We start from the raw sequence: 112,641 nt of genomic DNA, 5'->3' as shown, positions 1-112,641 counted from the left end.
GCGATCGGCGAGACGGGCCTCGACTACTACCGTCTCGAAGGCCGCACGATCGCCGACATGGAATGGCAGCGCGAACGCTTTCGCACGCACATCCGCGCGGCGACCGCGACGATGAAGCCGCTGATCGTTCATACGCGCTCGTCGTCGGAAGACACGCTGCGGATCATGGCCGAGGAGCGCGCGCACGTGCCGGGCGGCGTGATGCACTGCTTCACCGAGCCGTGGCCGGTCGCCGAGCAGGCGCTCGCGCAGAACTTCCATATTTCGCTGTCGGGGATCGTCACGTTCAAGAACGCGACCGACGTGCAGGACGTCGCGCGGCGTGTGCCGCTCGAGCGGCTGCTGATCGAAACCGATTCGCCGTACCTTGCGCCGGTGCCGTATCGCGGCAAGCCGAATGAACCTGCGTACGTGAGCCATGTCGGACGCTTTATCGCCGCGGAACGCGGGATCGCCGTCGAGGCGCTCGCCGAAGCGACGACGCAGAATTTTTTCCGGCTGTTCAGGATCGCCCGTTGAGCACGCGCGACCCGGCCGACAACCCAGGGAAGGAGCCCACAACAATGACGAAGTCGACCACATACCTGCCCAAACGCGCACTCGCCGCCGCCGTCCTCGCCGCGAGCGGCCTGATGGCCGCTGCCGGCGCGCATGCCGAGTCGCTCGATGCGATCGTCAAGGCCGTCAAGTTCGACGACATCGCCGACATCGGCAAGCAGCTGAAGGCCGGCAAGCTCGATCCGAACACGCTCGCGCCGAACGGCGACCCGCTGCTCGTGATCGCCGCGCGCGAAAAGTCCGACAAGGTCGCGGCCGCGCTCGCGGCTACGCCGAACGTCGATCTCGAGAAGGAGGACAAGGCCGGCGAGAACGCGCTGATGCTCGCCTCGCTGAACGGCGACGCCGGGCTCGTCAAGCTGCTGATCGACAAGGGCGCGGAAGTCAGCAAGAAGGGCTGGGCGCCGCTGCACTACGCGGCGACCAACGGCCACGACGACGTGGTGAAGATCCTGCTCGACCACGACGCGTACATCGACACCGCGTCGCCGAACGGCACCACGCCGCTGATGATGGCCGCGCGCGGCAACCACGCGTCGACGGTCAACCTGCTGCTCGACCAGGGCGCCGATCCGCAGGTGAAGAACCAGCTCGGCATCACCGCGCTCGAGTTCGCGAAGCACTACAACGCGCCGGATGCGATCGAGATCCTGAGCAAGCGGACGGTGCGCGTCGGCGCGTCTGCGCCGGCAGATGCCCAAAAGAGTGCAAAATGACGGTTTTCGGCGCGGCGGCCGGTTGCCGCCGCACCGATCGTCGCAGTAAGCGGCCTCGCGCCGCATTGACATAAGGAACACCATGTTGCGGGCTATGTTTTGTGCCGCGGCGTTCGCCGTGCCGTTGTCGGCGGCGGCTTTCACGGGCGCGGATCTCGACCGGCTGTGCGCGAAGACCGACGTCAAGTCGCGGGCGTCGTGCGCGGCCTATATCGAAGGCGCGGCCGATGGCGTCTACAACACGATCGACGCGATCGGCGGCACGACGGGGCCGCGCGTCGGCCAGTATTTCTGCCTGCCGCCCGACATCCGGGCGCAGCAAATGACCGACGCGGTGCGTAAGTACATCGCCGAGAACCCGAAGTTGGCCGACTACAACGCGAGCACCGCGGTGTCGCTCGGACTCGGCAAGGCGTTCCCGTGCAGGGGCGGCAACTGATTTGACGCCGCGTCCGGGCGCGCACGCCGCCCGGACCTCGCCGACGCATCCAGGACGACGCCATTACGGGTCATAACCGAAGCATCCCGGACGCCGATGATTTCAATCGAGGAAGTGCAGCGCATCGCCGATGCGCCCTTGCATTCGTGGCTCGGCACATTCTGCGTGTCGGCGCTCGTCGTGCTCGTTTTCGTGATCGTGCATCGCATCGGCGCGCGCATCGTGCATCGCATCGCGCGGCCGTATCCGCTGCTGAGCGTGATCCTGCGCTACATCGACAAGCCGTCGCTCGTCACGCTCGTGCTGCTCGCGCTCGAGTTCGTATGGCTGCAGGCGAACGACGCGATGTCGTTCGTCGGCGGGATGCGCTCCGCGGCCGCGGTCGGCACCATCGTTTCGCTCACGTGGCTGCTGGTGCGACTCGCGGCCGGCGTCGGCGACGCGATCATCCAGGCCCATCCGATGGATACGGCCGACAATCTCCACGCGCGGCGCATCCATACGCAGGCCAAGGTGCTGGTTCGGACCGTCATGGTGCTGATCGTGATCATCGGCACGGGCGGTGCGTTGATGACGTTTCCGAACGTGCGCCAGGTGGGCGCGAGCCTGCTCGCGTCGGCCGGCGTGGCCGGCCTCGTCGCCGGTATCGCCGCGCGGCCGGTGCTCGGCAATCTGATCGCCGGGCTGCAGATCGCGCTGACCCAGCCGATCCGGCTCGACGACGTCGTCGTGATCCAGGGCGAATGGGGCCGTATCGAGGAAATCACCGGGTCGTTCGTGTCGGTGCGGCTGTGGGACCAGCGGCGGCTCGTCGTGCCGCTACAGTGGATCATCGAAAATCCGTTCACGAACTGGACCCGCAGCAGCTCCGAGATCATCGGCACGGTGTACCTGTCGGTCGACTACCGCACGCCGCTCGCGCCGCTGCGCGAGGAGCTCGCGCGGCTCGTCCATGCCGCGCCCGAATGGGACGGCCGCGTGCAGGTGCTGCAGGTGACCGACGCGAGCGAGCGCACGATGCAGTTGCGTGCGCTGGTGAGCGCGGCCGATTCGTCCACGTGCTGGGACTTGCGGTGCCGCGTGCGCGAGGGCCTGATCGCGTATTTGCAGGCGAACTATCCGCAGTGCCTGCCGCGCGACCGGATGGAGCTGTATCCGCATGAGGCGGCGCCGGAGGGCCCGCGTCCCGAACGGCCGCACACGCGGTCTGCCGCCGCCAGCACCGCGGCCAACACGGCGGCCGACCCGCAGGTCGCCGAAGGCCGCTGATCGCGTGCCGCGATTGGTGGCCGCTTCCTGCCCATGACCGCGCTCAAGACACTCGCCATCGCCAACTACCGCTCGCTGCGCGAGCTGATCGTGCCGCTCGCGGCGCTCACCGTCGTCACCGGGCCGAACGGCAGCGGCAAGTCGAGCGTCTATCGCGCGCTGCGGCTGCTGGCGGACACCGCACAGGGGCGCGTGATCCCGTCGCTCGCCCGCGAAGGCGGGCTGCCGTCGACGCTCTGGGCCGGCCCCGAGCGCTTTTCGCGCGCGATGCTCGCGGGCGACACGCCGGTGACCGGCACGGTGCGCAACCGGCCCGTGAGCCTGAAGCTCGGCTTTGCGTGCGCCGACTTCGGCTATGCGATCGACCTCGGGCTGCCGGTGCCGAGCAGCTCGCAATTCACGCTCGATCCCGTCGTGAAGCGCGAATGTATCTGGGGCGGCGCGCTGCTGCGGCCGTCGACGCTGCTGGTCGAACGACAGGGCGCACAGATCCGCACGCGCACCGCGTCGGGCGACTGGCGCACGGTGCCGCAGCCGGTGGCGAGCTTCGACAGCATGATGACCGAATTCGCGGATCCGGTCGGCGCGCCGGAGATGATCGCGGTGCGCGAGCGCATCCGTTCGTGGCGCTTCTACGACCATTTCCGGACCGATGCCCGGGCGCCGGCGCGGCAGTCGCACATCGGCACGCACACGCCGGTGCTCGCGGACGACGGCGCCGATCTCGCGGCGGCGCTGCAGACGATCCGCGAGATCGGCGATGCCGCCGCTCTCGATGCGACGATCGACGACGCGTTTCCGGGCGCGTCGATCGACATCGACAATCCGGGCGGGCGCGGCCGCTTCGACGTGCTGATGCGTCAGTCGGGGCTGCTGCGACCGCTGGCGGCGGCCGAACTGTCGGATGGCACGCTGCGTTATCTGCTGCTCGCGGCCGCGCTGCTGACGCCGCGCCCGCCCGCGCTGATGGTACTGAACGAGCCGGAGACGAGCCTGCATCCCGATCTGCTGCCGGCGCTGGGCCGCCTGATCGCGCAGGCCGCGCGGCGTTCGCAGGTGCTGGTCGTGTCGCACGCGGCGCGGCTGATCGCGACGCTCGAGCGCGAGGCCGGTTGCGAGTCGCTGGTGCTCGACAAGCAGCTCGGCGCGACGGTGCTCGTCGATGCGGACGCGCGCGATCTGCCGCCGTGGAAGTGGCCGGCGCGCTGACGGGCACGCGCGGCGGCGCGCGGTCGAAGCGGCGCGGCGAATGTATCCGCGCTGTAACAAGCCCCATAAAGTGAAAGACGCGGCACCGCGGTGCGGCGCGATCGCGAATAATGACGGGATATCGGTGTCGACGGCCATGCTGGCCCGCTTTGCGTCGGACGATCGGTCGGCACCGCGTTCGCCGGCCCGCCGAGCACAGGAGACGTGGACTATGAGAATTGCGCAGATCGCCCCGCTGACCGAATCCGTGCCGCCGAAGCTCTACGGCGGCACGGAGCGCGTCGTGTCCTACATTACGGAAGCGCTCGTCGACCTCGGCCATGACGTGACGCTGTTCGCCAGCGGCGATTCGACGACCCAGGCCAAGCTGGAGCCGGTGTGGCCGCGCGCGCTGCGGCTCGATTCGTCGATCCGCGACCGCGTCGCGCCGCACATGCTGCTGATGGAGACGGTCGCGCGGCGCGCGAAGGATTTCGACGTGCTCCATTTCCACATGGACTACTACTCGTTTTCGGTGTTCAACCGGCAGGACACGCCGTTCGTCACGACGCTGCACGGCCGGCTCGACTTACCCGAGCAGCAGCCGGTGTTCGACACGTTCGACACCGCGCCGGTGATCTCGATCTCGAATTCGCAGCGTCAGCCGCTGCCGCAGGCGAAGTGGCTGACGACCGTCTACCACGGGCTGCCCGACACGCTGTATCTGCCGCAGCCGGTCGAGCCGCGTTACCTCGCGTTCCTCGGCCGCATTTCGCCCGAGAAGCGCGTCGATACGGCGATCCGCATCGCCCAGCAGTGCGGGCTGCCGATCCGCATCGCCGCGAAGATCGACGCGGCCGACCAGGAATACTTCGAGCGCGAGATCGAGCCGCTGTTTGCGCTGCCGCACGTCGAGTACATCGGCGAGATCGCCGATCATCAAAAGGCCGAGTTCCTGTCGGGCGCGCATGCGCTGCTGTTTCCGATCGACTGGCCGGAGCCGTTCGGGCTGGTGATGATCGAGGCGATGTCGTGCGGCACGCCGGTGATCGCGTTCAATCGCGGCGCCGTGCCGGAAGTGGTGGACGAGGGCGTGTCCGGTTTCATCGTCGAGGACGAGATCAGCGCGGTGGCCGCCGTCAATCGGCTGCACCTGCTGCCGCGCACCCGCGTGCGCCAGCGCTTCGAGGAGCGCTTCACGTCGCGCCGGATGGCGCAGCAGTACGTCGACGTCTACCAGTCGCTGATACGCGCGCAGAAGCGGTCGCGCTTCAAGGTCATCGACTCGACGACCTGACCGACCCGACGCGCCCATGAAAAAACGGCGATGTCCGCACTGGACATCGCCGTTTGCACATCGCCCGCGCGCGGGCGGGGACGCCGCAGCGTCAGATCTTCAGCTTCGTGACCTTCGTGCCGTTGATCGACACGTCGCCCATCAGGCCGGCGTTGGTCAGCACGACGACCTGCACTGGTGCGGTGGCCGTCGTCGTGTCGATCGCGCCGTTCGCGCCCATCTTCACGAGCGCGACCGATGCGCCGGCGCCGGCGGCCCAGCCGTCCGAGCCGCGGAATTCGTCGAGCGCCTGTTGCGTCATGAACAGGAACACGACGGACTTCGATTGCGCGCCGGCCTGCAGGCCGACCGACAGCGACGACGTGTTGTAGTAGCCGACCGTCGCGCCGCCGACGCGCAGCGCGCCGTTGCCGGTCTGGCCGCCGACGATGAAGCCGGCCTGGATCACGTCGGGGAACACCAGCACGCCGCGCGACTTCGCGACGAGTTCACGCGAGCCCTTGACCGTGGAATACAGGCGCGACAGCGTTGCGTCGACGCTCGCGTCGATCGCCTGGCGCTTCGACGCGTTGGTCGCGGCGTTGTCCGGCTTGTCGGGCGTGGTGGTGCAACCGGTCAGCGCGAGGCTGCCGACGATGAGCGCAGCGGCGGCTTTCGCCACGAGATTCCGTTTTTGCATCGTTCTTCTCCATCAGATGATGTTCGGAGTGAGTCTCGCTCACGGAGCGGATCACGTCGGACGTTATATCACAGGGGATTACAACCCCTTTTCATCGTGGAGAGAAAAAGCGTCAAATCGTGTCGGTTTGTCGCGGTGCGCCAACGGGGGCCGATGCGCCCGCGTGGGCGTCGGCGGCGAGCCACCGACGCCGCCGACGGCCTCAATGCGTGACGGGCGGTGCAGGCGGGGCGGGCGGTTTGATCGGCGGGCGTCGCAACGCGCGGCGCAGCAGCGCGATCACGACGCCGCACGCGAACAGGAACGCCGCCGGCACGACCCAGTAGCCGACGAACGCGTGCCACAGATACGCGGCGAGCGTGTTGCGGCGCAGCACATATTCGTCGCGGGCCGCCTGCTGGCGTGGTGCGTTGGCGGCCAGCACGTCGGCGGGGCAGCCGGCCGCGCGCGCGGCGTCAGCGTCGCCGTGGCACTTGGCGGCGGCCCCGGCTGCCTGCTGCGCGTCGGTGAGCTGCCAGGTGGTCAGCGCGAGTTGCAGATCGGCGTTGTTGTACGCCATTTCCTCGCGGATCTCGCGCACCGCGACGATCGCCACGGGCACGGCCCAGAATACGATCACGATCAGCCAGCGGCGGAACCAGCGGTGTTGTCTCCATGCCATCCATGCCTCCGTTTGACGCGGCTTATGCGTCCGTGTCGAGGGCGGCCCGATGGCGCTTCTTGTACTTGGATGGGCCGCGTTGCAGCCATCATAGAAGAAATCGCGGCGAATTGCCGCACCATGTGGCGGCGTTCGAACGGCGCGATGCGGCCCAGGCGACGCGGTAGCGCAGGGAGGAGCACCGGACACAACGGGGCCGGTGTGCGGGCCGGCGCGTCGAGGCAGGCTGCGCGATCGCGCCGGTCGATGCACGCGCAACGAAACGCACCGGAAATGAAAAATGCCGCGCCCGCCGAAGCGGTGCGCGGCATTCGCGCGGGAGCGCCGGGACTCAGTTGGCCGGCTGATTGCTCAGGCAGCTCTTCATGAACGTCTTGCGGTCGTCGCCCTTCTTGTCGGCGGCCTGGGTGTTGCAGGCCTTCATCTTTTCCTGCTGCGACATCTTCTTCGCGGGCTTGGCCGACAGGCAGTCCTTCATGAACGCCTTGCGTTCGTCGCCCGTCTTGCCGGCGGCCTGCGTGTTACAGGCCTTCATCTTGTCCTGCTGGCTGTTCGCCGCGAAAGCGGGGGAAGCCAGCATGCCGCCGAGAAGGACTGCGGCTACGAGCGATTGGATTTTCATTTCGACACTCCCATGGGGTGAATTGCGTTCTATATCGACGCCGTCACGAAGCGCGCCGCAGCGGCAACAGGGCCGCATCGCGCCGCGCGCTCCGATTATGGCAAATCAATGTGAAAACACCAAAACGGCCTTCCTATAACGCGGCGGCCGACTCGATCGTTGACGGCACGCGTGCGCCGATCATCGGGACAAACCATGACGCGCGGCGGCCGCGTCGAGGGTGCGCGCGCCGAACTTGGCGGCGGGCCGGCCGCAAGCCATTACAATCGCGGCCATGAACACTTCGAACATTGCATCTCCTTCGTCCGCGCCGGCGTTGCCGCGCATCGCCGTACTCGCGACCGGCGGCACGATCGCCGGCGCCGCGCCGGACGCCGCCAGCACGGCCGGCTATCAGGCCGGCGCGCTCGGCGTCAACTTCCTGCTCGACGCGGTGCCGGCGCTGGCATCGGTCGCGCGCGTCGACGCCGAGCAGGTCGCGAGCATCGACAGCAAGGACCTCGCCCTGCCGCTGTGGAATACGCTCGCGGCGCGCATCGACGCGCTGATGGCCGACCCGGCGATCGACGGCATCGTGATCACGCACGGCACCGACACGCTCGAGGAAACCGCGTACGCGCTCCATCTCGTCGTGACCGGCGACAAACCGGTCGTGCTGACCGCCGCGATGCGGCCGGCTACCGCGCTGTCGTCCGACGGCCCGCTGAACCTGCTGAACGCGGTGACGGTCGCCGCGCATCCGGCCGCGCGCGGGCAGGGCGTGCTGCTCGCCTTCAACAATCGCATCCATGCCGCGCGCGACGTCGTGAAGACGAGCACCTACGCGGTCGACGCATTCCATTCGCCGGAGCTCGGTGCGCTCGGCTGGGTGCAGGACGGTCGCGTCGAGTTCGCGCGCCGCGCGACGCGCAGCCGCGACGCGCAACTGATGATCGCGGCCGCGTGGCCGGCGGTCGAAGTCGTCGCGAGCTATGCGGGCGCGACGCGCACGGCGGTCGACGCGCTGGTCGCGGCCGGCGTGCGCGGCCTGGTCGTCGCGGGCACCGGCAACGGCTCGATCCATGCGACGCTGCAGGCGGCGCTCGCCGATGCGGCGAACGCGGGCGTTGCCGTGGTGCGTGCGTCGCGCGTCGGCTCGGGCCACGTGATGCGCAACGGCGCCGCCAACGACGATGCGCTCGGCTTCGTGAGCGCCGGGTCGCTGAATCCGTTCAAGGCGCGCGTGCTGCTGATGCTCGCACTCGCGAACGGCATCGACGGGCGCGACGCATTGCAGCGCGTGTTCGATACGCTGTGACGGCCGGCCGCTGATAGGGCGGCGCGTGTCGCGTGCAATGAAAAACGCAGGCCGACGGCCTGCGTTTTTTATGTCGGTGTCGCGCCGGACGCTCAGGACTGCGGCGGGATCACCAGCTTCTGGCCCGGATAGATCCGATCCGGACTCGACAGCATCGGCTTGTTCGCCTCGAAGATCACCGGGTACTTGTTCGCGTCGCCGTACACTTCCTTCGCGATCGCGGACAGCGTATCGCCCGGCTTCACGTCGTGGTACTGAACTTCCGGATCGTCCGGCTGGAGATCGTCGTCGTTGACGCCGGCGACGCCCTGCACGTTGCCGGCCGCGACCTTGACCTTCGCCTTCGTGTCGAGGTCGGGCACGCTGCCCGACAGCGTGACGGTGCGCGATGCGCCGTCGAACGCGACCGTCAGGTTCGACGTGTCGAGACCTTGCGTGTTGATGTAGTGCTTGATCGCATCGGCCGCGGTCTGGTTCGCGGCATTCGGATTTTCCGCCGCTTGCGCGTCGGCATGACCCAGCAGTTTTTCACCCGCCTCTTTGATAAACGAAAGAAGACCCATCGCTGCACTCCCTAGGTGTTGAAACGAAATGCGCCGTGAAGTGGCGAAAAAAACACCGCGCTGCACGCGCTCACCGGAGTGGCGCGCGGCGCGGCGGATTTCTCGAAAGGCGTGGCGAAAGTGTAGGCGTTCATCGCGGCGATTGCATGAAAAATCGCACGCCCGAACGTAAAGAAATGTAATACGCGAAATCCGACAGGCGGACACCCGACGACGACGTCTGACCGACCAAGGCTTCCCCGGCGTCGCCGGGTGCCGCTGCGGACCCCACCACGTCGCTCTCAGCCCAGAGCGGCGTTTTTCGCCCCGTCGCGCACGCATATCGCCATGCGCGGCAGGGCGCCCCAACGTGATGCGCGTGCAGTCGCGCATCGATGCGACCGGCCGTGGCCGGGCCGCGTGTATGTCGCACGCGTTCGCTGTGTGATTCGCGTTATGCGATGCGCGATCAGCAATCAGCATTACGCACGCCGCATTACGCGTCCGGCTGTTGCCCAATCTCGAAGTTCGACATGAACTCGAGGGCGCGCACGAGCGCCGAGTGATCCCATGCGCGCCCGCCGTGCGACGCGCACACGCTGAACAGCTGCTGCGCGCTGGCCGTGTGCGGCAACGCGAGGCCGAGCTTGCGGGCGCCGTCGAGCGCGAGGTTGAGATCCTTCTGGTGCAGCTCGATGCGAAAGCCCGGCTCGAACGTGCGCTTCGTCATCCGCGCGCCGTGCACTTCGAGGATGCGCGACGCGGCGAAGCCGCCCATCAGCGCCTGGCGCACGCGTTCCGGATCGGCGCCGGAGCGCGCGGCGAACAGCAGCGCCTCGCCGACCGCTTCGATGTTCAGCGCGACGATGATCTGGTTCGCGACCTTGCAGGTCTGCCCCGCGCCGTTGTCGCCGACGAGCGTGATGTTCCTGCCCATCTTCTCGAACAGCGGTTTCGCGCGCTCGAACGCCTGCTCGGGGCCGCCGACCATGATCGTCAGCGTCGCTTCGCGCGCGCCGACTTCGCCACCGGACACCGGCGCGTCGAGGTAGTCGCAGCCGAGCGCGTTGATCTGCTTCGCGAAGGCCTGCGTGTCGAGCGGCGAGATCGAGCTCATGTCGATCACCAGCTTGCCGGCCGAGAGGCCGTTCGCGACGCCGTCGTCGGCGAACAGCACGTTGCGCACGTCGGGCGTGTCGGGGACCATCGAGATGATGACGTCCGCGTGGCGCGCGACTTCGGTCGAATTCCCGACGACCTTCGCGCGCGCGCGCAGATCGTCGGGAATCGGGAACGCGCCGTTGACGACGAGCTGATGATCGCCGTCGAGCAGGTTGCGCGCCATGTGCGCGCCCATGATGCCGAGGCCGATGAAACCGATGTGTGCCATATGAATGTCTCCTTGCTGGGGCGGAACGGAACGGCGGGCGTCAGGCTGCGCGGCGCGCCGCGCGCGGTGCGCGGCCGGCGACGTGTTGCAGCCAGCCGAGCCCTTCCGTCGTGGTGGTGCGGGGTTTGTATTCGCAGCCGACGTAGCCGTCGTAATCGAGCCGGTCGAGCAGCGCGAACAGGAACGCGTAGTTGATCTCGCCCGTGCCCGGTTCGTTGCGGCCCGGGTTGTCGGCGAGCTGGACGTGGCCGATCGACGCGAGGTTGCGTTCGATCGTCGCGGCCAGTTCGCCTTCCATGCGCTGCATGTGATAGATGTCGTACTGCAGGAACAGGTTGTCGGAGCCGACCGCGCGGATCACGTCGAGCCCTTCGGACGAGCGGTTCAGCGCGAAGCCCGGGATGTCGAAGCGGTTGCACGGCTCGACGAGCAGGCGGATGCCTTCGCGCCGGAGCGCATCGGCCGCGAAGCGCAGGTTGTCGACCATCGTGACGAACGTCTGGTCGCGTGCCGTGCTGGCCGACGGAATGCCGACCAGGCAGTTCAGCTGCGGCACCTTCAGCGCCTTCGCATATTCGATCGCGCGGCCGACGCCGTCCTGGAATTCGCCGACGCGATCGGGCAGGCACGCGATCCCGCGCTCGCCCTGATCCCAGTTGCCGGCGGGCAGGTTGTGCAGCACGACGCGCAGCCCGTGCGCGTCGAGCCGCTCGGCCAGTTCCTCCTTCGCGTACGGGTACGGGAACAGGAATTCGACGGCGTCGAAGCCGGCATCCGCGGCGGCGGCGAAGCGATCGAGGAACGGCACTTCGTTGAACAGCATGGTCAGGTTTGCAGCGAACTTCGGCATGAGCTAAGCCTCTTTGGTCGGTCGGTGAGCGGATTGCCTGCGGGTCAGTCGAGCATCGAGATCGCGGTCGGCGCGTGCTCGGCCTTCTCGGCGAGGTCCTCGAACTCGTTGATCGCATCGATTTCGGCGCCCATCGAGATGTTGGTCACGCGCTCGAGGATCACCTCGACGATCACCGGCACGCTGAACTCGTTCGCGAGCGCTTGCGCCTGCTTCAGCGCCGGCGCGATCTGTTCCGGCTTGAACACGCGCAGCGCCTTGCAGCCGAGCCCTTCGGCCACCGCGACGTGATCGACGCCATAGCCGTTCAGCTCCGGCGCATTCACGTTGTCGAACGCGAGCTGCACGCAGTAGTCCATGTCGAATGCGCGCTGCGCCTGACGGATCAGCCCCAGATACGAGTTGTTCACGACGACGTGCACGTACGGCAGCTTGAACTGCGCGCCGGCGGCGAGCTCTTCGATCATGAACTGGAAGTCGTAGTCGCCGGACAGCGCGACGATCGGACGGCTCGGGTCGGCCGCGCGCACGCCGAGCGCGGCCGGAATCGTCCAGCCGAGCGGCCCGGCCTGGCCGCAGTTGATCCAGTTGCGCGCCTTGAACACGTGCAGGAACTGCGCGGCGGCGATCTGCGACAGGCCGATCGTGCTCACGTAGCAGGTATCGCGGCCGAACACCTTGTTCATCTCCTCGTACACGCGCTGCGGCTTGACCGGCACGTCGTCGAAGTGCGTCTTGCGCTGCAGCGAGCGCTTGCGCGCCTGGCAGTCCGACACCCACGCGCTGCGGTCCTTCAGCTTGCCGGCCGCCTTCCATTCCTGCGCGACGGCGACGAACAGCTCGAGCGCGGCCTTCGCATCGGACACGATGCCGAGATCGGGGCCGAACACGCGGCCGATCTGCGTCGGCTCGATGTCGACGTGCACGAACCTGCGGCCCTTCGTGTAGACCTCGACGCTGCCCGTGTGGCGATTCGCCCAGCGGTTGCCGATGCCGAGCACGAAGTCCGCCGCGAGCATCGTCGCGTTGCCGTAGCGGTGCGACGTCTGCAGGCCGACCATGCCGGCCATCAGCGGGTGGTCGTCGGCAATCGCGCCCCACGACATCAGCGTCGGGATCACCGGCACGCCGACCGTTTCGGCGAAACGGACCAGCAGGTCTTCCGCGGCCGCGTTGATCACGCCGCCGCCCGACACGATCAGCGGCCGGTCGGCGTCGTTGAGCATCGCGAGCGCGCGCTCGATCTGCGCGCGGGTCGCCGCGGGCTTGTACACCGGCAGCGGCTCGTAGGTGTCGATGTCGAATTCGATCTCGGCGAGCTGGACGTCGATCGGCAGGTCCACCAGCACCGGGCCCGGACGCCCCGAGCGCATCAGGTGGAAGGCCTGCTGGAACACGCGCGGCACCAGCGCCGGCTCGCGCACGGTGACGGCCCATTTGGTGACGGGCTTGGCGATCGATTCGATGTCGACGGCCTGGAAGTCTTCCTTGTACAGCCGCGCGCGCGGCGCCTGGCCGGTGATCGCGAGGATCGGAATCGAATCGGCCGACGCGGAGTACAGGCCGGTGATCATGTCGGTGCCGGCCGGGCCCGACGTGCCGATGCACACGCCGATATTGCCGGCTGCGGCGCGCGTATAGCCTTCGGCCATGTGCGACGCGCCCTCGACGTGGCGCGCCAGCACGTGGCTGATGCCGCCCGACTTGCGCAGCGCCGAGTAGAACGGGTTGATCGCGGCGCCCGGCACGCCGAACGCGGTCTGGATGCCTTCTTTCTCGAGCACCAGTACGGCGGCGTCGACGGCTCTCATCTTGGCCATGCATGTCTCCTTGAATGTACGGATCTGGCGAATCGGTCTGTTGGAGGCACTTTAGGGATGCAGGAAAGGTTTGATAAGATCAGCCGGAGTCGCTTATTTCGAAACTAAAAGTATGGAATCGCGGCCGGACGGGGCTTCCCGGCGGCTTCTCGGCCGCTTCCGGCCGTGTCGCAGCCGCGATGGAGACGAAAAATGGATCGTTTCAAGCAGATCGAGACGTTCGTGCGCGTGGCCGACGCCGGCAGCCTGGCCGCGGCCGCGCTGGAGGAAGGCGTGTCGCCGGTGGTGCTCGGGCGGCGCATCGACGCGCTCGAACGGCGCCTCGGCGTGAAGCTGATGTACCGCTCGACGCGGCGGCTGGTGGTCAGCGAGGAGGGCGCCGCGTTTCTCGAGCGCTGCCGCGGGCTGCTGTCCGAATGGGACCAGGCGGAGAACGAGCTGGCGGCGGGGCGGCGCGCGGTCAGCGGGCACCTGATCGTGTCGGCGCCGGCCGCGTTCGGCCGCAAGCACGTGGCGCCGCACGCGCCCGGCTTCCTCGCCGACAAGCCCGACATGCAGCTGTCGTTCAACCTGACCGATCGCGTGGTCGATCTCGTGCGCGAAGGCTACGACCTGTCGATCCGGATCGGCGGCTCGGTGGATCCGAACTTCGTCGCGGTGAAGCTCGCGTCGAACCGGCGTGTGGTGTGCGGCACGCCCGCGTATTTCCGCAAGCACGGCCGGCCGAAGTCGCTCGACGATCTGCTGCGGCACAACTGCCTCGCGTTCAACCTGCAGGGCGGCCAGAACCGCGGCTGGTACTTCCAGCGCCACGGCAAGATCGTGACGATGCGCGTGACCGGCAATCTCGACTGCAACGACGGCGAGCTGCTGCATCGCTGGGTCGCGGAGAGTCTCGGGCTCGGCTGGCGCTCGACCTGGGAAATCGCCGCGCAGCTCGAAACGGGCGAACTGGAAACGGTGCTCGACGAATACGCGCTGCCCGACTACGACATCCTCGCCGTCTATCCGCAGCAACGCTACGTGCCGGCGCGCGTGCGCTACTTCATCGACTACCTGCGCGACGCCTACGCGCGCCCCGGCTACTGGAGCAGCCCGCCGTGAGTGCCGCCGCGCCGTCGTCTCCGGAGCGAGCGAAGGCCCGCGCCGGCAGTCCGGACGATTCAAGTCGTTGAAAACACGGCCGAATCTGCCGGGAAAAGCTGGGTCGGTGTTGCATGCGGCCCGTATCCGGGTTAGAATCTTCGGCTTCTCACTTGCCACACCGGTTCAGACGCCCGGGTGGCTTCAATCCACAAGGAGTGTGTAATGCGTCATTACGAAATCGTATTCATCGTGCACCCGGATCAGAGCGAGCAAGTGCCCGCGATGATCGAGCGTTACAAGACCACGATCACGACGCACGGCGGCCAGATCCACCGTGTCGAAGACTGGGGCCGTCGCCAGCTGGCCTACATGATCGAGAAACTCGCGAAGGCTCACTACGTCTGCATGAACATCGAGTGCGACCAGACGACGCTCGACGAACTCGAACACGCGTTCAAGTTCAACGACGCCGTGCTGCGCCACCTCATCGTCAAGATGAAGAAGGCCGAAACCGGCCCGTCGCCGATGATGAAGGAAGTTCAGCGCGAAGAAGCCAAGAAGGCGGCTGCAGCTCAGCCGACCGAAGCGCAGGCTTAAGTTCGTCACTCATTAAGCCATCAAGGAGCGCGCCCCTCACGTGAACAGGTTGCAATTGACGGCGAGCGTCGTCGAACGCGCACCGGTGCGATATACGCCGGCAGGTGTTCCGATCGCAAGCGCCACGTTGCATCACCGCACGGAGGTCGTCGAAGCAGGCATTCCCCGTCAGGTCGACATGACGATCGAAGCGGTGGCGGCCGGTGAGGCGAGCGGCAAGCTGGAAAGTCGTGAAATGGGCGTCGAGACGCTGTTCACGGGCTTCCTGGCAAAAAAGAGCCGCAACGCGAGAACCTTGGTGTTTCACATCACTGCATTGCAGGACATAGGAAAGGACTGAAATCATGGCCCGCCCGACTGGTAAGAAATTCGACAAGCGTCGTCAGCAACAAAACCCGCTCTTCAAGCGCAAGAAGTTCTGCCGCTTCACGGCTGCAGGCGTCGATCAGATCGACTACAAGGACACGGAAACGCTGAAGGACTTCATCGGCGAAAACGGCAAGATCACGCCGGCTCGTCTGACGGGTACGAAGGCGCACTATCAGCGTCAGCTGGATACGGCAATCAAGCGTGCGCGTTTCCTCGCGCTGCTGCCGTACACCGATCAGCACAAGGCGTAATCAGGCGACGCAATAAGGAGAATTCGAATGCAAATCATTCTGTTGGAAAAAGTCGCCAATCTGGGCAACCTCGGCGATATCGTCAAGGTCAAGGACGGTTACGCTCGCAACTTCCTGATCCCGAACCGCAAGGCTCGCCGTGCAACGAAGGAAGCGATCGCCGAATTCGAAGTTCGCCGCGCCGAACTCGAAAAGATCGCCGCTGAAAAGCTGGCGGCATCGCAGGCAGTCGGCGAGAAGCTGAACGGCCAAGCGTTCGAAGTCACGCAGAAGTCGGGCGTCGACGGCCGTCTGTTCGGCTCGGTCACGAACGGCGACGTCGCGGAACTGCTGAAGAAGGCAGGTTTCGAAGTCGAGAAGCTGCAAGTTCGCATGCCGGAAGGCCCGCTGAAGATGATCGGCGAGCACGTCGTTCAAGTCGCGCTGCATACGGACGTCGTCGTCGACGTCACGATCAACGTGATCGGCGACCACGCATAAGCGTACGCAAGCTTGCCGGGCGGCTTCCGCCGTCCGGACAAGGGCAGGCGCCCGGGCAACCGGGGCCTGCCTTTTTTTTTGCCGATTGCCGGCAACCCGTAGCGCCGCTGCGATCTATTCGCGATAATCCCAACCCATGAACGCGCCGCAAGATCCCCAAATCGAATCGCTGAAAGTCCCGCCGCATTCGGTGGAAGCCGAGCAATCGGTGCTCGGCGGCCTGTTGCTCGACAACGCGGCATGGGACCGGATCGCCGACTTCCTGTCGCAGGGCGACTTCTATCGCTACGACCACCGGATCATCTACGAGCACATCGGCCGGCTGATCGCGGCCACGCGCCCGGCCGACGTCGTGACCGTATACGAAGCGCTGACCACGTCCGGCAAGGCCGAAGACGTCGGCGGGCTCGCCTACCTGAACGCACTCGCGCAGAACACGCCGAGCGCCGCGAACATCCGGCGCTACGCGGAAATCGTGCGCGACCGCGCGGTGCTGCGCCGGCTTGTGTCGGTCGCCGACGAAATCTCGGCCGACGCATTCAATCCGCAGGGCAAGGAAGTCCGCCAGCTGCTCGACGAGGCCGAGTCGAAGGTGTTCTCGATCGCCGAAGAGGGCGCGCGCGGCAATCAGGGCTTTCTCGAGATCGGCCCGCTGCTCACGCAGGTCGTCGAGCGGATCGACACGCTGTATCACACCGCGAACCCGAGCGACGTCACCGGCACGCCGACGGGCTTCGTCGACCTCGACCGGATGACGTCCGGGATGCACGGCGGCGAGCTGATCATCGTCGCGGGGCGCCCGTCGATGGGCAAGACCGCGTTCTCGATGAACATCGGCGAATACGTCGCGGTCGAATACGGCTTGCCGGTCGCGGTGTTCTCGATGGAAATGCCGGGCACCCAGCTCGTGATGCGGATGCTCGGCTCGATCGGCCGGCTCGACCAGCACCGGATGCGTACCGGCCGGCTGACCGACGAGGACTGGCCGAAGCTCACCCACGCGGTGCAGAAGATGAGTGAGGCGCAGCTTTTCATCGACGAGACGGGCGGCCTGAACCCGATGGAATTGCGCTCGCGCGCGCGGCGTCTCGCGCGCCAGTGCGGCAAGCTCGGGCTGATCATCGTCGACTACCTGCAGCTGATGTCGGGTTCGTCGCAGGGCGAAAACCGCGCGACCGAAATCTCGGAAATCTCGCGGTCGCTGAAGAGCCTCGCCAAGGAACTCGACGTGCCGGTGATCGCGCTGTCGCAGCTGAACCGCGGTCTCGAACAGCGGCCGAACAAGCGCCCGGTGATGTCGGATTTGCGCGAATCGGGTGCAATCGAACAGGATGCGGACGTGATCCTGTTCATTTACCGCGACGAGGTCTACAATCCGGACAGCCCGGACAAAGGCACGGCCGAGATCATCATCGGCAAGCAGCGTAACGGTCCGATCGGCCCTGTTCGGCTCACGTTCCTGGGCCAATACACGAAGTTCGACAACTTTGCGGGAGCGCAGAACTTCTACGGCGAGTGACGCCGCTTGTAAAGTCCTAAATCGCCAAACGTTGTATCCAATCCCGGCGCGTGCATGTGCACGCGTCGCGTCGCAACCGAAAACGGTACAATGTCGCCCGTTTTCGTGACAGTAGTTTGACAATCTCTCAGGAATCCCATGTTCGGTCGATTCATGCCCACCGAGGGCAAGTTCTTTGAACTCTTCAACGCGCACGCGAAGCACATCGTTTCCGGTGGCCGCGAACTCGAACTGCTGATCGACAATCTCGCCGACGCCGAGATTCACAAGCAAAACGTGCAGACCGCCGAGAAGGCCGCTGACAAGCTCACGCACGAAGCGATCGATCTGCTGCACAAGACCTTCATCACGCCGCTCGATCGCGACGAGATCCACAAGCTGATCACGACGATGGACGACATCCTCGACCTGATGGAAGACGTCGCGACGGCCGTGTCGCTGTACGACGTGCAGTCCGTCACCTCCGAGGCGAGCCAGCTCGCGCACATCGTCACGCAATCGGCGCAACACGTGCAACAGGCCGTCGGGCTGCTGTCCGACATGAAGCAGTCGGCGCAGATCCTCAAGCAGTGCGAGGAAATCGACCGCTGGGAGTCGGAGGCCGATCGCGTGCTGCGCTCGGCGATGTCGAAGCTGTTCCGCGAGGAAGACGACGTGAAGACGCTCATCAAGCTGAAGGCGATCTACGAGCTGCTCGAAGAGATCACCGACAAGTGCGAGGACGTCGCGAACATCATCGAAGGCATCGTGCTGGAAAACGCCTGAGCGGATCACGATGCATTCGATACAACTCGCCCTATGGATGGTCGCGACGCTGGTGCTCGTCGCGCTCGTATTCGACTTCATGAACGGCTTCCACGACGCGGCGAACTCGATCGCCACCGTCGTGTCCACCGGGGTGCTGAAGCCGCAACAGGCCGTGGTGTTCGCGGCCGCGTTCAACGTCATCGCCTATTTCATCTTCCACCTGAAGGTCGCGCAGACGGTCGGCAAAGGCACGATCGACCCGGAAATCGTCGACCACTACGTCGTGTTCGGTGCGCTGGTCGGCGCGATCGGCTGGAACGTGATCACCTGGTACTACGGGATTCCGTCGAGCTCGTCGCACGCGCTGATCGGCGGCCTCGTCGGCTCGGCGCTCGCGAAGTCCGGCTGGAGCGCGCTGAACATCGACGGCCTGATGAAGACCGTCGCGTTCATCTTCATCTCGCCGCTGCTCGGCTTCATCCTCGGCTCGCTGTTCATGCTCGGCGTGTCGTGGCTGTACTTCCGTACCGCGCCAAGCAAGGTCGACCGCCGCTTCCGGCGGCTCCAGTTGCTGTCGGCCGGCCTCTACAGCCTCGGCCACGGCGGTAACGACGCCCAGAAGACGATCGGCATCATCTGGATGCTGCTGATCGCGACCGGCTATGCGTCGGCGACGTCGGATGCGCCGCCCGTGTGGGTGATCGGCGCATGCTATCTGTCGATGGGTCTCGGCACGCTGTTCGGCGGCTGGCGCATCGTGCGCACGATGGGCCAGAAGATCACGAAGCTCAAGCCGGTCGGCGGCTTCTGCGCGGAGAGCGGCGGGGCGATCACGCTGTTCATCGCGTCGTTCCTCGGCATTCCGGTATCGACCACGCATACGATCACCGGCGCGATCGTCGGTGTCGGCGCGACGCAGAAGCTGTCGGCCGTGCGCTGGGGTGTGGCCGGCAACATCGTATGGGCCTGGGTGCTGACGATCCCGGCGTCCGCGCTGATCGCGGCCGCCGGATGGTGGGTCGGGCACCAGATCTTCTGATCGCGACGCCGCCCGGGTCGCATAAGAACCATGCGCCGCTAACCGAAAGGTTGCGGCGCATTTTCTTTTGCGGTGTACGGAATGCGGCGCTGCGCCGCAATGACTCAGTAGCTGCCGTTCGCGAAGCGGGCGATCGGATCGTCGGCGGTGCTGGTGCGCGGGCTGACCGGCGCCGATTGCGTCGATGCGCGCAGCACCTGCACCGGCTCGGCGCTGCCCGGCGAGCTCGGGGCAGGCATCGCGGACGGCGGTTCCGCATCGAACGCGGCCGCCTGCGCGGCCGTCAGCGCCGTCGTCGGGATCTGCGTGCCGACTTCTTCGGATGGGCCGGCCGGCGGCAAAACCGGCGTCATGGCCATCGTGTCGCCGCCCGCGGAGGAGACCGGCGCCGACATGCGCGGCGCCGGTTCGTACGGAGCGGCTGCGGCGGCCGTCGTCGTCGATACGGCCGGCACAGCAGCCTGCGCCGTCGCACGGGCCGGCGACGAAGCATAGGCAGGCCGCCGCACTGCCGCGGCCGCGACGACCGGCGCGGTGGCCGCAGCCGGCGCATCGCGCCGTGCATCGTAGATCGGGGCATCGAACGGCGTCGGCGTGCCGCGCGGCGGGGCGACGCGGCGAATGCCGTCGAAGCGCTTCGCCCAGTACGGGTTGGTCAGGTAGTCGAGCCGCACGGTGCCGCCCGTCGACGGCGCATTGACGAAGCGCAGCTTGCCGACGTAGATGCCGACGTGCGAGTGCGGCCGGCCGGTGGTGTTGAAGAAGATCAGGTCGCCCGGCGCGATCTGGTCGGGGTCGATGGACGCGCCGCGGCTGCTCATGTCGGCGGTCGTGCGCGGCAGGTTCACGTCGGCCGCGCGGCCCAGCACGTAGCGCACGAGGCCGCTGCAGTCGAAGCCGCTGGTCGGCGTGTTGCCGCCCCAGCGGTACGGAACGCCGACGAGGCTCATCGCCTGGATCGAGATTTCTTCCTGGCCGACGCTGTGATCGACGAAGTTCGGGAAATTGGCCGGAGCGGGGAACGCGCGCGGTGTCGTGATCTTCATGCCCGCGCTGCGCGATGCGGACTGCGGCGGCACGCTGGAGCAGGCCGCGAGCAGTGAGACGACGGCGACGGGAACCCAGATTCGAAGCATGACAAGGTGACGAGCGCGCTGCGCGCGAATCGTATGACGACAGACACACCCGATGGTAGACGGTCCCACGGGCCTCACGCAACCATTCGTGAGAATTTACTTGAAGTTTCGCGCGTAAGTCACGCGTTTCGCGACGCAGGCGCGCGAATGCTTTCGACCCTGAAATAAAAACGGCGCTCCGAACCGGAGCGCCGCAGCAGGTCGAGCCCGGCAGAACGTCGGGCGTATCGCGTTACAGGATGTCCGACGCGTAGTCGGCGAGCCGCGAGCGTTCGCCGCGCGCGAGCGTCACGTGGCCGCTGTGGCCCCAGCCCTTGAAGCGGTCGACGACGTAGGTCAGGCCCGAGCTGCCTTCGGTGAGGTAGGGCGTGTCGATCTGCGCGATGTTGCCGAGGCACACGATCTTCGTGCCGGGGCCCGCGCGCGTCACGAGCGTCTTCATTTGCTTCGGCGTCAGGTTCTGCGCTTCGTCGATGATCAGGTACTTGTCGACGAAGGTGCGCCCGCGCATGAAGTTCATGCTCTTCACCTTCAAGCGCGAACGGATCAGCTCCTGCGTGGCCGCACGGCCCCATTCGCCGGCCGCGTCGTCGGTCTTCTGCAGCACTTCGAGGTTGTCGTCGAATGCGCCCATCCACGGCTGCATCTTCTCTTCCTCGGTACCGGGCAGGAAACCGATGTCCTCGCCGACGGGCACCGTCGCGCGCGTCACGATGATCTCGTTGTAGCGCTTGTCGTCGAGCACCTGCGCGAGGCCGGCCGCGAGCGCGACGAGCGTCTTGCCGGTGCCGGCCTGGCCGAGCAGCGTGACGAAGTCGATCTCGGGATTCATCAACAGGTTCAGCGCAAAGTTCTGCTCGCGGTTGCGCGCGGTGATGCCCCACACGTTGTTCTTGTGATGGCTGTAGTCGCGCAGCGTCTGCAATAGCGCCGTCTTGCCGTTCAGCTCCCGCACGATCGCGTGGAACGTCGGCTCGCCGTTCTGCGGCTCGAGATAGACGAACTCGTTGACGAGCATCGACGCGACGAGCGGGCCCGTCACGCGGTAGTAGGTGGTGCCCGTCTTCGTGTCCTGCCAGCTCTCCATCCCCTTCGCGTGCTTGGTCCAGAAGTCCTGCGGCAACTCGCGCACGCCGTTATAGAGGAGATCCTTGTCCTCGAGTACCTGGTCGTTGAAGTAGTCTTCCGCGGGCAGGCCGAGCGCATGCGCCTTGATCCGCATGTTGATGTCTTTCGACACCAGCACGACCTGACGGTCCGGCCGGTCGCGCTGCAGCGCGCGCACGACGCCGAGGATCTGGTTGTCCGCCTTGCCCGCCGGCAGCCCTTCGACCGGAGCGATGTCGGCCAGCCTGGTCTGGAAGTACAGGCGGCCGAGCGCCTCGCGGCTGCCGAGTCGCGACAACGGAATGCCAGCCGAGATCGGGCCGCCGTCGGCGACCAGCGCGTCGAGCGTGCGGCTGACCTGGCGCGCGTTGCGCGCGACTTCGGACATCCCCTTCTTGTGGTTGTCGAGTTCCTCGAGCGTCATCATCGGCAGATAGACGTCGTGTTCCTCGAAACGGAACAGGCTGCTCGGGTCGTGCATCAGCACGTTGGTGTCGAGCACGAACAGCTTCTGCTGTTCGACCTCGGCCGGCTTGCGGCTGCGCGACTTCGGCGCCGCGCCGGCATCGCGCGCGGGCGCGGCGGCCGGTTTGCCGGCGGCCGGCTTGTCGTCGCGTGCGACGACCGGAGCGGGGGAGGCCGGTGCGGCGGGTTCGGCGGGCGGCTGGAGCGGCTGCAACAGCGCCGCGGTCTGTTTGGTCCTGCGACCGCGTGCGGGCGCGCTCGCGGTTTCCTGCGCCGGCGCCGCGACGGCGCGCAGCGGCGCGGCCGTATTCGCGGCTTCGGTCATCGGTTGGGCCACGCTGGCCGGGCCGTAGTCACCGGCTGTGGATGCGTCCCCTTCGGCGGATTTCTTCGCGGCTTTCGCGGGCCGCGCTTTCGCCTTGTATTCGTCGGGCGGCAGCAGGCTGCCGAGCTTGCTGGGGGGGGTAGGCAAAGGCATGGTGTCCCTCGGGAGGAATCGTGTCGCATGAAGTGCGCCGCTGATCGCATCCTGCGTGACGTAGACGCATGCAGTTTGCGCGCGGTGGCGCACAGGAATTTCGTCTAGCCGGTTCGCCTAAGTGTCGATCAACTCCTTCACGGGGTGACGGCCGGACCGAGGCCCGGCGCGCAATCCATAAAAAAAGCCGCTGCCCCGTCGACAGGGACATGCGGCTCGGCTGATACCGTCGTGATGCGCGTCAGATGCCGGAAAGCGTCGCAACGGACACCGGCGCAGCTACGAGAAATATGGGGCGAACTGGCATTCATTGCGGCCCAATATAACGCGCCTCAAAGCGCTTGTACAGCACTTAGCACGTCGTCCACGTGACCGGGTACCTTGATGCCGCGCCATGCCTGGCGAAGCACGCCGTCGGCGTCGATCAGGAACGTCGAGCGCTCGATGCCGCGTACTTCCTTGCCATACATTTTCTTCATCTTGATGACATCGAACAGCGTGCACAGCGCTTCGTCGGCATCCGAAATCAGCGGGAACGGCAGCTCGAGTTTCGCCTTGAAGTTGTCATGCGAGCGCAGGCTGTCGCGCGACACGCCGATCACTTCCGCGCCGGCCTTCGTGAACTTCGGATAGAGATCGCGGAACTGCAGGCCTTCGGTCGTGCAGCCCGGCGTGTTGTCTTTCGGATAGAAATACAGGACGAGCTTGCGGCCCTTGAGGCCGGACAGCGAAATGTCGCCGCCCGTCGCGGGTGCGGTGAAATCGGGAACTTGACGGTCAACTTCGACGGACACGTGTTTCTCCTGTTGTTATGGAAAGGCGCCGCTCGGGCGGCGCGTTCGGCGGGGTGTCGCGGCGGCAAGCCGAAACGGCAGGTCGAAGCGGCAGGCCGAAACGACAGCGCCGGCTGGGCCGGCGCGCGCGAACTCAGTCGGGCTGGACGATCAGTTCGCCGGAGCGGCCGGGGATCTCACCCCACGCGACAGGGTACGATGGCAGCGAGTCGCGGTCCAGCGTTGCGTGGTAATCGCCCATCGTCGCAAACGTGTGGCCCTGCGCACGCCAGCCGGCGAGCAGTTGCTCGAACACCGGCGCGAGTTTCTGGCCTTCGAGTTCCGCATGCAGCGTGAACACCTGATCGTGCGGATTGGTTTCGGTGAACTTCAGCAGATGCGCGGCGACGTTGTGCGTGTCGATGCCGTCGATGCCGAGCACCTCGTCGAGCGTCGGCAGCGTGGTGGGCATCTGCACGTGCGACAGCGTGCGGCCGCCCACCACCGGCAGATACGGCGAATGGCCGCGACCATCGGACGCATAGTGCATCCCCCATGCGTCGATCTGCTCGAATGCCGCGTCGTTCATCTGCCAGCCGGCCGCGCCGTGCGTGACGGGCGGCGCACCGAAGATGTCGACGAAGCGCGCGTGGCTCTTCTGCATTTCACGCGTGGTCCAGTGGCGATCGCGCACGCGCACGTTGTCTTGCCAATACACGTGATCCCACGTATGGATCCCGCACTCGAAGCCGGCCTCGTGGATCGCGCGCATGTCGGCGATCGCACGGCGGCCGATGTCGGGGCCCGGCAGCAGCACGCCGTACATCAGCTGCTTCACGCCGTAGTGCTCGACCACCGACGTACGCGACACCTTCTGCAGGAAGCCCGGCCGGAACACGCGCCGCAGCGCCCAGCCCGTATGATCGGGGCCGAGGCTGAACAGGAAGGTTGCGCGCGCACTGAAGCGGTCGAAGATGCGCGCGAGATTCGGCACGCCTTCGCGCGTGCCGCGCAGCGTGTCGACGTCGATCTTGAGGACGATGCGAGCCAAGCGTGCGTCCCGTCAGTGCTGCTGCTCGACCAGCGCGCGCGCGTCGGCGACATGGCCGCGATACGCTTCGAAGATCTTGCGCAGCGCGTCGTCGAACGTCGATTGCGGCGCCCACGCGAGCTCCTGCATCGTGTTGTCGATCTTCGGCACGCGGTTCTGCACGTCCTGGTAGCCGTTGCCGTAGTACGCGCCCGAGGTCGTCTCGACGAGCTTCACCTGCTTGGCCGAATCGGCGTACTCGGGGAATTCCGCCGCCAGTTCGAGCATCTTGTGCGCGAGCTCGCGAACCGAGAAGTTGTTGTGCGGATTGCCGATGTTGTAGATCTTGCCCGACGCGACGCCGCCCTTGTTCTCGATGATCTTCATCAGCGCGCTGATGCCGTCGTCGATGTCGGTGAACGCGCGCTTTTGCGAGCCGCCGTCGACGAGGCTGATGTTCTCGCCGCGCACGATGTGGCCGAGGAACTGCGTGACCACGCGCGAGCTGCCTTCCTTCGGCGTGTAGATTGAGTCGAGGCCCGGGCCGATCCAGTTGAACGGACGGAACAGCGTGAAGTTCAGGCCTTCCATCCCGTAGCCCCAGATCACGCGGTCCATCAGCTGCTTCGAGCACGCGTAGATCCAGCGCGGCTTGTTGATCGGGCCGTAGGTGAGCGCCGATGCGTCCGGATCGAACTGCTCGTCCGAGCACATGCCGTAGACCTCGGAGGTCGACGGAAACACGAGGTGCTTGCCGTACTTGACGGCCGAACGCACGATCGGCAGGTTCGCCTCGAAGTCGAGCTCGAACACGCGCAGCGGCTGCTTCACGTAGGTGGCGGGCGTCGCGATCGCGACCAGCGGCAGGATCACGTCGCACTTCTTCACGTGATACTCGACCCACTCCTTGTTGATCGTGATGTCGCCTTCGAAGAAATGCATCCGTTCGTGGTTGACGAGGTCGCCCAGCCGGTCGGTCTGCATGTCCATGCCGAACACTTCCCAATCGGTGGTTTCAAGAATGCGCTTCGACAGGTGATGGCCGATGAAGCCGTTCACACCCAGGATCAGGACTTTTTTTGCTTTCATGAATGACGGGAAGAATGAATGAACTGCGCGAATTCGGCCGGCGTCACGACGGTTTCGCTGCCGTCGCGCTGCTGCCACAGCTCGAGAATGGATAGGGCGCGGCTGTCGCCGCAGACGCCGAATAGCGCATTATCGCTTACGTGCAGGCCGGCGGGCAAATTCGCCGCGGCCGTCGCGGCGGCGCTGCCGGGCGCCGCGAGGCGCGCGCGCGCGATCACGAAGCGCGTGCCGCCGACGTCGGTGAACGCGCCCGGATAAGGCGGCGCGACGGCGCGCACGAGGTTGTAGACCTGCGCGGCCGGCTTCGACCAGTCGATGCGGCCGTCCTCCGGCTTGCGTCCGCCGTAGTAGCTGCCGCTCGCGAGATCGTTCGGCAGGTGCGGCGCGTCGCCGGCCAGCAGCGCGGGCAGCACGCGCCAGAGCGTCTGCTCGGCGGCGACCGTGACCTTGTCGAACACCTGCGCGGCCGTGTCGTCGGGCAGGATCGGCACGGCCGTCTGGCCGAGGATCGCGCCGGCGTCGGGCTTCGCGGCCATCTCGTGCAGCGTCGCGCCGGTTTCCGTTTCGCCGTTCAGCACGGCCCAGTTGGTCGGCACGCGGCCGCGGTATTTCGGCAGCAGCGAACCGTGCATGTTGTACGCGCCGCGCGGCGCGATCGCGAGCAGGTCCACCGGCAGCATGTGGCGGTAGTAGAACGAGAAGATGAAATCGGGGCGCGCATCCGACACCGCGCGACGCAGCGCGGGGTCGGATGGATCGGCCGGCGTGACGACCGGGATGCCGTGTTCGGCGGCGACGGACGCGACGCTGCCGAACCAGATGTTCTCGCTCGGGTTGTCTTCGTGCGTGACGACGAGTGCGACGTCGACGCCGCGCGCCAGCAGCACCTGCAGGCAGCGCACGCCGACGTTGTGATACGCGAACACGACGGCGCGCGGCTTCATCGTGCGGCTCCCGTACGGTGGGCGGCGGCCGGCACCGCGGGCACGCCGTCGTGCTGTTCGAGCACGGCCTGGACCAGATAGCGCGGCCGCGCGCGCACCTGCTGGTAGATGCGGCCGATGTATTCGCCGAGCAGGCCGAGCGCGAACAGGATCACGCCGAGCAGGAAGAACGTGATCGCGAACAGCGTGAACACGCCTTGCACTTCCGCGCCGACGATGAAGCGGCGCACCAGCAGCAGCACGAACAGCGCCGCGGAGCCGAGCGACAGGATCACGCCGATGAACGACAGCCACTGCAGCGGCACGACCGAGAAGCCGGTGACGAGATCGAAGTTCAGCCGGATCAGGCTGTACAGCGAGTATTTCGACTGGCCCGCGAAGCGCTCCTCGTGCGCGACCTCGATTTCGGTCGGGTTCTGCGCGAACGTATAGGCGAGCGCCGGGATGAACGTGTTGACTTCGCCGCACACGTTGATGGTGTCGATGATGCGGCGGCTATACGCGCGCAGCATGCAGCCCTGGTCGGTCATCTTGATCCGCGTGATGCGCTCGCGCAGCCGGTTCATCACCCGCGACGCCTTGCGCCGCCACAGGCTGTCCTGGCGCTGCTTGCGGATCGAGCCGACGTAGTCGTAGCCCTCGCGCATCTTCGTGATCAGCTTGCCGATTTCCTCGGGTGGATTCTGCAGGTCGGCGTCGAGCGTGATCACGATGTCGCCGCGCGACTGCGCGAAGCCCGCGAGGATCGCCATGTGCTGGCCGTAGTTGCCGTTGAGCAGCACGACGCGCGTCGTGTCGGGACGCACGTGGAACTGGTCGGCCAGCATCGCGGCCGAGCGGTCGCGGCTGCCGTCGTTGATCAGGATCACTTCGTACGACGTGCCGAGTGCGTCGAGTGCCGGGTAGAGCCGCGCGAACAGCGCGTCCAGGCCGTCTTCCTCGTTGTACACGGGGATGATGACCGATACCTCCGGGGTCGCGGCGCCCGGATGCCCGGCGCGTGCTTCAAGGTGATTCATGTACGCTTACTTTCCGTATTGTTCGCAAATCTGATTGATGGCGTCGGCCACGCGACGCACGTCGTCTTCCGTCATCTGCGTGAACAGCGGCAGCGTGACGGTCGAGGCGCCGTACCGTTCGGCGTGGGGGAACATGCCCTCCTTGAAGCCGCGCGCACGATACAGCGTGAAAAGATGGATGGCCGGATAGTGGACGCCGGTGCCGATGCCGCGCTCCTTCATCTGCGCCATGAAATCGGCGCGCGAGAGCGACAGCCGCTCGAGCGGCAGCGTGACCTGGAACATGTGCCAGTTGCTGTTCTCGAAGTCGGCGACCGGCAGGCCGAGCCCGAGCTTCACGGCCGCACCGCCGTCGAGCGCGGCGAAATACGCGCGCGCGAGCGCCCGGCGCTGCGCGGTGAAGCGCTCGAGGTGCGGCAGCTGGCCGAGGCCGACGCGCGCGGCGACGTCGGTCAGGTTGTACTTGCCGCCGAGCACGTCGCAGTCCATGCCGTCGAAGCCGGTGCGCGTGATGCCCTGCAGCCGGTACTTCTGCGCGAGCGCCGCCTCGTCCTCATCGTTCAGCACGAGTGCGCCGCCTTCGATCGTCGTCAGGTTCTTGTTCGCGTGGAAGCTGAACGACACGATGTCGCCGATCGCGCCGATGCGCTGGCCTTTCCACGTCGAGCCGAGCGCCTGCGCGGCGTCTTCGATCACGCGCAGGTCGTGCGCGCGGGCGATCGCGTACAGGCGGTCCATGTCGACCGGCAGGCCGGACAGGTAGACCGGGATGATCGCCTTCGTGCGCGGTGTGATCGCCTGTTCGAGCTTGTCGAGGTCGATGTTGCGCGTGACCGGATCGATGTCGGCGAACACGGGCGTCGCGCCGGTTTCGATAATCACGTTGCTGGTCGACACCCACGTGGCGGGCGTGGTGATCACCTCGTCGCCGGGGCCGACGCCCGCGATGCGCAGGCCGATCTCCAGCGTGCAGGTGCCGGAGTTGAACGCGCGCACCGGACGGCCGCCGCAGTACTCGGACAGCGCGGCCTCGAACTTCTGGTTCTGCGGGCCGGTGGTGATCCAGCCCGAGCGCAGCACTTCGACGACGCCCTGAATGGTTTCCTCGTCGATTTCGGGGCGGGTGAACGGCAGGAACGGAGCGGTAGTCTGGCTCATGAACGCGTTGGCCTGTAATGGCGTGTAATAAAGGGGTCGGGCGATCCGGTCCGAAACCGGCATTAAACACCGGTTGGCGGATTCGTACCGTGATTTTTTGTAGGCGGGCGCTTAATGCCCATAGGGCACCAACGCCCGCCGCGCACGGTCAGCTGCGCGCGAGCACGAGCACGCCGATCAGGATGATGCCGATGCCGACGAGCCGCTGGACCGACAGCACTTCGCCGAACAGATACCACGCGGCGAACGCGTTGACGACGTAGCCGAGCGACAGCATCGGGTACGCGATCGACACGTCGACCCGCGACAGCCCGACGATCCATACGACCACGCTGAGCACATAGCAGCCGAGGCCGCCGATGATCGGCAACTGGGTCGCGATCTTCAGCCCGACGGGGATGATGTTCGCACGGCTGAATTCGAAGTGTCCAACGGCGTTGACGCCGGCTTTCAGCAACAGCTGGGCGCATGCATTGAGCATCACGCCGGTGATGATGCAGACGAACGAAACGGGATTCATGTGACGGACGTCCTTACGATTGCGGTTTCTCGACGATCACGCGGCGGTTGTCGCGCGCGATCACGCGCATCGGCACGCCTTGCCGGGCGAGCGCGTCGTACTGGTCGGGCGGCATGATCGCGAGCGCGTGGGTTTCCTGTTTCCAGCGTTCGATCCACTGGCCGACGGTCGGGATCCATTTGTCCGGTTCGACCGAAATGCCGAAGCCGAGCTCGTCCTTGCGCTGGACCATGATCGTCGTGTGGCCGACGTAGAACGGGAACGTGTGATCGAGCATCTCGATCGAGTAGAACGGCGTGTCCGGCGGCAGCTTCGCGAGTTCGGCACGCACGGCCGGCGCGAGCAGCGCGCCAGAGCTGTAGCGGCCGAACTCGTCGTGACCGGTGCCGCCGATCGTGCCGAACGCGAGCCACGCGGCGCCGAACGCGGTGATCGCGGCGGCCACGCCGGCGCGCCGGTTCAGCCACGCGGCGGCGAGCGTCAGCGCGGCGGCCACCGCGAGGCCCGCGTACAGCCACATCTGGAAGGCGCGGTACAGTGCGTTCGGCGTGCGTGCGTCGCCCTGGTACGCGAGCGCGATGATCCCGAACGCCGCGGCGACCAGGAACACGAGGTAGCCGAGCAGGTGCCGGCGGAACCGCTCGGCGCTCATCAGCGGCAGGTAGGCGCCGATGATCAGCGCGAGCGACGGTGCGATCGGCAGCACGTACGAGATCAGCTTCGAATGCGAGGCGCTGAAGAACAGGAAGATGAACGCGCTCCAGACCAGCAGCACGAGCATCGGCGAGAAGCCGTTCGGCTGGCGCGGCATGCGCAGCGCGTGGCGGATGCTCTGCCAGGCGACCGACAGCCACGGCAGGAACCCGACGAGCAGTACCGGCACGAAGTAATAGAACGGGCCCGGCCGGTTCTGCTCGGGCGTCAGGTAGCGGCGAAACTGCTGGACGACGAAGAAGAAATTGAAGAACTCGGGGTTGCGCTGTTGGACCAGCAGGAACCACGGCGTGACGATCGCGAAGAAGATCACGAGGCCGCTTACCAGGTACAGCCGCTTCCACAGCGCCCAGTCGCGGGCGATCAGCGTATACAGCACCAGCACCGCGCCGGGCAGGATCAGGCCGACGAGCCCCTTGGACAGCACCGCGAACGCCATCGCGGCCCAGCAGACCCACATCCAGCCGCGCACCGAGCCGGCGCGCAGGCCCGGCCGCTGCGCGAGCAGCAGCGCGCACAGCGACAGCGCCATCCAGAACGCGAGCCCCATGTCGAGCGCGTTGAAGTGGCCCATCAGGTTCCAGTACGGCGAGCAGGCGAGCACGACGGCCGCGAGCAGGCCCGACAGCGGATTGAACAGGCGCGCGCCGGTGTAGCCGACCAGCAGCACGCCCGCGAAGCTGGCGAGGCCGGTGTAGAGGCGCGCCTGCCATTCGCCGATGCCGAACCACGCGAACGTCAGCGCGTTCAGCCAGGTCTGCAGCGGCGGCTTCTCGAAATATTTGTAGCCGTTGTAGCGCGGCGTGATCCAGTCGCCGGTGACGAACATTTCGCGCGCCATCTCCGCGTAGCGGCCCTCGTCGCTCGGGATCAGGTGGCGCAGCCCGAGCGGCGCGAACCAGACGATCGCGAGCGCGACAAGCAGGAGGACGAGCGTGATGCGATTGAGCGGTAGCCTTGCGGGCGTATCGTTCATGGGTTTTCAGCCTGTTGGTTGTTGTAGGGACCGCCGGACGGGTGGCGCCGGCGGCGGGCCGCCCGCCGGTCGGTCGGCCCGGCGGGCGAGCGGGGATCGACCCGACGCGCCGGCCCGTGTTTTACCGCATTGACGATTAACGTTCAATTAAGAGCGCGGCGGCGACTTTACGGCCCTCGGCCATCAGGATGTTGTAGGTGCGGCAGGCGGCCTGGAAATCCATCGTCTCCACGCCGATCCGCTCGGCCGTGAGCGCGGCCACCAGGCGCGGGTGCGGAAAGCGCAGCCGGGCGCCGCTGCCGAAGATCACCAGCTCGGGCGCGGGCTCGAGCAGCATCGCGAAATGCTCGGGCGCGAGTGCGTCGAACGACGCCACGGGCCAGTCGCGCACCGGTGCGCCGGGCAATACGATGACGCTGCCCTCGTGGCGTTGGAGGTTGACGTCGACATAATCGGGGCCGTAGCCGGTGACGGTGTTGAGCGCGCCGCTCGTGTCCTGGTGCAGTTTCAAATCGGTGTTCCGCGGTTCCGTGGAGGGAAGGTCTGGCGCGGGCCGCACGGGCCCGCGCGGCCGATTTCGCGCGGCGCGCATGCGGGACGCCCGACGGCGCGGGCCCGCAGCGGCCATGGTGCATTGCGAAAGTCGGCCAAAATCCGCTAAATTATAACTTTTTGGTCGCCCCCGGGCGCCACTTGCGTCGAGCGTCGCCACAAGCTGCGTCCGGCCGCCCGCTTTTTCCCAGTCTAGACAGCGCGCACAGACCGGCCGCTTTCCAGTTTTGATCCCGTCCCCTCGGCCGCAAGGCCAACCCAGGAACCGTGTCGTCGTGAAACCGATTCAGAAGTCGAACAAGCTGCTCAACGTCTGCTACGACATCCGTGGCCCGGTGCTCGAGCACGCGAAGCGCCTCGAGGAAGAAGGCCACCGTATCATCAAGCTGAACATCGGCAACCTCGCGCCGTTCGGTTTCGACGCGCCGGACGAGATCATCCAGGACATGATCCGCAACCTTCCCGCGTCGTCGGGCTATTCGGATTCGAAGGGCGTGTTCTCGGCGCGCAAGGCCGTGATGCACTACACGCAGCAAAAGGGCGTGGTCGGCGTGGGCCTCGACGACATCTACATCGGCAACGGCGCATCCGAGCTGATCGTGATGGCGACCCAGGCGTTGCTGAACGACGGCGACGAGGTGCTGCTGCCGGCGCCCGACTACCCGCTGTGGACGGCCGCCGTGAGCCTGTCGGGCGGCACGCCCGTGCACTACGTGTGCGACGAGCAGAACGCGTGGATGCCCGACCCCGACGACATCCGCCGCAAGATCACGCCGAACACCAAGGCGCTCGTCGTGATCAACCCGAACAACCCGACCGGCGCGCTGTATTCCGACGAATTGCTGCTCGAGCTGCTCGAGATCGCGCGTCAGCACGGGCTGATCGTGTTCGCCGACGAGGTCTACGACAAGATCGTCTACGACGGCCTCGAACACACGGCGCTCGGCTCGCTGTCGGAGGACGTGATCACCGTCACGTTCAACAGCCTGTCGAAAAGCTATCGCTCGTGCGGCTACCGCGCGGGCTGGATGTCCGTGTCGGGCCTCGGCGGCGACAACCGCCGGCGCGCGAACGACTATCTGGAGGGGCTCGGCATCCTGTCGTCGATGCGGCTGTGCGCGAACGTGCCGGGGCAGTTCGCGATCCAGACCGCGCTCGGCGGCTACCAGAGCATCAACGAGCTGATCGTGCCGAGCGGGCGCCTGTACAAGCAGCGCGAACTCGCGTACGACATGCTCACGTCGATTCCGGGCGTGACCTGCGTGAAGCCGCAGGCCGCGCTGTACATGTTCCCGCGGCTCGATCCGAAGCTGTATCCGATTCAGAACGATCAGCAGTTCATCCTCGACTTGTTGCTCGAGGAGCGCGTGCTGCTCGTGCAGGGGACGGGCTTCAATTGGGCGCAGCCGGATCACTTCCGCGTGGTTTTCCTGCCGAACCTCGACGATCTGGCCGATTCGATCAGCCGGATCGCGCGCTTCCTCGACGGCTACCGCAAGCGCCATTCGGTCTGAGCGGGCCGGGTTTTCGCGCATTCATTCATTCTTACTAGCGAATCACAAGCAGCATGGAACCGATCAAAGTTGGCCTGTTGGGCTTCGGCACCGTCGGTAGCGGCACCTTCACGGTGCTGCACCGCAATCAGGAAGAAATCAAACGGCGCGCGGGGCGCGGCATCGAGATCGCGCGCATTGCGGTGCGCAACCCCGCCAAGGCGCAGGCCGCGCTCGGCGCTGACGCCGGCGTCGTCGAGGTCACCGACGACTTCAACGCGGTCGTCGACGATCCGTCGATCTCGATCATCGCCGAGATGATCGGCGGCACCGGCATCGCGCGCGAGCTCGTGCTGCGCGCGATCGCCAACGGCAAGCACGTCGTGACCGCCAACAAGGCGCTGCTCGCGGTGCACGGCACCGAGATCTTCGAGGCCGCGCGCGAAAAGGGCGTGATGGTCGCGTTCGAGGCGGCCGTCGCGGGCGGCATCCCGATCATCAAGGCGCTGCGCGAAGGCCTGACCGCCAACCGCATCCAGTACATCGCCGGCATCATCAACGGCACGACCAACTACATCCTGTCGGAGATGCGCGACCGCGGCCTCGATTTCGCGACCGCGCTGAAGGCTGCGCAGGCGCTCGGCTACGCGGAAGCCGATCCGACCTTCGACATCGAAGGCGTCGACGCCGCGCACAAGGCGACCATCATGAGCGCGATCGCGTTCGGCGTGCCGGTCCAGTTCGACCGCGCTTACGTCGAAGGCATCAGCAAGCTCGACGCGACCGACATCCGCTATGCGGAAGAGCTCGGCTACCGGATCAAGCTGCTCGGCATCGCGCGCCGCGCCGAAGACGGCATCGAGCTGCGCGTGCATCCGACGCTGATTCCCGAGAAGCGCCTGCTCGCGAACGTCGAAGGCGCGATGAACGCGGTCGTCGTGCACGGCGACGCGGTCGGCACGACGCTCTACTACGGCAAGGGCGCCGGCGCGGAGCCGACCGCCTCGGCCGTCGTCGCGGATCTCGTCGACGTCACGCGCCTGCATACGGCCGACCCGGAACACCGCGTGCCGCATCTCGCATTCCAGCCCGACAGCCTGTCGAACACGCCGATCCTGCCGATCGACGAAGTGACGAGCGGCTACTACCTGCGCCTGCGCGTGGCCGACGAGACGGGCGTGCTCGCCGACATCACGCGCATCCTGGCCGACGCCGGCATCTCGATCGACGCGCTGCTGCAGAAGGAGTCGGAGCAGGTCGACGACGCGAACGGCGAAACCGACATCATCCTGATCACGCACGAAACGCGCGAAAAGCACGTGAACGCGGCGATCGCGCGAATCGAAAGCCTCTCGACGGTGGTGTCGAAGGTGACGAAGCTGCGCATGGAAGCGCTGAACTGAGGACGCGGAACGACATGAACTACATCTCCACGCGCGGCGCCGGCATCGGCGAGCGCCACACGTTTTCCGACATCCTGCTCGGCGGCCTCGCGAAGGACGGCGGGCTGTACCTGCCGAGCGAGTATCCGCAGGTGTCGGCAGACGAGCTCGCGCGCTGGCGCACGCTGCCGTATGCGGATCTCGCGTTCGAGATCCTCACGAAATTCTGCGACGACGTGCCCGCCGACGACCTGCGTGCGATCACGCGCCGCACCTACACGGCCGCCGTCTACAGCAACACGCGCCACGGCGAGAACGCGTCCGACATCACGCCGCTGAAGCCGCTCGGCACCGAGCAGGGCACGGCGCTGTCGCTGCTCGAGCTGTCGAACGGCCCGACGCTCGCATTCAAGGACATGGCGATGCAGCTGCTCGGCAACCTGTTCGAGTACACGCTCGCGAAGCACGGCGAGGCGCTGAACATTCTCGGCGCGACGTCGGGCGATACGGGCAGCGCGGCCGAATACGCGATGCGCGGCAAGGCCGGCGTGCGCGTGTTCATGCTGTCGCCGCACCGCAAGATGAGCGCGTTCCAGACCGCGCAGATGTTCAGCCTGCAGGATCCGAACATCTTCAACCTCGCGGTCGAGGGCGTGTTCGACGACTGCCAGGACATCGTGAAGGCCGTGTCGAACGATCACGCGTTCAAGGCCCGGCACAAGATCGGCACGGTCAACTCGATCAACTGGGCGCGCGTCGTCGCGCAGGTCGTCTATTACTTCAAGGGCTATTTTGCGGCCACCCGGTCCAACGACGAGCGCGTCTCGTTCACGGTGCCGTCGGGCAACTTCGGCAACGTCTGCGCCGGCCACATCGCGCGCATGATGGGTCTGCCGATCGCGAAGCTGGTCGTCGCGACCAACGAGAACGACGTGCTCGACGAGTTCTTCCGCACCGGCGTCTACCGCGTGCGCAGCGCGCAGAACACCTATCACACGAGCAGCCCGAGCATGGACATCTCGAAGGCGTCGAACTTCGAGCGCTTCGTGTTCGACCTGCTCGGTCGCGATCCGGCGCGCGTGATGCAGCTGTTCCGCGACGTCGACGAGAAGGGCGGCTTCGATCTCGCGGCGAGCGGCGATTTCGCGCGCGTCGCGCAGTTCGGCTTCGTGTCCGGCCGCAGCAGCCATGCGGACCGCATCGCGACGATCCGCGACGTGTTCGCCCGTTACGACACGATGATCGACACCCATACGGCCGACGGCGTGAAGGTCGCGCGCGAGCACCTCGACGCCGGCGTGCCGATGGTCGTGCTCGAGACGGCGCAGCCGATCAAGTTCGGCGAGACGATCCGCGAAGCGCTCGAGCGCGAGGCCGAACGGCCGGCCGCGTTCGACGGGCTCGAAGCGCTGCCGCAGCGCTTCGACGTCGTGAAGGCCGACGCGCAGCAGGTGAAGGACTTCATCGCCGCGCACACGGACGCGTAACGCGGCGCCGGGCCGCCCGCGCGGGCGGCCGGCGGCGCACTACGGCCGGAATGTCGATTCGTCGCACGGATCGGGATTCCGGCCGTTTTACTTGGCTGCGGCATTCGCGCGATGGGCGCGGGCGCCGGCTGCCGTTTGCCGTCGTCAGCCGGCGCGAAGCCGTGCGTGCGCGCGCCTGCCGGTCGCGGCAATCGCCGTGTGCGCATGTCGGCCATACCGCGCGCGGCTGCAGCAGCGTCGCTACAATGGCGTATTGAATTCCAACGATCTCCGCTTCCATCGATGTCGAACCCGAATCCCGCGGCGCCGCGCGCGCCGATGCTGTCGACCGCCGAGGCGCTCGCCGCGCTGCTCGATGCCGCGAAGCCGCTGCCCGGCGTCGAAACCGTCGCGACGCTCGACGCGCTCGGTCGCGTGCTGGCGGCCGACGTGATCTCGCCGCTCGACGTGCCGCCGATGCATACGAGCGCGATGGACGGCTATGCGGTGCGCGTCGCCGATCTGCTGCATGGCGAGCGCCGCTTGCCGGTGTCGCAGCGGATCCCGGCCGGCCATCCGGCCGCGCCGCTCGTGGCCGGCACGGCCGCGCGCATCTTCACCGGCGCGACGGTGCCGGCCGGCGCCGATGCCGTCGTGATGCAGGAGCAGACGTCGGCCGACGGCGACGCGGTCGAGATCCTGCACACGCCGAAGGCCGGCGAATGGATCACCGCGCAGGGCGCGGACATCCGCCAGGGCTCGGTGATCCTGCCGGCCGGCACGCGGCTCACGCCGCAGGCGCTCGGGCTCGCCGCATCGGTCGGCTGCGCGCAGTTGCCGGTGGTTCGCCGGATTCGCGTCGCGGTGTTCTTCACCGGCGACGAACTGACGATACCCGGCGAGCCGCTGAAGCCCGGCGCGATCTACAACTCCAACCGCTTCACGCTGCGCGGGCTGCTGGAGCGGCTCGGCTGCCACGTGACGGACTACGGGATCGTGCCCGACTCGCTGGCCGCAACCCGCGACACGCTGCGCGAGGCCGCGCGCGATCACGACGTGATCCTGACGAGCGGCGGCGTATCGGTCGGCGACGAGGATCACGTGAAGCCCGCCGTCGAAGCGGAGGGGCGGCTCGCGCTGTGGCAGATCGCGATGAAGCCCGGCAAGCCGCTCGCGTTCGGCGCGGTGCGCCGCGGCGACGCATGCGCGGACGCGCATTTCATCGGGCTGCCGGGCAACCCCGTGTCGAGCTTCGTCACGTTCCTGCTGTTCGTCCGGCCGTTCCTGCTGCGCCTGTCGGGCGTACGTGACGTCGCGCCGCGCGCGCTGTCGTTGCGCGCCGACTTCTCGCAGCACAAGGGCGACCGGCGCAACGAATTCCTGCGTGCGCGCGTGAACGCGGCCGGCGGCCTCGATCTGTTCCCGAACCAGAGCTCGGCGGTGCTGACCTCGACGGTCTGGGGCGACGGCCTGATCGACAATCCGCCGCAGCACGCCATCAGCGCGGGCGAGACCGTGCGTTTCATTCCGTTTTCCGAACTGCTGTCGTAAGCGACGGTTTTCCGACCTATGAAGATTCAGCTGAAATTCTTTGCAAGCGTGCGCGAGGCACTGGGCGTGTGCGACGAGCAGGCCGACGTGCCCGACGGCGTGACGACCGTCGGCGACGTGCGCGCGTGGCTGCGCCTGCGCGGCGGCGCGTGGGCCGAGACGCTCGCCGAAGGGCGTGCGTTGCGGATGGCCTGCAATCACGAGATGACCGACCCGGAAACGCGGCTCACCGACGGGTGTGAAGTCGCGTTTTTTCCGCCGGTGACCGGCGGTTGACCGAGCACATGGCCGGCGTCGGCGCTGCCGTGCACGCGCCGGCCGACAGGAACAGACGATGCCGACAGTACGAATCCAGACCGCCGATTTCGACCTGAATGCCGAGGTCGCGGCATTGCGCGCGCGCAATCCGCGGATCGGCGCCGTCGCGTGCTTCGTCGGCACGGTGCGCGACCTGAACGAAGGCGATGCGGTCGCCGCGCTGGAGCTCGAGCACTATCCGGGCATGACCGAGAAGGCGCTCGAGAAGATCGCCGCCGAAGCCGGCCGGCGCTGGCCGGGAATCGACGTCGCGATCGTGCATCGGGTCGGCCGGCTGCTGCCGCTCGACCAGATCGTGATGGTCGCGACCGTCGCGGCGCACCGCGGCGATGCGTTCGCGTCGTGCGAATTCGTGATGGATTACCTGAAGACCGAGGCGCCGTTCTGGAAGAAGGAAACGACGCCGGACGGCGAGCGCTGGGTCGATGCGCGCAGCACCGACGACGCGGCGCTCGCGCGCTGGGGAATCGAGTCGGGCAACCGGCCGCGCTGAGCGGCGCGTACGAGCCCCGCGGCGATTCGCCGCAGCCGCGCGCGCGGCGCGCGCATCGGCATGGCGGGCATCAGGCGTCGGGGCCGGCCTCGGGCTCGACGCCGCGCCCGATGATCTTCGCCGGGAACGGCTCGCCGCGCGCGCGCGACGGCAGCGCGTGCCCATCGTCGTCCGCGTCGCGGCGGCGCGGCGCGATCGCATCGAGCAGCGCCTGCTGCTCGGCCGGAATCCGATAATCCCACCCGAAGCGGCTCAGCTGCAGGCTCTGCGCGATTCTGAGCGCCGGCTCCATGAAGCGCACGGCCGCCGCCGGCGTGTAGCGCGCTTCGACCGTCTTCAGGAACAGCGACAGCCAGCGGCTGAAGTGCGCGGGCTCGATCCCGTCGAGCGGCTGATGCGCCTGCTGCACGTTGCCGCGATAGCCCCTGGTGCCGAGCACGAGGCTCGACCAGAAGCTGACCATTTTGGGCAGATGCGCGTCCCAGCGCCCGTCCAGCTTGGCATCGAACACCGGCCCGAGCAGCGGATCGGCGCGCACGCGATCGTAGAACGCGTACACGAGGTCGCGGATGTTGGCTTCGGTCGGTTCGGCGTCGCGGATGCGGGCCGGCGCGGTATCGGACGAGGCGGGCAGGGAGGTCATGACGAAAAAGGGCCGGGAAAGTCGGGGCGTTGGCGGTGCGGCTGCGCGCTTCAGGCGCAGGACGCGCGCACGATTTTGACGCAAAATAGCGTCGACCAAGGTCGGAAAAATGCGTGGATGTAATGCATCTTATTGCGCGCCGGCCATTCCGGCAACCGTATCGCGTCGCGCGATCGCGCCCGCCGCCCGGCGAGCGTTCCGATTGATGCAGCGTGCATAATCGGGCCCGATCGACATTTTTGCGTACCGCTCATGAGACTCACCGACTACACCGACTACGCGCTGCGCGTGATGCTGTACCTTGCCGTGCGCGGCGACGGGCTCGCGACGATCCAGGAGATCTCGGATGCCTACGGCGTCTCGAAGAATCATTTGATGAAGGTCGTCCAGCAGCTCGGCGAGCTCGGCTGGGTCGATACGGTGCGCGGGCGCAATGGCGGCTTGCGGCTGTTTCCCGCGTCGCTGAAGCTCACGATCGGCCAGGTCGTGCGCGCCACCGAGAACGATTTCGCGCTGGTCGGCTGCTTTGCGCCGGACGGCGGCGAATCGCGCGGCTGCGTGATCCAGCCGCAGTGTCAGCTCAAGGGCGTGCTGGCGGCCGCGCGCGACGCGTTCTTCGCCGAGCTCGACCGCCATACGATCGGCGAGCTGTCCGTGCCCGCGTCGCCGCTCGTCGCACTGCTCGGGATTCGCCCGGCCGCGCCCGCGCGCGGCGACGCAGCGCCGGACGACGCACCGGCCGCCGCCGCCTTGCCGACCAAGGCCGATTGACGTCTGCCGCGCCTGCCGCCGGGCGCCTCTGACGCCCGTGCGGGCCGCCTCCCGCCGCCCGGCAACTGTTGAGTTGAATCAACCGGATTTTCGCTTGAAACCCGTATAACGATCCTCATCTTGGTGTTAATCGAAAATTGGAGGCTTCACCCAAATGAGAATCGACAAGCTAACCACCAAGTTCCAGGAAGCGCTCGCGGACGCCCAGAGCCTCGCCGCCGGCCGCGACAATCAATACATCGAACCCGTGCACGTGCTGGCGGCGCTGGTCGCGCAGCAGGACGGCTCGGCGCGTTCGCTGATGTCGCGGGCGGGCGTACACGTGCAGGCGCTGCAAGGCGCGCTCAACGAAGCAATCGCGCGTCTGCCGCAGGTGACAGGCACTGGCGGCGACATCCAGATCGGCCGTGAACTGGCCGGGCTGCTGAACCAGGCCGACAAGGAAGCGCAGAAGCTGAACGACACGTTCATCGCGAGCGAGATGTTCCTGCTCGCCGTCTCCGACGACAAGGGCGAAGCCGGCAAGCTCGCGCGCCAGCACGGCCTCACGCGCAAGGCGCTCGAAGCCGCGATCGCCGCGGTGCGCGGCGGCTCGCAGGTGCACAGCCAGGACGCGGAAAGCCAGCGCGAGGCGCTGAAGAAATACACGGTCGACCTGACCGAGCGCGCGCGTGCCGGCAAGCTCGATCCGGTGATCGGCCGCGACGACGAAATCCGCCGCTCGATCCAGATCCTGCAGCGCCGCACCAAGAACAACCCGGTGCTGATCGGCGAGCCGGGCGTCGGCAAGACCGCGATCGTCGAAGGACTCGCGCAACGGATCGTCAACGGCGAAGTGCCGGAGACGCTGAAGGGCAAGCGCGTGCTGTCGCTCGACATGGCCGCGCTGCTCGCCGGCGCGAAGTATCGCGGCGAGTTCGAAGAGCGCCTGAAGTCCGTGCTCAACGACATCGCGAAGGACGAAGGCCAGACGATCGTGTTCATCGACGAGATCCACACGATGGTCGGCGCGGGCAAGGCCGAAGGCGCGATGGATGCGGGCAACATGCTGAAGCCGGCGCTGTCGCGCGGCGAGCTGCACTGCATCGGCGCGACCACGCTCGACGAATACCGCAAGTACATCGAGAAGGACGCCGCGCTCGAACGCCGCTTCCAGAAGGTGCTGGTCGACGAGCCGAGCGTCGAGGCGACCATCGCGATCCTGCGCGGGCTGCAGGAAAAGTACGAACTGCACCACGGCGTCGACATCACCGACCCGGCGATCGTCGCGGCGGCCGAGCTGTCGCATCGGTACATCACCGACCGGTTCCTGCCGGACAAGGCGATCGACCTGATCGACGAGGCCGCGTCGAAGATCAAGATGGAAATCGATTCGAAGCCCGAAGAGATGGACAAGCTCGATCGCCGGCTGATCCAGCTGAAGATCGAACGCGAGGCCGTGAAGAAGGAGCAGGACGAGGCGTCGCAAAAGCGCCTGCAGCTGATCGAGGAGGAGATCGAGCGGCTCGGTCGCGAATACGCGGACCTCGAGGAAATCTGGACCGCCGAGAAGGCAGCGGTGCAGGGCGGCGCGCAGCTCAAGGAAGAGATCGAGAAGGTGCGCGCCGACATCGTGCGTCTGCAGCGTGAAGGCAAGCTGGAGAAGGTCGCCGAACTGCAGTACGGCAGGCTGCCGCAGCTCGAGTCGCAACTGAAGCAGGTCACGCAGGCCGAAGCGCAGGAGCAGCACGCGCCGACGCGTCCGCGTCTGCTGCGCACGCAGGTCGGCGCTGAAGAAATCGCGGAGGTCGTGTCGCGTGCCACCGGGATTCCGGTGTCGCGGATGATGCAGGGCGAACGCGAGAAGCTGCTGCACATCGAGGAAAAGCTGCACGAGCGCGTGGTCGGCCAGGACGAGGCGATCAGCGCGGTGGCCGATGCGATCCGCCGCTCGCGCGCGGGGCTCGCCGATCCGAACCGTCCGTACGGCTCGTTCCTGTTCCTCGGGCCGACCGGCGTGGGCAAGACCGAGCTGTGCAAGGCGCTGGCGTCGTTCCTGTTCGACTCGGAAGAGCACCTGATCCGGATCGACATGAGCGAGTTCATGGAGAAGCACAGCGTCGCCCGCCTGATCGGCGCGCCGCCGGGCTATGTCGGCTACGAGGAAGGCGGCTACCTGACGGAAGCCGTGCGCCGCAAGCCGTACAGCGTGATCCTGCTCGACGAGATCGAGAAGGCGCATCCGGACGTGTTCAACGTGCTGCTGCAGGTGCTCGACGACGGCCGCATGACCGACGGGCAGGGCCGCACGGTCGACTTCAAGAACACGGTGATCGTGATGACGTCGAACCTCGGCTCGCAGGTGATCCAGTCGCTGACCGGCTCGCCGCAGGAAGAGATCAAGGACGCGGTGTGGATCGAGGTGAAGCAGCACTTCCGCCCCGAGTTCCTGAACCGGATCGACGACGTCGTCGTGTTCCATGCGCTCGATCGCAGCAACATCGAATCGATCGCGAAGATCCAGCTCGCCCGCCTGCACGACCGGCTCGCGAAGCTCGACATGGCGCTCGACGTGTCGCCGGCGGCGCTCGAGCAGATCGGCAAGGTCGGCTACGACCCGCTGTTCGGCGCGCGGCCGCTGAAGCGCGCGATCCAGCAGGAGATCGAGAACCCGGTCGCGAAGCTGATCCTCGCGGGCCGCTTCGGTCCGAAGGACGTGATCCCGGTCGACGTCAGCGACGGCCAGTTCGTGTTCGATCGCGTCGTGCACTGAGCGGCATCGGCCGCCCGCACGCCCGGCTCGCGCCGGGCGCGCAAAAACGAACGCCCCGCTTCGTGCGGGGCGTTTGCATATGGGCCGGCGCAACCGCCGCCGGACCGTCGGGCCGTGCGCTGCGCGCTCAGCCTTGCTTGTTGCCGCCGAACATGCCGGCGAGCTGCGTGAGCGTGCCCAGCACGTTCGACGTGTCGATCTGGCCGCCGGCCGGCACTTCGCCGTTCGGCGTCGCGCCGTTGACCACGTGCGGCAGCACCTGCGCGAGAATCGACGAGGCCTGCGACGGGTCGATGCCGACCTTGCTCGCGAGCGAGCCGACGACGTCGGAGCCGAGCACGTTCTGCAGCGTGTCGGCCGAGATCGGCTGGTTTTCGCCGGTGCCGACCCACGAGCCGATCACTTCGCCCGCGCCGCCGGCCTTGAACTTCTCGATCAGCCCGTTCAGGCCGCCCGGCTGGTTGTTGATGAATTCGAGCGCGGTCGCGATGAGCGCGCTTTGCGAGTTGCCGCCGGCCTGGCCGCCGATCAGACCGCCGACGATGTCGAGGAGACCCATGATTCTTCACCTTCACTGAAAAGGGCGCCGTACGACGGCGCCCGTTGAACGAATGCCGCGCGCACGCGGCGTATGTCAGGCGCCCGACGCCGCGGCGGCGGAGGCGGCCTTGTCCTTCTTGCTCTTCTTCTTCGAACCCTTGGTCGCTTTCGCGGACGACGCTGCGGCCGGGGCGCTCGCGCCTGCATCGGCCGACGCCGCTGCTGCTGCTGCCGCCTTGTCCTTCTTCGACGCACGCTTGCTCTTCGCCGGCTTGGCCGCCGCGTCGGACGCGCTGGCGGCAGGCGCGGTCGCGGTCGCCGGCGTGCCGGTGGTCGCGCTCGGCGACGTCGTGGCCGACGGGGCCGGAGCCGGAGCCGCCGACGGCGTCGCGGCCGGCTTCGACAGCTTCACGCCCTTCGGCGGCGTCGACGAGCCGCCGATCGTCAGACCGTTCTCCTCGAGATGGCCGACCGATTTCGTGCCGAGCCCCTTCACGCGGTTCGCGAGATCGTCCGCATCCTTGAACGGGCCGTTCTTCGTGCGTTCGTCGATGATCGCCTTCGACTTCACGGGCCCGAGGCCCTTCACCGCTTCGAGCGCCGCCTGGTCGGCGGTGTTGACCTCGACGGCAGCGGCCAGACCGGCGGCAAGCGACAACGACAGCGCGACGAACAGCATCAGCAGCTTCTTCAGCATGGCAGGCTCCCTGATTCGGACGGACGGATGGATGGCGGTAGCAATCGACGGCGACGCGACACCCGCCGCGTGCCGCCGTTAAGCATAGGTCAAATGCGTGCCCTTTTTGAGACAGGCTTCCCGCATCTTGCTGAAGGCTTGCGCCGGTGTAAAGACGCAAAGCCGCGCGGCACGGCGCTTTTGACCATTCTTGACGGTGTGCGCGGGTGTGGGCGGGTGTGTGAGGCAGCGCGTGACGACGATCGGGCCTGGCCGTTCGATCGTGCTTGACTTAGAGTGAACTCTAACTCCTAACCTTGTTCCTGCCATGTCGAAAACCGTTTCCAGATCCACCGCCGCCGGCCCGCTGACGATCGGGCAAGTCGCCGAACTGACCGGCGTGTCGACGCACACGCTGCGCTATTACGAGCAGGCCGGGCTGTTGCGCGCGATTTCACGCACGGCCGCCGGGCACCGGCTCTATGCGCCGGCCGACCTGGACTGGCTCGCGTTCGTGATGCGCCTGAAGGCGACCGGCATGCCGATCGCGCAGATGCAGCAGTTCGCGGCGCTGCGGGCCGAAGGCGAGTCGACCTTCGGCGCGCGGCGGCGCTTGCTCAGTGCGCATCGCGATGCGGTGCGCGCGCACATCGCCGAGTTGCAGGCGAGCCTCGACGCGATCGGCGACAAGATCGCGTACTACGAGCAGCAGGAGCGCGAGACGGAACGACGGGCAAATCCTACTCACTTACCCTCGGAACAGGACGGACACCATGGAACGACTCGTTGACGATCGCTTTGCGCGCGGCTGGAACAAGCTGAAGGAAATCGACGGCGAAGTGGGCGAGCGCGTCATCGCGGCGCTCGCGCCGATCGCACCGGACTTCGGACGGCTGTTGGTCGAATTCGGCTTCGGCGACATCTACAGCCGGCCGCAACTCGACCTGAAGGCGCGCGAGATCGCGACGATCGCCGCGCTGGCCGCGCTCGGCAATGCGCAGCCGCAATTGAAGGTACACATCGAGGCCGCGCTGAACGTCGGCTGCACGCGCGACGAGATCGTCGAGGTGTTCATGCAGATGGCCGTCTATGCGGGCTTTCCGGCAGCATTGAACGCACTGTTCGCCGCGCACGAGGTGTTCACGCGGCGCGTCGACGCGGCCGGCGCCGACGCCCGCACGGAAGCGGCCGTGGCGCACTGCGGGTGAAGCGAAGCGCGCGTCGGCGGGCGAACGCGCCGACGGATCAGATCCGGTGCGGCGCGACGATCCGGTGCTTGGCGATGCGCCGGTACAGCGTCGCGCGCGAGATGCCGAGCGCGCGCGCGGCGGCGTCGGGCCGCCAGCGATGGGCGGTGAGCGCCGCGACGATGCGGCCGCGCTCGTCGTCCGGCGGCACGCCCGCGCCGTGCCGGGCACCGAGCTGCGCGGCGAGGTCGGCCGGCAAGTCGCGCCGCGTCACGCGCGCGCCGTCGCATACCGCGCACGCGTAGCGCAGCACGTTGCGCAGCTGGCGCACGTTGCCGGGCCACGGGTAGGCGGCGAGCTCTTCGGCAAGCGTCGCGTCGAGCGTCAGCACGTGGCCGGTGGCCTGCGCCTCCTCGGCGAACACCGCGGCGATCACGTCGCGCACGTCCGCGCGCTCGCGCAGCGGCGGCAGCGCGAACGTCGCGCCGCTCAGCCGGTAGTACAGATCCTCGCGGAACGTGCCGTCGGCGACCATGCGGGCGAGATCGCGGTGCGTCGCGCAGATCACGTCGAGATCGACGCGCACCGGCGTGTCGCTGCCGAGCGGCACGACCTCGCCGTCCGCGAGCACGCGCAGCAGGCGCGTCTGCAACGCGAGCGGCATGTCGCCGATTTCGTCGAGGAACAGCGTGCCGCCGTCGGCGAGCGCGATCTTGCCGCGCGCGCCGTGCTTGCGCGCGCCGGTGAACGCGCCGGCCGCATAGCCGAACAGTTCGCTCTCGATCAGCGCCTCCGGCAGCGCGCCGCAGTTGACCGCCACGAACGGCCGCGCGCGCCGCGCGCCGGCGTCATGCACTGCGCGCGCAAACACTTCCTTGCCCGCGCCCGTCTCGCCGAGCACGAGGATCGGCAGCCGCTTGCTCGCCACGCGCAGCGCGAGTTCGGCCTGCTGCGCGACGCGCGCGTCGCTGCTGTTCAGGAACGGCGTGAGCGCGCCGACGTGACGCTGCTCGGCGCCCGGGCGGCGCGCCGTCTTGTCGGTCTCGCGGTTCGCGCGCCGCAGCGGCGCCCGCAGCCGTGCATAGAGCGGCGCGCCGGTGGCGCGCAGCCGCAGCGCAACGATCGCATCGAGGCGCGCGGCGTCGCGCAGCGGCATCTCGGTCGCATCGAAGATCTCGTCGATATGGCGCGGCTCGTTCAGCGCCGGCAGCGCGTCGCGCGCGTGCCGGTTCGCGGCGATGATGTTGCCGCATTCGTCGAACGCGATCAGCCATTCGGGTTGCGCCTCGACGTAATGACGGTTCGGATGACCGAACAGAATCCAGTGCTGCGCGGTGCTGTGCACGAAGTAGCCGTCCTCGATCAGCGCCGCGCTCTGCCGCACGAGCTGGTACACGAGGCGCTGACTGTCGCGGCTGTCCGGCGACTGCACGGCCGATGCGTCGAGCACGCCGATCAGCTCGCCGCCCGGCGAGAAGATCGGCGCGGCGCTGCAGGTCAGCGTGGTGAACGCGGCGCGGAAGTGGTCGGTCTTGTGCACGGTGATCGGCGCGAGATCGGTCAGCACGCTCGCGACGCCGCAGGTGCCTTCCTCGCTTTCCGACCAGCAGGTGCCGATGTGCAGCCCCGCATGACGAAAATCGTTGCGGCGGTCGCGCTCGATCCGGTAGTCGATCGTCACGCCGTGCGCGTCCGTCAGCATCACGCAATAGTCTGCAACGCGAATCATGTCGTGCAGGCGCGTGAGGCACTGGCCCGACGCGCGCAGGAACGCCTCTTCCTTGTCGCGCACCTCGCGCAGCTCGGCCGCGGTGAGCACGCGCGGGCCGATTGACGACGCGGGATCGAGCGCGTAGCGCTCGAGCGAGCGCTGCCACGACGACACCAGACGCGCGGATTCGGCCGGCGCGGGCAGGCGTCCGGCGAGCGCGCCAAGGACGCGATCGGCGTGCTGGGCCTGGGGGACGGCATAGGGCATGGTCGGCTCCGGTTCCATACGGCAGGGAATTCGACCTTCTTGTAGCACATCCGCTTGCGCGGATCACATTGCATCGCAGCACGCGGCACGCGTGAGACGTTCGTCTCAGCGCGATCTCGGCCGTCTCGCGCCGTTGAGACGCGCGGGCGGGCCGGCCGCGACGTTCGGCCGGCGCGCGCCGTGCCGCGACACGCATGGCTCGGCGGCCGAACCGCGCGATGGGCGACGTCGCCGCGGCAGCCACCCGTGCGACTCGGCCGCGTGAGACGCACGGGGCGTTTCGTGCGGCGGCGAGCCGTCGCGCCGGCCTGCGTCACCGCCCGGCAGCGGTGCCGAGCCTGTATCCGCGCGGGTTTCGCGGTCGTGGTGCGCACGATGGCACGCCGCTTGCAGATGTGATCGGCAAGCCCGGCGCGTTCGCGTCGGCGACGACGATCCGCTGCCCTCGATGACGGCGGACGAGACATGCAGGGCCGCTGCGCGAGCGCCGGCCCAATGGATGGAGACAAGCCCGTGACGACGCCCGTGACCGTCGGCGTGATCGCGAACCCCGCATCGGGGCGCGACATTCGCCGTCTGACGACGCATGCATCCGTGTTCCCGACCGCGGAGAAGGCCAACATGGTCGTGCGCCTGCTCGCCGGCCTCGGCGCGATGGGCGTCGAGCGCGTGCTGACCTTGCGCGACAAGACGGGCATCGCGACGCTGCTGATGCGTGCGCTCGATACGCACCGCGCGGTCGCGCCGCACGAGCGCTGGCCCGAGGTCGAATTCGTCGATCTGCCGATCACCGACAGCGTCGCCGACACGCAGGCGGGCGCCGCCTACATGCACCGGATGGAAGTGTCGCTGATCGTCGTGCTCGGCGGCGACGGCACCCATCGCGCGGTCGCCGCGCACTGCGGCGCGACGCCGCTCGTCGCGCTGTCCACCGGCACCAACAACGCCTTTCCCGAACATCGCGAGGCAACCGTCGCGGGCGTCGCGGCCGGGCTCGCCGCGACCGGCGCGGTGCCGGCCGAGATCGCGTTCGTGCGCAACAAGCGGCTCGTCGTGCGCTGCATCGCCGGGGCCAACGCGGGGCGCGAGGAGATCGCGCTGGTCGACGTGTGCGCGGCGCGACAGCGCTTCATCGGCGCGCGTGCGGTCACCGGGCCGGCCGACATCGAGACGCTCTACCTGACCTTCGCGGAGCCGGACGGCATCGGCCTGTCCGCGCTCGGCGGCGCATGGGCGCCGCTCGAGCGCAGCGCGCCGCACGGGCTCGCGATGCGCTTTGCCGTCGACGGGCGGACGGACGGCACGCCGCTCGTCGCGCCGATCGCACCGGGGCGCGTCGATCGCGTCGTGATGCGCAGCTGCGAGCGGCTGGAGCCCGGTGCATGGCAGACCATCCCGTTCGAGCGCGGCACGCTCGCATTCGACGGCGAGCGCGAGATCGAGGTCGCGCGCGGCGAGCGCTACGAGATCGCGCTCGACTGGCACGGGCCGCTGACCGTCGACGTCGGCCGCACGCTGCGCTACGCGTCGTCACGACAGGTGCTGCGCGAAGCCGGCGCGTGGCGCGATTGAAGGTGCGTGTACCGGCAAGCCATTTCGATATCCATAACGACGAACACGGAGACATCGCCATGACAACCCCTCTGGAAGGCCAGGTCGCGATCGTGACCGGCGGTGCGCGCGGCATCGGCCGCGGCATCGCGCTGACGCTCGCGGCGGCGGGCGCCGACATCCTGCTGGCCGATCTGCTCGACGACGCGCTCGACTCGACCGCGCGCGAAGTGCGCGCGCTCGGCCGCCGGGCGGTGCTCGCGAAGGTCGACGTCACGCAGGCCGCGCAGGTCGACGCGATGGTCGCGCAGGCGCTCGCCGAGCTGGGCGGGCTCGACATCATGGTGAATTGCGCGGGCGTGATCAGCATTCATCCGGTCGAGGCGCTGAGCGAGCGCGACTGGGATTTCGTGATGGACGTGAACGCGAAGGGCACGTTCCTCGGCTGCCGCGCGGCGCTTCCGCATCTGAAGGCGCAGGGGCATGGGCGGATCATCAACGTCGCATCGATCGCCGGCAAGGAGGGCTTCCCGAATCTCGCCCACTACAGCGCATCGAAGTTCGCGGTGGTCGGTTTCACCAACGCACTGGCGAAGGAACTCGCGCGCGACGGCGTGACCGTCAACGCGATCTGTCCGGGCATCGTGCGCACCTACATGTGGGACCGGCTGTCCGACGAATGGAAGACCGATGGCGAATCGGTCGAGCAATCGTGGCAGCGGCATCAGCTCACGCTGATCCCGCAGGGCCGCGCGCAGACGCCCGAAGACATGGGCCGCCTCGCGCTGTTCTTCGCGACGATGGACAACGTGACCGGCCAGGCCGTGAACGTCGACGGCGGCTTCACGTTCCATTGACCACGCACGCCGAGCAATCCGTCGCCGCGGCGCGGCTGCGGCGGCATTCGCAGTCAGACCTACTCAGGAGACACACATGACCGTTTCGACCCAGCTCAGCAGGGACACGCTGCTGGACGCCTACCGGCTGATGCGCACCATCCGCGAATTCGAGGAGCGCCTGCACGTCGAGTTCGCGACCGGCGAAATCCCCGGCTTCGTTCACCTGTATGCGGGCGAGGAGGCGTCCGCGGTCGGCACGATGCTGCACCTCGGCCTCGAGGACTACGTCGCCACCACGCATCGCGGCCACGGCCACTGCATCGCCAAAGGCGTCGACGTGCACGGGATGATGGCCGAGATCTACGGCAAGAAGACGGGCGTCTGTCACGGCAAGGGCGGCTCGATGCACATCGCCGACCTCGCGATGGGGATGCTCGGCGCCAACGGGATCGTCGGCGCGGGCGGCCCGCTCGTCTGCGGCGCGGCGCTCGCGGCGAAGCACAAGAAGACCGGCGGCGTCGGCGTGTGCTTCTTCGGCGACGGCGCATCGAACCAGGGCGTGATCTTCGAATCGATGAACCTCGCGTCGGTGTGGCGGCTGCCGGCGATCTTCGTCGCCGAGAACAACGGCTATGCGGAAGCGACGTCGGCGAGCTGGTCGGTCGCGACCGACAACATCGCCGACCGCGCGAACGGCTTCGGGATGCCGGGCGTGATCGTCGACGGCTTCGACTTCTTCGCGGTGCACGAAGCGCTCGGCGAAGCGGTCGCACGCGCGCGCAACGGCGGCGGCCCGACGCTCGTCGAGGTGAAGTTCACGCGCTACTTCGGCCACTTCGAGGGCGACGCGCAGACTTACCGCGCGCCGGGAGAAGTGCAGAAGCTGCGCGACGAGAAGGACTGCCTGAAGCACTTCGAAACGCGCGTGGTGCGCGCCGAAGTGCTGACCACCGACGAACTGCGCGCGGTCGATGCGCAGGTGAAGGCGCTGATCGACGACGCGGTCGCGCAGGCGAAGGCCGCGCCGCTGCCCGATGCGGCGGACCTGCTCGCCGACGTGTACGTGTCGTATCCGTGAGCGCGGCCTGACCGAGCAACTGCCGGCCGACACGGCGAACCGAATATTCCAGGAGACAGACATGGCAAGGAAGATCACTTATTCGCAGGCGATCAACGAGGCGCTCGCGCAGGAAATGGCGCGCGACGACAGCGTGATCGTGATGGGCGAGGACAATGCAGGCGGCGCGGGCGCGCCCGGCGAGGACGACGCGTGGGGCGGCGTGCTCGGCGTGACGAAGGGGCTGTTCCACAAGTTTCCGGGCCGCGTGCTCGATACGCCGCTGTCGGAAGGCGGCTACATCGGCGCGGCCGTCGGCGCGGCCGCGTGCGGGATGCGGCCCGTCGCGGAGCTGATGTTCATCGACTTCATGGGCGTGTGCTTCGACCAGATCTTCAATCAGGCCGCCAAATTCCGCTACATGTTCGGCGGCAAGGCCGTCACGCCGGTGGTGATCCGCGCGATGTACGGCGCCGGCCTGCGGGCGGCGGCGCAGCATTCGCAGATGCTCACGTCGCTGTTCACGCATATCCCGGGGCTGAAGGTGGTGTGCCCGTCGACGCCGTACGACGCGAAGGGCCTGCTGATCCAGTCGATCCGCGACAACGACCCGGTGATCTTCCTCGAGCACAAGCTGCTCTACACGCGGGAAGGCGAGGTGCCCGAGGAATCGTATGCGATCCCGTTCGGCGAGGCCAGCATCGTGCGCGAAGGCGACGACGCGACGATCGTCACCTACGGCCGCATGGTCCATCTCGCCACCGACGCGGCCGCGAAGCTCGCGAAGGACGGCATTCACGTCGACGTGATCGACCTGCGCACGACGTCGCCGCTCGACGAGGAAACGATCCTCGAGAGCGCGGAGCGCACCGGGCGCGTGGTGGTCGTCGACGAGGCGAACCCGCGCTGCTCGATCGCCACCGACATCGCGGCGCTCGTCGCGCAGCGCGCGTTCCGCTCGCTGCAGGCGCCGATCGAGCTGGTGACCGCGCCGCACACGCCCACGCCGTTCGCCGGCGTGCTGGAAGACTTGTACATCCCGTCCGCCGATGCGATCGCGCAGGCGGTACTGAAGACGAGGAGCTGACACGATGTCGATTCACATGATCACGATGCCCAAGTGGGGGCTGTCGATGGAGCAGGGGCAGGTCAATGGCTGGCTGAAGTCGATCGGCGAGCGCGTGACGAAGGGCGACGAAGTGCTCGACGTGGAGACCGACAAGATTTCGTCGGGCGTCGAGTGCGCGTTCGACGGCACGCTGCGCCGGCAAGTCGCGCAGGAAGGCGAGACGCTGCCGGTCGGCGCGCTGCTCGGCGTGGTCGCCGCAGCTGATGCGAGCGACGCCGACATCGACGCGGCGATCGCCGAATTCCAGCGCGATTTCGTGCCGAGCGCGGCCGCCGACGACGCGGCCGGCCCGCAGCCCGAGAAGGCGCAGATCGGCGGGCGCACGCTGCGGTTCCTGAAGCTCGGCGACGGCTCGGGCACGCCGGCCGTGCTGATTCACGGCTTCGGCGGCGATCTGAACAACTGGCTGTTCAATCACGCGGAACTCGCCGCGCATCGGCCGGTGTGGGCGCTCGACCTGCCGGGGCACGGCGAGTCCGGCAAGGCGGTCGAGACCGGCAGCCTCGACGAGCTGGCCGACGCGGTGCTCGCGCTGCTCGATGCGCAGCAGATCGAGCGCGCGCACCTGATCGGCCATTCGATGGGCGGCGCGGTGGCGATGGCGGCGGCCGAGCGCGCGCCGCAACGCGTGGCGTCGCTGACGCTGATCGCGAGCGCCGGGCTCGGCGCCGACATCAACCGCGATTACATCGACGGCTTCGTCGCGGGCAACAGCCGCAACACGCTGAAGCCGCATCTCGGCGCGCTGTTCGCGGATCACGCGCTGGTGACGCGGCAACTGGTCGAGGATCTCGTCAAGTACAAGCGGCTCGAAGGCGTGCAGGCGGCGCTCGAGAAGATCGCGAACGCGGCGTTCGACGGCGCGGCCCAGCGGCGCGTGTTCCGCGATCGCGTCGCGTCGCTCGCGCCGCGCACGCTGGTGATCTGGGGCGAGCACGACCAGGTGATTCCCGCGCAGCACGCGCAGGGCTTGCCGGACGGCGTGCGCGCCGAGGTGATCGCCGGCAGCGGCCACATGGTGCAGATGGAGGCGGCTGCCGACGTGAACCGCCTGATCGTCGCGTTTCTCGGAGACTGACGATGGCCGCCGCGCTCGAACGACCCAGCCTCACCGCGCTCGGCCAGCCGGGCGCGCGCAGCCGCGACAAGCTCGCGCGCATTCCGGTGCGCGTCGAGCCCGCGGCGGGCGCGGCGCTGCCGAAGCCGTCGTGGCTGCGGGCGCGGCCTATGTCGAGCGGGGCGGTCGCCGACATGGCGGCCGTGCTGCGCGATCATCGGCTGCATTCCGTCTGCGAGGAGGCGATGTGTCCGAACATCGGCGAATGCTTCGCGCAGCGCACCGCGACCTTCATGATCATGGGCGGGCTGTGCACGCGGCGCTGCCCGTTCTGCGACGTCGCGCACGGCCGTCCCGAGCCGCTCGATCCCGACGAGCCCGCGCGGCTCGCCGCGGCGGCGGCCGCGCTCGGGCTGCGCTACGTCGTGATCACGTCGGTCGATCGGGACGACCTGCGCGATGGCGGCGCCGCGCATTTCGCCGCCTGCATCGCGGCGGTGCGCGCACGCGTGCCGGGCATCGGCGTCGAGGTGCTGACGCCCGATTTTCGCGGCCGCGTCGCGCGTGCGCTCGACGCGTTGTCGTCGGCATGGCCGGACGTGTTCAATCACAACATCGAGACGGTGCCGTCGCTGTATCGGGCCGCGCGGCCCGGCGCCGATTATCGCGGCTCGCTCGAACTGCTCGCGCAGGCGAAGGCCGCGCGGCCGGCACTCGTGACGAAATCGGGCTTGATGCTCGGGCTCGGCGAGCGCGACGACGAGGTGCGCGCCACGCTGCACGACCTGCGCGCGCACGAGGTCGACGTGCTGACGCTCGGCCAGTATCTGGCGCCGTCCGTGCATCATCTGCCGGTGCGGCGCTACGTGAGCCCCGACGCGTTCGACGCGTGGCGCGACGAGGCGCTGGCGCTGGGGTTTCGCGAAGTCGTCGCAGGCCCGCTCGTGCGCTCGTCGTATCACGCGGCCGACGTGCTGAAGCCCGCGTGAGCCGCCAGCCGCGCGTCAGGCGCCAGCCTGCGCGCGGCTCACGCGGCGCAGATAGACCGCGAGGCCGGCGCCGGCGAGCATCAGGCTGAGCGTGTTCGCGAACCAGAAGCCGCGCGCACCGGTCAGCCAGGCCGGCGTGATGCCGCCGACGTCGAAGCCGAGCAGATAGCCGCCGCCGAGCCCGACGCCCCACAGCGCGATCGCGTAGATCACGGTCGGCACGACCGCGACCTTGTACGCGCGCAGCACGAACGCGGAGGTGACCTGCAGCGCGTCGAAGAAGTGGTAGCAGGTGACGATCGCGACGAGCGGCAGCGCCGCGGCGGCGACGGCCGGATCGGGCGTGTACGCGCCGACGATGAGCGGACGCAGCACGAACACCAGCACGCCGTAGGTGGCCGCGACCGCGCACGCGAGCATCACGCTGTGGCGGCCGAGCAGGCGCGCCTCGTCGTGGCGGCCGGCGCCGAGCGCACGCGCGACCAGCGTCGACGCGGCGACGCCGATCGACAGCGGCGTCATGTACAGCACGCCGCCGATATTGCCGGCGATCTGGTGGCCGGCGAGGGAGGTCGTGCCGAACTGCGCGATGAAGAGCGCCATGCAGGTGTACGACGTGACCTCGATCAGGTACGACAGCCCCATCGGCACGCCGAGCTGCAGGATCGCCTTCTGGCGTGCCCACACGGGCCAGCAAAAGCGCGAGAAGATCGCGAGCGGCGCGAACACGTCGAGCTTCGCGAGCAGCGTGAAGCCGATCGCCGCGAGCGCCCAGTTGATCAGCGTGCTCGCGAGCCCGCAGCCGGGGCCGCCGAGCGCCGGCACGCCGAAGCCGCCGAACACGAACCAGACGTTGAGCGGAAACTTCAGCAGCAGCGCGCCGATCTGCAGGATCATCGCGAGGCGCGGCTTGCCGGCCGCGTTGGTGAGCGCGTTGTAGATGCGGAACACGAGGCTCGCCGGCAGGCCGTACGACAGGATGCGCAGGTATTCGACCGTGCGGTCGTGCAGCGTGGGCGGCGCGTGCGCCGCTTGCAGCAGCGCGTCGGGAAAGTGCAGCAGCAGGAAGCCGGGCACCGCGAGCAGCAGCGCGAGCCACAGCGCCTGCCGGACTTCCTCGCCGATCTCGGCATAGCGCCGTGCGCCGTACAGCTGCCCGGTGATCGGCTGCAGCGCCGACAGGATCCCGGTGAGCCCGATGTAGACCGACACGTAGATCGACGAGCCGAGTCCGAGCGCGGCGAGATCGGTGGCCGAATAGCGGCCGACCATCGCGGTGTCGATCACGCTGAACGCGATGATCGCGAGCTGGCCGACCAACACCGGCCATGCGAGGCCGACGATCCGGCGGATGTCGGCGAGCATCGTCACTCGACCGCGCGGTGGCGCGGGCCACGGCGCTTGACGGGCGTCTTCGGCCGCTCGATGCGCTCGTAGAGCCGGAAGCGCTCGTCGCGGTCGGCGACGCGGCGGCCTTCCCACACGAGACGCCAGACGTATTGCGACATCGCGCTCGGCTCGCCGAAGTCCGCGCGGTCCTGGCGCAGGATCACGTCGCATTCGCCGGAGAATTCGAAGTGCATGTCGCCGAAATACGCGAACGTCGCGAGCTGCGCGTCGCCGAGCCGCACGGGCGAGATGCATTCATAGTCTTTCGGCAGGTGCGACGCGATCTGTCGCGCGACATCGCTGTAGGTGCGGCCATAGTTGACGATCGGCAGCCACAGCGTCATCAGCAGCGCCCACATCAGCGTGGTGCCGGCGCCCGACAGCACGACGCTGCGCCACAGCACCTTCGGCTGACGCGACACGCGCCAGCGCGCGAGCACGAACCAGCACACGGTGACCACCACCGCGCAGATGAACGACAGGATCTTGAAATGCGGCTCGTAGCCAGGCACGAGGCGCGCGAGGTTGCGCGCGAGCGGGTGCGGGAAGCCGGTCAGCGACGCCAGCCACACGAGCCAGACGAACGTGCCGAGGATGGTGAAGCTCAATACCGCGAACCAGTCGAACGCGTTGATCGCGCCGCGCTTGAGCGTCGGCAGCGCGAAGGTCGCGAGCACCGCGAGCGGCGGCAGCAGCAGCATGTACATCCGGTTCGACTGCTGGCTCTGCAGGATCACGAGCGCGACCAGCGGCACCACCACCGACAGCGGAATCGCGATATGCGCGCGGCGGCGCATGCCGGCCCAGCTCCACCACGCCCAGATCGCGAGCGGCCACGCGGGCCACGTGAACAGCGGCAGGTTCTTCGCCGCGTAGCCGAGCACCGCGGTCGGCGGGCCCGAAAAGCGCATCAGGCTGCCATGGATCCACTGGTTGAAGAACCACGCGGCGTCGTCGGGCGTCGCGTTGAAGGCGGCGAGCGGCCACAGCGCGAAGATCGCGGCCGCGAGCGGGACGCCGACCAGCGGCAGGCGCAGGTTGCGCATCTCCGGCGTGACGAGCCACAGCACGGCCGTGCCGGCCAGCAACGCGGCCACCAGCACCGGATTGCCCGACAAGGCGACCAGCCCGACCGCGGCGCCCCACCACAGCGCGCCTTGCATCGGCTTGTCGATGCCGCGCACGATGCCGTACACGAACATCGCGATCCACGCGAACTGCGCGAGCTGCGGCGTGGTTTCATGGCCGCGCTCGGCGAGGCCGAAGCAGGCGACGAGAATCAGCAGCGCGCCGTCGGCGAGCGTGCGGCCGTAGTCGCGCGGCTCCGGCTCGCCGCCGAATGCGTACTTGAACGGTTGCACCTCGGCGCGTCGGCCGAGCAGGTAGGCCGCGTACCAGACGAACGCGCAGGCGATGCAGAACAGCACGCCCGTATCGACGCGCGACGCGTTGCTCGCGTCGACCCACGGCGCGAGCGCGCGGATCGACAGCGCGCCGAGCCAGTAGCCGAGCGGCCCGTCGGTCGTGATGAACTTGCCGACCAGATTGGGTAGCAGCCAGTCGTGCCAGCCGCCGGTCGCCATCGTCCACATCACGCCGAAGCCCGCGGCGTCCTCGTTCTTCCACGGGTCGCGGCCGAACAGGCCAAACGCCGCATAGACGAGGCACAGCGTGAGCAGCAGCCAGCGCGGCAGCGCGCGCGTGGCGGAGGCGGTGAGACGAACGACAGGCTTCATGCAGATCAGCGATTTGATTTGTTATGGGCAGGCGGCCGGCACGATCGTGCGCGGGCGGGCCGGATTCGAGCATCCGGCATTGTAGACGCGACGGCCGGTGCGCGTCAGACGATTGCCGCGCTGGGTGCCGGCGCGTGTGCTGTCCCGGCGAGCGGCGACAAAAAAGGGCAGCCTGGGCTGCCCTTTTGTGCGGTACCGGTGCGTTGCAACCACCGGATCGGTGCGAAGCTTACTTCGCGACCTTGCCGCTGGCGCGTGCGCCGAACTTGTTCTTGAACTTCTCGACACGACCTGCCGTGTCCATGATCTTCTGCTGGCCGGTGTAGAACGAGTGCGATTCCGACGACACTTCGATCTTGGCGAGCGGGTAGGTCTTGCCTTCGTGGTCGATGGTTTCACGCGTCTGGATCGTCGAGCGCGTGATGAACTTGAAGCCGTTCGACATGTCTTGGAAGACGACTTCGCGGTAGTCCGGGTGAATGCCAGGTTTCATGATGTTCCTTGGTGAGAGCGGTAGCCAACCCGCCGCTTGCCGTACCGGACCGCACGCATTCGTGCGATTCGGCCGCCGTCAAGCCCGGCGCGAGCCACTTGCCTAAGGTCGAAAAACGGCGATTATGCCAGAAAATCAGACGGTTGACGATTAATTTTCATCATGCGTCGAGCGCGCCCGTGCCGGCCGGATCCTGCCGATAGTAGCGGGCGAGCAGCCGGTACAGCTCCGGAAATTCGGACTCGAACGCCTGCGGCCGCACGAACAGCGCCTCGCTGCACACCGCGAAGAATTCCGACGGGTGATCGGCCGCATACGGATCGATCAGCGAGTCGCGCTCGAAGCGCGCCCACGCGCGCTCCGGCACCGCATCGACGCGCGCGCAGAACTGGTCGTAGGCGTGCTCGAACACGTCGGCCCACGCCTGCGCATCGAGGTGCGGCGCGTGCCAGCGGCGAAACAGCGGCGGGTAGCCGTCGGCCGCGCCCGTCAGCATGTCGATCTTGTGCGCGAATTCGTGGATCACCACGTTGTACGCGTCGCGGCCGTCGGTCATCTGCGCGTCTTCCCACGACAGGATCACCGGGCCGCCTTCCCAGGCCTCGCCGCTCGCGTCCTGCTCGACCTCGTGCACCACGCCGTTCTCGTCCTCCACCGTCTTGCGGATCACGAATTCGCCCGGATACACGACGATGCCGACCCAGCCGTCGTACAGCGACAAGTCGAGATTCAGCACCGGCAGGCAGGCCTGCGCCGCGATCGCGACGATCATCCGGTCGGTCAGCTCGAGCCCGTGCGCGGTCGAAAACGACTTGCGCGCGATGAACAGGCTCGTCAGCTCGCGCAGCCGGCGCTGGTCGTCCGGCGCAAGCGCGCCGAGGAAGGGCAGGCGCGCGACCGTGTCGTCCCACAGCGCATCGGGGATCGGGTGGCTGCGCAGCGCGCGATCGCGGCGGCGGTCGTCGAACCAGCGGGTCAGTTTCGAGAGCATGGAGGCGGCGCGGGAAAATCCAAAGCCTGTCTTTTAACTCAATCGATCTCTTTTTGCCATGCCGCGAACAGGCCGCCGACGAGCGCGACGCCCGCGAGGTAATAGAAACCGTCGAGCGACGCGAGGAACGACGCCTGTTGCGCGACCATCCGCGCGATCGATGCGATCGCGAGCGCGTGCGCGTCGCTGAGCGCGTGGCCGGCGGCCGCGTAGCCGCGCGTGAGCGTGTCGACGCTCTGCTGGAACAGCGGGTCGAACACGTTCGCGCGCTCGACGAGCCGCGTCTGGTGCACGGCCAGCCGGTGCTGCTCGACGATGATCACCGACGACGTCGCGAACGAGATCGTCAACTGGCGCACGATGTTCTTCAGCCGGTAGCCGTGCGTGTACTCGTCGATCGCGAAGATCCGGAACGTCAGGTTCGCGACCGGCAGCACGATGAACAGCAGCAGCAATCCGCGCAGCAGCAGCGGGACGACCAGCGCGGCGTCGCCGACCTGCGGCGTCATCCGCGTCATCCACAGTGCGGCGACGATCGCGATCGCGAACCCCGGCACCACGAACCATTTCTTGTGCGTGACGCGCTTCGCATGCCGCAGGTACGCGAACAGCGCGGTGGCCGAGATCAGCGACATCGTGCCGACCAGCCGCCCGGCGTTCTCGACCGGATAGCCGAGCCCGCGTTCGAGCAGCCGGGAGGTCAGGTAGCTGAAGCCGGTCGACTCGTAGTAATAGAACATGTACAGCAGCAGCCCGACCTGGAAAGTGCGCTCGCGCAGCGCATGCAGCCGCACGAGCGGCGCCGGATGGTGCCACTGGTGATACGCGAACCATGCGAGCGCGCCGATGCCCGCGAACGTCAGCAGCATCAGCGTCGGCGAGCCGCTGTAGAGCTGGTAATGCACCTGCTGCAACACGATCTGCAATGCGCCTTGCGCCAGCGCGAACACGACGTAGGGCCAGAAATGCCCGGGGCCGCGCTCGTCGTCGAGCGTCCTGCCCGAGTCGGGCAGCGTGACGAACGCGAGCGCCGCGAACGCGATGCCGAACGGCGCCGTGCAGGCGAACAGCGCACGCCACGTCGAATGCGCGACGAGCAGCCCGCCGACGATCGGCGCAAGCGCGCTGCCCAGCAGGATCATGATCAGGAACGCGCGCGTGGCGGGCGCGCGCTCCTGCGGCTTGAAGCTGCCCTGGATCAGGATCCGGCACGCGCCCATCATCGGGCCGATGAAATAGCCCTGGAAGCCGCGGGCGAACGCGAGTTCGAGCGACGTGTCGGCGAGCGCGGCGGCGATGGCACCCAGCGAGAACATCAGCATGCTGCCCGCCACGTAGCGGCGATGCCCGAGCCGGTCGACCCACCATTGCTGCTGCAGAATGCCGAGCACGGCCGTCACCGCATACGCGCTCGACGACCACACGAGTTCGTCCGGCGACGCATTGATGCCGCCGGCGATGTAGCTCGCGAAGAACGAGAACGCCGCGTTGTCGAAGTAGTCGATGCCGGTGACGAGCGCGAGCGCCCACGGGAGCAGGTCCGCGCGCAGGTTCGCGCGGCTCCACAGCGGCGAGCGACCGGGCGCGACGTTCATTCGCGGTCCTTGCGCGCGCGTCGCGCGCCGGCTTCGGCGCGCCGCTGCGCCATCAGCGCATCGGGGTTTTCGCCGGCCAGGCGTCGTTCGATGTAGTCGAGGTCGTGCTGCAACTCCTTGCGCAGCGCGACGGCTTCCTTCAGCTCGCGCTGCACGGCCGCGATCCGCTGGTCGAGCGTGCCGATCTGCGCGGCGAGCCCGGTGCGAATGTCGCGCAACGAGGCGTCCGAATAGCGGCGCCGGCCATCGTCCGTCTGCTCCAGCGGGCGCTTCAACATCTCGGTGATGCCGTGCAGCGAGAAGCCGAGCGCGCGCAGCCGCAGGATGCGCGCGAAGCGTTCGAGCGCGGCTTCGTCGTACAGCCGGTAGCGGCCGCCGCTGCGCGACGGCGTGACGAGCCCGCGTTCCTCGTAGTACTTCAGCGTGCGCGGCGTGACGCCGAGGCGCGCTGCGGCGTCGCTGACGGTCAGCAGTGGCGTGGGGGCTTCGTTCGACATCGGATGTTCGGGCTTGAGTGGAGACGATGGTTCGTATTATAGATAAACCTGTACGTTCACGTATAGGTTGGCGCGAAAAAACGGCCGCCGTGCGAGATGCAGGGCGGCCGTTCGGCGCGGGGGCGGGCGGTCAGCCGCCGCGGCGCATCAGGTCGAAGAACTCGGAATTGCTCTTCGTCTGGCGGATCTTGTCGAGCAGGAATTCCATTGCCTCGACTTCGTCCATGTCGTGGATGAACTTGCGCAGCACCCAGATCTTTTGCAGGATTTCCGGCTTGATCAGCATTTCTTCGCGGCGCGTACCCGACTTGTTCAGGTTGATCGACGGATAGACGCGCTTTTCGGCGAGACGGCGCTCGAGGTGCACTTCCATGTTGCCGGTGCCCTTGAATTCTTCGTAGATCACGTCGTCCATGCGGCTGCCGGTTTCGATCAGCGCGGTGCCGATGATGGTCAGCGAGCCGCCTTCCTCGATGTTGCGCGCCGCGCCGAAGAAGCGCTTCGGACGCTGCAGCGCGTTCGCGTCGACACCGCCGGTGAGCACCTTGCCCGATGCCGGGATCACGGTGTTGTATGCGCGCGCGAGGCGCGTGATCGAGTCGAGCAGAATCACGACGTCGTGCTTCATTTCGACGAGGCGCTTGGCCTTCTCGATCACCATTTCGGCAACCTGAACGTGACGCGTGGCCGGTTCGTCGAACGTCGATGCGATCACTTCGCCGGCGACCGAGCGCTGCATTTCGGTCACTTCTTCCGGGCGTTCGTCGATCAGCAGCACGAACAGGATGACGTCGGGGTGGTTCTGCTTGATCGCGTGTGCGATGTGCTGGAGCATCACGGTCTTGCCCGACTTCGGCGATGCGACCAGCAGGCCGCGCTGGCCCTTGCCGATCGGCGCGATCATGTCGATGATGCGGCCCGTGACGTTCTCTTCGCCGCGCATTTCACGCTCGAGCGACAGCGGCTTGTTCGGGTGCAGCGGCGTGAGGTTCTCGAACATGATCTTGTGTTTCGAGGCCTCGGGCGGCTGCCCGTTGACTTTGTCGACCTTCACCAGCGCGAAGTAGCGCTCGCCGTCCTTCGGCGTGCGGACTTCACCTTCGATGGTGTCGCCGGTATGCAGGTTGAAGCGGCGGATCTGCGACGGGCTGATATAGATGTCGTCGGTGCTCGCGAGGTACGACATTTCCGGCGAACGCAGGAAGCCGAAGCCGTCGGGCAGCACTTCGAGCGTACCGTCGCCGAAGATCGTCTCTCCCGTCTTGGCGCGCTTTTTGAGAATGGCGAACATCAACTCCTGCTTGCGCAGGCGGTTCGCGTTTTCGATCTCCAGGCCATTGGCCATTTCGATCAGTTCGGACACGTGCAGAGACTTGAGCTCGGATAAATGCATACGGAGAACCCGCCAGGGAGGAGATGCGACGAAAAGAAATAAGGGAGGAGGGCGAGCGGAGGCGCTCTGAGACTTAATGCGTCTTGTAGACGTTTTTTGATTCTAGCATATGCCGATTCGCGCTTGAGCGGCCGATCGGCGGTGTGACGGCGGGCGTGTTGTCGGTTGACAACACGCCCGCGGACTTGCCGGTATTACAGGTGGCTGTCCAGGAATGCGGTGAGCTGCGACTTCGACAGCGCGCCGACCTTCTGCGCGGCGGCCGCGCCGTTCTTGAACAGGATCAGCGTCGGGATGCCGCGCACGCCGAACTTCGCGGGCGTTGCCTGGTTGTCGTCGACGTTGATCTTCGCGATCTGCAGCTTGTCGCCGTAATCCTTCGCGACTTCGTCGAGGATCGGGGCGATCATCTTGCACGGGCCGCACCATTCGGCCCAGAAGTCGACCAGCACGGGCTTGTCGGATTTGACGACGTCCTGTTCGAACGATGCGTCGCTGATGTGTTTGATCTGTTCGCTCATTGGGTCAATACCTCTTTCGGTTCGGGGACTGCCTGCTCGGCGCGTTGGGCGCTCCGGCCGCCTCGCGGCTGCCGGCCGCTGCGGCAGGTCACTCGGCTCTCCCGAAGGAAGGGCTTAAGCGCTGCATGGCGCGGCTCGCGGGTCGTTCGGGCGTCATATTAGCCTAAATTGCTATCTGCTGCGGGCAGCGATAGTAGCCGCTACGCGAGTAGGGGTACGACGCGCCGTTCGACCGTTGCTCAGCCAACGTGGAGGCCGGTTGGCGAATTGCAAGAGCAGTGCGGAGGCGGCCGCAATTCACGCCGTTCGCATGTGTGCCATTGCGCGTCCGAATGCACTGTCGCGAACAAACGGTCGCATTCGGCCGGAAGCGGTGATAGAATATGCCGTGACGGGCCTCCTCGCATGGTGGGGCGGTGAACCTGGTCAGGTCGGGAACGAAGCAGCCACAATCGTTTTCCGCCAGTGCCGAGGGTCGGGCTCGTCACCTTTCCTCTCGCCCCGTTCGTCGGGCGTTTTTGTTTCTGCGGCAATCTCCGTTTTTCTCCACGTGTTTCCCGTCGTCGGTACCGTTTGGCGTGTCGGCGCGACGCGGCGTTACTGATACAATTTCTCGATGACCTATCAAGTTCTCGCACGCAAGTGGCGTCCGAAGGATTTCGCTTCGCTCGTCGGCCAGGAGCACGTCGTCAGGGCGCTCACGCACGCGCTCGACGGCGGGCGTCTCCATCACGCCTATCTGTTTACCGGGACCCGCGGCGTCGGCAAGACGACGCTGTCGCGGATCTTCGCGAAGGCGCTCAACTGTGAAACCGGCGTCACGTCGCAGCCGTGCGGCGTATGCCGCGCGTGCCGCGAGATCGACGAAGGCCGCTTCGTCGACTACGTCGAGATGGACGCCGCGAGCAACCGCGGCGTCGACGAGATGGCCGCGCTGCTCGAGCGCGCGGTGTACGCGCCGGTCGATGCGCGCTTCAAGGTCTACATGATCGACGAAGTGCACATGCTGACGAATCACGCGTTCAACGCGATGCTCAAGACGCTCGAGGAGCCGCCGCCGCACGTCAAGTTCATTCTCGCGACGACCGATCCGCAGAAGATTCCCGTCACCGTGCTGTCGCGCTGCCTGCAGTTCAATCTGAAGCAGATGCCGGCCGGCCACATCGTGTCGCACCTCGAGCGGATTCTCGGCGAAGAGCAGATTTCGTTCGAGCAACAGGCGCTACGCCTGCTTGCGCGCGCGGCGCAGGGCAGCATGCGCGATGCGCTGTCGCTGACCGACCAGGCGATCGCGTATTCGGCGAACGAAGTGACCGAATCGGCGGTGTCGGGCATGCTCGGCGCGCTCGATCAGACCTACATGGTGCGTCTGCTCGATGCGCTCGCGGCCGGCGACGGCCCCGAAATCCTCGCGATCGCCGACGAGATGTCGCTGCGCAGCCTGTCCTTTTCGACGGCGCTGCAGGATCTCGCGAGCCTGCTGCATCGGATTGCATGGGCGCAGTTCGCGCCGGGCTCGGTGCTCGACGAATGGCCGGAGGCGGCCGACCTGCGCCGGTTCGCGCAGACGCTGAGCCCCGAGAAGGTTCAGCTGTTCTATCAGATCGCAACGGTCGGGCGCGCGGAGCTCGGCTTGGCGCCCGACGAATATGCGGGCTTCACGATGACGCTGCTGCGGATGCTCGCGTTCGAGCCGGCTGTCGGCTCGGGCAGCGCGCCCGGTGGTGAGCCCGCCGTGCCGCGTGGGGTGCCGGCGGCTGCGCCGCGCGCGGCTGCTGCTGCTGCCGCTGCGACGCCGCGTGCTGCGGTATCGGGCGGGGCAGGCGAAGCGGCACGTCCGCAGGCCGCCGCGCCGGTTGTGCCTGCGGCGCGTTCGGCGTCGGCTCAATCCACCGCGCCGGCCAAATCTTCGGCACCGAATCAATCTTCGGCGCCGAGCCAATCTTCGGGATCGAGCCAATCCACGGCATCGGACCAATCCACGGCATCGAACCGATCCGCGGCATCGGCACAATCCGCGGCACCGGCCCAATCCGTGACACCGGACCAATCCACGGCACCGGCACAATCGGCGGCACCGGCACAATCGGCGGCGCCGACCCAATCACAGGCGCCGGCCGAAACCCCGGCACCGGCCCAATCCGCCGACGCAGCCGCTACACCCGCCGCGAACCCTGCTGCTGCGCAAGCACCGGTAGTGGCGACGCCCGAAGCACCGGTCGCTGCTTCCGCTCAAGCCGCGTCGGCAGCGCGCGCCGCACCGGCAAACGATGCACGTCCGTCGGCGCCGTCAGAACCTGACGCGCCCGCTGTCGCATCGCGCAGCGCCGCCCCCGCACCGTCCACCGCGCCGGCCGAGCCTGCGCCGGCCGAGTCGGCGCCGCGTGCCTCCGCCCGCGGCGGCGCGGCCGCCGCGCTCGACGTGTTGCGCAACGCGGGCATGCGCGTGTCGTCCGAACGCTCGCGGCCCGGCGCCGCGCCGAAGGCAGCCGCCGCACAACCGGCGGCCGAAAAGCCCGCGCCGTCGCGTCCGGCCGTCGTGGTGCCCAGTCCACGTGCCGCCGCCCGCGCGCCGCAGCCTGCCGATGCGCGCCAGGCGCCGCCGCCGTGGGAAGACATTCCGCCCGACGAATACGTGCCGCTGAGCGCCGACGAGATGTTCGGCGCCGCGGCCGACGACGGCTTCGTGCCGGTATTCGACAGCGGCCCGGACGACCTGCGCATCGCGCCGAAGCCGGCGGAAGCGCGGCCGTCGGCGCCGGTCGACGCGCGCCCGCTGCCGCCCGCCATCGCGCTCGATGCGATCGGCTTCGACGGCGAATGGCCGGCGCTTGCCGCACGGCTGCCGCTGAAGGGCGTCGCGTATCAGCTCGCGTTCAACAGCGAGCTGACGGCCGTCGATGCGACCACGTTGAAGTTGTCGGTGCCGGTGCCGCAGTATGCGGACGCTGCCCAGGTCACGAAGCTGAAGGCCGCGCTCGCCGATGCGCTCGGCAAGCCCGTGGAGGTTCTGGTCGAGGTCGGTCCGGCACGGCGCACCGCGGCGGCGCTCGATGCGGCCGCGCGCGCGGCGCGCCAGCGCGAGGCCGAGCAGGAGATCCACGGCGATCCGTTCGTCCAGCAGCTGATGCGCGAGTTCGGCGCGCGTATCGTCGACGGCTCGGTGCGCCCGCTTGCGGATGCCGCGCCGGACGGCGCGTCGCCGACCTTGCATTGAACTGCATCGAACCGCATTGAACGATAAGCACCGCGACAGGCACAATCACGCCCGCACACATTGACCGGCACGCGCCGCGTGCCGGTTTTCACACGATCAAGAAGGAGTATTCCCATGTTGAAAGGCAACCTCGCCGGACTGATGAAGCAAGCGCAGCAAATGCAGGAAAACATGAAGAAGATGCAGGAGCAGCTTGCGCAGATCGAAGTCGAAGGGCAGTCGGGCGCCGGCCTCGTCAAGGTGACGATGACCTGCCGCAACGAAGTGCGTCGCGTCGCGATCGATCCGAGCCTGCTCGCGGACGACAAGGACATGCTCGAGGATCTGGTCGCCGCCGCGTTCAACGATGCGGTGCGCAAGGCCGAAGCGACGTCGCAGGAAAAGATGAGCGGCATGACGTCGGGCCTGCCGCTGCCCCCGGGCTTCAAGCTGCCGTTCTGAGCGCAGCGTCCATTCAGCCCGCTCAGCTCTCTGCCGCCGCATGAAACAGCCGTCCGCCCTGTCCTCGCTCGTCGAAGCGCTGCGCGCGCTGCCCGGCGTCGGGCCGAAGTCCGCGCAGCGCATCGCGTATCACCTGATGCAGCACGATCGGGAGGGCGCCGAGCGGCTCGGCCGGTCGCTGCTGTTCGCGACCGAGCACCTGCAGCACTGCGAGAAGTGCAACACGTTCACCGAGGCGCAGATCTGCGAGGTGTGCAGCGACGACGAGCGTGATCCGACGCTGCTGTGCGTCGTCGAGACGCCTGCCGACCAGATCATGCTCGAGCAGACGATGACGTACCGCGGGCTGTACTTCGTACTGATGGGGCGACTGAGCCCGCTCGACGGGATCGGCCCGAAAGAAATCCACTTCGACCGCCTCGTGCGGCGCGCGTCCGACGGCGTCGTCAAGGAGGTCGTGCTCGCGACCAACTTCACGAACGAAGGCGAAGCGACCGCCCATTACCTCGGCCAGACGCTGAAGGCGCGCGGGCTCGCGGTCACGCGCCTCGCACGCGGCGTGCCGGTGGGCGGCGAGCTCGAATACGTCGACGCGGGCACCATCGCCCGCGCGATGCTCGACCGCCGCACGATGTAGGCCGGACGCCGCCGCCCGGCGGCGTCGTTCCTCATGCCAGGGAGACACATGAGCACCACCCAGGGCCCGCTCGCGGGCGTCAAAGTGCTCGAATTCGGGACGCTGATCGCGGGGCCGTTCGCGTCGCGCCTCTTTGCCGAATTCGGCGCTGAAGTCATCAAGATCGAGGATCCGAACGGCGGCGATCCGCTGCGCAAGTGGCGCAAGCTGTACCCGGAACAGGGCGGCACGTCGCTGTGGTGGTCGGTCCAGGCGCGCAACAAGAAATCGGTCACGCTGAACCTGAAATCCGAAGCCGGCAACGCGATCGCGCGGCAGCTCGCGCGCGAGGCCGACATCGTGATCGAGAACTTCCGCCCCGGCCTGCTCGAGAAGCTGGGCCTCGGCTACGACGTGCTGTCGGCCGAGAACCGCGGCCTCGTGATGGTGCGCCTGTCCGGCTACGGGCAGACCGGCCCGTACCGCGACCGGCCCGGCTTCGGCGCGATCGCCGAGTCGATGGGCGGCTTGCGCCACATCACCGGCTATCCGGACATGCCGCCGCCGCGCATCGGTATCTCGATCGGCGACTCGATCGCGGCGCTGCACGGCGTGATCGGCGCAATGATGGCGCTTCACCATCGCAACGTGAACGGCGGCGCGGGGCAGGTCGTCGACGTCGCGCTGTACGAAGCGGTGTTCAACATGATGGAAAGCGTGGTGCCCGAGTACGGCGTATACGGCATGGTGCGCGAGCGCACCGGCGCGTCGCTGCCCGGCATCGTGCCGTCGAACACCTATGCGTGCCGCGACGGCAGCATCGTGATCGGCGGCAACAGCGATCCGATCTTCAAGCGGCTGATGAAGGCGATCGGGCGCGACGACCTCGCCGACGATCCCTCGCTCGCCAGCAACGACGGGCGCGTGCCGCGCACGCAGGAAATCGACGATGCGATCGCCGCGTGGCTCGCGCCGCGCACGATCGACGACGCGCTCGCCGTGCTCAATGCGGCGGACGTGCCGGCCGGGCGCATCTACAGCGCGGCCGACATGTTCACCGATCCGCAGTTCATCGCGCGGCAGATGATCCAGCGCTTCAAGCTGCCCGACGGCACCGAGATTCCGCTGCCGAACGTCACGCCGAAGCTGTCGGACACGCCGGGCGAGACGCGCTGGCTCGGTCCCGAACTGGGCGAGCATACGGACGAGGTGCTGCGCGGTCTCGGCTACGACGCGCAGGCGATCGCCGCGCTGCGCGAGGCGGGCGCGATCTGAGCGGCGCGTGAGCGTGGTTCGGGCCTCGGCCGCGCCGCTTGCGGACCGCGTGCGTTCGCAGCGCGCGGCCCGACCGGGAACGGTGACGGGAGTCCGCCGAGCGATGCACGAAACGTCCGGCGGATCGGCATTTTCCCGAGTGCGGCGAACGCCGCCGCGCGATGCGGCGGCGCACCGTAACGGCGCTGCCCGCGCCGGGCCGGTCGGCGCCGGACTGTCGCTCTCGCGCCATCTTTCCTCGGTTACAATCGCCGGATGCGAATCCTACTCAGCAACGACGACGGCTATCTCGCCCCCGGTCTCGCCGCGCTCAGCGACGCGCTGCAGCCGCTGGCCGACGTCACGGTCATCGCGCCCGAGCAGAATTGCAGCGGCGCATCGAATTCCCTGACGCTGTCGCGGCCGCTGTCGGTGCAGCGCGCAGCCAATACGGGTTTCTTCTACGTGAACGGCACGCCGACCGACTCAGTGCACGTCGCGTTGACCGGGATGGCCGACGCGCGGCCCGACCTCGTCGTCTCGGGGATCAACAACGGCCAGAACATGGGCGAAGACACGCTCTACTCGGGGACGGTCGCGGCCGCGACCGAAGGCATCATGTTCGGCGTGCCGGCCATCGCGTTCTCGCTGGCCGACAAGGGCTGGGCGCATCTGGCGGACGCGGCGCGCGTCGCCGCCGAAATCGTCGCGCACTATCTCGCGCACCCGCTGCCCGGGCAGCCGCTGCTGAACGTCAATATTCCGAACCTGCCGTACGACGCGCTGAAGGGCTGGCAGGTCACGCGCCTCGGCAAGCGCCACCCGTCGCAGCCTGTTATTCGCCAGACCGATCCGCGCGGCGAACCGGTCTACTGGATCGGCGCGGCCGGTGCGGCGCTCGACGCCAGCGAGGGCACCGATTTCCACGCGATTGCAAACGGTTTCGTATCGATCACGCCGCTGCAACTCGACCTCACGCACACCCAAATGCTGCCCGCGACGCGCGACTGGGCGCGCGCGGCAGGGCGGGCTTCATGAGCGGCGAGCGCGCGAAGCGGTTTCCGCTCGCGCTCGAAGATCTCAAGCGAGCGCCACGCAAATCCGACGGTCGGGCCGGCGAACGCCATGCGGCAATCGCGGCGCCGAAGGCCGCCGACAAGCCGGCCGCCGTGCCGAAGCCGGTCGCGCTGAAGCCCGGCGTCGCGCGCATGCCGCCCGGCACGGCCGCCGCGAAGCCGGCCACCGCGCTGAAGCCGACCGTGCCGAAGCCCGCGATGCCCAAGCCGATCGCCGCGAACGCCGCACCGGCCGGCGCGTTCGCGCTCACGTCGGAACGCGTGCGCGAGCGCATGGTCGAACGCCTGCGCGCGAACGGCGTGACCGATCCGCGCGTGCTGGACGCGATGGCGGCGGTGCCGCGCCATCTGTTCGTGGACGCGGGCCTCGCGACGCAGGCCTACGAAGATTCCGCGTTGCCGATCGGCCATCAGCAAACCATTTCCAAGCCGTCGGTGGTCGCGCGCATGATCGAGCTCGCGATGGCCGGCCGCACGCTCGAGCGCGTCCTCGAGATCGGCACCGGTTGCGGCTATCAGGCCGCCGTGCTGAGCCACGTGGCGCGCGACGTGTATTCGATTGAACGCATCAAGCCGCTCTACGAGCGCGCCAAGCTGAACCTGCGGCCGCTGCGCGTGCCGAACATCCGTCTGCACTACGGCGACGGGCGGGTCGGGCTGCCATCCGCGGCGCCGTTCGACGCGATCGTGATCGCGGCGGCCGGGCTCGACGTGCCGCAGGCGCTGCTCGAGCAGCTCGCGATCGGCGGCCGGCTCGTCGCGCCGGTCGGCGCGCAGAGCGGGCAGCCCCAGGTGCTCACGCTGATCGAGCGCGTCGCGCACGCGCAGTGGCGGGAGTCGCGGCTTGATCGCGTTTTCTTTGTCCCTTTAAAATCCGGAGTGATTTGAAACCGATGAGTATGTTGCGCGTGATGCAAAACAACCGAACCAGGGAACCGCTCACGTTCGCGCAGCGCGCGATCTGTGTGGCCGCGTTCTCCACGCTGCTGGCCGCCTGTGCGACGCGGCTCGACAACGCGCCCGTCGTCGACCGCTCCGGTTCGCTCGGCACGACCGCCGCCACGCAGCCGGCGGTGCCGCTCGGTCCGCCGCCGCCCGGCTTCTATCGCGTGAAACCCGGCGATACGCTGTACCGGATTGCGCTCGAGAACGGGCAGAACTATCGCGACATCGCCGCGTGGAACAACCTCGCGAACCCGAACCAGATCGAAGTCGACCAGTTGCTGCGCGTCGCCCCGCCAGGCGGCGCAGCGACGGCCGGCGCGCCGGTCGCCGCACCGATCGGCGGCGCGGCCGTGACGACCGCGCCGCTGAGCAGCGGCCCGGCGACGCCGGCAGCCGGTTCGTCGTCGGCGAGCACGCCGCCGTCGGCCCCGGCAGCCAGCGATGGCGCGGCAGCGCCGAGCGGTCCCGTCACGTTTGCGTGGCCGGTGCGCGGCCCGGTGCTGAACGGTTTCGACGACGCGAAGAACAAGGGCGTCAATATCGGCGGCACCGCGGGCGAGGCGGTGAAGGCGGCGGCCGACGGCCGCGTCGTCTACTCGGGCAATGGCCTGCGCGGCTACGGCAACCTCATTATCATCAAGCACGACGCGACTTACCTCACGGCGTATGCACACAATCGCGCTTTGATGGTAAAAGAGGGGGACGCGGTGACGAAGGGGCAGAAGATCGCCGAGATGGGTAACAGCGATGCCGACCGCGTGATGCTGCATTTCGAGGTTCGCCGGCAGGGTAAGCCTGTCGATCCGCTGAAGTATTTGCCGCCTCAATAACCGAGACGACCATGCCGAAATCGAAGCGCCACGAGCCGCAAGCCGAGTCTGAGAAGATCAGTCGTGCCACGCAAGCATCGGTGAAGCGAGCTGGCGCTTCGACGGACGACGAAGAAGACGTCGCGGAAACCGAAACCGGTCTCGACACGCGCGAGGTCGAAGCCGACGGCGACGACGAACGCGAAGGCCGCGCGGAAGCCGCCCCCGACGTCGACGATTTCCGCGCATTGCTGCAGGCCGAACTCACGGCCGACACGATCCAGCACTATCTGAACCGTATCAGCGTCAAGCCGCTGCTGACCGTCGAGGAGGAGCAGCGCTATTCGCGTCTCGCGAAAGCGGGCGAATTCGACGCGCGGCAGGTGATGATCGAGCGCAACCTGCGTCTCGTCGTCAGCATCGCAAAGGGCTATCTGAACCGCGGCGTGCCGCTGCTCGACCTGATCGAGGAGGGCAATCTCGGTCTGATGCACGCGATCGAGAAATTCGACCCGACGCGCGGCTTTCGCTTCTCGACCTACGCGACATGGTGGATTCGCCAGAGCATCGAGCGAGCGATCATGAATCAGGCGCGTACCGTGCGCCTGCCTGTGCACGTGATCCGCGAGCTGAACCAGGTGCTGCGCGCGAAGCGCCACCTCGAAAAGAACTCGATGTCGACGGGCGACGCGGCCGAACGCCGCGAAGCCAGCATCGACGACATCGCCTACCTCACCGGCAAGACCGCCGAGGAAGTCACCGACATTCTCGCGCTGAACGAGCACACCGCGTCGCTCGACGCGCCGCTCGATCTCGATCCCGCGAGCAGCCTGCTCGATCTGCTGCCGGACGACCAGAGCCAGTCGCCCGATGCCGAAGTGCAGCACCGCGAGCTCGAGACGCTCACGCGCGCGTGGCTGTCGCGGCTGTCCGACAAGCACCGGCACGTGATCGAACGCCGCTTCGGGCTGAATCACATCGAACCGGCCACGCTCGAGGAACTGGCCGACGAGATGGGGCTCACGCGCGAGCGCGTGCGGCAGATCCAGCAGGAAGCGCTGGTGCGCCTGAAGCGGTTCTTTGCCTCCAACGGCGTGCGCAAGGACGCCGTTCTGTAATCGATGACTCCGATTCTCGTTTTTGACATCGAGACCATTCCCGATGTCGACGGCATTCGCCGTCTGGAAGACCTGCCCGCGACGCTCGACGATGCGGCGGTGGCCGAGCATGCGTTCGCCGCCCGCCGTGAGAAGACCGGCAGCGATTTCTTGCCGCATCACTTGCAGCGCATCGCGGCGATCTCCTGCGTGTTCCGCGACAACAACGGCTTTCGCGTGCGCTCGCTCGGCACGCCGCAGGACAACGAAGCCGCGCTGGTCCAGTCGTTCTACCGCGTGATCGAGAAATACACGCCGCAACTCGTGTCGTGGAACGGCGGCGGCTTCGATCTGCCGGTGTTGCACTACCGTGCGCTCGTGCACGGCATCCCGGCGACCCGCTATTGGGATCTCGGCGAGGACGACCGAGAGTTCAAGTGGAACAACTACATCTCGCGCTATCACTCGCGGCACACCGATCTGATGGATGTGCTCGCGATGTACCAGGCGCGCGCCAATGCGCCGCTCGACGCGCTGGCGAAGCTGTGCGGCTTTCCGGGCAAGCTCGGAATGGACGGCAGCCAGGTGTGGCCGGCATTTCGGGATGGCCGGATCGACGAGATCCGCAACTACTGCGAAACCGACGTCGTCAACACGTATCTGCTGTACTGCCGCTTCCAGCTGATGCGCGGCGGGCTCACGCCGAACGAATACGCGGATGAAATCCTGCTCGTGAAGAACGCGCTCGCGCAGGAACCCGCGGCGCACTGGGCCGAATACCTGGCCGGCTTCGACGCCTGAGCACGGGCCGCCGACCGCGCGGCCGCACCGCGTTTGCCCTCAATCGAGTTCGAGCACGACCGGCTGATGATCCGACGCGCGCACGTCGCCGTCGATCTCGCAGCGCGTGATGCGCGGCAGCAGCGTCTCGGTCACGAACACGAAATCGCACGCGAGCGGCCCGTCCGACCATTGCACCGTGTCGTAGACGCCGGCCGTCGGCGGCGGCGTGCGGCCGGGATGGCGCGCGACCCACGCGTCGACGAACGACGGCGCATCGGCGATTGGCTCCAGCATGCGCCGGTACGCGTCGCTGTCGAACGCGCTGTTGAAGTCGCCGCAGACGATCGCGTCGCGCGGCTGCGCCGTCGCGCTGAACGGTCCCGTCGCGTTTTCGGCCGGCGCCGGGTGGTCGGCGTGCGCGCAGGCCTCGCGGTGGCGGGCGCGTAACGCATCGACCTGCGCGAGCCGCTGGCGCGCCGAATAGAACTCGAGGTGCGTCGTCACCACGCGCACGGGGGCCGACGGCGTCAGCAATTCGACCTCGAGCGCGACGCGCGGCATCGACGGCGCACCGGCGTCTGCCGGCCACGGCAGCAATTGCCGCAACACGCGGCCGACCGGCAGGCGCGTCGCGATTGCGTTGCCGAATTGCCGGCGCGGCGCGCCGGGCTCGAGCGCGGGCAGGTCGGCGCCGATCGCATCGACGATCGTATAGCCGGGCAGCAGCGCGGCGAGCTCCGCGAACTGGTCCGGTCCGGGCCCGCCGGGCAGTGCGCCGAAGCCACGCGTGACCTCCTGCAGACACAGCACGTCAAAGTCGCCGAGCCGGCGAGCGGCCGCGACGATGCGCGGCAGATCGACGACGCCGTCGGCATCGCGTCCCCATTGAATGTTCCAGTCGATCAATCGCATGGTCGAGCTCCGAGTTCGATGGCGGCCGGCAGCGCCCGCGCCGCCCGCGGGCCGGGTCGTGTCCGTTGCGCCGGCGCCCGCGCCCGCGCCCGCGCGACGAAAGCGGGCGACGCGGGCTTTCGTCGTCTACAATCTCGCCTTCTTCAACGTTTTGTCAGGAAAAGCTGGTGTCCGAAGCCGTCCCCACTTCTACGCGCAAATCGAAAAATGCGCCCGTCCCGCCCGGGCCTGCCCCGGTGCTCGAGATCGAATCGCTCGACATGGAAGCGCGCGGTGTCGGCCGCACGGCGACCGAGGATGGCACGCCCGGCAAGGTGATCTTCGTCGAAGGCGCGCTGCCCGGCGAGCGCGTGACCTATTCGAGCTATCGCCGCAAGCCGAGCTACGAGCAGGCGACCGTCGTCGACATTCTGCGCCCGAGCGTGATGCGCACGAAGCCGAAATGCGAATTTTTCGGCACCTGCGGCGGCTGTTCGATGCAGCACCTCGACATGCGCGCGCAGGTGGCGATCAAGCAGCGCGTGCTCGAGGACAACCTGTGGCATCTGTCGAAGCTGCGCGCCGAGGCGATGTACGCGCCGATCCACGGCCCGTCGTGGGGCTATCGCTACCGCGCGCGCCTGACCGTGCGCAACGTCGCGAAGAAGGGCGGCGTCCTGGTGGGCTTCCACGAAAAGAAGAGCAGCTACGTTGCCGACATGACGAGCTGCGAAGTGCTGCCGCCGCACGTGTCGGCGATGCTGGTGCCGCTGCGCCGGCTGGTCGAGGGCCTGTCGATCCGCGATCGGATGCCGCAGATCGAGCTGGCGGTCGGCTCGCAGGTGACCGCGCTGGTGTTGCGCGTCCTGGAGCCGATCAATGCCGACGACGAAGCGCTGCTGCGCGCGTTCGCGGACGAGCACAACGTGCAGTTCTGGCTGCAGCCGAAGGGCCCCGACACGGTCGCGCCGTTCTATCCGCTCGACGTGGCGCTCGACTACACGCTGCCGGAGTTCGGCATCCGCATGCCGTTCAAGCCGACCGACTTCACGCAGGTCAACCATCAGATCAATCGCGTGCTGGTCGGGCGTGCGCTGCGTCTGCTCGCGCCGTCGCGCGACGATCGCGTGCTCGACCTGTTCTGCGGGATCGGCAACTTCACGCTGCCGCTGGCGCGCCTGGCGCGCGAGGTGATGGGCATCGAGGGCAGCGAAACGCTGACGACGCGCGCGCTCGCGAATGCGCGCGAGAACGGCGTCGACGGCCATACGACGTTCGCGTGCCGGAACCTGTTCGAAGTGACGGGCGACGATCTGCGCGCGCTCGGCGCGTTCGACAAGTTCCTGATCGACCCGCCGCGCGAAGGCGCGCTCGCGGTGTCCAAGGCGCTCGCCGAGATCGCGCAGAGCGGTGAAGGCCCGCTGCCGAAGCGGATCGTCTACGTGTCGTGCAACCCGTCGACGCTCGCGCGCGACGCCGGGCTGCTCGTCCACGAGGCCGGTTATCGGCTCAAGGGCGCCGGCGTGGTGAACATGTTCCCGAATACGTCGCACGTCGAATCGATCGCGCTGTTCGAGCGCGCTTGAGCCGCGGTCGCGGACGAAAAAAAACCGGCCTGCGGGCCGGTTTTTTTATGGGTGAGCCGAACGTCAGTTGCGGTTGCCGCCGAAGATGCCGAGCAGCGCGAGCAGGTTCGTGAACACGTTGTACAGGTCGAGGTAGATCGCGAGCGTGGCCGAGATGTAGTTCGTCTCGCCGCCGTTGACGACGCGCTGGACGTCGAACAGCATGTACGCGGAGAAGATCGCGATCGCGAGGACCGACACGGTCAGCATCAGCGCCGGCAATTGCAGGAAGATGTTCGCGACCGACGCCAGCAGGATCACGATGACGCCCATGAACAGCCATTTGCCGAGCCCGGAGAAGTCGCGCTTGCTGACCGTTGCGACCGTCGCCATCGCGGCGAAGATGATGCCGGTGCCGCCGAACGCCAGCATGATCAGCGACGGGCCGTTCGAAAAGCCGAGGATGAAGCTGAGCAGGCGCGACAGCATCAGCCCCATGAAGAACGTGAAGCCGAGCAGCACGAATACGCCGGCGGCGCTGTTCTTGGTGCGCTCGATCGCGAACATGAAGCCGAACGCGATCGCGAAGAACGCGAGCAGGCTCATCATCGGGCTGGTGGCGGCGAACAGCGAGAAGCCCGTCGCGACGCCGACCCACGCGCCGAGGACGGTCGGGATCATCGACAGCGCGAGCAGCCAGTACGTGTTCCGCAGCACGCGGTTGCGAACCTCCGCGGTGCTGACGGTGCCGCCGCGGCCGAAATTGTACGGATAGTCGTTCATGGTTTCTCCTAACATTGAACGCACGGGCGTTCGGGGCCGGTTCGGCGCGCGCGGTGTGCGGCGCAGCAAACCGGAGCAGCTATGGCTAAGATACGTTCCGCGCCGCTTGGTTTCAATGGCCGGGCAGCGCAAAAACACAGGGATTCCGAACCTTTCGCCGGTGTAAGGGTTCAATCGCAATGATACACGGGATCGTGCTACAATAGCGGATTCATTTGAACCTGTAACTTCTTAATTTTTTGGAGTTTTTATGGCAATCGAGCGCACCCTGTCGATCATCAAGCCGGATGCGGTGGCAAAGAACGTGATCGGCCAGATCTACAGCCGTTTCGAAGGCGCCGGCCTGAAGATCGTCGCATCGCGCATGGCGCACCTGTCGCGTGCCGACGCAGAGAAGTTCTACGCAGTTCACGCAGCACGTCCGTTCTTCAAGGACCTCGTCGACTTCATGATCTCGGGCCCGGTGATGATCCAGGTTCTGGAAGGCGAAGGCGCGATCCTGAAGAACCGCGACCTGATGGGCGCGACGGATCCGAAGAAGGCGGAAAAGGGCACGATCCGCGCCGACTTCGCCGACAGCATCGACGCGAACGCCGTGCACGGCTCGGACGCTGCTGAAACGGCAGCGGTCGAAATCGCGTTCTTCTTCCCGGAAATGAACGTCTACTCGCGTTAAGCGCTGGCTGGCAACGGTCAGGCAGGATTCGGCGCACGCGGCAAGGCAGCACATCATGACGAGCGAAACTTCCGTCAATCTTCTCGACTTCGATGCCGAGGGTCTTGTCGCGTACTGCGGCAGCCTCGGCGAGAAGCCGTTCCGCGCCAAGCAGTTGCAGCGCTGGATCCATCAGTACAACGCCGGCGATTTCGACGGCATGACCGACCTCGCGAAGTCCCTGAGAGAAAAGCTCAAGGGCCGCGCGACGATCGGCATGCCCGAGATCGCCAGCGATCACGTTTCCGCCGACGGCACGCGCAAGTGGCTGATCGACGTCGGGAACGGCAACGCGGTCGAAACCGTGTTCATCCCGGAAGAGACGCGCGGCACGCTGTGCGTGTCGTCGCAGGCCGGGTGTGCGGTCAATTGCCGCTTCTGCTCGACGGGCAAGCAGGGCTTCTCGCGCAACCTGTCGACGGCCGAAATCATCGGCCAGCTGCGGATGGCCGAATTTGCGCTGCGTGCGTCGCTGGGCCGCGCGCCCGGACCGAACGGCAAGGCGGAACGGGTCGTCACGAACGTCGTGATGATGGGCATGGGCGAACCGCTGTTGAACTACAACGCGGTCGTGCCCGCGATGCGGCTGATGCTCGACGACAACGCCTATGGGCTGTCGCGCCGCCGCGTCACGTTGTCGACGTCCGGCGTGGTGCCGATGATGGACCGCCTCGGTGCCGAATTGCCGGTCGCGCTCGCCGTGTCGCTGCACGCGCCGAACGACGCGCTGCGCGACGAGCTGGTGCCGCTCAACAAGAAGCATCCGCTGCGCGAACTGATGGCGGCGTGCCAGCGCTATCTGAAAGTCGCGCCGCGCGATTTCATCACTTTCGAATACTGCATGCTCGACGGTGTCAACGACACCGAAGCGCATGCGCGCGAATTGCTGGCCGTCACGCGTGACGTGCCGTGCAAATTCAATCTGATCCCGTTCAATCCGTTCCCGGAATCGGGCCTCATCCGCTCGAAGCCGGAGCAGATCAAGCGTTTTGCGCAGGTTCTGATCGACGCGGGTGTCGTCACGACCGTGCGCAAGACGCGCGGCGACGACATCGACGCCGCGTGCGGGCAGTTGGCCGGCGCCGTGAAGGATCGCACGCGCCTCGCCGAACGGACGGGCACAGCAGCAAAGATCATCGAAGTTCGGGCGGTTTGACGGGGCCGCGCAAATGCGGATGCCCGAACTTTTTGGCGGTACAACACGCGAATAGCGATCGGTCGCGGCGCCTTGGCGCCGCGCATGGTATGGACGGTAGCGGGTGCCGGCCGGCAGGGGCCGGCGGCGCCCCAGTGAAGAAGAATCGACGCGAGGACAAGGATGAGTGAGCCGCAGCCGACAAACGGCGCAGAGACGAATGCCGCGAAGCCGGCACCGGCGGGGCTGGAAACGCTGGCGGCCGTGGGCAGCCGGCTGGCGCAGCTACGGGAGGCGAAGGGCTGGACGGTCGACGACGTGTCGGCGCGGCTCAAGGTCGCTCCGCAGAAGCTGCGCGCGCTCGAGGCGGGCGACATCAGTCATCTGCCCGGCGTGACGTTCGCGCTCGGGGTCGTGCGCAGCTACGCGAAGATGCTCGGCGTCGATCCGGAGCCGTTCGCGCAGGCGCTGCGCCGCGAGCGCGGCGTGCCGGAAGTCGACCTGTCGATGCCCGCGTCGAGCGGCACGGATCTGCCGCGTGGCCGCGTGTCGATCCCGCTCGGCAGCTCGTCCGGTCATCATCCGTGGCTGTGGGGCACCGCGATCGTCGTCGTGGCGGTGATCGCCGTGCTCATGTGGCACACTGGCGGCGATTCGGCGAGTTGGCTCGCCCGCTTCAAGGGCGCCGCCGCCGAGCATGCGCCGGCGGCGAGTGCAGTGGCGGCATCGGCCGCATCGGCCGCGGAAGAGCCCGCGGCGGGCAGTGCGTCGACGGCAGCAGGCAACGAGGTTGTGGCTGCTTCGGCCGTAGTCGCGCAGGCGTCGGCGTCGGCGCCGGTCGCGGCGTCCGTGGCTGCCCCGGCGGCTGCGGCCCCAGCATCGCCCGCATCGCAGCCGGCCGCCGCGAGCGCGGCAAGCACGGCAAATGCGGCCGAGCCAGCGAGCGTCGCGGTTGCCGCGGGCCAGTCGGTGGTCGAGCTGAAGGTCAAGCAGGACTGCTGGTTCAGCGTGCGCGACAAGAACGGCAAGGAGCTGTTCTCGGCGCTGGTGCGGGCCGGCGAGACGAAGCAGGTCGCAGGCGACGGCCCGTTCAAGGTCACGATCGGCAACAAGGCCGGTCTCGATGCGGTCGCGTTCGACGGAAAACCCGTCGATCCGGCAAAATATTCGGCAGCGCGGGGTAACGTGGCGCGGTTCACGTTGCCCTGACGCCAAGCGCCGTGACGAAGGCCCGTGCTGCACGGGCCGCGAGGGCACGGCGCTTTTTCAATTCATGCGCCGTCGCGGCGCATTCCGCGTAAATGGATCTATCGATGCAATCCGAAGCTCAATCCCCACGCAGCAGTCAGATTTGTTCAACCGAGCCGGTGTTCGGCGGCCACCAGCCGCGTCGCGTGTCGCATGCGGTGGATGTTCGTTGGGGCGGGCAGCTCGTGACGATCGGCGGCAATGCGCCGGTGCGCGTGCAGTCGATGACGAATACCGACACGGCCGATGCGATCGGCACCGCCATCCAGATCAAGGATCTCGCGAACGCCGGTTCCGAACTGGTGCGCATCACGGTGAACACGCCTGAGGCGGCCGCCGCGGTGCCGGCCATCCGCGAGCAGCTCGACCGCATGGGCGTGACGGTGCCGCTCGTCGGCGACTTCCACTACAACGGCCATCTGCTGCTGCGCGACTATCCGGGCTGCGCGGAGGCGCTGTCAAAGTACCGGATCAACCCGGGCAACGTCGGCCAGGGCGCGAAGCGCGACACGCAGTTCGCGCAGATGATCGAAGCCGCGGCGAAGTACGACAAGCCGGTGCGGATCGGCGTGAACTGGGGCAGCCTCGATCAGGACCTGCTCGCGCGGATGATGGACGAGAACGCCGCGCGTTCGCAGCCGTGGGACGCGCAGAGCGTGATGTACGAGGCGCTGATCCAGTCGGCGATCGGCTCGGCCGAGCGCGCTGTCGAGCTGGGCCTCGGCCGCGACCGCATCGTGCTGTCGTGCAAGGTCAGCGGCGTGCAGGACCTGATCGCCGTGTACCGCGAACTCGGCCGCCGTTGCGGCTTCGCGCTGCACTTGGGCCTGACCGAGGCCGGCATGGGCTCGAAGGGCATCGTCGCGTCGACTGCGGCGCTGGGCGTGCTGCTGCAGGAAGGCATCGGCGACACGATCCGCATCTCGCTGACGCCGGAGCCGGGCGCACCGCGCACGGGCGAGGTGATCGTCGGCCAGGAAATCCTGCAGACGATGGGCCTGCGCTCGTTCGCGCCGATGGTGATCGCCTGCCCGGGTTGCGGCCGCACGACGAGCACGCTGTTCCAGGAGCTCGCGATGCAGATCCAGACCTACCTGCGCGAGCAGATGCCGGTGTGGCGCAAGGAGTATCCGGGGGTCGAGAAGATGAACGTCGCGGTGATGGGCTGCATCGTCAACGGCCCGGGCGAGTCGAAGCACGCGAACATCGGCATCAGCCTGCCGGGCTCGGGCGAGAACCCGGCCGCACCCGTCTTCATCGACGGCGAGAAGGTCAAGACGCTGCGCGGCGAGCGGATCGCCGAGGAATTCCAGCAGATCGTCAGCGACTACGTCGCACGCAATTACGGCCGCAGCGCGGCCTGAACCATTCGTCCATACACACGAACGATGACTGAACAGAAACGCAAGATCGAGAAGCTCGCGGGCGTCAAGGGCATGAACGACATCCTTCCGCAGGATGCCGGCCTGTGGGAGTTCTTCGAAGCTACCGTGAAATCGCTGCTGCGCGCGTACGGCTATCAGAACATCCGCACGCCGATCGTCGAACACACGCAGCTGTTCACGCGCGGCATCGGCGAAGTCACGGACATCGTCGAGAAGGAGATGTACAGCTTCACCGACGCGCTCAACGGCGAAAACCTGACGATGCGCCCGGAGAACACTGCGGCCGTCGTGCGCGCGGCGATCGAGCACAACATGCTGTACGACGGCCCGAAGCGCCTGTGGTACATCGGCCCGATGTTCCGTCACGAGCGTCCGCAGCGCGGCCGTTATCGCCAGTTCCACCAGGTCGGCGTCGAGGCGCTCGGCTTCGCGGGCCCGGACGCGGACGCCGAGATCATCATGATGTGCCAGCGCCTGTGGGACGACCTCGGGTTGACGGGCATCAAACTCGAGATCAATTCGCTCGGCCTGGCCGAAGAGCGCGCCGCGCACCGCGTCGAGCTGATCAAGTACCTCGAGCAGCACGTCGACGTGCTGGACGAGGATGCGAAGCGCCGTCTGTACACGAACCCGCTGCGCGTGCTCGACACGAAGAATCCGGCGCTGCAGGAAATCGCCCAGAACGCGCCGAAGCTGATCGACTTCCTCGGCGACGAATCGCGCGCGCACTTCGAGGGGCTGCAGCGCCTGCTGCTCGCGAACAACATTCCGTTCAAGATCAATCCGCGGCTGGTGCGCGGCCTCGACTACTACAATCTGACCGTGTTCGAATGGGTGACCCACAAGCTCGGCGCGCAAGGCACGGTCGCGGCGGGCGGCCGCTACGATCCGCTGATCGAGCAGCTGGGCGGCAAGCCGACCGCCGCATGCGGCTGGGCGATGGGCATCGAGCGCATTCTCGAGCTGCTGAAGGAAGAGGACCTCGCGCCCGAGCAGGAAGGCGTCGACGTGTACGTCGTGCACCAGGGCGAGGCGGCGCGCGAACAGGCGTTCATCGCGGCCGAGCGTCTGCGCGACACGGGCCTCGACGTGATCTTCCACTGCAGCGCCGACGGCGCGCCGGCGAGCTTCAAGTCGCAGATGAAGCGGGCCGACGCGAGCGGCGCCGCGTTCGCGGTGATCTTCGGCGAAGAAGAGGTGGCGAACGGCACGGCGGGCGTGAAAGCGCTGCGCGGCGCCGGCCAGGAAGGGGAAAAGAACGTTCAGCAGACCGTACCGGTCGAAGGCTTGACCGAATTCCTAATCAATGCGATGGTTGCATCCGCCGAAGACGGCGACGACTGATCGCGCTGGCATTCGCTCGACAAGAAAAGCCCGAAAAGGAAGGAATCGCTCGCCGATGAGTTATCACGACGAACAAGAATCGATTGAAAGTCTGAAAGCGTGGTGGGCCCGCTGGGGCAATCTCACGACGTGGATCGTGCTCGCGGCGCTGGTCGTCGCGGCCGGTTTCAACGGCTGGAATTACTGGCAGCGCCGCCAGGCCGCCGAGGCGTCCGGCCTGTACGAGCAGGTGCAGAAGGCCGCTGCGGCGAACGACAAGGCCACGATGGCCCGCGCGGCCGCCGACATGGAAGACAAGTTCGGCAGCACGGCCTATGCACAAATGACCGCGCTCGCGGCTGCGAAGACGCTGTACGCGAGCGGCGATGCGGCCGGCGCGAAGGCGCAGCTGCAATGGGCCGCCGATCACGCCAAGGACGACGAGTACAAGCAGATCGCGAAGCTGCGGCTTGCGTCGCTGCTGCTCGACGAGAAGGCGTACGACGCGGGTCTCGCGCTGCTGTCGGGCACCCCGGTCGATGCATTCAAGGGCCTCGTGGCCGATCGCCGCGGCGATCTGCTGGCCGCGCAAGGCAAGACCGACGATGCGCGCGCCGCGTACAAGCTCGCGCTCGACGGCCTGTCGAAGGACGACCAGTCGGCGCGCCAGCTCGTGCAGTTCAAGCTGGACGCGCTCGGCGGCTGATGTCGGCCCCCTCAACCTCTTAACTCTGCTTCGCTAACCGATGAATTTGCTGAAACGTTACGCTGTGCCCGTAGCCTGCGCGGCGGCTGTCCTGGCATTGGCGGCCTGCTCGTCGTCGAAGGACGCGCGCCGCGTGCCGACGCCCCTCACCGAGTTCAAGCCCGTCCTCGACGTGCAACAGGTCTGGAAGGCGAGCGTCGGCAAGGGCGGACGCTACCTGTTCTCGCCGGTGGCCGTGGGCGACGCCGTCTACGCGGCGGGCGAGAACGGTTCGGTCGAGAAGATCGACGCGAAGACGGGCCAGACGGTGTGGCGCGGGAAGGTCGGTTCGGACCTGTCGGCCGGTGTCGGCAGCGACGGCAACCTGACCGCGGTCGGCGCGCTGAAGGGCGGCGTGTTCGTGCTCGGCCCCGACGGCAAGCTGCTGTGGAAGACCACCGTGCAGGGCGAGGTCTTCTCGCCGCCGCTGGTCGGCAACGGCCTCGTGATCGTGCGCACGATCGACGGCCAGGTGATCGCGTTCAACGCGCAGACCGGCGAGCAGAAGTGGAATTACCGCAACCGCGCGGTGCCGCTGAACCTGCGCGTGTCGGCCGGCATGACGTTCGCCGGCGATGCGGCCGTGCTGGCCGGCTTCCCCGGCGGCGGCCTGGTTGCGCTGAACCTGCAGACGGGCGAGCCGTTCTGGCAGACGCCCGTGTCGTTCCCGAAGGGGGTGACCGAGGTCGAGCGCATCAACGACGTCAGCGGTCCGCCGACGCTCGTGGGCGCGCAGGCATGCGCGGTCACGTTCCAGGGGCAGATCGGCTGCTTCGACGCGAACTCGGGCCGTCCGGTGTGGGAAAAGCCGTTCTCGAGCCGCAGCGGTCTCGCGCAGGACGATTCGGTCGTGGCCGCCGGCGACGACTGGTCGGTCGTGACCGCGTACGACGCGGCGAGCGGCAACCCGCTCTGGCGTAACGACAAGCTGAAGAGCCGCGACGTCGGCGTACCTTACCTGCTCGGCCATGCGGTCGTGATGGGCGACTACAAGGGCTTCGTGCACTTCCTGTCGCGCGAGGACGGTAGCTTCATCGCGCGGATGAAGACCGACGGCAGCGCGATCACCGCGGCGCCGGTGCTTGCCGGCAACACGCTGGTCGTGCAGACCCAGGACGGCGGCCTGTACGGGTTCCGCCCGCGCTGATACGCACGCAGCAAGCGCGAAGCGCGGCGTGGCGGAACGAGTTCCGCATGCCGCGAACGCGCGACATGAACGCGGCCGGTGTCCCCGGCCGCGCAGTATTTGAAAGGCAGTTCGTAGCGAAAGACGACGGCGCGCACCGCGCGCCCGGCGCGCGCATCCGGCGCGGCGCGAATTCGTGATATTTTCATTCAGCGCAGCCGCCCGCAGCAGCGGGCCTCCCGCTGCTGCGCACTACCGTAGAAAACACAGATGAAACCGGTCATTGCCCTCGTTGGGCGCCCCAATGTGGGGAAATCCACGCTGTTCAACCGGCTCACGCGCTCGCGCGATGCGCTCGTCGCCGACTTGCCGGGCCTCACGCGCGATCGCCATTACGGCGAAGGGCGAGTCGGTGAGCGGCCGTACCTGGTCGTCGACACCGGCGGCTTCGAACCCGTCGCGAAGGACGGCATCCTGCACGAGATGGCGCGCCAGACGCGTCAGGCGGTCGAGGAAGCCGACGTCGTCGTGTTCATCGTGGACGGGCGCAACGGCCTCGCGCCGCAGGACAAGTCGATCGCCGACTATCTGCGCAAGACCGGGCGGCCGATCTTCCTGGTCGTCAACAAGGCCGAAGGGATGAAGTACACGGCGGTCGCGACGGACTTCTACGAGCTCGGGCTCGGCGATCCGCGCGCGATCTCGGCCGCACACGGCGACGGCGTGACCGACATGATCAACGAGGCGCTGGAAGTCGCGTATGCGGGCCAGCCGGAGGAAGCGGACGACAACGATCCGTCGCGCGGCATCAAGATCGCGATCGTCGGCCGGCCGAACGTCGGCAAGTCGACGCTCGTGAACGCGCTGATCGGCGAGGATCGCGTGATCGCGTTCGACATGCCGGGCACGACGCGCGATTCGATCTACGTCGACTTCGAGCGCAACGGCAAGAAGTACACGCTGATCGATACCGCCGGGCTGCGGCGTCGCGGCAAGGTGTTCGAGGCGATCGAGAAGTTCTCGGTCGTGAAGACGCTGCAGTCGATCTCCGACGCGAACGTCGTCATTCTGCTGCTCGACGCGCAGCAGGACATTTCCGACCAGGATGCGCACATCGCGGGCTTCGTGGTCGAGCAGGGCCGCGCGCTCGTGATCGGCGTCAACAAGTGGGACGGCCTCGACGATCACGCGCGCGATCGCGCCAAAGCGGATTTGACCCGCAAGCTGAAATTCCTCGATTTCGCGAAATCGCACTACATTTCGGCCGCGAAGAAGACCGGCATCGGCGCGCTGATGCGCTCGGTCGACGACGCCTATGCCGCGGCGATGGCGAAGCTGCCGACGCCGAAGCTCACGCGCGCGCTGATCGAGGCCGTCGAGTTCCAGCAGCCGCGCCGTCGCGGCCCGGTGCGCCCGAAGCTGCGCTACGCGCACCAGGGAGGCCAGAATCCGCCGCTGATCGTGATCCACGGCAACGCGCTCGATGCGGTGACCGAGACATACAAGCGATATCTGGAAAACAGATTCCGCGAAACTTTCTCCCTGACCGGGACTCCATTGCGCATAGAGTTCCGCTCGTCGAACAATCCGTACGCGGACAAGGGCTGAACGAGCCTGCCGGGTACGCCCGGCAACGACCTGGCCGCATGGCCAGTGGCCGGGCGGGGCAGGCAAAATCAGCTATAGTGTAGCGATTGGCGCCGGATCTCTTTTTCTTCGTCGCCAATCCAGATCAACCTGCAAAAAAAGATGGAGTACGCCATGAGCAACAAAGGGCAATTGTTACAAGACCCGTTTTTGAACGCACTGCGTAAAGAGCACGTTCCTGTTTCGATCTATCTCGTCAACGGGATCAAGCTCCAAGGGAACATCGAATCCTTCGACCAGTACGTCGTGTTGCTCCGTAACACCGTGACCCAGATGGTCTACAAGCACGCCATTTCGACGGTCGTGCCGGCGCGCCCGGTGAATTTCCACCCGGACGCGGAAGCTTCGTCCTAACCTATCGCAGCGGCCGGCATCCGGTCGCCGCGAGCGACCGATGCCAGCCGCCTTATCTTGACACCCGACAATTTGATCAACGCAGCGCTCGTCGGCATCGACTTCGGCAAGACCGATTTCGAAGCCAGTCTCGAAGAACTCAGTCTTCTTGCCTCCAGCGCGGGAGCCCGTCCCGCCGTCACCCTCACCGGTCGTCGTGCCAGCCCTGATGCCAAGATGTTCATCGGCAGCGGCAAAGCCGAAGAATTGCGGCTCGCGTGCGACGCGCACAACGTCGAAATCGTCATCTTCAACCACGCACTCGCGCCCGCCCAGCAACGCAATCTGGAGCAGGCGCTGAACCGCCGCGTGGTCGATCGCACGAGCCTGATCCTCGATATCTTCGCGCAGCGCGCCCGCAGCCACGAAGGCAAGCTGCAGGTCGAGCTCGCGCAGCTGCAATATCTGTCGACCCGGCTGATTCGCGCGTGGACTCACCTGGAGCGGCAAAAAGGCGGTATCGGCCTGCGCGGCCCCGGCGAAACGCAGCTCGAAACCGACCGCCGGCTGATCGGCGAGCGGATCAAAATGCTGAAGGCGCGTCTCGACCGGCTGCGCCGGCAGCACAGCACGCAGCGTCGTCAGCGCGCGCGCAGCGGCACCATGTCGGTGTCGCTGGTCGGCTATACGAACGCGGGCAAGTCGACGCTGTTCAATGCGCTGACGAAGGCGCAGGCCTATGCGGCCGACCAGTTGTTTGCGACGCTCGATACGACGTCGCGACGCGTGTATCTGGGCGACGAGGTCGGCCAGATCGTCGTGTCCGATACGGTCGGCTTCATCCGCGAGTTGCCTCACCAACTGGTTGCCGCGTTTCGCGCGACCCTCGAGGAAACGATTCATGCGGATCTGCTGCTGCACGTGGTGGACGCGTCGAGCGCCGTGCGGCTCGAACAGATCGAGCAGGTCAACGACGTGCTGCACGAGATCGGCGCGGACACCGTGCGGCAGGTGCTGGTGTTCAACAAGATCGACGCCGTGCCCGAACTGGCCGCCCGCGGCGACGCGGTCGAGCGGGACGAGTATGGTAATATTTCGCGCGTCTTTTTGAGCGCGCGCACCGGTCAGGGTCTCGACGCGTTGCGTGCCGCCATCGCCGAGATCGCCTCCGCGGAACACCTTTCCGGCGCGACGTCAGCCGACGGCGCGCTCGACGGCGCGCCCGCTGAACCACACGAAGGCCACACGATTTCCGAACACGGGCGCTAACCGGTCCCGGCCGGTTCGCCGGCGTCTAATCTGGTGAACAAACTCTGGTGAACGAATACAACGAGCGGAGTACCTGGCGGCGGATGCGCGCCTTGCTGTCGATCAACGATCCCCGCTGGGGACGCGGCGACGGCAAAGGCAACGACGGATCCCGTCCGCGTGCCAACGAATCGAAACGTCCGCCCGGCGGCGACGGTGACGGTCCGCCCGATCTCGACGAGATGTGGCGCAACTTCAACCGGCGTCTGAGCGGCCTGTTCGGCGGCAAGGGCGGCAACGGCTTCCGGCCCGACAACGGCCGGGCTGCGCGCGTCGGCGTCGGCATCGTGATCGGCGTGCTGATCGCGGTCTATGCGGGCAGCGGGCTGTTCGTCGTGCAGGACGGCCAGACCGGCGTCGTGCTCCAGCTCGGCAAGCTGGCCGGCACGGTCGGCGAGGGCGTCCACTGGCGTGCGCCGTATCCGTTCTCGTCGCACGAAATCGTCGATACGACGCAAGTGCGCTCGATCGAGATCGGCCGCAACAACGTCGTGCGTCTCGCGAACGTCAAGGAAGCCGCGATGCTGACGCGCGATGCGGATATCGTCGACGTGCGTTTCGTCGTCCAGTACCGCGTGCGTTCGGCCACCGATTACCTGTTCCGCAGCGTCGATCCCGAGCGCAGCGTGTCGCAGGCCGCCCAGGCCGCAGTGCGCGCGATCGTCGGCACGCGCAGCGCGGCAGACATCCTGAACCAGGACCGCGATGCGCTGCGCAGCCAGCTGTCCGCCGCGATCCAGCGCGATCTCGACCGCTACCAGTCCGGGCTCGAGGTCACGGCCGTCACGATGCAAAGCGTCGCGGCGCCGGAACAGACGCAGGCCGCGTATGCCGAGGTCGCGAAGGCGCGCGACGAGCGCGAGGCCGCCAAGCGCGCCGCGCAAGCCTATACGAACGACCTGTTGCCGAAGGCGCAGGGCGATGCCGCGAAACTCGTCGACGATGCGAAGGCCTATGCCGACCGTGTCGTGACGCAGGCCGAAGGCGACGCCGACCGGTTCAAGCAGGTTTATGCGCAGTATTCGAAGGCGCCGGCCGTGATCCGCGAGCGGATGTACCTCGAAACGATGCAGGAAATCTACTCGAAGGCGACCAAGGTATTCGTCGGCAACAAGGCGGGCAGCAGCGTCGTGTACCTTCCGCTCGACAAGCTCGTCGAGCAGGGCCGGCAAAATGCCGCGAACGCCGCAGGTGCATCGAACGCGGCAGCCGGCGCAGCCGCGCCGGACACGGCGTCGGCTCCGGCCGCCGTCGCGTCGGGCGCACCGGCGAGCGGCGCTTCGGCCGCTGCCGCGCCCGCCGCGGGCAGCGACGTGCTGCGCTCGCGAGAGGCGTTCCGCAGCCGCGCGCGCGAAGACGATCTGAAGTAACGGGAGCGCAGAACATGAATCGAATCATTGCGCTCGTCGTCGCAATCGTGATCGCCGCGTTCGCGGCTTCGTCGACGGTGCTGAGCGTGGACCCGCGCCATGCGGCCGTGCTGTCCGGCCGCGACGGCGGGCAGCCGCAGCTCGCCGGCCCCGGCATCCACTTCAAGCTGCCGCCGCCGCTGCAGACGGCGACGCTGATCGACACGCGCCTGCAATCGCTCGAGTCGACGGACCCGCTGCAACTGGCCACCGAAGACAAGCACGATCTGCTCGTTGCGTATGCGCTCAAGTATCGGATCGACGATCCGATGAAGTATTTCACGGCCACCGGCGGCGACCCGACGGCCGCCACCGAACGCCTCGCCGATGCGCTGAAGGGCGCGCTCGGCGACGCCTTCGCGAAGCGCGCGCTCGACGACGCGCTCGGCGGCCAGCGCGACATCGCGAACGCGGCGCGCGACGCGGTGCGGGCAAAGGCGGCGGGCTTCGGCGTGGACGTGGTCGACGTCCAGCTGACGCGCGTCGACTTGCCGGCCGCGCAGACGGACGCCGTCTATCAGCGGATGATCGCGGCGTTGCGCGACCAGGCCGCGCGCGTGCGCGCCGAAGGCGCGGCGGATGTCGAGCAGATCAAGGCCGACGCCGAGCGCGATCAGCAGGCGGTGCTCGCGAACGCATACAAGTCGGCGCAGACGATCAAGGGCGAGGGCGATGCGAAGGCCGCGTCGATCGCCGCGGACGCGTTCGGCCGCGATCCGCAGTTCTATCAGTTTTACGCGAGCCTGCAGGCTTACCGGAACACGTTCAAGCGCAACGACGTCATCGTCGTCGATCCCGACAGCGAGTTCTTCCGCTTCATGCGCAGCCCGACGGGCGGTGCCGCCGCGCCGGCGCCCGCTCCCCGCAAACACTGACTTTTTGGGGTGCCGCGACGAGCGGCGCCGTCGCTCGCATGGATCTGGCTGGCTCGTTGTTGCTCGCGGTAGCACTGATGCTGATTATCGAGGGAGCGTTCCCTTTCGTGTTTCCCGTCGCATGGCGCGACACGTTTCGTAGAATAGCGGAGCGGCCGCCGCATCATATCCGGATCGGCGGGCTCATCGTGATGGCGCTCGGGCTCGTCCTGCTGCTGTTCGCCACCTGAACCGGACGGCGCACCGGCCGTTCGTTCCGCCCGATTTCGATTTCCCATTTCCGATTCATCTCGCGGCGCGCAAAGTCGCGCTGTTTCCCGTCGTAGGACCGTACCGATGTCGACCTGGTTACTTCCCGAGAATATCGCCGACGTACTGCCGTCGGAAGCGCGCAAGATCGAGGAGCTGCGCCGCAGGCTGCTCGACCGCTTCCGTTCTTACGGCTACGAAATGGTGATGCCGCCGCTGCTCGAGTACCTCGAGTCGCTGCTGACGAGCGGCGGCGCCGACCTGCGGCTGCGCACCTTCAAGCTGGTCGATCAGCTGTCGGGCCGCACGCTCGGTCTGCGCGCCGACATCACGCCGCAGGTCGCGCGGATCGACGCGCACCTGCTGAACCGCCAGGGCGTCACGCGCCTCTGCTACGCCGGCCACGTGATGCACACGCGCCCGCGCGGTCTGCACGCGACGCGCGAGCAGATCCAGATCGGCGCCGAAATCTACGGGCATGCGGGGCTGGAAGCCGACCTGGAGATCCAGCAGCTGATGCTCGACGCGCTGCATCTCGCGGGGCTGTCGCGGATTCGTCTGGACCTTTGCCATGCGGGCGTGCTCGCGGCGCTGCTCGCGCGCGATGCGCAGGCCGCCGCGCGCGGCGAAGCGCTGTACGACGCGCTGTCGGGCAAGGATGTGCCGCTGCTGCATGAGCTGACCGACGATCTCGGCGCCGACACGCGCGCGGCGTTGCGCGCGCTGCCGCACCTGTACGGCGACGCGAGCGTGCTCGACGAGGCGCGGGCGCGGCTGCCCGTGCTGCCGGAAATCACGCGCGCGCTGGACGATCTCGCGCAGCTCGCGGCGAGCGCGAAGGGCGTCGAAGTCGCCGTCGATCTCGCCGATCTGCGCGGCTATGCGTACCACAGCGGCGCAATGTTTACCGCTTACATCGACGGCGTGCCCAACGCGATCGCGCGCGGCGGCCGCTACGACCACGTGGGTCAGGCATACGGCCGGGCGCGCCCGGCGACGGGTTTCTCGCTCGACCTGCGCGAGCTCGCGCGGATTTCCCCGGTCGAGGCGCGCGGCACCGCGATTCTCGCGCCCTGGGCGCAGGACGATGCACTCAGCGCGGCCGTCGCCGCGCTGCGCGATGCGGGCGAGGTCGTGATCCAGGCACTGCCCGGTCACGACCACGTGCTCGACGAGTTCGCATGCGACCGTTCGCTCGTCGAACGTGCGGGCGCATGGGTGGTCGAGCCCCGTTAAACAGGCGTTCGCGGGCCGTCGTTCGGCGTGCATATCGTTGAAGCGAAACGGAAAAATTCGGAATCGCCCGCGAACATAGGTAGAATACGTTTTTAACCAGCTAACGAATCAACATGTCTGCCAGCGCAGTGAACGTGACTCCCGGGCGCAACGTCGTCGTCGTGGGAACGCAATGGGGTGATGAAGGCAAGGGCAAGATCGTCGACTGGCTGACGGACCACGCTCAGGGCGTCGTGCGTTTCCAGGGCGGTCACAACGCCGGCCACACCCTCATCATCGGCGGCAAGAAGACCATCTTGCGCCTCATTCCGTCGGGCATCATGCGTGAAGGCGTTGCCTGCTTCATCGGCAACGGCGTCGTGCTGTCCCCCGAGGCACTGTTCAAGGAAATCGGCGAGCTGGAAGAGGCCGGCGTCAACGTGCGCGACCGCCTGTTCATCTCCGAAGCGACCACGCTGATTCTGCCGTACCACATCGCGATCGACCAGGCGCGCGAAGCGCGCAAGGGCGCGGGCAAGATCGGCACGACGGGCCGCGGTATCGGCCCGGCGTACGAAGACAAGGTCGGCCGCCGCGCGCTGCGCGTGCAGGATCTGTTCGATCCGAAGACCTTCGCCGACCGTCTGCGCGAAAACCTCGATTTCCACAACTTCGTGCTGACCCAGTACCTGGGCGGCGCAGCAGTCGATTTCCAGGCCACGCTCGACACGATGCTTGGCTACGCCGATCGTCTGAAGCCGATGGTGGCCGACGTGTCGCGCCGTCTGTACGACGCGAACAACGCCGGTCAGAACCTGCTGTTCGAAGGCGCGCAGGGCACGCTGCTCGACATCGACCACGGCACCTATCCTTTCGTCACGTCGAGCAACTGCGTCGCGGGCGCGGCATCGGCCGGCGCCGGTGTCGGTCCGCAAAAGCTGAACTACATCCTCGGCATCACGAAGGCGTACTGCACGCGCGTCGGCTCGGGCCCGTTCCCGAGCGAGCTGTACGACGCCGACAACCCGCAGCGCCAGGATCAGGTCGGCATCACGCTCGCTAACGTCGGCAAGGAATTTGGTTCGGTCACCGGCCGTCCCCGCCGCACCGGCTGGCTCGACGCGGCGGCGCTGCGCCGCTCGATCCAGATCAACGGCGTGTCGGGCCTGTGCATGACGAAGCTCGACGTGCTCGACGGTCTCGACGAAGTGAAGCTGTGCGTCGGCTACAAGATCGACGGCAAGGACGCGGACATCCTGCCGCGCGGCGCAGCCGACGTCGCACGCTGCGAGCCGGTGTACGAAACGTTCGCCGGCTGGAAGGAAAGCACCGTCGGCATCAAGACGTGGGATGCGCTGCCGGCCAACGCGCGCGCCTACTTGAGCCGCGTGCAGGAAGTGGCCGGCGTGCCGGTCGACATGATTTCGACGGGGCCGGACCGCGACGAAACGATCCTGCTCCGTCATCCGTTCAAGGTGTAATTCGCAGATGACGCAGCAAATGACGATGACGGCGGCAGACTTGATGACCGATCCGCGCAACGACGACAAGAACCTCTGGGTAGGCTGGGACGAGTACCACCGCCTGATCGAGCTGCTGGCGCTCAAGGTTCACGAATCGGGCTGGAAGTTCGACCAGATCCTGTGCCTCGCGCGCGGCGGTCTGCGCGTGGGCGACCAGCTGTCGCGCATCTATGACGTGCCGCTCGCGATCCTCGCGACGAGTTCGTATCGGGAAGCTGCCGGCACCGAGCAGGGCGAGCTCGACATCGCGCAGTACATCACGATGACACGCGGCCATCTCGCGGGCAACGTGCTGCTGGTCGACGATCTCGTCGATTCCGGCGTGACGCTCGCGCGTGTGCAGGAGCATCTGAAGGAGCGCTATCCGGCCGTGACGGCCGTGCGCTCGGCCGTGCTCTGGTACAAGGGTTGCTCGAAGGTCAAGCCCGACTATCACACGCAGTACCTGCCGACGAATCCGTGGATTCATCAGCCGTTCGAGGAGTGGGACACCGTTCGTCCGCACAACCTCGAGGCATGGATCAAACGCGGTCGCGCGCAGCGCGACGGTTCGGGCGCGTAAGCGTCCGGTCGTCCGACCGACAGCCTTGCACGGCGCCGCTTGCGGCGCCGTTTTTTTGTTCGCGATTCGCCCCGCACGATCGGCACGATCGGCACCGCGGCCACGGCAGCCGGACGCCGCCGGTAGGCAGATGGCGCGGCCGCGGCTATGATGGCAGCCCTGCCACAGCTTGCGCAGGAATGCATGCGCGGCGTGACTCACGTGGTTTCAGGGCAACAAGGCAGGACGGTGTTTCAGAGGGGCGCGAGTAGAATAGCGCTCGTTTCGTCCGACCCGGACCGATTATCAAGCTTCATATGAACGACACGACCCAGGCGACCGACGCAGCCCACGCGCATTCGACGCACCAACACTCGATGCAGGCGCTCGCGATAGCGGCTATCGGCGTCGTGTTCGGCGACATCGGCACGAGCCCGCTGTATTCGCTGAAGGAGGCGTTCAGCCCCGCCCACGGCATTCCGCTGACCGAGAGCTCGATCCTCGGCGTGATCTCATTGTTGTTCTGGGCGATCGTGCTCGTGGTCGGCATCAAGTACCTGCTGTTCGTGATGCGCGCCGACAACAACGGGGAAGGCGGCGTGCTCGCGCTGATGGCGCTGTCGCTGCGGCCGCTCGACTCGAAGACGCGAGTGGCCGGCGCGCTGATGGCGCTCGGGATCTTCGGCGCATGCATGTTCTACGGCGATGCCGTGATCACACCGGCGATCTCGGTGATGTCGGCGGTCGAAGGGCTCGAGATCGCGACGCCGCATCTGTCCCACCTCGTGTTGCCGATCACGATCGTGATCCTGATCGCGCTGTTCTGGATCCAGCGCCACGGCACCGCGATGGTCGGCAAGCTGTTCGGGCCGATCATGGTGCTGTGGTTCGTCGCGATCGCGGCGCTGGGCGTCTATCACATCTCGCGCGTGCCGGGCATCGTCGCGGCGATCAACCCGTATTACGCGGCGTCGTTCATGGCCGACCATCTGCTCCAGGCATACGTGGTGCTGGGTTCGGTCGTGCTGGTGCTGACCGGCGCCGAAGCGCTGTACGCCGACATGGGCCACTTCGGTGCAAAACCGATTCGCCTGGCCGCGTACGGGCTCGTGATGCCGTCGCTGGTGCTCAACTACTTCGGCCAGGGCGCGCTGCTGATGCAGAACCCGAAGGCCATCGAGAATCCGTTCTTCCTGATGGCGCCGGAGTGGGCGCTGCTGCCGCTCGTCGTGCTGTCGACGGTCGCGACCGTCATCGCATCGCAGGCCGTGATCTCGGGTGCGTATTCGCTGACGTCGCAGGCGATCCAGCTCGGCTACGTGCCGCGCATGAAGGTGCTGCATACGTCCGAGCTGGCGATCGGTCAGATCTACGTGCCGGTCGTCAACTGGCTGCTGCTGGCGGTGATCCTCTGCATCGTGATCGGCTTCAAGAGCTCAGACAATCTCGCGGCCGCGTACGGGATCGCGGTGACGGCGACGATGGTGATCACCACCGTGCTCGCGGCCGTCGTGATGGTACGGGTGTGGAACTGGAACCGGCTGCTGGTCGGCGCGATCATCGCCGTGTTCCTCGCGGTCGACCTCGGCTTTTTCGGCGCGAACCTGCTGAAGGTCGCGCAGGGCGGCTGGCTCCCGCTCGGCATTGGCGCGCTGCTGTTCTTCCTGCTGATGACCTGGTACAAGGGCCGCCACATCGTCAAGGAGCGCACGGCTGCCGACGGCATTCCGCTCGAGCCGTTCCTGCAGGGGCTGCTCGCGCACCCGCCGCATCGTGTGTCGGGCACCGCCATCTACCTGACGGGCAACGACAAGCTCGTGCCGGTCAGCCTGCTGCACAACCTGAAGCACAACAAGGTGCTGCACGAGCGGACCATTTTCCTCACGTTCGTCACGCGCGATATTCCGTACGTGCGCGACGACAAGCGCCTCAGCTCGCGCGATGCGGGCGGCGGCCTCTATATCGTCAAGGCCGAGTACGGCTTCAACGAGACGCCGGACGTGAAGGCCGTGCTCGAGGAATTCGGCCGCACGCACGACATGACGTTCGAGCTGATGGACACGTCGTTCTTCCTCGCGCGCGAGACGGTCGTGCCGACGCATCTGCCCGGCATGTCGATCTGGCGCGAGCGCGTGTTCGCGTGGATGCACCAGAACGCGGCGAAGCCGACCGACTTCTTCTCGATTCCGGCGAACCGCGTCGTCGAGCTCGGCACCAAGATCGAGATCTAACCGGCGGCGCGTGCTGCGCTTTCGGCAATCGTGCCGTTCAGTTGAAAAACTGAACGGCATTTTTGTTTTGGCGAAGGCGCGGGGCGGCGCGTTGCGTTTTGAGCCGATGATGGCTGGGCCGCGTGGTCGTCAGGCTCGACGCCGAGCGCATCCAATCGACGACATCCGCTTCCTCCCGTTCAGCACGAGCTGACCTGTTCCACGCTGCGCGGCGTCCCGCAGCGGCTTCGCCGACATCTCGAATCGCTCATCAATGTAAAACGGCCCGATCGCAGATGCGATCGGGCCGTCGAGTATGCGGCCGGTAGGGCGGAAGGCGTCGTGATCGAGCCGAGCGGCACGACGCCGCAACGGCGGTCGTTGCGCTCGCCCGCGGGCGAGCGCGCGCTCAGCGCTTCAGCTTCGCGAACGCCGCAGCCATCGCGCCGGCCGGCTCCGGCTCGCGCGAGCGTTGCGGGCGGGCCGCGCCGCGGCCGGCGCTGCCGCGGTCCTGGCCGCCGCGCGGCGCGCCGCCGCCGGGGGCGGCAGCTTCGTCGTCCAGGCGCATCGTCAGTGCGATGCGCTGGCGCTTCACGTCGACGTCGAGCACCTTGACCTTGACGACCTGACCGGCCTTCACGACTTCGTGCGGGTCCTTGATGAATTTCGTCGACATCGCGGACACGTGGACGAGGCCGTCCTGATGCACGCCGATGTCCACGAACGCACCGAACGCGGCGACGTTGGTCACGACACCTTCGAGCAGCATGCCGGGCATCAGGTCGGACACCTTCTCGACGCCGTCGCGGAACGTGGCGGTCTTGAATTCGGGCCGTGGATCGCGCCCCGGCTTTTCCAGCTCGGACAGAATGTCGCGCACGGTCGGCAAGCCGAAGCGCTCGTCGACGAATTCAGCCGGCGACAGGCCCGACAGCGCGTCGCGACTGCCCAGCACGTCGTCGATGCGCTTGTTGATCTTCGCGAGAATCCGCTCGACGACCGGGTAGGCCTCCGGGTGCACCGACGAGCGATCGAGCGGATTCTCGCCGCCGTTGATGCGCAGGAAGCCGGCTGCCTGTTCGAAGGTCTTGTCGCCGAGACGCGGCACCTTGCGCAGGTGGTCGCGCGACGGGAACGGGCCGTTCGCGTCGCGGAAGTCGACGATGTTGCGGGCGAGCGTCGCATTCAGGCCCGACACGCGCGCGAGCAGCGCGACCGACGCGGTATTCGCGTCGACGCCGACCGCGTTCACGCAGTCCTCGACCACCGCGTCGAGCGAGCGGGCCAGTTCGCGCTGGTTCACGTCGTGCTGGTACTGGCCGACGCCGATCGCCTTCGGCTCGATCTTCACGAGTTCGGCGAGCGGGTCCTGCAGGCGCCGCGCGATCGACACGGCGCCGCGCAGCGACACGTCGAGGTCCGGGAATTCCTTTGCGGCCAGCTCGGACGCCGAGTACACCGACGCACCGGCCTCCGATACGACGATCTTCTGCAAGCGCAATTCCGGATGCTTGGCGATCAGTTCGCTCGCGAGCTTGTCGGTTTCGCGCGAAGCGGTGCCGTTGCCGATGCTGATCAGCTCCGCTTGCGTCTGCGCGGCGATGCGCGCGAGCTTCGCGAGCGAGCCGTCCCAGTCGCGGCGCGGCTCGTGCGGGTAGATCGTGTCGGTTGCGAGCAGCTTGCCGGTGCGATCGACGACGGCGACCTTCACGCCCGTGCGCAGACCGGGGTCGAGGCCGATCACGGCCTTCGGGCCGGCCGGCGCGGCGAGCAGCAGATCCTTCAGGTTGCGCGCGAACACGCGGATCGCCTCGGCTTCGGCCGTCTCGCGCAGTTGCGTGAGCAGCTCGTTCTCGATATGCGGCTGCACCTTGACGCGCCAGCACCAGCGGCATACGTCGGACAGCCATTTGTCGGCCGGCCGGTTCTGGTTCGCGATGCCGAAATGGCGCGCGATCATCGCTTCGCCCGGGTGCGGAACCTGCGCATCGAGTTCGTCGCCGAGGCCGAGCTTCACGGTCAGCACGCCGGCGTTGCGGCCGCGGAACAGTGCGAGCGCGCGGTGCGACGGCACGGTGCGGAGCGTTTCCGAGTAGTCGTAGTAGTCGCGGAACTTCTCGCCTTCCTCGTTTTCCTTGCCCTCGACGACGGCCGACGACACGACGCCCTGGCTATGCAGGTAATCGCGCAGCTTGCCGAGCAGCTCGGCCGTTTCGCCGAATTGCTCGGACAGGATGTCGCGTGCGCCGTCGAGCGCCGCCTTGACGTCGGCGACGCCCTTGTCGGCGTCGACGTATGCGGCGGCTTCCGTCTGCGGATCGAGCAGCGGGTTCGCGAGCAGCGCGTGCGCGAGCGGCTCGAGGCCAGCTTCGCGGGCGATCTGCGCGCGCGTGCGGCGCTTCGGCTTGTACGGCAGATAGAGATCTTCGAGCACCTGCTTGCTGTCGGCCGCGTCGATCGCGGCGCGCAGCTCGTCGGTCAGCTTGCCCTGTTCGTCGATGCTCGCCAGGATCGTCGCGCGGCGATCCTCGAGCTCGCGCAGATACAGCAGGCGTTCCTCGAGCTGGCGCAGTTGCGTGTCGTCCAGATTGCCCGTCACTTCCTTGCGGTACCGGGCAATGAACGGAACGGTCGAGCCTTCGTCGAGGAGTTGCACCGCCGCCGCGACCTGGCGCGGCTGGACGGACAGTTCGGTGGCGATGCGCTGTACGATCTTGAGTGCTACGGTTTCCGTCATGTCGTGGATGATCTGCCTGGCTGAAATCGCGGCGCGGGCCGGCAGGCCGTGCTGGCGGCCTGCAACACGGGCCCGCCGGACCGATGCCGCGGGTGAGTGAAGCGGGGCATTTTGCCATAAATGGCGGAGCGTCCAGCCGGGCGGTGATAGAATTTGACCCATGTCCCGCAGCTTTCCTACGACGTTGCCAACTTCCCGCATTTCTCTCGTCGCGCTCGGCGCAGCGCTGGCCGCCGCTTTGTCCGGCGGGTCTGCCGCCGCGTATGCGCAGGCGTCGGGCGCAGCCGCGCCGGATCTCGCAGCCGCCGCGCCCGTCGCCGCTTCCGCCACGCAGGATTTCGACGCCCGTCAAAAAGTGCTCAATCAGCGCTCCGCAGAAAACGATTATCGTTATGCGGTGGCGGAGCACGATTGCTACAGCAAGTTCTTCGTCAATCACTGTCTCGGCAATGCGCGCGACCGGATGCGCGAGGAGCGGGCGAGCATCCGCCAGGAGCAGCTCGCGCTCGACGACGAGCAGCGCGCGGTACGGGCGCAGCAGCGCGACCAGCAGCAGGCGCTGAAGCAGGCGCAGAACGCGGCTGAGGCGCCGCAGCGCGCGGCGACCGACGCGGCGAACGCGGCCGCGTTCCGCGACAAGCAGGAGCAGAATGCACTGAAGCAGGCGCAGCGCGGTGCGGAGGCGCCGCAGCATGCGGCGAGCAAGCAGGCATACGACCAGAAGCAGGCGGATTTCCAGCGCAAGCTCGACCAGGCGCATCAGCAGGCCGCGCAGAAGGCGCAGGAGCGCGCGGACAACGCGACGCGCTATGAGCAGAAGCAGCGCGAAGCCGCCGAGCACAAGGCCGATGTCGCGCGGCGTCAGCAGGAAGCGGCCGAGAAGGCCAAGCAGAAGCAACAGCTGGGGCAGTAACGTGTTGGATTGAACCGGAGTCAGTCTCGTGCGTGCCGGCACGCCAGCCGGCGCGCTGCTTCGATGAGGAGGCGCATATGCAAAACCGTCCCACGGAACAGCAGCAGGAATTGCACAACCGTTTGGCTGCACTGCAGGAGCAGCATCGGCAGCTCGCTCGGGAGATCGAGCTGAAGGAAGGACACTCCGACATCGACGACGTCACGTTGCACCGCCTGAAGAAGGAAAAGCTGGCGGCCAAGGACAAAATCATTTTGCTGCAATCGCAGCTGGAACCGGATAAGCGCGCCTGAGCGCGGCCTGGCAAGCGCCGGCGCCGCCCGGGCGCTGGACACAGGAACGCTTGCCTTGAACTCACCGCTTGAAGCCAATCCCGATGCCCGGCGTGACACGTCGTCCGCCGGGCGCGCCCGCGCGCCCGCAGGCACGTTCGAGCTGAGCCGCAAGCGCGTCGACGAGCTCGATACGATCTTCGGCGCCGACGGGCTGCTCGCGCGCGCGCTCGACGGCTATCATCCGCGCCAGTCCCAGATCGAGATGGCGCGGGCGGTGGCGTCGGCGATGGAGGCGTCCGCGCGTCGGATGCCCGATCCGGAAATCTTCGAAACCCGCAAGCGGCCGGCGCGCCGCCTCGGCGAAGGCGCCGCTGACAAGGCAGCGCAAGCCGGCGCGGACGACGCCGCGGCCGAGGCCGACAGCGACGCCGCGGACAACACGCTGATCGTCGAGGCCGGCACCGGCACCGGCAAGACCTACGCCTACCTGGTGCCCGCGATGCTGTGGGGCGGCAAGGTGATCGTGTCGACCGGCACGAAGCACTTGCAGGACCAGCTGTTCCAGCGCGACATCCCGACCGTGCGCAACGCGCTGGCGGTGCCCGTGACGGTCGCGATGCTCAAGGGCCGCGCCAACTACCTGTGCCATTACTACCTGCAGCGCACCGCCGACAACGGCCGCCTGCCGTCGCGGCAGGACACCGCGTATCTGCAGGAGATCGTCCGTTTCGCGAAGGTGACGAAGAGCGGCGACAAGGCCGAGCTCGCGAGCGTGCCGGAGACGGCGCCCGTGTGGTCGATGGTCACGTCGACGCGCGACAACTGCCTCGGCCAGGAGTGCCCGCATTACAAGGAGTGCTTCGTGATGCAGGCGCGTCGCGAAGCGCAGCAGGCCGACATCGTCGTGGTCAACCATCACCTGTTCTTCGCGGACATCATGCTGCGCGACACCGGGATGGCCGAACTGCTGCCGAACGCGAACACGGTGATCTTCGACGAAGCGCACCAGTTGCCGGAGACGGCCACGCTGTTTTTCGGCGAGACGCTGTCGACCACGCAGATCCTCGAACTGGCGCGCGATACCGTCGCCGAGGGCTTGAGCCATGCGCGCGATGCGGTCGAGTGGGTGAAGCTCGGCGGCGATCTGGAGCGTGCCGCGCGCGATCTGCGGCTCGCGTTCGCGAACGATCAGATCGTGCGCATGTCGCTCGCGCAGCTCGGTGACGATCACCCGATGTTCGCCGCGCTCGACGCGCTCGAGGTCGCACTCGATGCGCTCGCCTCGGCGCTCGCGGGGCAGGCCGAGCGTGCAGAATCGCTCGGCGCATGCCTGCGGCGCGCGCGCGAACTGCAGGCGCTGCTGGCGGGCTGGGTCGCGCCCGGCGCCGCGCAGGCGGCAGCGGATGCCGACGCGCGAGCGGCCGGCAACGACGGGGCTGCCGACGACCCGAACGAGAAGGTGCGCTGGGTCGAAGTGTTCGCGCATACGGTCCAGTTGCACGAGACGCCGCTGTCGGTCGCGCCGATTTTCGCGAAGCAGCGCGCCGGCGTGCCGCGCGCATGGGTGTTCACGTCGGCGACGCTGTCCGTGCGCGGCGACTTCACGCACTACGCGGCGCAGATGGGGCTCAGCTCGCGCCGCTCGATGACGCTCGCGAGCCCGTTCGACTATCAGACGCAGGGGCTGCTGTACGTGCCGCGCAACCTGCCGCAACCGTCGTCGCCCGGATTCACCGACGCGGTGTTCGACGCGGCGCTGCCGGCGATCGAGGCGTCGGGCGGCGGCGTGTTCATGCTGTGCACGACGCTGCGCGCGGTCGACCGGATCGCATCGAAGCTGCGCGACGTGATCGAGTCGCGCGGCTGGAAGACGCCGCTGCTGGTGCAGGGCGACGCGAGCCGGACCGAGCTGCTCGATCGCTTTCGTGCGTACGGCAATGCGATCCTGGTCGGTAGCCAGAGTTTCTGGGAAGGCGTGGACGTGCGCGGCGATGCGCTGTCGCTCGTCGTGATCGACAAGCTGCCGTTCGCGCCGCCCGACGATCCGGTGCTGGCTGCGCGGCTCGACGCGCTGACCAAGAAGGGCCTCAGCCCGTTCGCCGTGCATCAGCTGCCGCAGGCGGTGATTACGCTGAAGCAGGGCGCCGGCCGCCTGATCCGTGCCGAAACCGACCGCGGCGTGCTGATGATCTGCGACACGCGGCTCGTGGACAAGCCTTACGGCCGTCGGATCTGGCAGAGCCTGCCGCCGTTCAAGCGCACGCGCGAGATCGCGGTCGTGCAGGACTTCTTCGACGATCATCGCGCCGGAAAAGGCGCGTGATCGAGGCGCCCCGCTGCACGGGCGTCGGCAACAAAAAACCCGGCTCGATGGCCGGGTTTTTTGTTGCTGCGGCGAGCGACGCTCAGAACTGCCACCACGACCGCTTCGCGCCGGGGCGTGAATGGCCGGTGATGTACGGGCTGTCCGGGAACGTTCCTGCGAGCACGCGCTTCGTATCTTCCGCGAGCTGCGGCTGGTTCAGCTTGCCGTACGACAGGACCATGATGTGCAGCGCGTCCTCGATCGCCGGCGCGCCCTTGTAGTCCTTGATCGCGAGCTGCGCGCGGTTGATCGCCGCGACGTACGCGCCGCGCCGATAGTAGTAATCGGCCGCATGCACTTCGTGCGACGCCAGCGCGTTGACGATGTAGCGCATCCGCGCGGCGGCGTCGGGCGCGTATTTGCTCTTCGGATAGCGGTCGACGACGACCTTGAACGCATCGTACGACTCGCGCAGCGCCTGCGGGTCGCGCTCGCTCATGTCCTGGCCGGAGAAGCGGCCGAACAGCCCGAGATCGTCGTTGAAGTGGATCATCCCCTTCAGGTAGTACGCGTACGGGATGTCCGGGTGATCGGGGTGAAGCTGGATGAAGCGGTCGACGGCCTGATCGGCGGCGGCCGCTTCGTTGTCCTTCCAGTTGCAGTACGCGACGTTGATCTGCGCCTGTTGCGCGAAATGGCCGAACGGATCGCGGCCTTGCAGCGATTCGAAATATTTCGCGCATTTGCCCCAGTCGCCGCCGGACAGTGCGTCCTGGGCCTCTGAGTATAATTTGTTGTTCGACCAGGTAGCCGTCTCGTCCTGCTTCTGCGGCAAGCCGTGGCAGCCGGCGATGAGGGCCGCGGCCGCTACCGCCGCAGCTCGGGCGGCGACGGTTTTGGCCGTACGTTTGGTCGAATTCATCATGCTCGCATGTCCTAGCTTCAAGTCTCGGTGACCCAGTCTAAATGACCCGTTCAAGTTCGCAGAATGCCCCGCGGGGCAAGTCAGATCGCGAAGATTATAGCCCAAGCGCCCGGCCCGCCGACGCTGCATCGGGGGATTCCGTCGCTGACGATCTGCCCGCCGCTGCGTTGCAGCCGGCTGCCGGCCCGTCGGCGGCGGCCGACGCTGCGCCGCGCGTCGTCGAAGTGCCGCTGTCGCTCGCCGGCGAGCGCCTCGACAAGGCGCTCGCGCAGTTGTTTCCCGAATTCTCGCGCAGCCGTCTGCAGAGCTGGATCGAGGCTCAGCGCGTGCTGATCGACGGCGCGCCGGCGAAGATCCGCCAGCCCGTGCCGCTCGGCGCGAAGATCGAGCTCGTGCCCGATCTGCTTCCGGAACAGCTCGCGTTCGCCGCGGAGCCGGTGCCGCTCGACGTGATCTACGAGGACGACGCGCTCGTCGTCATCAACAAGCCGGCCGGCCTCGTCGTCCATCCGGCCGCCGGCAACTGGAGCGGCACGCTGCTGAACGGCTTGCTGCACCGCTACGGCGACGCGGCGGCCGGCCTGCCGCGGGCGGGCATCGTCCACCGGCTCGACAAGGAAACGTCGGGGCTGATGGTGGTCGCCCGCACGCTCGCCGCGCAGACGGATCTCGTGCGCCAGCTGCAGGCGCGCACGGTGAAGCGTCGCTACTTCGCGCTCGTGTGGGGCACCATGCCCGAGGAAGGCACGATCGACGCGCCGATCGGGCGCGATCCGCGCGAGCGCACGCGCATGGCGGTCGTCACCGGCGCGTCGGGCAAGCCCGCACGCACCCATTTCCGCACGGTTGACACATGCGTGTGGCAACGTCAGCCGGTGTCGGCGATCCAGTGCGACCTCGAAACCGGCCGCACGCACCAGATCCGTGTGCACTGCTCGCATGCGGGCCATCCGTTGCTCGGCGATCCGGTCTACGGGCGCGCACGCGGCAAGCGCTCGGTCACGCCGCTGCCGAACGGCTTCGCACGTCAGGCGCTGCACGCATGGCGGCTCGGTCTCGTGCATCCGGTCACGGGCAAGACGATGCAGTGGCGCTGCCCGTTGCCGGACGACATGAACGAGCTGGTCGCCGCACTCGGCTTCGGGCAGGGCGACGACGAGTTCGACGACGACGGCATATACGACGATGACGACTTCGGCGGCGAATATCACGACGATGAGTCGTATCAGGACGACGAGGAGGAGTGAGTGCCGATGACGAATCTGGCGCCGTTGACATGGCACGACTGCGTGCGGCCCGACTGGCAGGTGGCGCCGCGCGTGCGCGCGCTGATCACCACGCGCGACGGCGGCGTGAGCGAAGGCCCGTACGGGCGGTGGCAGGCGGGCGCCGCGTTGCCGGGCGGGATGAATCTCGGCCTGCACACGGGTGACGAGCCGGCGCACGTCGCCGAGAACCGCGCGCGTCTGCTCGCGCTCGCGGGGCAGTCGCAGGCGGCGTGGCTCGAGCAGGTCCACGGCGCGCGGATCGTGCGCGCGGACGAGGTGATCGACGCCACGCAGCACACGAGCGCGCCCGTGCAGGCCGACGCGAGCGTGACGGATCGCGCGGGCGTGATGTGTGTCGTGATGGTCGCCGACTGCATGCCGGTGCTGCTGTGCGACGCGCTGGGCCGCGCGGTGGGCGTGGCCCATGCCGGCTGGCGCGGGCTGGCCGCGGGCATCGTCGAGCAGACGGCGGCCCGCGTCGCGGCGCTCGCGGGCGGCGCGGCCGGTGAACTCCACGCCTACCTCGGCCCGTCGATCGGTCCGCATGCGTTCGAAGTGGGCGCCGAGGTGCGCGACGCGTTTCTCGACACGGCTGCGCAGTCGGAGCATGATGACACGCGGCAAGCGTTCGTCGCGATCGACGGCGCGCCCGGCAAGTACCTCGCCGATCTGCCCGCGCTGGCGCGCGTGCGGCTCGCGCGCGCAGGCGTCGTGCGCGTCAGCGGCGGAACCGCCTGCACGGTCGCCGAACGCACGCGCTTCTATTCCTATCGGCGCGATCGTGTGACCGGGCGGATGGCCGCAGCGATCTGGCTGTCCGATTGACACCGGGTCGCGCACTTGCGCGCGCCGCGTGTTGCGCCGCAAAATCGGTTTGTCTCGATATTACCGACGCAATGCGGCGCGGCATGCACACTGGAATGAATAATCGCAAACGCGAGTCACCGAAAATGTTTTATGTTTCCGCGCAAGCCTTGTCCTGCCTGTCGCGCGACGATTATCTCCGGGCAGAAATGTTCGGTCCTTTGATGTGGCGCTTCACATGGGGAAAACGATAATGATAAAAATACCGCACTGCGGCAGAATCTGGAGACGCCTCTCCAGAGCATGACGGCCCGGCTCGCAGCCGGCATGCCGCGCGCGAGCAGGATTTCACGATTGACGCTCACGAATCACCGGTAAGGCAGGTAATGACAGCATCGAAAAATTCGTCGACGTCCGCTCAGGCGGGCACTTCCGCGGGCAGTACGGGCTTCGATCAGGCTGCCCAGCCGATGCAGCAGATGTTCGAGTCGTGGTTGAATGCATGGCGCGGTTTTGCCGATCCGGCGCGCGCGGCCACCGCGGCGAGCGCGGCGAATCCGTTCGCCGCATTCCAGTTCCCGACAGCGCTTCCGTTCCAGATGCCGGCGATGCCCGACCTCGCGGGCCTCGGCAATTTCGCTTCGCCGTTCGCGGGGCTGAAGCTGCCGGTCGCCGCGATCCCGCCGGAGCGGCTCCAGAAACTGCAGGCCGACTACGCGCGCGACTGCATCACGCTGATGCAGCAGGCGAGCGCCGCGAAGCTCGAATCTCCCGAGTTGAAAGACCGCCGCTTCAGCGGCGACGCATGGAAGGCGTCGCCCGCGCACGCGTTCGCGGCGGCGTGGTATCTGCTCAATGCGCGTTATCTGCAGGAGCTGGCCGACGCGCTCGAGACCGATCCGAAAACGCGCGAGCGCATCCGTTTCGCGGTCCAGCAATGGACGGCCGCCGCCGCACCGAGCAACTTCCTCGCGCTCAATCCCGATGCGCAGAAATCGATCCTCGACACACAGGGCGAAAGTCTGCGTCAGGGGATGATGAATCTGCTCGGCGACATGCAGCGCGGCAAGATCTCCCAGACCGACGAATCGCAGTTCGTGGTCGGCAAGAATCTCGGCTGCACCGAAGGCGCGGTGGTCTACGAGAACGACCTGATCCAGCTGATCCAGTACAACGCGAAGGCGGACAAGGTATTCGAGCGGCCGTTGCTGATCGTGCCGCCGTGCATCAACAAGTTCTACATCCTCGACCTGCAGCCCGAGAACTCGCTCGTCGCGCATGCGCTGTCGAGCGGCCACCAGGTGTTCCTCGTGTCGTGGCGCAACGCCGATGCGTCGGTTGCGCACAAGACCTGGGACGACTACATGAACGAAGGGCTGCTCGCGGCGATCGACGCCGTGCAGCAGGTGAGCGGCCGCGAGCAGATCAACACGCTCGGCTTCTGCGTCGGCGGCACGATGCTCGCGACGGCGCTGGCGGTGCTCGCGGCGCGCGGCGAACATCCGGCCGCGTCGATGACGCTGCTGACCGCGATGCTCGACTTCACCGACACCGGCATCCTCGACGTGTTCGTCGACGAGGCGCACGTGCAGATGCGCGAGCAGACCATCGGCGGCAAGAACGGCACGGCGCCGGGGCTGATGCGCGGCGTCGAGTTCGCCAACACGTTCTCGTTCCTGCGGCCGAACGATCTGGTGTGGAACTACGTCGTCGACAGCTACCTGAAGGGCCGCACGCCGGCCGCGTTCGACCTGCTGTACTGGAACAGCGACTCGACGAGCCTGCCCGGGCCGATGTACGCGTGGTATCTGCGCAATACCTACCTCGAGAACAAGCTCCGCGAGCCGAACGCACTGACGGTTTGCGGCGAGCCCGTCGACCTGTCGCGCATCGACGTGCCGACCTTCATCTACGGCTCGCGCGAGGACCACATCGTGCCGTGGCAGACGGCCTACGCATCGACGTCGATCCTGACGGGCCCGCTGAAGTTCGTGCTCGGCGCATCGGGCCACATTGCCGGCGTGATCAATCCGCCGGCGAAGAAGAAGCGCAGCTACTGGGTCAACGACGGCGATCTGCCCGAAGCCGCGGACGACTGGTTCGCGGGCGCGACCGAGCAGCCGGGCAGCTGGTGGACCACCTGGGTGGAATGGCTCGACCAGTACGGCGGCCGCAAGGTGGCGCCGCCGGCGCAGCCGGGCTCCGCGCAGTTTCCGGTGATCGAGCCGGCGCCGGGCCGCTACGTGTTGCAGCGCGATTGACGAAAGCCGGGCAGCGGCGCACGCTGTTCGGCGCATAACAGTTTTTTTAACAGGGTCGGTGGCGACGCGCCGTGTCGTGCGGGCCCGGAGGAAACGGAAATGACGGACGTAGTGATCGTATCGGCCGCGCGGACCGCGGTCGGCAAATTCGGTGGTTCGCTCGCGAAGGTTGCGGCACCGGAGCTGGGCGCGACGGTGATTCGCGCGGTGCTGGAGCGCGCAGGCGTGCAGCCCGATCAAGTGAGCGAAGTGATCATGGGCCAGGTGCTGGCGGCGGGCTCGGGGCAGAACCCGGCGCGTCAGTCGCTGATCAAGGCCGGGCTGCCGACGGCGGTGCCGGGCATGACGATCAACAAGGTGTGCGGCTCGGGCCTGAAGGCGGTGATGCTGGCGGCGAACGCGATCGCGGCGGGCGACGCGGAGATCGTGATCGCGGGCGGCCAGGAGAACATGAGCGCGGCGCCGCACGTACTGCCGGGCTCGCGTGACGGGTTCCGGATGGGCGATGCGAAGCTGGTCGACACGATGATCGTCGACGGGCTGTGGGACGTGTACAACCAGTACCACATGGGCATCACGGCGGAGAACGTCGCGAAGGAATACGGGATCACGCGCGAGGAGCAGGACGCGTTCGCGGCGCTGTCGCAGAACAAGGCGGAAGCCGCGCAGAAGGCCGGCCGCTTCGCCGACGAAATCGTGCCGGTGTCGATTCCGCAGCGCAAGGGCGAGCCGCTGCAGTTCGCGACCGACGAGTTCGTGCGTCACGGCGTGACGGCGGAATCGTTGGCGGGGCTGAAGCCGGCGTTCGCGAAGGACGGCTCGGTGACGGCGGCGAACGCGTCGGGGCTGAACGACGGCGCGGCGGCGGTGCTGGTGATGTCGGCGCAGAAGGCGCAGTCGCTGGGGCTCACGCCGCTGGCGCGCATCAAGGCGTACGCGAACGCGGGCGTGGATCCGAGCGTGATGGGCATGGGGCCGGTGCCGGCGTCGCGGCGCTGCCTGGAGCGCGCGGGCTGGACGCCGGGCGATCTGGACCTGATGGAAATCAACGAGGCGTTCGCGGCGCAGGCGCTGGCGGTGCACAAGCAGATGGGCTGGGACACGTCGAAGGTGAACGTGAACGGCGGCGCGATCGCGATCGGTCACCCGATCGGCGCCTCGGGCTGCCGGATTCTGGTGACGCTGCTGCACGAGATGGTCAAGCGCGATGCGAAGCGCGGGCTGGCGTCGCTGTGTATCGGCGGCGGGATGGGCGTGGCGCTCGCGGTGGAGCGCGCGTAAGCGGTCGTCCGTAATCGGCCGAACCGATCCGGGCGCCGGCCGAAGCCGCAATCGGCCGGCGTCACGTGAAAGTCAGAGGGGCCTTCTGCAGCTCTCGAATCTAAAAATGGAGAGAGATTTATGTCTCAGCGAATTGCGTACGTAACAGGCGGCATGGGCGGCATCGGCACCAGTATTTGCCAGCGTCTGTCGAAAGACGGCTTCAAGGTGGTTGCGGGTTGCGGCCCGAACTCGCCGCGCCGGGTGAAATGGCTCGAGGAACAGAAGGCACTCGGCTACGATTTCATCGCGTCTGAAGGTAACGTCGGCGACTGGGACTCGACCAAGGCAGCGTTCGACAAGGTCAAGGCCGAAGTCGGCGAGGTCGACGTGTTGGTCAACAACGCGGGCATCACGCGCGACGTCGTGTTCCGCAAGATGACGCACGAAGACTGGACGGCCGTGATCGACACCAATCTGACGAGCCTGTTCAACGTGACGAAACAGGTGATCGACGGGATGGTCGAGCGCGGCTGGGGCCGCATCGTCAACATTTCGTCGGTGAACGGCCAGAAGGGGCAATTCGGCCAGACCAACTATTCGACCGCGAAGGCCGGCATTCACGGCTTCACGATGGCGCTCGCACAGGAAGTTGCAACGAAGGGCGTGACGGTCAATACCGTGTCGCCCGGCTACATTGGCACCGACATGGTCAAGGCGATCCGTCCGGACGTACTGGAGAAGATCGTCGCGACGATTCCGGTGCGCCGTCTCGGCGCGCCGGAGGAAATCGGCTCGATCGTCGCGTGGCTCGCGTCGAACGACTCCGGTTTCGCGACCGGCGCCGACTTCTCGCTGAACGGCGGCCTGCACATGGGCTGAACGGGCCGGCTGCGCGGGCCGGATGGCCGCGCAGCCGGGCCCTTCCGAAGGCCCCCGCCACCCGGCTTCGGGCGGCGGGGATTCGTCACTTGCGCTACGCTGCACTCAAAGGCGTTACATGACTACTACAAAGAAGACGGCCGAGCGGCTCATCAAGAAGTACCCGAACCGCCGGCTCTACGATACCGAGACGAGCACGTACATCACGCTGACCGACGTCAAGCAGCTCGTGCTGGAACAGGAGGACTTCAAGGTCGTCGATGCGAAATCCAACGAAGACCTGACGCGCAGCATCCTGCTGCAGATCATCCTCGAAGAGGAGAGCGGCGGCGTGCCGATGTTCTCGTCGTCGATGCTGTCGCAGATCATCCGTTTCTACGGTCACGCGATGCAGGGGATGATGGGCACGTACCTGGAAAAGAACATCCAGGCCTTCATCGACATCCAGCACAAGCTCGCGGATCAATCGAAGAACCTCTACGAAGGCAACGCGATGAATCCGGAGGTCTGGTCGCAGTTCATGAACATGCAGGCGCCGATGATGCAGGGGATGATGACGAGCTACATCGAGCAGTCGAAGAACATGTTCGTGCAGATGCAGGAGCAGATGCAGAACCAGGCGAAGTCGATGTTCAGCACGTTCCCGTTCAAGCAGCCGGGCGCGCCGGAGCCGGAAAAGAAGTAAGGCCGTCGCCTGCGCGGCGGCGTGCAACGTTCAGCGTGCAGCGGCGGGTCGGCGCAAGGCCGGCACGCCGTGCCGGTTTTGCTCACAGGGCGATATCGAGGTCCTGATCGTCGTCCGACGGCGGCAGATCGAGCACGAGTTTCACCGCGCTGTAGTTCGCCTTCAGCGAAAACACGCGGCCGATCACGAGAAACGTCTGCCGCGAATTCTCCAGCTCGACGAAGTCGCCGGGTTGCGGCACCTGTGCGCCCTGATCGTACGAAAAGCTCGTGCTGGTCTGTTCACCGATGGTTTCGGCGGCGTGCTCGGTGAATTCGATCGTGATGTGCGTGGTCATGCGGATTCCGTTGGGAAAGTAAAAAAGCGGACGCTGCGATTTTCGCATGAGGGCGGGGCGGCGGAGCGCTTCGGTGTGGGCGGGAACGCGAGCCTCGGCGGCGTGTCGCATTTGCGGGGCACGCATTTTGGGGCCACTGCGGGCGGTGCGCTGCCGCCGGTTTTGTCTCGCTCACCTCTAAATCGCTGTAAACTCTCGCTTTTGCCGCCACGCCCCCACATTCCAGATGTCCCAGTCCCCCAAAGTAGGCTTCGTGTCGCTCGGTTGTCCGAAAGCCCTCGTCGACTCCGAGCAAATCATCACGCAGCTGCGCGCCGAAGGTTATGAAATCTCCGGCACCTACGACGGCGCCGATCTCGTCGTCGTCAACACCTGCGGTTTCATCGACGAAGCCGTGCAGGAAAGCCTCGACGCGATCGGCGAGGCGCTGACCGAGAACGGCAAGGTGATCGTCACCGGCTGCCTCGGCGCGAAGTCGAGCGCGAGCGGCTCCAACCTGATCGAGGAAGTCCATCCGAAGGTGCTCGCCGTCACCGGCCCGCACGCGGTCGGCGAAGTGATGCAGGCCGTGCATTCGCATCTGCCGAAGCCGCACGACCCGTTCGTCGATCTCGTGCCGGCCGCCGGCATCAAGCTCACGCCGCGCCACTACGCGTATCTGAAGATCTCGGAAGGCTGCAACCACCGCTGCACGTTCTGCATCATCCCGTCGATGCGCGGCGATCTCGTGTCGCGTCCGGTCGCCGAAGTGATGCTCGAAGCCGAGAACCTGTTCAAGTCGGGCGTGAAGGAATTGCTCGTGATCTCCCAGGACACGAGCGCGTACGGCGTCGACGTGAAGTACCGCATGGGCTTCTGGAACGGCAAGCCGATCAAGACCCGCATGACCGACCTCGTCGCCGCGCTCGGCGAACTCGCCGCCCAGTACGGCGCGTGGGTGCGCCTGCACTACGTGTATCCGTATCCGAGCGTCGACGAAGTGATTCCGCTGATGGCCGAAGGCCCGTTCAAGGGCCACGTGCTGCCGTATCTCGACGTGCCGTTCCAGCATGCGCATCCGGACGTGCTCAAGCGCATGAAGCGCCCGGCCAACGCCGAGAAGGTGCTCGAGCGCGTGCAGAAGTGGCGCGAGATCTGTCCGGATCTGACCATCCGCAGCACGTTCATCGCCGGCTTCCCCGGCGAGACGGAAGCGCAGTTCGAAACGCTGCTCGACTTCATCCGTGAAGCGGAGCTCGACCGCGTCGGCTGCTTCGCGTATTCGCCGGTCGAAGGCGCAACCGCCAACGAGCTCGACGGCGCGCTGCCGGACGACGTGCGCGAGGAGCGCCGCGCGCGCTTCATGGAAGTGGCCGAGGAAGTGTCGGCGCGGCGCATGCAGCGCAAGGTCGGCAAGACGCTGAAGGTGCTGATCGACGAAGTCGGCAACGAGGGCGGCATCGGCCGCACGGCGGCGGATGCGCCGGAGATCGACGGCGTCGTCTACGTCGAGCCGGCGGCGAAGGCATCGAAGCGCTACAAGGTCGGCGATTTCGTGTCGGTGAAGATCACCGGCGCGGACGGCCACGATCTGTGGGGCGAGGTCTAGGCGATGAGCGCTGCGGTTCCGGAGATACTCGCGCTCGGCGAAGCGATGATCGAATTCAATCAGTCGCAGCCGGGCCGTCCGGAATTCCTGCAGGGTTTCGGCGGCGACACGTCGAACTTCTGCATCGCCGCGGCGCGCCAGGGCGCGTCGACCGGCTTCGTGTCGGCGATCGGCGACGATCCGTTCGGCCGCCTGCTGGCCGGGATGTGGGCAGACGAGCACGTCGACACGCGCTACGTGCGCGTCGACCGCAGCGCGCCCACCGGCGTCTACTTTGTCACGCATGGGCCTGACGGCCATCAGTTCGATTACCTGCGCGCGGGCTCCGCGGCGAGCCGCTATACGGCGGCCGACCTGCCGCTCGATGCGCTGGCCGCCGCGAAGGCCGTGCACCTGTCGGGCATCAGCGTGGCGATCAGCACGGCCGCATGCGATGCGGCGTTCGCGGCGATCGTCCACGCGCGCAGCAACGGCGCGCTGATCAGCTTCGACACGAACCTGCGCCTGAAACTGTGGCCGCTGTCGCGCGCCCGCGCGGTGATCCGCGAAGCGCTGTGCCACACCGACATCTGCCTGCCGAGCTGGGATGACGTCGCCGCGCTCACCGGCGCGAACGATCGCGACGCGATCGTCGACGCGATGCTCGAACTCGGGCCGCAGATCGTCGCGCTGAAGCTCGGCCGCGAAGGCGCGTATGTGGCGACGCCAAGCGAACGGCGCGTGGTGCCGGGCTTCGCGGTCGAGGCCGTCGATGCGACGGGCGCCGGCGATTGCTTCGGCGGTGCGTTCGTCGCGCGGATCGTCGCGGGCGACGATCCGTTCGCCGCCGCGCGTTATGCGAACGCAGCGGCGGCGCTGTCGACGACCGGCTACGGCGCGGTCGCGCCGATTCCGCATCGCGACGCGGTCGAACGCTTGCTGCAGGGCTGACGTCGATGGCCGGGCTACGGCCGCGATTTTCGAGCGAATCTGAAGGAAGGGAGCAACACAACGTGCGGCAATACAAGCAATGGCAACGGACGCTGGCGCTGGCCGGCGTGCTTGCGGCGAGCCTCGCGCTGCCGCGCGCGGTCGTCGCGCAGGCGGTCGCGCCCGGCATGCAGATGGACGAAGGGGCGCCCGCGCGGCCGCTGCGGCCAAATCCCGAATTCGCGCGCCTGCCGCGCTACGAAGGCATGCTCGGCGACCGCCCGATCGTCGCGCATCTCGGCCCGAAGACGGACGAGGAGGGCGTGCACGGCGAATACCAGTTCGTCGATACGGGCGAAGTGATCCTGCTCGCCGGCGATCGCGACGGCGACACGCTCGAAGTCGAGGAATCGAACGACGGCACCAACATCACCGGAGTATGGGTCGGCCGCTTCGATGCGACCGGCGACCTGAAGGCCGACCGGATGAACGCCGACGAATCGGACCCGCAACCGGTCGTGCTGCGCGCCGCGCCCGGCGCGCGTGCGGCGCTGCAGGTGCGCGACGGCCGCGTGCAGGAAATCGAGACCGTCGGCGGCGTCGTCAACCTGCGTACCGACGACTGAGCACCCGCTGGCTCGGCGCGCGCGGCGCGCATTGTATCGGGCCAAGCGCGGCGAATTTGACTACCCTAGCGACATCTTTCGCAACCGAGCCTCTTACCGGCCTGCCGACATGACTGCATCCAATCCGAAGCGCGCCCTCCAGACCCGTATCGTTCAACCCGACGATGTCATTCCGGACGGCTTCCGTTCGTTCGTGCCGCCGGTCGCGCGCGCGTCGACGGTCGTGTTCCCCGATCTCGCGACGATGCGCGCGCTCGTCTGGCACGACGACAACCAGTGGCGCTACGGGCTGCACGCGACGCCGACCTCGCTCGCGCTCGCGCAGCGGCTCGCCGAGATCGAGGGCGGCACGCACGCGTTGCTGCAGCCGTCGGGCCTCGCGTCGATCACCAACGTCTATTTCGGCGTCGTCAAGGCGGGCGACGACGTGCTGATCCCGCACAACGTCTACGGCCCGAACGCCGATCTGGGCAACTGGCTCGCGAAGGACTTCGGCATCAGCGCGCGCTTCTACGATCCGCTCGTCGGCGCGGGGATC

107 protein-coding genes and 1 other RNA gene (2 of these 108 running past the window's edge) are annotated in these 112,641 nt (G+C 67.3%); 72 read left to right on the top strand and 36 right to left on the bottom strand.

The features are described from left to right. From C3Y15_RS01970 to C3Y15_RS01945, 6 genes are all read left to right on the top strand, one after another. Window positions 1-519, top strand: the 3' portion of a protein-coding gene (locus C3Y15_RS01970; RefSeq protein ID WP_059475039.1) for a TatD family hydrolase. 261 nt of this gene lie to the left of the window's left edge; the window shows 519 of its 780 coding nt (coding positions 262-780); its start codon lies off the left edge, out of view; its stop codon occupies window positions 517-519. A gap of 44 nt (window positions 520-563) precedes the next feature. Then, entirely contained in the window at window positions 564-1,274 is a 711-nt protein-coding gene (locus C3Y15_RS01965; RefSeq protein WP_011885037.1) for an ankyrin repeat domain-containing protein, read from the top strand. 82 nt (window positions 1,275-1,356) lie between these two features. After that, on the top strand, window positions 1,357-1,713 hold the full coding sequence (locus C3Y15_RS01960; RefSeq protein ID WP_011885036.1) for a Rap1a/Tai family immunity protein: 357 nt from the start codon (window positions 1,357-1,359) through the stop codon (window positions 1,711-1,713). Between the two features lie 96 nt (window positions 1,714-1,809). After that, entirely contained in the window at window positions 1,810-2,982 is a 1,173-nt protein-coding gene (locus C3Y15_RS01955) for a mechanosensitive ion channel domain-containing protein (protein WP_011885035.1), read from the top strand. A 33-nt stretch (window positions 2,983-3,015) separates the two neighbouring features. Then, window positions 3,016-4,191: an AAA family ATPase gene (locus tag C3Y15_RS01950; protein ID WP_059668778.1), complete on the top strand. Its 1,176-nt coding sequence runs from the start codon at window positions 3,016-3,018 to the stop codon at window positions 4,189-4,191. Window positions 4,192-4,402: 211 nt separating this feature from the next. Next, window positions 4,403-5,467 (top strand): glycosyltransferase family 4 protein, encoded by a 1,065-nt coding sequence (locus C3Y15_RS01945; protein ID WP_011885033.1) that lies wholly within the window; start codon window positions 4,403-4,405, stop codon window positions 5,465-5,467. 91 nt (window positions 5,468-5,558) lie between these two features. Here the strand turns inward: C3Y15_RS01945 and C3Y15_RS01940 are convergent, their stop codons facing one another. From C3Y15_RS01940 to C3Y15_RS01930, 3 genes are all read right to left on the bottom strand, one after another. Continuing rightward, the gene (locus tag C3Y15_RS01940) at window positions 5,559-6,146 is read right to left on the bottom strand and encodes a YSC84-related protein (RefSeq protein WP_011885032.1); all 588 of its coding nucleotides are present in this window, start codon (window positions 6,144-6,146) and stop codon (window positions 5,559-5,561) included. 202 nt (window positions 6,147-6,348) lie between these two features. Further along, window positions 6,349-6,807, bottom strand: a complete 459-nt coding sequence (locus C3Y15_RS01935) for a hypothetical protein (protein ID WP_034195365.1) — start codon at window positions 6,805-6,807, stop codon at window positions 6,349-6,351. 331 nt (window positions 6,808-7,138) lie between these two features. Next, window positions 7,139-7,429, bottom strand: a complete 291-nt coding sequence (locus tag C3Y15_RS01930) for a PsiF family protein (protein ID WP_034195366.1) — start codon at window positions 7,427-7,429, stop codon at window positions 7,139-7,141. Window positions 7,430-7,703: 274 nt separating this feature from the next. Here C3Y15_RS01930 and C3Y15_RS01925 point away from each other — a divergent pair, with 274 nt between their 5' ends. Then, window positions 7,704-8,726, top strand: a complete 1,023-nt coding sequence (locus C3Y15_RS01925) for an asparaginase (RefSeq protein ID WP_046426102.1) — start codon at window positions 7,704-7,706, stop codon at window positions 8,724-8,726. 92 nt (window positions 8,727-8,818) lie between these two features. On the opposite strand, the gene lysM is transcribed toward C3Y15_RS01925, so the two are convergent. The 5 genes from lysM to gcl form a co-directional block, all read right to left on the bottom strand. Next, a complete protein-coding gene (gene lysM, locus C3Y15_RS01920) occupies window positions 8,819-9,289 on the bottom strand; it encodes a peptidoglycan-binding protein LysM (protein ID WP_014723131.1) in 471 nt (156 codons plus the stop codon). An 11-nt stretch (window positions 9,290-9,300) separates the two neighbouring features. Next, window positions 9,301-9,423 carry a hypothetical protein gene (locus C3Y15_RS32510; RefSeq protein ID WP_014723130.1) on the bottom strand — a complete coding sequence of 41 codons (123 nt, stop codon included), beginning with the start codon at window positions 9,421-9,423 and terminating at the stop codon, window positions 9,301-9,303. A gap of 341 nt (window positions 9,424-9,764) precedes the next feature. Continuing rightward, window positions 9,765-10,658 (bottom strand): 2-hydroxy-3-oxopropionate reductase, encoded by an 894-nt coding sequence (locus C3Y15_RS01915; protein WP_046426104.1) that lies wholly within the window; start codon window positions 10,656-10,658, stop codon window positions 9,765-9,767. 40 nt (window positions 10,659-10,698) lie between these two features. Then, window positions 10,699-11,508, bottom strand: a complete 810-nt coding sequence (gene hyi / locus C3Y15_RS01910; protein WP_059460806.1) for a hydroxypyruvate isomerase — start codon at window positions 11,506-11,508, stop codon at window positions 10,699-10,701. Between the two features lie 44 nt (window positions 11,509-11,552). Next, entirely contained in the window at window positions 11,553-13,328 is a 1,776-nt protein-coding gene (gcl, locus tag C3Y15_RS01905; RefSeq protein WP_014723128.1) for a glyoxylate carboligase, read from the bottom strand. Between the two features lie 192 nt (window positions 13,329-13,520). Here gcl and C3Y15_RS01900 point away from each other — a divergent pair, with 192 nt between their 5' ends. From C3Y15_RS01900 to C3Y15_RS01865, 8 genes are all read left to right on the top strand, one after another. Next, window positions 13,521-14,432 (top strand): LysR family transcriptional regulator, encoded by a 912-nt coding sequence (locus C3Y15_RS01900; protein WP_011885024.1) that lies wholly within the window; start codon window positions 13,521-13,523, stop codon window positions 14,430-14,432. Window positions 14,433-14,636: 204 nt separating this feature from the next. Further along, on the top strand, window positions 14,637-15,011 hold the full coding sequence (gene rpsF / locus C3Y15_RS01895) for a 30S ribosomal protein S6 (protein WP_006755436.1): 375 nt from the start codon (window positions 14,637-14,639) through the stop codon (window positions 15,009-15,011). Between the two features lie 40 nt (window positions 15,012-15,051). Next, the gene (gene priB / locus C3Y15_RS01890; RefSeq protein ID WP_011885023.1) at window positions 15,052-15,351 is read left to right on the top strand and encodes a primosomal replication protein N; all 300 of its coding nucleotides are present in this window, start codon (window positions 15,052-15,054) and stop codon (window positions 15,349-15,351) included. Between the two features lie 4 nt (window positions 15,352-15,355). Beyond that, window positions 15,356-15,631, top strand: coding sequence for a 30S ribosomal protein S18 (gene rpsR, locus C3Y15_RS01885; RefSeq protein ID WP_011885022.1), 276 nt, complete (start codon window positions 15,356-15,358; stop codon window positions 15,629-15,631). A gap of 27 nt (window positions 15,632-15,658) precedes the next feature. Next, window positions 15,659-16,111 carry a 50S ribosomal protein L9 gene (gene rplI, locus C3Y15_RS01880; RefSeq protein ID WP_011885021.1) on the top strand — a complete coding sequence of 151 codons (453 nt, stop codon included), beginning with the start codon at window positions 15,659-15,661 and terminating at the stop codon, window positions 16,109-16,111. Between the two features lie 136 nt (window positions 16,112-16,247). Then, window positions 16,248-17,630, top strand: a complete 1,383-nt coding sequence (locus C3Y15_RS01875; protein WP_011885020.1) for a replicative DNA helicase — start codon at window positions 16,248-16,250, stop codon at window positions 17,628-17,630. A gap of 138 nt (window positions 17,631-17,768) precedes the next feature. After that, window positions 17,769-18,395, top strand: a complete 627-nt coding sequence (locus C3Y15_RS01870; RefSeq protein WP_011885019.1) for a DUF47 domain-containing protein — start codon at window positions 17,769-17,771, stop codon at window positions 18,393-18,395. A gap of 10 nt (window positions 18,396-18,405) precedes the next feature. Continuing rightward, entirely contained in the window at window positions 18,406-19,416 is a 1,011-nt protein-coding gene (locus C3Y15_RS01865; protein WP_059460804.1) for an inorganic phosphate transporter, read from the top strand. A gap of 104 nt (window positions 19,417-19,520) precedes the next feature. Here C3Y15_RS01865 and C3Y15_RS01860 read toward each other — a convergent pair whose 3' ends face one another. The 11 genes from C3Y15_RS01860 to C3Y15_RS01805 all read right to left on the bottom strand — a co-directional run bounded on the left by C3Y15_RS01860 (window position 19,521) and on the right by C3Y15_RS01805 (window position 31,336). Continuing rightward, window positions 19,521-20,552 carry a C40 family peptidase gene (locus tag C3Y15_RS01860; protein WP_045579041.1) on the bottom strand — a complete coding sequence of 344 codons (1,032 nt, stop codon included), beginning with the start codon at window positions 20,550-20,552 and terminating at the stop codon, window positions 19,521-19,523. A 232-nt stretch (window positions 20,553-20,784) separates the two neighbouring features. Then, window positions 20,785-22,602, bottom strand: a complete 1,818-nt coding sequence (locus tag C3Y15_RS01855; protein ID WP_011885016.1) for a PhoH family protein — start codon at window positions 22,600-22,602, stop codon at window positions 20,785-20,787. A 332-nt stretch (window positions 22,603-22,934) separates the two neighbouring features. Continuing rightward, the gene (locus C3Y15_RS01845) at window positions 22,935-23,396 is read right to left on the bottom strand and encodes a peroxiredoxin (protein ID WP_011885015.1); all 462 of its coding nucleotides are present in this window, start codon (window positions 23,394-23,396) and stop codon (window positions 22,935-22,937) included. A 133-nt stretch (window positions 23,397-23,529) separates the two neighbouring features. Further along, window positions 23,530-24,426: a polysaccharide deacetylase family protein gene (locus C3Y15_RS01840; RefSeq protein WP_011885014.1), complete on the bottom strand. Its 897-nt coding sequence runs from the start codon at window positions 24,424-24,426 to the stop codon at window positions 23,530-23,532. A 12-nt stretch (window positions 24,427-24,438) separates the two neighbouring features. Continuing rightward, window positions 24,439-25,494 carry a bifunctional UDP-4-keto-pentose/UDP-xylose synthase gene (locus C3Y15_RS01835; RefSeq protein ID WP_011885013.1) on the bottom strand — a complete coding sequence of 352 codons (1,056 nt, stop codon included), beginning with the start codon at window positions 25,492-25,494 and terminating at the stop codon, window positions 24,439-24,441. Continuing rightward, the gene (locus C3Y15_RS01830; RefSeq protein WP_011885012.1) at window positions 25,491-26,438 is read right to left on the bottom strand and encodes a formyltransferase; all 948 of its coding nucleotides are present in this window, start codon (window positions 26,436-26,438) and stop codon (window positions 25,491-25,493) included. The genes C3Y15_RS01835 and C3Y15_RS01830 overlap by 4 nt, the downstream gene beginning before the upstream one ends. Then, entirely contained in the window at window positions 26,435-27,457 is a 1,023-nt protein-coding gene (locus C3Y15_RS01825) for a glycosyltransferase (RefSeq protein WP_124259646.1), read from the bottom strand. Before C3Y15_RS01825 ends, C3Y15_RS01830 begins: the two co-directional genes overlap by 4 nt. A 6-nt stretch (window positions 27,458-27,463) precedes the next feature. Continuing rightward, entirely contained in the window at window positions 27,464-28,615 is a 1,152-nt protein-coding gene (locus C3Y15_RS01820) for a DegT/DnrJ/EryC1/StrS aminotransferase family protein (RefSeq protein ID WP_034195391.1), read from the bottom strand. Between the two features lie 148 nt (window positions 28,616-28,763). Next, window positions 28,764-29,135, bottom strand: coding sequence for an EamA family transporter (locus C3Y15_RS01815; RefSeq protein ID WP_011352303.1), 372 nt, complete (start codon window positions 29,133-29,135; stop codon window positions 28,764-28,766). Window positions 29,136-29,148: 13 nt separating this feature from the next. Then, complete coding sequence (locus C3Y15_RS01810) at window positions 29,149-30,825, bottom strand: glycosyltransferase family 39 protein (RefSeq protein WP_059460803.1); 1,677 nt, start codon at window positions 30,823-30,825, stop codon at window positions 29,149-29,151. Window positions 30,826-30,961: 136 nt separating this feature from the next. Next, on the bottom strand, window positions 30,962-31,336 hold the full coding sequence (locus tag C3Y15_RS01805) for an Mth938-like domain-containing protein (protein WP_014723124.1): 375 nt from the start codon (window positions 31,334-31,336) through the stop codon (window positions 30,962-30,964). Window positions 31,337-31,652: 316 nt separating this feature from the next. Here C3Y15_RS01805 and C3Y15_RS01800 point away from each other — a divergent pair, with 316 nt between their 5' ends. From C3Y15_RS01800 to C3Y15_RS01775, 6 genes are all read left to right on the top strand, one after another. Then, window positions 31,653-32,891, top strand: a complete 1,239-nt coding sequence (locus C3Y15_RS01800) for a pyridoxal phosphate-dependent aminotransferase (protein WP_011885007.1) — start codon at window positions 31,653-31,655, stop codon at window positions 32,889-32,891. A 53-nt stretch (window positions 32,892-32,944) separates the two neighbouring features. Then, entirely contained in the window at window positions 32,945-34,273 is a 1,329-nt protein-coding gene (locus C3Y15_RS01795; RefSeq protein WP_011885006.1) for a homoserine dehydrogenase, read from the top strand. 14 nt (window positions 34,274-34,287) lie between these two features. Next, the gene (thrC, locus tag C3Y15_RS01790) at window positions 34,288-35,739 is read left to right on the top strand and encodes a threonine synthase (RefSeq protein ID WP_059460802.1); all 1,452 of its coding nucleotides are present in this window, start codon (window positions 34,288-34,290) and stop codon (window positions 35,737-35,739) included. Between the two features lie 282 nt (window positions 35,740-36,021). Further along, complete coding sequence (glp, locus tag C3Y15_RS01785; protein ID WP_041493838.1) at window positions 36,022-37,269, top strand: gephyrin-like molybdotransferase Glp; 1,248 nt, start codon at window positions 36,022-36,024, stop codon at window positions 37,267-37,269. Between the two features lie 18 nt (window positions 37,270-37,287). Then, a complete protein-coding gene (gene moaD / locus C3Y15_RS01780; RefSeq protein ID WP_059460801.1) occupies window positions 37,288-37,545 on the top strand; it encodes a molybdopterin converting factor subunit 1 in 258 nt (85 codons plus the stop codon). Between the two features lie 58 nt (window positions 37,546-37,603). Beyond that, entirely contained in the window at window positions 37,604-38,080 is a 477-nt protein-coding gene (locus C3Y15_RS01775; protein ID WP_011885002.1) for a molybdenum cofactor biosynthesis protein MoaE, read from the top strand. 70 nt (window positions 38,081-38,150) lie between these two features. Here the strand turns inward: C3Y15_RS01775 and C3Y15_RS01770 are convergent, their stop codons facing one another. Then, a complete protein-coding gene (locus tag C3Y15_RS01770; RefSeq protein WP_045579048.1) occupies window positions 38,151-38,723 on the bottom strand; it encodes a group III truncated hemoglobin in 573 nt (190 codons plus the stop codon). A 252-nt stretch (window positions 38,724-38,975) separates the two neighbouring features. Here C3Y15_RS01770 and C3Y15_RS01765 point away from each other — a divergent pair, with 252 nt between their 5' ends. Next, a complete protein-coding gene (locus tag C3Y15_RS01765; protein ID WP_059460800.1) occupies window positions 38,976-39,494 on the top strand; it encodes an Rrf2 family transcriptional regulator in 519 nt (172 codons plus the stop codon). 154 nt (window positions 39,495-39,648) lie between these two features. Continuing rightward, window positions 39,649-42,246: an ATP-dependent chaperone ClpB gene (clpB, locus tag C3Y15_RS01760; protein WP_059460799.1), complete on the top strand. Its 2,598-nt coding sequence runs from the start codon at window positions 39,649-39,651 to the stop codon at window positions 42,244-42,246. A 127-nt stretch (window positions 42,247-42,373) separates the two neighbouring features. Here the strand turns inward: clpB and C3Y15_RS01755 are convergent, their stop codons facing one another. Both C3Y15_RS01755 and C3Y15_RS01750 read right to left on the bottom strand, forming a co-directional pair. Next, window positions 42,374-42,805 carry a YidB family protein gene (locus C3Y15_RS01755; protein ID WP_011884998.1) on the bottom strand — a complete coding sequence of 144 codons (432 nt, stop codon included), beginning with the start codon at window positions 42,803-42,805 and terminating at the stop codon, window positions 42,374-42,376. Between the two features lie 75 nt (window positions 42,806-42,880). Then, window positions 42,881-43,483: a helix-hairpin-helix domain-containing protein gene (locus C3Y15_RS01750; protein ID WP_011884997.1), complete on the bottom strand. Its 603-nt coding sequence runs from the start codon at window positions 43,481-43,483 to the stop codon at window positions 42,881-42,883. A 307-nt stretch (window positions 43,484-43,790) separates the two neighbouring features. Here C3Y15_RS01750 and C3Y15_RS01745 point away from each other — a divergent pair, with 307 nt between their 5' ends. Both C3Y15_RS01745 and C3Y15_RS01740 read left to right on the top strand, forming a co-directional pair. Beyond that, window positions 43,791-44,252, top strand: coding sequence for a MerR family transcriptional regulator (locus tag C3Y15_RS01745; protein ID WP_011884996.1), 462 nt, complete (start codon window positions 43,791-43,793; stop codon window positions 44,250-44,252). Then, window positions 44,236-44,670 carry a carboxymuconolactone decarboxylase family protein gene (locus tag C3Y15_RS01740; protein WP_011884995.1) on the top strand — a complete coding sequence of 145 codons (435 nt, stop codon included), beginning with the start codon at window positions 44,236-44,238 and terminating at the stop codon, window positions 44,668-44,670. The genes C3Y15_RS01745 and C3Y15_RS01740 overlap by 17 nt, the downstream gene beginning before the upstream one ends. A 37-nt stretch (window positions 44,671-44,707) precedes the next feature. Here C3Y15_RS01740 and C3Y15_RS01735 read toward each other — a convergent pair whose 3' ends face one another. After that, entirely contained in the window at window positions 44,708-46,627 is a 1,920-nt protein-coding gene (locus C3Y15_RS01735) for a sigma-54-dependent Fis family transcriptional regulator (protein WP_124259647.1), read from the bottom strand. Between the two features lie 513 nt (window positions 46,628-47,140). On the opposite strand from C3Y15_RS01735, the gene C3Y15_RS01730 reads away from it, so the two are divergent. The 6 genes from C3Y15_RS01730 (at window position 47,141) to lipA (ending at window position 53,249) form a co-directional block, all read left to right on the top strand. Continuing rightward, complete coding sequence (locus C3Y15_RS01730) at window positions 47,141-48,199, top strand: NAD(+)/NADH kinase (protein WP_034195399.1); 1,059 nt, start codon at window positions 47,141-47,143, stop codon at window positions 48,197-48,199. 59 nt (window positions 48,200-48,258) lie between these two features. Further along, the gene (locus C3Y15_RS01725; protein ID WP_011884992.1) at window positions 48,259-49,035 is read left to right on the top strand and encodes an SDR family NAD(P)-dependent oxidoreductase; all 777 of its coding nucleotides are present in this window, start codon (window positions 48,259-48,261) and stop codon (window positions 49,033-49,035) included. A 76-nt stretch (window positions 49,036-49,111) separates the two neighbouring features. Then, on the top strand, window positions 49,112-50,095 hold the full coding sequence (locus C3Y15_RS01720) for a thiamine pyrophosphate-dependent dehydrogenase E1 component subunit alpha (RefSeq protein WP_014723114.1): 984 nt from the start codon (window positions 49,112-49,114) through the stop codon (window positions 50,093-50,095). 61 nt (window positions 50,096-50,156) lie between these two features. After that, entirely contained in the window at window positions 50,157-51,161 is a 1,005-nt protein-coding gene (locus C3Y15_RS01715) for an alpha-ketoacid dehydrogenase subunit beta (protein ID WP_046426131.1), read from the top strand. Between the two features lie 4 nt (window positions 51,162-51,165). Next, window positions 51,166-52,281 carry an acetoin dehydrogenase dihydrolipoyllysine-residue acetyltransferase subunit gene (locus tag C3Y15_RS01710; protein WP_034195400.1) on the top strand — a complete coding sequence of 372 codons (1,116 nt, stop codon included), beginning with the start codon at window positions 51,166-51,168 and terminating at the stop codon, window positions 52,279-52,281. A gap of 2 nt (window positions 52,282-52,283) precedes the next feature. After that, entirely contained in the window at window positions 52,284-53,249 is a 966-nt protein-coding gene (gene lipA, locus C3Y15_RS01705) for a lipoyl synthase (protein WP_034195401.1), read from the top strand. A 15-nt stretch (window positions 53,250-53,264) separates the two neighbouring features. Here lipA and C3Y15_RS01700 read toward each other — a convergent pair whose 3' ends face one another. The 8 genes from C3Y15_RS01700 to trxA form a co-directional block, all read right to left on the bottom strand. Continuing rightward, entirely contained in the window at window positions 53,265-54,614 is a 1,350-nt protein-coding gene (locus C3Y15_RS01700; RefSeq protein WP_034195402.1) for an MATE family efflux transporter, read from the bottom strand. A 2-nt stretch (window positions 54,615-54,616) separates the two neighbouring features. Next, window positions 54,617-56,374, bottom strand: a complete 1,758-nt coding sequence (locus tag C3Y15_RS01695) for a hypothetical protein (protein ID WP_059475037.1) — start codon at window positions 56,372-56,374, stop codon at window positions 54,617-54,619. 229 nt (window positions 56,375-56,603) lie between these two features. Further along, window positions 56,604-56,867, bottom strand: a complete 264-nt coding sequence (locus C3Y15_RS01685; RefSeq protein ID WP_011884985.1) for a type B 50S ribosomal protein L31 — start codon at window positions 56,865-56,867, stop codon at window positions 56,604-56,606. Window positions 56,868-57,027: 160 nt separating this feature from the next. Next, a complete protein-coding gene (locus C3Y15_RS01680) occupies window positions 57,028-57,858 on the bottom strand; it encodes a M90 family metallopeptidase (protein WP_011884984.1) in 831 nt (276 codons plus the stop codon). 38 nt (window positions 57,859-57,896) lie between these two features. Next, the gene (locus tag C3Y15_RS01675) at window positions 57,897-59,453 is read right to left on the bottom strand and encodes an MFS transporter (RefSeq protein WP_059460797.1); all 1,557 of its coding nucleotides are present in this window, start codon (window positions 59,451-59,453) and stop codon (window positions 57,897-57,899) included. After that, window positions 59,450-59,950, bottom strand: coding sequence for a MerR family transcriptional regulator (locus C3Y15_RS01670; RefSeq protein WP_014723110.1), 501 nt, complete (start codon window positions 59,948-59,950; stop codon window positions 59,450-59,452). Before C3Y15_RS01670 ends, C3Y15_RS01675 begins: the two co-directional genes overlap by 4 nt. A gap of 130 nt (window positions 59,951-60,080) precedes the next feature. Then, window positions 60,081-61,343 carry a transcription termination factor Rho gene (rho, locus tag C3Y15_RS01665; RefSeq protein WP_006478662.1) on the bottom strand — a complete coding sequence of 421 codons (1,263 nt, stop codon included), beginning with the start codon at window positions 61,341-61,343 and terminating at the stop codon, window positions 60,081-60,083. Window positions 61,344-61,537: 194 nt separating this feature from the next. Then, window positions 61,538-61,864, bottom strand: a complete 327-nt coding sequence (gene trxA / locus C3Y15_RS01660; RefSeq protein ID WP_006402348.1) for a thioredoxin TrxA — start codon at window positions 61,862-61,864, stop codon at window positions 61,538-61,540. Window positions 61,865-62,254: 390 nt separating this feature from the next. Between trxA and ffs the strand changes: the two genes are divergently transcribed. From ffs to C3Y15_RS01610, 10 genes are all read left to right on the top strand, one after another. After that, window positions 62,255-62,353, top strand: an RNA gene (gene ffs / locus C3Y15_RS01655) — signal recognition particle sRNA small type. 127 nt (window positions 62,354-62,480) lie between these two features. Beyond that, complete coding sequence (locus C3Y15_RS01650; RefSeq protein ID WP_059460796.1) at window positions 62,481-65,081, top strand: DNA polymerase III subunit gamma/tau; 2,601 nt, start codon at window positions 62,481-62,483, stop codon at window positions 65,079-65,081. Between the two features lie 114 nt (window positions 65,082-65,195). Then, window positions 65,196-65,522 carry a YbaB/EbfC family nucleoid-associated protein gene (locus tag C3Y15_RS01645; RefSeq protein WP_006755698.1) on the top strand — a complete coding sequence of 109 codons (327 nt, stop codon included), beginning with the start codon at window positions 65,196-65,198 and terminating at the stop codon, window positions 65,520-65,522. 40 nt (window positions 65,523-65,562) lie between these two features. Further along, the gene (gene recR, locus C3Y15_RS01640; protein WP_011884980.1) at window positions 65,563-66,159 is read left to right on the top strand and encodes a recombination mediator RecR; all 597 of its coding nucleotides are present in this window, start codon (window positions 65,563-65,565) and stop codon (window positions 66,157-66,159) included. Between the two features lie 48 nt (window positions 66,160-66,207). Then, window positions 66,208-67,413 (top strand): CaiB/BaiF CoA-transferase family protein, encoded by a 1,206-nt coding sequence (locus C3Y15_RS01635; RefSeq protein ID WP_011884979.1) that lies wholly within the window; start codon window positions 66,208-66,210, stop codon window positions 67,411-67,413. 255 nt (window positions 67,414-67,668) lie between these two features. Then, entirely contained in the window at window positions 67,669-68,430 is a 762-nt protein-coding gene (gene surE, locus C3Y15_RS01630; RefSeq protein ID WP_011884978.1) for a 5'/3'-nucleotidase SurE, read from the top strand. Next, window positions 68,427-69,356: a protein-L-isoaspartate(D-aspartate) O-methyltransferase gene (locus C3Y15_RS01625; RefSeq protein WP_011884977.1), complete on the top strand. Its 930-nt coding sequence runs from the start codon at window positions 68,427-68,429 to the stop codon at window positions 69,354-69,356. Before surE ends, C3Y15_RS01625 begins: the two co-directional genes overlap by 4 nt. A 5-nt stretch (window positions 69,357-69,361) precedes the next feature. Beyond that, complete coding sequence (locus tag C3Y15_RS01620) at window positions 69,362-70,243, top strand: peptidoglycan DD-metalloendopeptidase family protein (protein ID WP_059460795.1); 882 nt, start codon at window positions 69,362-69,364, stop codon at window positions 70,241-70,243. A gap of 11 nt (window positions 70,244-70,254) precedes the next feature. Beyond that, complete coding sequence (gene rpoS / locus C3Y15_RS01615) at window positions 70,255-71,340, top strand: RNA polymerase sigma factor RpoS (RefSeq protein WP_014723105.1); 1,086 nt, start codon at window positions 70,255-70,257, stop codon at window positions 71,338-71,340. 3 nt (window positions 71,341-71,343) lie between these two features. Further along, complete coding sequence (locus C3Y15_RS01610; protein ID WP_011884974.1) at window positions 71,344-72,120, top strand: 3'-5' exonuclease; 777 nt, start codon at window positions 71,344-71,346, stop codon at window positions 72,118-72,120. Window positions 72,121-72,159: 39 nt separating this feature from the next. Here the strand turns inward: C3Y15_RS01610 and C3Y15_RS01605 are convergent, their stop codons facing one another. After that, window positions 72,160-73,014, bottom strand: coding sequence for an endonuclease/exonuclease/phosphatase family protein (locus C3Y15_RS01605; RefSeq protein WP_045579056.1), 855 nt, complete (start codon window positions 73,012-73,014; stop codon window positions 72,160-72,162). 260 nt (window positions 73,015-73,274) lie between these two features. Between C3Y15_RS01605 and rlmD the strand changes: the two genes are divergently transcribed. After that, window positions 73,275-74,579 carry a 23S rRNA (uracil(1939)-C(5))-methyltransferase RlmD gene (rlmD, locus tag C3Y15_RS01600; protein ID WP_034195427.1) on the top strand — a complete coding sequence of 435 codons (1,305 nt, stop codon included), beginning with the start codon at window positions 73,275-73,277 and terminating at the stop codon, window positions 74,577-74,579. 63 nt (window positions 74,580-74,642) lie between these two features. On the opposite strand, the gene C3Y15_RS01595 is transcribed toward rlmD, so the two are convergent. Next, complete coding sequence (locus C3Y15_RS01595; RefSeq protein WP_011884971.1) at window positions 74,643-75,341, bottom strand: Bax inhibitor-1/YccA family protein; 699 nt, start codon at window positions 75,339-75,341, stop codon at window positions 74,643-74,645. A 250-nt stretch (window positions 75,342-75,591) separates the two neighbouring features. On the opposite strand from C3Y15_RS01595, the gene ndk reads away from it, so the two are divergent. From ndk to C3Y15_RS01500, 17 genes are all read left to right on the top strand, one after another. Then, window positions 75,592-76,017, top strand: coding sequence for a nucleoside-diphosphate kinase (gene ndk, locus C3Y15_RS01590; protein WP_006478674.1), 426 nt, complete (start codon window positions 75,592-75,594; stop codon window positions 76,015-76,017). Between the two features lie 55 nt (window positions 76,018-76,072). After that, complete coding sequence (rlmN, locus tag C3Y15_RS01585) at window positions 76,073-77,212, top strand: 23S rRNA (adenine(2503)-C(2))-methyltransferase RlmN (protein WP_011884970.1); 1,140 nt, start codon at window positions 76,073-76,075, stop codon at window positions 77,210-77,212. Window positions 77,213-77,374: 162 nt separating this feature from the next. After that, window positions 77,375-78,400 carry a helix-turn-helix domain-containing protein gene (locus C3Y15_RS01580; protein ID WP_014723102.1) on the top strand — a complete coding sequence of 342 codons (1,026 nt, stop codon included), beginning with the start codon at window positions 77,375-77,377 and terminating at the stop codon, window positions 78,398-78,400. A 104-nt stretch (window positions 78,401-78,504) separates the two neighbouring features. Continuing rightward, window positions 78,505-79,803: a flavodoxin-dependent (E)-4-hydroxy-3-methylbut-2-enyl-diphosphate synthase gene (ispG, locus tag C3Y15_RS01575; protein WP_034195407.1), complete on the top strand. Its 1,299-nt coding sequence runs from the start codon at window positions 78,505-78,507 to the stop codon at window positions 79,801-79,803. Between the two features lie 24 nt (window positions 79,804-79,827). After that, window positions 79,828-81,168: a histidine--tRNA ligase gene (hisS, locus tag C3Y15_RS01570; protein WP_059460794.1), complete on the top strand. Its 1,341-nt coding sequence runs from the start codon at window positions 79,828-79,830 to the stop codon at window positions 81,166-81,168. A 55-nt stretch (window positions 81,169-81,223) separates the two neighbouring features. Then, window positions 81,224-81,853 (top strand): tetratricopeptide repeat protein, encoded by a 630-nt coding sequence (locus C3Y15_RS01565; RefSeq protein ID WP_011884966.1) that lies wholly within the window; start codon window positions 81,224-81,226, stop codon window positions 81,851-81,853. A gap of 40 nt (window positions 81,854-81,893) precedes the next feature. Continuing rightward, complete coding sequence (bamB, locus tag C3Y15_RS01560; RefSeq protein ID WP_011884965.1) at window positions 81,894-83,039, top strand: outer membrane protein assembly factor BamB; 1,146 nt, start codon at window positions 81,894-81,896, stop codon at window positions 83,037-83,039. Window positions 83,040-83,288: 249 nt separating this feature from the next. Then, window positions 83,289-84,626: a ribosome biogenesis GTPase Der gene (der, locus tag C3Y15_RS01550; protein ID WP_011884964.1), complete on the top strand. Its 1,338-nt coding sequence runs from the start codon at window positions 83,289-83,291 to the stop codon at window positions 84,624-84,626. Window positions 84,627-84,779: 153 nt separating this feature from the next. Then, the gene (gene hfq / locus C3Y15_RS01545; protein WP_006399927.1) at window positions 84,780-85,019 is read left to right on the top strand and encodes an RNA chaperone Hfq; all 240 of its coding nucleotides are present in this window, start codon (window positions 84,780-84,782) and stop codon (window positions 85,017-85,019) included. Window positions 85,020-85,091: 72 nt separating this feature from the next. After that, complete coding sequence (gene hflX, locus C3Y15_RS01540; protein ID WP_174479794.1) at window positions 85,092-86,267, top strand: GTPase HflX; 1,176 nt, start codon at window positions 85,092-85,094, stop codon at window positions 86,265-86,267. Between the two features lie 47 nt (window positions 86,268-86,314). Further along, the gene (gene hflK, locus C3Y15_RS01535; RefSeq protein ID WP_011884962.1) at window positions 86,315-87,676 is read left to right on the top strand and encodes an FtsH protease activity modulator HflK; all 1,362 of its coding nucleotides are present in this window, start codon (window positions 86,315-86,317) and stop codon (window positions 87,674-87,676) included. Between the two features lie 14 nt (window positions 87,677-87,690). Further along, window positions 87,691-88,590, top strand: coding sequence for a protease modulator HflC (locus tag C3Y15_RS01530; protein WP_059460792.1), 900 nt, complete (start codon window positions 87,691-87,693; stop codon window positions 88,588-88,590). Window positions 88,591-88,628: 38 nt separating this feature from the next. Continuing rightward, window positions 88,629-88,820 carry a DUF2065 domain-containing protein gene (locus C3Y15_RS01525; RefSeq protein ID WP_011884960.1) on the top strand — a complete coding sequence of 64 codons (192 nt, stop codon included), beginning with the start codon at window positions 88,629-88,631 and terminating at the stop codon, window positions 88,818-88,820. 106 nt (window positions 88,821-88,926) lie between these two features. Next, the gene (locus tag C3Y15_RS01520) at window positions 88,927-90,075 is read left to right on the top strand and encodes an ATP phosphoribosyltransferase regulatory subunit (protein ID WP_011884959.1); all 1,149 of its coding nucleotides are present in this window, start codon (window positions 88,927-88,929) and stop codon (window positions 90,073-90,075) included. Window positions 90,076-90,188: 113 nt separating this feature from the next. Continuing rightward, window positions 90,189-91,535 (top strand): adenylosuccinate synthase, encoded by a 1,347-nt coding sequence (locus C3Y15_RS01515; RefSeq protein WP_011884958.1) that lies wholly within the window; start codon window positions 90,189-90,191, stop codon window positions 91,533-91,535. A gap of 7 nt (window positions 91,536-91,542) precedes the next feature. Next, the gene (locus tag C3Y15_RS01510; RefSeq protein WP_014723093.1) at window positions 91,543-92,139 is read left to right on the top strand and encodes a phosphoribosyltransferase; all 597 of its coding nucleotides are present in this window, start codon (window positions 91,543-91,545) and stop codon (window positions 92,137-92,139) included. Window positions 92,140-92,435: 296 nt separating this feature from the next. After that, window positions 92,436-94,349: a potassium transporter Kup gene (locus C3Y15_RS01500; protein WP_011884956.1), complete on the top strand. Its 1,914-nt coding sequence runs from the start codon at window positions 92,436-92,438 to the stop codon at window positions 94,347-94,349. A gap of 388 nt (window positions 94,350-94,737) precedes the next feature. Here the strand turns inward: C3Y15_RS01500 and C3Y15_RS01495 are convergent, their stop codons facing one another. After that, a complete protein-coding gene (locus C3Y15_RS01495; protein ID WP_034195410.1) occupies window positions 94,738-97,065 on the bottom strand; it encodes a Tex family protein in 2,328 nt (775 codons plus the stop codon). Window positions 97,066-97,225: 160 nt separating this feature from the next. On the opposite strand from C3Y15_RS01495, the gene C3Y15_RS01490 reads away from it, so the two are divergent. The 3 genes from C3Y15_RS01490 (at window position 97,226) to C3Y15_RS01480 (ending at window position 100,576) form a co-directional block, all read left to right on the top strand. Continuing rightward, on the top strand, window positions 97,226-97,978 hold the full coding sequence (locus tag C3Y15_RS01490; RefSeq protein ID WP_124259648.1) for a hypothetical protein: 753 nt from the start codon (window positions 97,226-97,228) through the stop codon (window positions 97,976-97,978). 77 nt (window positions 97,979-98,055) lie between these two features. Beyond that, on the top strand, window positions 98,056-98,271 hold the full coding sequence (locus C3Y15_RS01485) for a YdcH family protein (RefSeq protein WP_011884953.1): 216 nt from the start codon (window positions 98,056-98,058) through the stop codon (window positions 98,269-98,271). A 55-nt stretch (window positions 98,272-98,326) separates the two neighbouring features. Then, on the top strand, window positions 98,327-100,576 hold the full coding sequence (locus C3Y15_RS01480) for an ATP-dependent DNA helicase (protein ID WP_059991394.1): 2,250 nt from the start codon (window positions 98,327-98,329) through the stop codon (window positions 100,574-100,576). 82 nt (window positions 100,577-100,658) lie between these two features. Here C3Y15_RS01480 and C3Y15_RS01475 read toward each other — a convergent pair whose 3' ends face one another. Continuing rightward, a complete protein-coding gene (locus C3Y15_RS01475) occupies window positions 100,659-101,483 on the bottom strand; it encodes an outer membrane protein assembly factor BamD (protein ID WP_011884951.1) in 825 nt (274 codons plus the stop codon). Between the two features lie 41 nt (window positions 101,484-101,524). On the opposite strand from C3Y15_RS01475, the gene C3Y15_RS01470 reads away from it, so the two are divergent. The 6 genes from C3Y15_RS01470 (at window position 101,525) to phaR (ending at window position 108,643) form a co-directional block, all read left to right on the top strand. Next, complete coding sequence (locus C3Y15_RS01470) at window positions 101,525-102,730, top strand: RluA family pseudouridine synthase (protein ID WP_034195412.1); 1,206 nt, start codon at window positions 101,525-101,527, stop codon at window positions 102,728-102,730. 6 nt (window positions 102,731-102,736) lie between these two features. Then, window positions 102,737-103,576, top strand: a complete 840-nt coding sequence (gene pgeF, locus C3Y15_RS01465; RefSeq protein WP_011884949.1) for a peptidoglycan editing factor PgeF — start codon at window positions 102,737-102,739, stop codon at window positions 103,574-103,576. A 365-nt stretch (window positions 103,577-103,941) separates the two neighbouring features. Next, window positions 103,942-105,816 (top strand): class I poly(R)-hydroxyalkanoic acid synthase, encoded by a 1,875-nt coding sequence (gene phaC / locus C3Y15_RS01460; protein WP_124259649.1) that lies wholly within the window; start codon window positions 103,942-103,944, stop codon window positions 105,814-105,816. A gap of 99 nt (window positions 105,817-105,915) precedes the next feature. Further along, window positions 105,916-107,097 (top strand): acetyl-CoA C-acetyltransferase, encoded by a 1,182-nt coding sequence (locus C3Y15_RS01455; RefSeq protein WP_041493836.1) that lies wholly within the window; start codon window positions 105,916-105,918, stop codon window positions 107,095-107,097. Window positions 107,098-107,217: 120 nt separating this feature from the next. Beyond that, window positions 107,218-107,958 (top strand): 3-ketoacyl-ACP reductase, encoded by a 741-nt coding sequence (locus C3Y15_RS01450; protein ID WP_011884946.1) that lies wholly within the window; start codon window positions 107,218-107,220, stop codon window positions 107,956-107,958. A 118-nt stretch (window positions 107,959-108,076) separates the two neighbouring features. Next, window positions 108,077-108,643 (top strand): polyhydroxyalkanoate synthesis repressor PhaR, encoded by a 567-nt coding sequence (phaR, locus tag C3Y15_RS01445; RefSeq protein ID WP_011884945.1) that lies wholly within the window; start codon window positions 108,077-108,079, stop codon window positions 108,641-108,643. A gap of 82 nt (window positions 108,644-108,725) precedes the next feature. On the opposite strand, the gene C3Y15_RS01440 is transcribed toward phaR, so the two are convergent. Continuing rightward, window positions 108,726-108,980, bottom strand: a complete 255-nt coding sequence (locus C3Y15_RS01440) for a hypothetical protein (protein ID WP_034193171.1) — start codon at window positions 108,978-108,980, stop codon at window positions 108,726-108,728. 226 nt (window positions 108,981-109,206) lie between these two features. On the opposite strand from C3Y15_RS01440, the gene rimO reads away from it, so the two are divergent. From rimO to C3Y15_RS01420, 4 genes are all read left to right on the top strand, one after another. Continuing rightward, window positions 109,207-110,568: a 30S ribosomal protein S12 methylthiotransferase RimO gene (gene rimO, locus C3Y15_RS01435; protein WP_059461775.1), complete on the top strand. Its 1,362-nt coding sequence runs from the start codon at window positions 109,207-109,209 to the stop codon at window positions 110,566-110,568. Between the two features lie 3 nt (window positions 110,569-110,571). After that, complete coding sequence (locus C3Y15_RS01430; protein ID WP_124260193.1) at window positions 110,572-111,498, top strand: sugar kinase; 927 nt, start codon at window positions 110,572-110,574, stop codon at window positions 111,496-111,498. Window positions 111,499-111,560: 62 nt separating this feature from the next. Then, complete coding sequence (locus C3Y15_RS01425; RefSeq protein ID WP_059735687.1) at window positions 111,561-112,103, top strand: hypothetical protein; 543 nt, start codon at window positions 111,561-111,563, stop codon at window positions 112,101-112,103. Between the two features lie 109 nt (window positions 112,104-112,212). Next, window positions 112,213-112,641 carry the start of a cystathionine beta-lyase gene (locus C3Y15_RS01420; protein ID WP_124260194.1) on the top strand. The gene runs 756 nt beyond the window's last position, so the window shows 429 of its 1,185 coding nt (coding positions 1-429); the start codon lies at window positions 112,213-112,215; the stop codon falls past the right edge of the window.

This window comes from Burkholderia sp. B10 (genome assembly GCF_004368385.1).
Taxonomy (GTDB): domain Bacteria; phylum Pseudomonadota; class Gammaproteobacteria; order Burkholderiales; family Burkholderiaceae; genus Burkholderia; species Burkholderia vietnamiensis.
This window is presented reverse-complemented; position numbering and strand designations above follow the sequence as displayed.

What these genes read in the sequence shown, in the direction of transcription:
- C3Y15_RS01715 (WP_046426131.1), top strand. Translation starts at nt 50,157, where the DNA reads ATGGCAAGGAAGATCACTTATTCGCAGGCGATCAACGAGGCGCTCGCG.
- C3Y15_RS01955 (WP_011885035.1), top strand. Translation starts at nt 1,810, where the DNA reads ATGATTTCAATCGAGGAAGTGCAGCGCATCGCCGATGCGCCCTTGCAT.
- C3Y15_RS01700 (WP_034195402.1), bottom strand. Translation starts at nt 54,614, where the DNA reads ATGCTCGCCGACATCCGCCGGATCGTCGGCCTCGCATGGCCGGTGTTG.
- ispG (WP_034195407.1), top strand. Translation starts at nt 78,505, where the DNA reads ATGCAATCCGAAGCTCAATCCCCACGCAGCAGTCAGATTTGTTCAACC.
- lipA (WP_034195401.1), top strand. Translation starts at nt 52,284, where the DNA reads ATGGCCGCCGCGCTCGAACGACCCAGCCTCACCGCGCTCGGCCAGCCG.
- C3Y15_RS01430 (WP_124260193.1), top strand. Translation starts at nt 110,572, where the DNA reads ATGAGCGCTGCGGTTCCGGAGATACTCGCGCTCGGCGAAGCGATGATC.
- rpsF (WP_006755436.1), top strand. Translation starts at nt 14,637, where the DNA reads ATGCGTCATTACGAAATCGTATTCATCGTGCACCCGGATCAGAGCGAG.
- hfq (WP_006399927.1), top strand. Translation starts at nt 84,780, where the DNA reads ATGAGCAACAAAGGGCAATTGTTACAAGACCCGTTTTTGAACGCACTG.
- C3Y15_RS01605 (WP_045579056.1), bottom strand. Translation starts at nt 73,014, where the DNA reads ATGCGATTGATCGACTGGAACATTCAATGGGGACGCGATGCCGACGGC.
- C3Y15_RS01860 (WP_045579041.1), bottom strand. Translation starts at nt 20,552, where the DNA reads ATGCTTCGAATCTGGGTTCCCGTCGCCGTCGTCTCACTGCTCGCGGCC.
- C3Y15_RS01930 (WP_034195366.1), bottom strand. Translation starts at nt 7,429, where the DNA reads ATGAAAATCCAATCGCTCGTAGCCGCAGTCCTTCTCGGCGGCATGCTG.
- pgeF (WP_011884949.1), top strand. Translation starts at nt 102,737, where the DNA reads ATGACGAATCTGGCGCCGTTGACATGGCACGACTGCGTGCGGCCCGAC.
- C3Y15_RS01645 (WP_006755698.1), top strand. Translation starts at nt 65,196, where the DNA reads ATGTTGAAAGGCAACCTCGCCGGACTGATGAAGCAAGCGCAGCAAATG.
- C3Y15_RS01450 (WP_011884946.1), top strand. Translation starts at nt 107,218, where the DNA reads ATGTCTCAGCGAATTGCGTACGTAACAGGCGGCATGGGCGGCATCGGC.
- C3Y15_RS01695 (WP_059475037.1), bottom strand. Translation starts at nt 56,374, where the DNA reads ATGAAGCCTGTCGTTCGTCTCACCGCCTCCGCCACGCGCGCGCTGCCG.
- C3Y15_RS01915 (WP_046426104.1), bottom strand. Translation starts at nt 10,658, where the DNA reads ATGGCACACATCGGTTTCATCGGCCTCGGCATCATGGGCGCGCACATG.
- C3Y15_RS01650 (WP_059460796.1), top strand. Translation starts at nt 62,481, where the DNA reads ATGACCTATCAAGTTCTCGCACGCAAGTGGCGTCCGAAGGATTTCGCT.
- phaR (WP_011884945.1), top strand. Translation starts at nt 108,077, where the DNA reads ATGACTACTACAAAGAAGACGGCCGAGCGGCTCATCAAGAAGTACCCG.
- lysM (WP_014723131.1), bottom strand. Translation starts at nt 9,289, where the DNA reads ATGGGTCTTCTTTCGTTTATCAAAGAGGCGGGTGAAAAACTGCTGGGT.
- C3Y15_RS01810 (WP_059460803.1), bottom strand. Translation starts at nt 30,825, where the DNA reads ATGAACGATACGCCCGCAAGGCTACCGCTCAATCGCATCACGCTCGTC.
- C3Y15_RS01825 (WP_124259646.1), bottom strand. Translation starts at nt 27,457, where the DNA reads ATGAATCACCTTGAAGCACGCGCCGGGCATCCGGGCGCCGCGACCCCG.
- C3Y15_RS01620 (WP_059460795.1), top strand. Translation starts at nt 69,362, where the DNA reads ATGAGTATGTTGCGCGTGATGCAAAACAACCGAACCAGGGAACCGCTC.
- ndk (WP_006478674.1), top strand. Translation starts at nt 75,592, where the DNA reads ATGGCAATCGAGCGCACCCTGTCGATCATCAAGCCGGATGCGGTGGCA.
- C3Y15_RS01735 (WP_124259647.1), bottom strand. Translation starts at nt 46,627, where the DNA reads ATGCCCTATGCCGTCCCCCAGGCCCAGCACGCCGATCGCGTCCTTGGC.
- gcl (WP_014723128.1), bottom strand. Translation starts at nt 13,328, where the DNA reads ATGGCCAAGATGAGAGCCGTCGACGCCGCCGTACTGGTGCTCGAGAAA.
- C3Y15_RS01875 (WP_011885020.1), top strand. Translation starts at nt 16,248, where the DNA reads ATGAACGCGCCGCAAGATCCCCAAATCGAATCGCTGAAAGTCCCGCCG.
- C3Y15_RS01675 (WP_059460797.1), bottom strand. Translation starts at nt 59,453, where the DNA reads ATGAACGTCGCGCCCGGTCGCTCGCCGCTGTGGAGCCGCGCGAACCTG.
- C3Y15_RS01595 (WP_011884971.1), bottom strand. Translation starts at nt 75,341, where the DNA reads ATGAACGACTATCCGTACAATTTCGGCCGCGGCGGCACCGTCAGCACC.
- C3Y15_RS01795 (WP_011885006.1), top strand. Translation starts at nt 32,945, where the DNA reads ATGGAACCGATCAAAGTTGGCCTGTTGGGCTTCGGCACCGTCGGTAGC.
- C3Y15_RS01765 (WP_059460800.1), top strand. Translation starts at nt 38,976, where the DNA reads ATGAGACTCACCGACTACACCGACTACGCGCTGCGCGTGATGCTGTAC.
- C3Y15_RS01750 (WP_011884997.1), bottom strand. Translation starts at nt 43,483, where the DNA reads ATGCTGAAGAAGCTGCTGATGCTGTTCGTCGCGCTGTCGTTGTCGCTT.
- C3Y15_RS01440 (WP_034193171.1), bottom strand. Translation starts at nt 108,980, where the DNA reads ATGACCACGCACATCACGATCGAATTCACCGAGCACGCCGCCGAAACC.
- C3Y15_RS01725 (WP_011884992.1), top strand. Translation starts at nt 48,259, where the DNA reads ATGACAACCCCTCTGGAAGGCCAGGTCGCGATCGTGACCGGCGGTGCG.
- rimO (WP_059461775.1), top strand. Translation starts at nt 109,207, where the DNA reads ATGTCCCAGTCCCCCAAAGTAGGCTTCGTGTCGCTCGGTTGTCCGAAA.
- C3Y15_RS01770 (WP_045579048.1), bottom strand. Translation starts at nt 38,723, where the DNA reads ATGACCTCCCTGCCCGCCTCGTCCGATACCGCGCCGGCCCGCATCCGC.
- C3Y15_RS01950 (WP_059668778.1), top strand. Translation starts at nt 3,016, where the DNA reads ATGACCGCGCTCAAGACACTCGCCATCGCCAACTACCGCTCGCTGCGC.
- C3Y15_RS01485 (WP_011884953.1), top strand. Translation starts at nt 98,056, where the DNA reads ATGCAAAACCGTCCCACGGAACAGCAGCAGGAATTGCACAACCGTTTG.
- C3Y15_RS01820 (WP_034195391.1), bottom strand. Translation starts at nt 28,615, where the DNA reads ATGAGCCAGACTACCGCTCCGTTCCTGCCGTTCACCCGCCCCGAAATC.
- C3Y15_RS01775 (WP_011885002.1), top strand. Translation starts at nt 37,604, where the DNA reads ATGCCGACAGTACGAATCCAGACCGCCGATTTCGACCTGAATGCCGAG.
- C3Y15_RS01490 (WP_124259648.1), top strand. Translation starts at nt 97,226, where the DNA reads ATGTCCCGCAGCTTTCCTACGACGTTGCCAACTTCCCGCATTTCTCTC.
- C3Y15_RS01835 (WP_011885013.1), bottom strand. Translation starts at nt 25,494, where the DNA reads ATGAAAGCAAAAAAAGTCCTGATCCTGGGTGTGAACGGCTTCATCGGC.
- C3Y15_RS01635 (WP_011884979.1), top strand. Translation starts at nt 66,208, where the DNA reads ATGAGCACCACCCAGGGCCCGCTCGCGGGCGTCAAAGTGCTCGAATTC.
- C3Y15_RS01865 (WP_059460804.1), top strand. Translation starts at nt 18,406, where the DNA reads ATGCATTCGATACAACTCGCCCTATGGATGGTCGCGACGCTGGTGCTC.
- C3Y15_RS01510 (WP_014723093.1), top strand. Translation starts at nt 91,543, where the DNA reads ATGACGCAGCAAATGACGATGACGGCGGCAGACTTGATGACCGATCCG.
- C3Y15_RS01530 (WP_059460792.1), top strand. Translation starts at nt 87,691, where the DNA reads ATGAATCGAATCATTGCGCTCGTCGTCGCAATCGTGATCGCCGCGTTC.
- C3Y15_RS01925 (WP_046426102.1), top strand. Translation starts at nt 7,704, where the DNA reads ATGAACACTTCGAACATTGCATCTCCTTCGTCCGCGCCGGCGTTGCCG.
- C3Y15_RS01670 (WP_014723110.1), bottom strand. Translation starts at nt 59,950, where the DNA reads ATGTCGAACGAAGCCCCCACGCCACTGCTGACCGTCAGCGACGCCGCA.
- C3Y15_RS01625 (WP_011884977.1), top strand. Translation starts at nt 68,427, where the DNA reads ATGAGCGGCGAGCGCGCGAAGCGGTTTCCGCTCGCGCTCGAAGATCTC.
- C3Y15_RS01685 (WP_011884985.1), bottom strand. Translation starts at nt 56,867, where the DNA reads ATGAAACCTGGCATTCACCCGGACTACCGCGAAGTCGTCTTCCAAGAC.
- rpoS (WP_014723105.1), top strand. Translation starts at nt 70,255, where the DNA reads ATGCCGAAATCGAAGCGCCACGAGCCGCAAGCCGAGTCTGAGAAGATC.
- rpsR (WP_011885022.1), top strand. Translation starts at nt 15,356, where the DNA reads ATGGCCCGCCCGACTGGTAAGAAATTCGACAAGCGTCGTCAGCAACAA.
- C3Y15_RS01945 (WP_011885033.1), top strand. Translation starts at nt 4,403, where the DNA reads ATGAGAATTGCGCAGATCGCCCCGCTGACCGAATCCGTGCCGCCGAAG.
- C3Y15_RS01455 (WP_041493836.1), top strand. Translation starts at nt 105,916, where the DNA reads ATGACGGACGTAGTGATCGTATCGGCCGCGCGGACCGCGGTCGGCAAA.
- C3Y15_RS01965 (WP_011885037.1), top strand. Translation starts at nt 564, where the DNA reads ATGACGAAGTCGACCACATACCTGCCCAAACGCGCACTCGCCGCCGCC.
- rho (WP_006478662.1), bottom strand. Translation starts at nt 61,343, where the DNA reads ATGCATTTATCCGAGCTCAAGTCTCTGCACGTGTCCGAACTGATCGAA.
- C3Y15_RS01745 (WP_011884996.1), top strand. Translation starts at nt 43,791, where the DNA reads ATGTCGAAAACCGTTTCCAGATCCACCGCCGCCGGCCCGCTGACGATC.
- clpB (WP_059460799.1), top strand. Translation starts at nt 39,649, where the DNA reads ATGAGAATCGACAAGCTAACCACCAAGTTCCAGGAAGCGCTCGCGGAC.
- hisS (WP_059460794.1), top strand. Translation starts at nt 79,828, where the DNA reads ATGACTGAACAGAAACGCAAGATCGAGAAGCTCGCGGGCGTCAAGGGC.
- rlmN (WP_011884970.1), top strand. Translation starts at nt 76,073, where the DNA reads ATGACGAGCGAAACTTCCGTCAATCTTCTCGACTTCGATGCCGAGGGT.
- C3Y15_RS01610 (WP_011884974.1), top strand. Translation starts at nt 71,344, where the DNA reads ATGACTCCGATTCTCGTTTTTGACATCGAGACCATTCCCGATGTCGAC.
- thrC (WP_059460802.1), top strand. Translation starts at nt 34,288, where the DNA reads ATGAACTACATCTCCACGCGCGGCGCCGGCATCGGCGAGCGCCACACG.
- C3Y15_RS01855 (WP_011885016.1), bottom strand. Translation starts at nt 22,602, where the DNA reads ATGCCTTTGCCTACCCCCCCCAGCAAGCTCGGCAGCCTGCTGCCGCCC.
- C3Y15_RS01565 (WP_011884966.1), top strand. Translation starts at nt 81,224, where the DNA reads ATGAGTTATCACGACGAACAAGAATCGATTGAAAGTCTGAAAGCGTGG.
- surE (WP_011884978.1), top strand. Translation starts at nt 67,669, where the DNA reads ATGCGAATCCTACTCAGCAACGACGACGGCTATCTCGCCCCCGGTCTC.
- C3Y15_RS01470 (WP_034195412.1), top strand. Translation starts at nt 101,525, where the DNA reads ATGACCCGTTCAAGTTCGCAGAATGCCCCGCGGGGCAAGTCAGATCGC.
- C3Y15_RS01520 (WP_011884959.1), top strand. Translation starts at nt 88,927, where the DNA reads ATGTCGACCTGGTTACTTCCCGAGAATATCGCCGACGTACTGCCGTCG.
- C3Y15_RS01755 (WP_011884998.1), bottom strand. Translation starts at nt 42,805, where the DNA reads ATGGGTCTCCTCGACATCGTCGGCGGTCTGATCGGCGGCCAGGCCGGC.
- hyi (WP_059460806.1), bottom strand. Translation starts at nt 11,508, where the DNA reads ATGCCGAAGTTCGCTGCAAACCTGACCATGCTGTTCAACGAAGTGCCG.
- C3Y15_RS01870 (WP_011885019.1), top strand. Translation starts at nt 17,769, where the DNA reads ATGTTCGGTCGATTCATGCCCACCGAGGGCAAGTTCTTTGAACTCTTC.
- rplI (WP_011885021.1), top strand. Translation starts at nt 15,659, where the DNA reads ATGCAAATCATTCTGTTGGAAAAAGTCGCCAATCTGGGCAACCTCGGC.
- C3Y15_RS01680 (WP_011884984.1), bottom strand. Translation starts at nt 57,858, where the DNA reads ATGCTCTCGAAACTGACCCGCTGGTTCGACGACCGCCGCCGCGATCGC.
- C3Y15_RS01525 (WP_011884960.1), top strand. Translation starts at nt 88,629, where the DNA reads ATGGATCTGGCTGGCTCGTTGTTGCTCGCGGTAGCACTGATGCTGATT.
- C3Y15_RS01710 (WP_034195400.1), top strand. Translation starts at nt 51,166, where the DNA reads ATGTCGATTCACATGATCACGATGCCCAAGTGGGGGCTGTCGATGGAG.
- C3Y15_RS01815 (WP_011352303.1), bottom strand. Translation starts at nt 29,135, where the DNA reads ATGAATCCCGTTTCGTTCGTCTGCATCATCACCGGCGTGATGCTCAAT.
- glp (WP_041493838.1), top strand. Translation starts at nt 36,022, where the DNA reads ATGTCGAACCCGAATCCCGCGGCGCCGCGCGCGCCGATGCTGTCGACC.
- bamB (WP_011884965.1), top strand. Translation starts at nt 81,894, where the DNA reads ATGAATTTGCTGAAACGTTACGCTGTGCCCGTAGCCTGCGCGGCGGCT.
- recR (WP_011884980.1), top strand. Translation starts at nt 65,563, where the DNA reads ATGAAACAGCCGTCCGCCCTGTCCTCGCTCGTCGAAGCGCTGCGCGCG.
- C3Y15_RS01940 (WP_011885032.1), bottom strand. Translation starts at nt 6,146, where the DNA reads ATGCAAAAACGGAATCTCGTGGCGAAAGCCGCCGCTGCGCTCATCGTC.
- C3Y15_RS01500 (WP_011884956.1), top strand. Translation starts at nt 92,436, where the DNA reads ATGAACGACACGACCCAGGCGACCGACGCAGCCCACGCGCATTCGACG.
- C3Y15_RS01900 (WP_011885024.1), top strand. Translation starts at nt 13,521, where the DNA reads ATGGATCGTTTCAAGCAGATCGAGACGTTCGTGCGCGTGGCCGACGCC.
- C3Y15_RS01740 (WP_011884995.1), top strand. Translation starts at nt 44,236, where the DNA reads ATGGAACGACTCGTTGACGATCGCTTTGCGCGCGGCTGGAACAAGCTG.
- moaD (WP_059460801.1), top strand. Translation starts at nt 37,288, where the DNA reads ATGAAGATTCAGCTGAAATTCTTTGCAAGCGTGCGCGAGGCACTGGGC.
- C3Y15_RS01935 (WP_034195365.1), bottom strand. Translation starts at nt 6,807, where the DNA reads ATGGCATGGAGACAACACCGCTGGTTCCGCCGCTGGCTGATCGTGATC.
- C3Y15_RS32510 (WP_014723130.1), bottom strand. Translation starts at nt 9,423, where the DNA reads ATGAACGCCTACACTTTCGCCACGCCTTTCGAGAAATCCGCCGCGCCG.
- C3Y15_RS01580 (WP_014723102.1), top strand. Translation starts at nt 77,375, where the DNA reads ATGAGTGAGCCGCAGCCGACAAACGGCGCAGAGACGAATGCCGCGAAG.
- C3Y15_RS01720 (WP_014723114.1), top strand. Translation starts at nt 49,112, where the DNA reads ATGACCGTTTCGACCCAGCTCAGCAGGGACACGCTGCTGGACGCCTAC.
- C3Y15_RS01960 (WP_011885036.1), top strand. Translation starts at nt 1,357, where the DNA reads ATGTTGCGGGCTATGTTTTGTGCCGCGGCGTTCGCCGTGCCGTTGTCG.
- trxA (WP_006402348.1), bottom strand. Translation starts at nt 61,864, where the DNA reads ATGAGCGAACAGATCAAACACATCAGCGACGCATCGTTCGAACAGGAC.
- C3Y15_RS01475 (WP_011884951.1), bottom strand. Translation starts at nt 101,483, where the DNA reads ATGATGAATTCGACCAAACGTACGGCCAAAACCGTCGCCGCCCGAGCT.
- C3Y15_RS01495 (WP_034195410.1), bottom strand. Translation starts at nt 97,065, where the DNA reads ATGACGGAAACCGTAGCACTCAAGATCGTACAGCGCATCGCCACCGAA.
- phaC (WP_124259649.1), top strand. Translation starts at nt 103,942, where the DNA reads ATGACAGCATCGAAAAATTCGTCGACGTCCGCTCAGGCGGGCACTTCC.
- C3Y15_RS01515 (WP_011884958.1), top strand. Translation starts at nt 90,189, where the DNA reads ATGTCTGCCAGCGCAGTGAACGTGACTCCCGGGCGCAACGTCGTCGTC.
- der (WP_011884964.1), top strand. Translation starts at nt 83,289, where the DNA reads ATGAAACCGGTCATTGCCCTCGTTGGGCGCCCCAATGTGGGGAAATCC.
- rlmD (WP_034195427.1), top strand. Translation starts at nt 73,275, where the DNA reads ATGGAAGCGCGCGGTGTCGGCCGCACGGCGACCGAGGATGGCACGCCC.
- C3Y15_RS01830 (WP_011885012.1), bottom strand. Translation starts at nt 26,438, where the DNA reads ATGAAGCCGCGCGCCGTCGTGTTCGCGTATCACAACGTCGGCGTGCGC.